98 protein-coding genes and 4 tRNA genes (2 of these 102 only partly in view) are annotated in these 115,343 nt (G+C 67.6%); 46 read left to right on the forward strand and 56 right to left on the reverse strand.

Annotated features, from left to right (window positions below):
• A protein-coding gene (locus NR101_RS05510) for an RluA family pseudouridine synthase (protein ID WP_256775585.1) crosses the window boundary here: on the reverse strand, positions 1-418 show its start. The gene continues 521 nt to the left of window position 1, outside the view; the window shows 418 of its 939 coding nt (coding positions 1-418); it begins with the start codon at positions 416-418; its stop codon lies off the left edge, out of view.
• 445 nt (positions 419-863) lie between these two features.
• Between NR101_RS05510 and NR101_RS05515 the strand changes: the two genes are divergently transcribed.
• Positions 864-4,445, forward strand: a complete 3,582-nt coding sequence (locus NR101_RS05515) for an Rne/Rng family ribonuclease (RefSeq protein ID WP_256775586.1) — start codon at positions 864-866, stop codon at positions 4,443-4,445.
• Between the two features lie 90 nt (positions 4,446-4,535).
• The gene (locus NR101_RS05520; RefSeq protein ID WP_256775587.1) at positions 4,536-4,964 is read left to right on the forward strand and encodes a hypothetical protein; all 429 of its coding nucleotides are present in this window, start codon (positions 4,536-4,538) and stop codon (positions 4,962-4,964) included.
• Between the two features lie 82 nt (positions 4,965-5,046).
• Here the strand turns inward: NR101_RS05520 and NR101_RS05525 are convergent, their stop codons facing one another.
• The 10 genes from NR101_RS05525 to NR101_RS05570 all read right to left on the reverse strand — a co-directional run bounded on the left by NR101_RS05525 (position 5,047) and on the right by NR101_RS05570 (position 18,976).
• Positions 5,047-5,976: an endonuclease/exonuclease/phosphatase family protein gene (locus NR101_RS05525; protein WP_256775588.1), complete on the reverse strand. Its 930-nt coding sequence runs from the start codon at positions 5,974-5,976 to the stop codon at positions 5,047-5,049.
• Entirely contained in the window at positions 5,976-9,110 is a 3,135-nt protein-coding gene (locus tag NR101_RS05530) for a discoidin domain-containing protein (RefSeq protein ID WP_256775639.1), read from the reverse strand. Before NR101_RS05530 ends, NR101_RS05525 begins: the two co-directional genes overlap by 1 nt.
• 47 nt (positions 9,111-9,157) lie before the next feature.
• Positions 9,158-9,994 carry a carbohydrate ABC transporter permease gene (locus NR101_RS05535; protein ID WP_256775589.1) on the reverse strand — a complete coding sequence of 279 codons (837 nt, stop codon included), beginning with the start codon at positions 9,992-9,994 and terminating at the stop codon, positions 9,158-9,160.
• On the reverse strand, positions 9,991-10,872 hold the full coding sequence (locus NR101_RS05540; RefSeq protein WP_256775590.1) for a sugar ABC transporter permease: 882 nt from the start codon (positions 10,870-10,872) through the stop codon (positions 9,991-9,993). Before NR101_RS05540 ends, NR101_RS05535 begins: the two co-directional genes overlap by 4 nt.
• Positions 10,869-12,182: a sugar ABC transporter substrate-binding protein gene (locus tag NR101_RS05545; RefSeq protein ID WP_256775640.1), complete on the reverse strand. Its 1,314-nt coding sequence runs from the start codon at positions 12,180-12,182 to the stop codon at positions 10,869-10,871. Before NR101_RS05545 ends, NR101_RS05540 begins: the two co-directional genes overlap by 4 nt.
• A gap of 27 nt (positions 12,183-12,209) precedes the next feature.
• Positions 12,210-13,823, reverse strand: a complete 1,614-nt coding sequence (locus NR101_RS05550; protein ID WP_256775591.1) for a glucoamylase family protein — start codon at positions 13,821-13,823, stop codon at positions 12,210-12,212.
• 251 nt (positions 13,824-14,074) lie between these two features.
• The gene (locus NR101_RS05555) at positions 14,075-17,134 is read right to left on the reverse strand and encodes a TonB-dependent receptor (protein WP_256775592.1); all 3,060 of its coding nucleotides are present in this window, start codon (positions 17,132-17,134) and stop codon (positions 14,075-14,077) included.
• 89 nt (positions 17,135-17,223) lie between these two features.
• The gene (locus NR101_RS05560; RefSeq protein WP_256775593.1) at positions 17,224-18,261 is read right to left on the reverse strand and encodes a LacI family DNA-binding transcriptional regulator; all 1,038 of its coding nucleotides are present in this window, start codon (positions 18,259-18,261) and stop codon (positions 17,224-17,226) included.
• Between the two features lie 149 nt (positions 18,262-18,410).
• Entirely contained in the window at positions 18,411-18,680 is a 270-nt protein-coding gene (locus NR101_RS05565) for a BolA family protein (RefSeq protein WP_256775594.1), read from the reverse strand.
• Positions 18,677-18,976 carry a YciI family protein gene (locus NR101_RS05570; RefSeq protein ID WP_256775595.1) on the reverse strand — a complete coding sequence of 100 codons (300 nt, stop codon included), beginning with the start codon at positions 18,974-18,976 and terminating at the stop codon, positions 18,677-18,679. Before NR101_RS05570 ends, NR101_RS05565 begins: the two co-directional genes overlap by 4 nt.
• 345 nt (positions 18,977-19,321) lie before the next feature.
• Here NR101_RS05570 and NR101_RS05575 point away from each other — a divergent pair, with 345 nt between their 5' ends.
• The 3 genes from NR101_RS05575 to NR101_RS05585 are packed head-to-tail and all read left to right on the forward strand — an operon-like array spanning position 19,322 to position 23,024.
• The gene (locus NR101_RS05575; protein ID WP_256775596.1) at positions 19,322-20,227 is read left to right on the forward strand and encodes a ScpA family protein; all 906 of its coding nucleotides are present in this window, start codon (positions 19,322-19,324) and stop codon (positions 20,225-20,227) included.
• Between the two features lie 15 nt (positions 20,228-20,242).
• Positions 20,243-21,187 carry an SMC-Scp complex subunit ScpB gene (gene scpB / locus NR101_RS05580; RefSeq protein ID WP_256775597.1) on the forward strand — a complete coding sequence of 315 codons (945 nt, stop codon included), beginning with the start codon at positions 20,243-20,245 and terminating at the stop codon, positions 21,185-21,187.
• Positions 21,180-23,024, forward strand: a complete 1,845-nt coding sequence (locus NR101_RS05585) for a pseudouridine synthase (protein WP_256775598.1) — start codon at positions 21,180-21,182, stop codon at positions 23,022-23,024. The genes scpB and NR101_RS05585 overlap by 8 nt, the downstream gene beginning before the upstream one ends.
• A 101-nt stretch (positions 23,025-23,125) precedes the next feature.
• Here NR101_RS05585 and NR101_RS05590 read toward each other — a convergent pair whose 3' ends face one another.
• The 3 genes from NR101_RS05590 to NR101_RS05600 all read right to left on the reverse strand — a co-directional run bounded on the left by NR101_RS05590 (position 23,126) and on the right by NR101_RS05600 (position 25,634).
• Positions 23,126-23,560, reverse strand: coding sequence for a hypothetical protein (locus NR101_RS05590; RefSeq protein ID WP_256775599.1), 435 nt, complete (start codon positions 23,558-23,560; stop codon positions 23,126-23,128).
• Positions 23,561-23,652: 92 nt separating this feature from the next.
• Positions 23,653-24,486: an amidohydrolase gene (locus NR101_RS05595; protein ID WP_256775601.1), complete on the reverse strand. Its 834-nt coding sequence runs from the start codon at positions 24,484-24,486 to the stop codon at positions 23,653-23,655.
• The gene (locus NR101_RS05600; RefSeq protein ID WP_256775602.1) at positions 24,486-25,634 is read right to left on the reverse strand and encodes a pyridoxal phosphate-dependent aminotransferase; all 1,149 of its coding nucleotides are present in this window, start codon (positions 25,632-25,634) and stop codon (positions 24,486-24,488) included. Before NR101_RS05600 ends, NR101_RS05595 begins: the two co-directional genes overlap by 1 nt.
• Positions 25,635-25,753: 119 nt before the next feature.
• Here NR101_RS05600 and ccmA point away from each other — a divergent pair, with 119 nt between their 5' ends.
• The 11 genes from ccmA (at position 25,754) to NR101_RS05655 (ending at position 34,388) form a co-directional block, all read left to right on the forward strand.
• Positions 25,754-26,383 (forward strand): heme ABC exporter ATP-binding protein CcmA, encoded by a 630-nt coding sequence (ccmA, locus tag NR101_RS05605; RefSeq protein WP_256775603.1) that lies wholly within the window; start codon positions 25,754-25,756, stop codon positions 26,381-26,383.
• A complete protein-coding gene (gene ccmB / locus NR101_RS05610) occupies positions 26,380-27,075 on the forward strand; it encodes a heme exporter protein CcmB (RefSeq protein ID WP_256775604.1) in 696 nt (231 codons plus the stop codon). Before ccmA ends, ccmB begins: the two co-directional genes overlap by 4 nt.
• Before the next feature lie 96 nt (positions 27,076-27,171).
• The gene (ccmC, locus tag NR101_RS05615) at positions 27,172-27,948 is read left to right on the forward strand and encodes a heme ABC transporter permease CcmC (protein ID WP_256775605.1); all 777 of its coding nucleotides are present in this window, start codon (positions 27,172-27,174) and stop codon (positions 27,946-27,948) included.
• Entirely contained in the window at positions 27,945-28,130 is a 186-nt protein-coding gene (locus NR101_RS05620; RefSeq protein WP_256775606.1) for a heme exporter protein CcmD, read from the forward strand. Before ccmC ends, NR101_RS05620 begins: the two co-directional genes overlap by 4 nt.
• Positions 28,127-28,588: a cytochrome c maturation protein CcmE gene (gene ccmE, locus NR101_RS05625; protein WP_256775607.1), complete on the forward strand. Its 462-nt coding sequence runs from the start codon at positions 28,127-28,129 to the stop codon at positions 28,586-28,588. The genes NR101_RS05620 and ccmE overlap by 4 nt, the downstream gene beginning before the upstream one ends.
• Positions 28,589-30,502 carry a heme lyase CcmF/NrfE family subunit gene (locus tag NR101_RS05630; RefSeq protein ID WP_256775608.1) on the forward strand — a complete coding sequence of 638 codons (1,914 nt, stop codon included), beginning with the start codon at positions 28,589-28,591 and terminating at the stop codon, positions 30,500-30,502.
• Between the two features lie 16 nt (positions 30,503-30,518).
• Positions 30,519-31,130 (forward strand): DsbE family thiol:disulfide interchange protein, encoded by a 612-nt coding sequence (locus NR101_RS05635; RefSeq protein WP_256775609.1) that lies wholly within the window; start codon positions 30,519-30,521, stop codon positions 31,128-31,130.
• A 19-nt stretch (positions 31,131-31,149) separates the two neighbouring features.
• Positions 31,150-31,584: a cytochrome c-type biogenesis protein gene (locus NR101_RS05640; RefSeq protein WP_256775641.1), complete on the forward strand. Its 435-nt coding sequence runs from the start codon at positions 31,150-31,152 to the stop codon at positions 31,582-31,584.
• Positions 31,578-32,597 carry a tetratricopeptide repeat protein gene (locus NR101_RS05645; protein ID WP_256775642.1) on the forward strand — a complete coding sequence of 340 codons (1,020 nt, stop codon included), beginning with the start codon at positions 31,578-31,580 and terminating at the stop codon, positions 32,595-32,597. The genes NR101_RS05640 and NR101_RS05645 overlap by 7 nt, the downstream gene beginning before the upstream one ends.
• 67 nt (positions 32,598-32,664) lie before the next feature.
• Complete coding sequence (locus NR101_RS05650) at positions 32,665-33,777, forward strand: homoserine O-acetyltransferase (protein ID WP_256775610.1); 1,113 nt, start codon at positions 32,665-32,667, stop codon at positions 33,775-33,777.
• An 8-nt stretch (positions 33,778-33,785) separates the two neighbouring features.
• Positions 33,786-34,388, forward strand: a complete 603-nt coding sequence (locus NR101_RS05655) for a DUF1294 domain-containing protein (protein ID WP_256775611.1) — start codon at positions 33,786-33,788, stop codon at positions 34,386-34,388.
• 104 nt (positions 34,389-34,492) lie between these two features.
• Here NR101_RS05655 and NR101_RS05660 read toward each other — a convergent pair whose 3' ends face one another.
• From NR101_RS05660 to NR101_RS05670, 3 genes are all read right to left on the reverse strand, one after another.
• Positions 34,493-35,173, reverse strand: a complete 681-nt coding sequence (locus NR101_RS05660) for a hypothetical protein (protein WP_256775612.1) — start codon at positions 35,171-35,173, stop codon at positions 34,493-34,495.
• Between the two features lie 171 nt (positions 35,174-35,344).
• Positions 35,345-35,614 carry a hypothetical protein gene (locus NR101_RS05665; RefSeq protein WP_256775613.1) on the reverse strand — a complete coding sequence of 90 codons (270 nt, stop codon included), beginning with the start codon at positions 35,612-35,614 and terminating at the stop codon, positions 35,345-35,347.
• Between the two features lie 243 nt (positions 35,615-35,857).
• Positions 35,858-36,385, reverse strand: coding sequence for a DUF6622 family protein (locus NR101_RS05670; protein ID WP_256775614.1), 528 nt, complete (start codon positions 36,383-36,385; stop codon positions 35,858-35,860).
• 520 nt (positions 36,386-36,905) lie between these two features.
• Between NR101_RS05670 and NR101_RS05675 the strand changes: the two genes are divergently transcribed.
• The gene (locus tag NR101_RS05675; RefSeq protein ID WP_256777718.1) at positions 36,906-40,253 is read left to right on the forward strand and encodes a response regulator; all 3,348 of its coding nucleotides are present in this window, start codon (positions 36,906-36,908) and stop codon (positions 40,251-40,253) included.
• A gap of 347 nt (positions 40,254-40,600) precedes the next feature.
• Here the strand turns inward: NR101_RS05675 and cydC are convergent, their stop codons facing one another.
• Positions 40,601-42,286 carry a thiol reductant ABC exporter subunit CydC gene (gene cydC / locus NR101_RS05680; protein WP_256775616.1) on the reverse strand — a complete coding sequence of 562 codons (1,686 nt, stop codon included), beginning with the start codon at positions 42,284-42,286 and terminating at the stop codon, positions 40,601-40,603.
• On the reverse strand, positions 42,283-43,974 hold the full coding sequence (cydD, locus tag NR101_RS05685) for a thiol reductant ABC exporter subunit CydD (protein ID WP_256775643.1): 1,692 nt from the start codon (positions 43,972-43,974) through the stop codon (positions 42,283-42,285). Before cydD ends, cydC begins: the two co-directional genes overlap by 4 nt.
• Before the next feature lie 270 nt (positions 43,975-44,244).
• Here cydD and NR101_RS05690 point away from each other — a divergent pair, with 270 nt between their 5' ends.
• The 6 genes from NR101_RS05690 to NR101_RS05715 all read left to right on the forward strand — a co-directional run bounded on the left by NR101_RS05690 (position 44,245) and on the right by NR101_RS05715 (position 49,133).
• Positions 44,245-45,828 (forward strand): cytochrome ubiquinol oxidase subunit I, encoded by a 1,584-nt coding sequence (locus NR101_RS05690; protein ID WP_256775617.1) that lies wholly within the window; start codon positions 44,245-44,247, stop codon positions 45,826-45,828.
• 15 nt (positions 45,829-45,843) lie between these two features.
• The gene (gene cydB / locus NR101_RS05695; RefSeq protein ID WP_256775619.1) at positions 45,844-46,998 is read left to right on the forward strand and encodes a cytochrome d ubiquinol oxidase subunit II; all 1,155 of its coding nucleotides are present in this window, start codon (positions 45,844-45,846) and stop codon (positions 46,996-46,998) included.
• 54 nt (positions 46,999-47,052) lie between these two features.
• A complete protein-coding gene (gene cydX, locus NR101_RS05700) occupies positions 47,053-47,160 on the forward strand; it encodes a cytochrome bd-I oxidase subunit CydX (protein WP_256775620.1) in 108 nt (35 codons plus the stop codon).
• 62 nt (positions 47,161-47,222) lie between these two features.
• Positions 47,223-47,299 (forward strand) — tRNA-Pro (locus NR101_RS05705).
• 139 nt (positions 47,300-47,438) lie between these two features.
• Positions 47,439-47,515: transfer RNA gene (locus NR101_RS05710), tRNA-Pro, on the forward strand.
• Positions 47,516-47,915: 400 nt separating this feature from the next.
• Positions 47,916-49,133 carry an MFS transporter gene (locus NR101_RS05715; protein WP_256775621.1) on the forward strand — a complete coding sequence of 406 codons (1,218 nt, stop codon included), beginning with the start codon at positions 47,916-47,918 and terminating at the stop codon, positions 49,131-49,133.
• Between the two features lie 432 nt (positions 49,134-49,565).
• Here the strand turns inward: NR101_RS05715 and NR101_RS05720 are convergent, their stop codons facing one another.
• The 11 genes from NR101_RS05720 to NR101_RS05770 form a co-directional block, all read right to left on the reverse strand.
• Entirely contained in the window at positions 49,566-50,867 is a 1,302-nt protein-coding gene (locus NR101_RS05720) for a glutamate-5-semialdehyde dehydrogenase (RefSeq protein ID WP_256775622.1), read from the reverse strand.
• Positions 50,868-50,945: 78 nt separating this feature from the next.
• Positions 50,946-52,094: a glutamate 5-kinase gene (proB, locus tag NR101_RS05725; RefSeq protein ID WP_256775623.1), complete on the reverse strand. Its 1,149-nt coding sequence runs from the start codon at positions 52,092-52,094 to the stop codon at positions 50,946-50,948.
• A 13-nt stretch (positions 52,095-52,107) separates the two neighbouring features.
• Positions 52,108-52,368, reverse strand: coding sequence for a YciI family protein (locus tag NR101_RS05730; protein ID WP_256775624.1), 261 nt, complete (start codon positions 52,366-52,368; stop codon positions 52,108-52,110).
• 72 nt (positions 52,369-52,440) lie between these two features.
• Positions 52,441-53,736, reverse strand: a complete 1,296-nt coding sequence (gene argH / locus NR101_RS05735; RefSeq protein WP_256775625.1) for an argininosuccinate lyase — start codon at positions 53,734-53,736, stop codon at positions 52,441-52,443.
• A gap of 74 nt (positions 53,737-53,810) precedes the next feature.
• Positions 53,811-54,764 carry an N-acetyl-gamma-glutamyl-phosphate reductase gene (argC, locus tag NR101_RS05740; RefSeq protein WP_256775626.1) on the reverse strand — a complete coding sequence of 318 codons (954 nt, stop codon included), beginning with the start codon at positions 54,762-54,764 and terminating at the stop codon, positions 53,811-53,813.
• On the reverse strand, positions 54,761-55,360 hold the full coding sequence (locus NR101_RS05745; RefSeq protein ID WP_256775627.1) for a GNAT family N-acetyltransferase: 600 nt from the start codon (positions 55,358-55,360) through the stop codon (positions 54,761-54,763). The genes argC and NR101_RS05745 overlap by 4 nt, the downstream gene beginning before the upstream one ends.
• 5 nt (positions 55,361-55,365) lie before the next feature.
• On the reverse strand, positions 55,366-56,691 hold the full coding sequence (locus tag NR101_RS05750; RefSeq protein ID WP_256775628.1) for an acetylglutamate kinase: 1,326 nt from the start codon (positions 56,689-56,691) through the stop codon (positions 55,366-55,368).
• Positions 56,692-56,764: 73 nt separating this feature from the next.
• On the reverse strand, positions 56,765-57,853 hold the full coding sequence (locus tag NR101_RS05755; protein WP_256775629.1) for an acetylornithine deacetylase: 1,089 nt from the start codon (positions 57,851-57,853) through the stop codon (positions 56,765-56,767).
• A gap of 152 nt (positions 57,854-58,005) precedes the next feature.
• The gene (locus NR101_RS05760) at positions 58,006-59,199 is read right to left on the reverse strand and encodes an argininosuccinate synthase (protein ID WP_256775630.1); all 1,194 of its coding nucleotides are present in this window, start codon (positions 59,197-59,199) and stop codon (positions 58,006-58,008) included.
• 175 nt (positions 59,200-59,374) lie between these two features.
• Positions 59,375-60,385: an N-acetylornithine carbamoyltransferase gene (locus NR101_RS05765; RefSeq protein WP_256775631.1), complete on the reverse strand. Its 1,011-nt coding sequence runs from the start codon at positions 60,383-60,385 to the stop codon at positions 59,375-59,377.
• Positions 60,386-60,722: 337 nt separating this feature from the next.
• Complete coding sequence (locus tag NR101_RS05770) at positions 60,723-61,286, reverse strand: hypothetical protein (protein ID WP_256775632.1); 564 nt, start codon at positions 61,284-61,286, stop codon at positions 60,723-60,725.
• Between the two features lie 188 nt (positions 61,287-61,474).
• Here NR101_RS05770 and cysS point away from each other — a divergent pair, with 188 nt between their 5' ends.
• The 3 genes from cysS (at position 61,475) to NR101_RS05785 (ending at position 64,666) form a co-directional block, all read left to right on the forward strand.
• The gene (gene cysS / locus NR101_RS05775) at positions 61,475-62,845 is read left to right on the forward strand and encodes a cysteine--tRNA ligase (protein WP_256775633.1); all 1,371 of its coding nucleotides are present in this window, start codon (positions 61,475-61,477) and stop codon (positions 62,843-62,845) included.
• Between the two features lie 121 nt (positions 62,846-62,966).
• Positions 62,967-63,416: a SufE family protein gene (locus tag NR101_RS05780; RefSeq protein WP_256775634.1), complete on the forward strand. Its 450-nt coding sequence runs from the start codon at positions 62,967-62,969 to the stop codon at positions 63,414-63,416.
• Positions 63,413-64,666: an MFS transporter gene (locus NR101_RS05785; protein ID WP_256775635.1), complete on the forward strand. Its 1,254-nt coding sequence runs from the start codon at positions 63,413-63,415 to the stop codon at positions 64,664-64,666. Before NR101_RS05780 ends, NR101_RS05785 begins: the two co-directional genes overlap by 4 nt.
• A 560-nt stretch (positions 64,667-65,226) precedes the next feature.
• Here the strand turns inward: NR101_RS05785 and dksA are convergent.
• Positions 65,227-66,477, reverse strand: coding sequence for an RNA polymerase-binding protein DksA (dksA, locus tag NR101_RS05790; protein ID WP_256774728.1), 1,251 nt, complete (start codon positions 66,475-66,477; stop codon positions 65,227-65,229).
• Positions 66,478-66,749: 272 nt separating this feature from the next.
• Between dksA and yidD the strand changes: the two genes are divergently transcribed.
• The 3 genes from yidD to NR101_RS05805 are packed head-to-tail and all read left to right on the forward strand — an operon-like array spanning position 66,750 to position 69,200.
• The gene (yidD, locus tag NR101_RS05795; RefSeq protein ID WP_256774727.1) at positions 66,750-67,007 is read left to right on the forward strand and encodes a membrane protein insertion efficiency factor YidD; all 258 of its coding nucleotides are present in this window, start codon (positions 66,750-66,752) and stop codon (positions 67,005-67,007) included.
• Position 67,008: 1 nt separating this feature from the next.
• Complete coding sequence (locus NR101_RS05800) at positions 67,009-68,355, forward strand: dihydroorotase (RefSeq protein ID WP_256774726.1); 1,347 nt, start codon at positions 67,009-67,011, stop codon at positions 68,353-68,355.
• Positions 68,355-69,200, forward strand: a complete 846-nt coding sequence (locus NR101_RS05805; RefSeq protein WP_256774725.1) for a M23 family metallopeptidase — start codon at positions 68,355-68,357, stop codon at positions 69,198-69,200. Before NR101_RS05800 ends, NR101_RS05805 begins: the two co-directional genes overlap by 1 nt.
• 319 nt (positions 69,201-69,519) lie before the next feature.
• Here NR101_RS05805 and NR101_RS05810 read toward each other — a convergent pair whose 3' ends face one another.
• From NR101_RS05810 to efp, 5 genes are all read right to left on the reverse strand, one after another.
• The gene (locus NR101_RS05810; RefSeq protein ID WP_256774724.1) at positions 69,520-70,227 is read right to left on the reverse strand and encodes a squalene/phytoene synthase family protein; all 708 of its coding nucleotides are present in this window, start codon (positions 70,225-70,227) and stop codon (positions 69,520-69,522) included.
• Positions 70,228-70,351: 124 nt separating this feature from the next.
• Complete coding sequence (locus NR101_RS05815; RefSeq protein WP_256774723.1) at positions 70,352-71,041, reverse strand: phosphoglycolate phosphatase; 690 nt, start codon at positions 71,039-71,041, stop codon at positions 70,352-70,354.
• A complete protein-coding gene (gene ubiG, locus NR101_RS05820; RefSeq protein WP_256774722.1) occupies positions 71,025-71,756 on the reverse strand; it encodes a bifunctional 2-polyprenyl-6-hydroxyphenol methylase/3-demethylubiquinol 3-O-methyltransferase UbiG in 732 nt (243 codons plus the stop codon). The genes NR101_RS05815 and ubiG overlap by 17 nt, the downstream gene beginning before the upstream one ends.
• A 16-nt stretch (positions 71,757-71,772) precedes the next feature.
• A complete protein-coding gene (locus tag NR101_RS05825) occupies positions 71,773-73,116 on the reverse strand; it encodes a TRZ/ATZ family hydrolase (RefSeq protein WP_256774721.1) in 1,344 nt (447 codons plus the stop codon).
• 272 nt (positions 73,117-73,388) lie between these two features.
• Entirely contained in the window at positions 73,389-73,958 is a 570-nt protein-coding gene (gene efp, locus NR101_RS05830; RefSeq protein WP_256774720.1) for an elongation factor P, read from the reverse strand.
• Between the two features lie 126 nt (positions 73,959-74,084).
• On the opposite strand from efp, the gene epmB reads away from it, so the two are divergent.
• Positions 74,085-75,089 carry an EF-P beta-lysylation protein EpmB gene (epmB, locus tag NR101_RS05835; RefSeq protein ID WP_256774719.1) on the forward strand — a complete coding sequence of 335 codons (1,005 nt, stop codon included), beginning with the start codon at positions 74,085-74,087 and terminating at the stop codon, positions 75,087-75,089.
• A 33-nt stretch (positions 75,090-75,122) separates the two neighbouring features.
• On the opposite strand, the gene NR101_RS05840 is transcribed toward epmB, so the two are convergent.
• Genes NR101_RS05840 through NR101_RS05850 form a run of 3 tightly spaced genes read right to left on the reverse strand, consistent with a single transcriptional unit; the run spans position 75,123 to position 79,002 of the window.
• On the reverse strand, positions 75,123-77,249 hold the full coding sequence (locus tag NR101_RS05840; RefSeq protein WP_256774718.1) for an EAL domain-containing protein: 2,127 nt from the start codon (positions 77,247-77,249) through the stop codon (positions 75,123-75,125).
• Positions 77,246-78,175 (reverse strand): phosphate/phosphite/phosphonate ABC transporter substrate-binding protein, encoded by a 930-nt coding sequence (locus tag NR101_RS05845; RefSeq protein WP_256774717.1) that lies wholly within the window; start codon positions 78,173-78,175, stop codon positions 77,246-77,248. Before NR101_RS05845 ends, NR101_RS05840 begins: the two co-directional genes overlap by 4 nt.
• A gap of 56 nt (positions 78,176-78,231) precedes the next feature.
• Entirely contained in the window at positions 78,232-79,002 is a 771-nt protein-coding gene (locus NR101_RS05850; RefSeq protein ID WP_256774716.1) for an RNA methyltransferase, read from the reverse strand.
• 121 nt (positions 79,003-79,123) lie between these two features.
• Between NR101_RS05850 and NR101_RS05855 the strand changes: the two genes are divergently transcribed.
• The gene (locus NR101_RS05855) at positions 79,124-79,951 is read left to right on the forward strand and encodes an inositol monophosphatase family protein (RefSeq protein ID WP_256774715.1); all 828 of its coding nucleotides are present in this window, start codon (positions 79,124-79,126) and stop codon (positions 79,949-79,951) included.
• 411 nt (positions 79,952-80,362) lie between these two features.
• Here the strand turns inward: NR101_RS05855 and htpX are convergent, their stop codons facing one another.
• The gene (htpX, locus tag NR101_RS05860; RefSeq protein ID WP_256774714.1) at positions 80,363-81,235 is read right to left on the reverse strand and encodes a protease HtpX; all 873 of its coding nucleotides are present in this window, start codon (positions 81,233-81,235) and stop codon (positions 80,363-80,365) included.
• A 93-nt stretch (positions 81,236-81,328) separates the two neighbouring features.
• On the opposite strand from htpX, the gene gluQRS reads away from it, so the two are divergent.
• The 3 genes from gluQRS (at position 81,329) to phaR (ending at position 83,926) form a co-directional block, all read left to right on the forward strand.
• Complete coding sequence (gene gluQRS, locus NR101_RS05865; protein ID WP_256774713.1) at positions 81,329-82,213, forward strand: tRNA glutamyl-Q(34) synthetase GluQRS; 885 nt, start codon at positions 81,329-81,331, stop codon at positions 82,211-82,213.
• 73 nt (positions 82,214-82,286) lie between these two features.
• Positions 82,287-83,027 (forward strand): acetoacetyl-CoA reductase, encoded by a 741-nt coding sequence (phbB, locus tag NR101_RS05870; protein WP_256774712.1) that lies wholly within the window; start codon positions 82,287-82,289, stop codon positions 83,025-83,027.
• A gap of 359 nt (positions 83,028-83,386) precedes the next feature.
• Positions 83,387-83,926 (forward strand): polyhydroxyalkanoate synthesis repressor PhaR, encoded by a 540-nt coding sequence (phaR, locus tag NR101_RS05875; RefSeq protein ID WP_256774711.1) that lies wholly within the window; start codon positions 83,387-83,389, stop codon positions 83,924-83,926.
• Between the two features lie 76 nt (positions 83,927-84,002).
• Here phaR and NR101_RS05880 read toward each other — a convergent pair whose 3' ends face one another.
• The 6 genes from NR101_RS05880 to NR101_RS05905 form a co-directional block, all read right to left on the reverse strand.
• On the reverse strand, positions 84,003-84,953 hold the full coding sequence (locus NR101_RS05880; protein WP_256774710.1) for a TraB/GumN family protein: 951 nt from the start codon (positions 84,951-84,953) through the stop codon (positions 84,003-84,005).
• Positions 84,954-84,956: 3 nt separating this feature from the next.
• Complete coding sequence (locus NR101_RS05885; protein WP_256774733.1) at positions 84,957-85,859, reverse strand: DUF1684 domain-containing protein; 903 nt, start codon at positions 85,857-85,859, stop codon at positions 84,957-84,959.
• A 44-nt stretch (positions 85,860-85,903) separates the two neighbouring features.
• Complete coding sequence (mutL, locus tag NR101_RS05890; RefSeq protein WP_256774709.1) at positions 85,904-87,772, reverse strand: DNA mismatch repair endonuclease MutL; 1,869 nt, start codon at positions 87,770-87,772, stop codon at positions 85,904-85,906.
• Positions 87,773-88,014: 242 nt separating this feature from the next.
• Complete coding sequence (locus NR101_RS05895) at positions 88,015-89,580, reverse strand: N-acetylmuramoyl-L-alanine amidase (protein WP_256774708.1); 1,566 nt, start codon at positions 89,578-89,580, stop codon at positions 88,015-88,017.
• 88 nt (positions 89,581-89,668) lie between these two features.
• Positions 89,669-90,151, reverse strand: coding sequence for a tRNA (adenosine(37)-N6)-threonylcarbamoyltransferase complex ATPase subunit type 1 TsaE (gene tsaE, locus NR101_RS05900; protein WP_256774707.1), 483 nt, complete (start codon positions 90,149-90,151; stop codon positions 89,669-89,671).
• A complete protein-coding gene (locus NR101_RS05905; RefSeq protein WP_256774706.1) occupies positions 90,148-91,635 on the reverse strand; it encodes an NAD(P)H-hydrate dehydratase in 1,488 nt (495 codons plus the stop codon). The genes tsaE and NR101_RS05905 overlap by 4 nt, the downstream gene beginning before the upstream one ends.
• A 23-nt stretch (positions 91,636-91,658) precedes the next feature.
• On the opposite strand from NR101_RS05905, the gene queG reads away from it, so the two are divergent.
• On the forward strand, positions 91,659-92,747 hold the full coding sequence (gene queG / locus NR101_RS05910) for a tRNA epoxyqueuosine(34) reductase QueG (protein WP_256774705.1): 1,089 nt from the start codon (positions 91,659-91,661) through the stop codon (positions 92,745-92,747).
• A 45-nt stretch (positions 92,748-92,792) separates the two neighbouring features.
• Complete coding sequence (gene xseA / locus NR101_RS05915) at positions 92,793-94,133, forward strand: exodeoxyribonuclease VII large subunit (RefSeq protein ID WP_256774704.1); 1,341 nt, start codon at positions 92,793-92,795, stop codon at positions 94,131-94,133.
• Positions 94,134-94,164: 31 nt separating this feature from the next.
• Here xseA and NR101_RS05920 read toward each other — a convergent pair whose 3' ends face one another.
• Together NR101_RS05920 and NR101_RS05925 are read right to left on the reverse strand one after the other, a co-directional pair.
• Complete coding sequence (locus tag NR101_RS05920) at positions 94,165-95,067, reverse strand: M48 family metallopeptidase (RefSeq protein WP_256774703.1); 903 nt, start codon at positions 95,065-95,067, stop codon at positions 94,165-94,167.
• A 103-nt stretch (positions 95,068-95,170) separates the two neighbouring features.
• Positions 95,171-97,048, reverse strand: a complete 1,878-nt coding sequence (locus NR101_RS05925; RefSeq protein WP_256774702.1) for a formylglycine-generating enzyme family protein — start codon at positions 97,046-97,048, stop codon at positions 95,171-95,173.
• 168 nt (positions 97,049-97,216) lie between these two features.
• Here NR101_RS05925 and rnd point away from each other — a divergent pair, with 168 nt between their 5' ends.
• The 4 genes from rnd to NR101_RS05945 all read left to right on the forward strand — a co-directional run bounded on the left by rnd (position 97,217) and on the right by NR101_RS05945 (position 100,830).
• Positions 97,217-98,296: a ribonuclease D gene (gene rnd / locus NR101_RS05930; RefSeq protein WP_256774701.1), complete on the forward strand. Its 1,080-nt coding sequence runs from the start codon at positions 97,217-97,219 to the stop codon at positions 98,294-98,296.
• A gap of 142 nt (positions 98,297-98,438) precedes the next feature.
• Positions 98,439-98,942 carry a hypothetical protein gene (locus NR101_RS05935; protein WP_256774700.1) on the forward strand — a complete coding sequence of 168 codons (504 nt, stop codon included), beginning with the start codon at positions 98,439-98,441 and terminating at the stop codon, positions 98,940-98,942.
• A gap of 94 nt (positions 98,943-99,036) precedes the next feature.
• Positions 99,037-99,351 carry a hypothetical protein gene (locus NR101_RS05940; RefSeq protein WP_256774699.1) on the forward strand — a complete coding sequence of 105 codons (315 nt, stop codon included), beginning with the start codon at positions 99,037-99,039 and terminating at the stop codon, positions 99,349-99,351.
• A 303-nt stretch (positions 99,352-99,654) separates the two neighbouring features.
• On the forward strand, positions 99,655-100,830 hold the full coding sequence (locus NR101_RS05945) for a serine hydrolase domain-containing protein (RefSeq protein ID WP_256774698.1): 1,176 nt from the start codon (positions 99,655-99,657) through the stop codon (positions 100,828-100,830).
• 93 nt (positions 100,831-100,923) lie between these two features.
• Here the strand turns inward: NR101_RS05945 and NR101_RS05950 are convergent, their stop codons facing one another.
• Entirely contained in the window at positions 100,924-103,251 is a 2,328-nt protein-coding gene (locus NR101_RS05950; protein ID WP_256774697.1) for a TonB-dependent receptor, read from the reverse strand.
• Between the two features lie 279 nt (positions 103,252-103,530).
• Complete coding sequence (locus tag NR101_RS05955; RefSeq protein ID WP_256774696.1) at positions 103,531-106,080, reverse strand: Cache 3/Cache 2 fusion domain-containing protein; 2,550 nt, start codon at positions 106,078-106,080, stop codon at positions 103,531-103,533.
• Between the two features lie 338 nt (positions 106,081-106,418).
• On the opposite strand from NR101_RS05955, the gene NR101_RS05960 reads away from it, so the two are divergent.
• A tRNA-Ala gene (locus NR101_RS05960) sits at positions 106,419-106,494 on the forward strand.
• Positions 106,495-106,704: 210 nt separating this feature from the next.
• Positions 106,705-107,085: a DUF6713 family protein gene (locus NR101_RS05965; protein WP_345779477.1), complete on the forward strand. Its 381-nt coding sequence runs from the start codon at positions 106,705-106,707 to the stop codon at positions 107,083-107,085.
• A 93-nt stretch (positions 107,086-107,178) separates the two neighbouring features.
• On the opposite strand, the gene NR101_RS05970 is transcribed toward NR101_RS05965, so the two are convergent.
• From NR101_RS05970 to NR101_RS05980, 3 genes are all read right to left on the reverse strand, one after another.
• Positions 107,179-107,448 (reverse strand): hypothetical protein, encoded by a 270-nt coding sequence (locus NR101_RS05970; protein WP_256774694.1) that lies wholly within the window; start codon positions 107,446-107,448, stop codon positions 107,179-107,181.
• Between the two features lie 188 nt (positions 107,449-107,636).
• Positions 107,637-107,801 carry a hypothetical protein gene (locus tag NR101_RS05975; RefSeq protein ID WP_256774693.1) on the reverse strand — a complete coding sequence of 55 codons (165 nt, stop codon included), beginning with the start codon at positions 107,799-107,801 and terminating at the stop codon, positions 107,637-107,639.
• Between the two features lie 85 nt (positions 107,802-107,886).
• Complete coding sequence (locus NR101_RS05980; protein ID WP_256774692.1) at positions 107,887-108,909, reverse strand: NADP-dependent oxidoreductase; 1,023 nt, start codon at positions 108,907-108,909, stop codon at positions 107,887-107,889.
• Between the two features lie 294 nt (positions 108,910-109,203).
• Between NR101_RS05980 and NR101_RS05985 the strand changes: the two genes are divergently transcribed.
• On the forward strand, positions 109,204-109,542 hold the full coding sequence (locus tag NR101_RS05985; RefSeq protein WP_256774691.1) for a hypothetical protein: 339 nt from the start codon (positions 109,204-109,206) through the stop codon (positions 109,540-109,542).
• A 124-nt stretch (positions 109,543-109,666) separates the two neighbouring features.
• Here NR101_RS05985 and NR101_RS05990 read toward each other — a convergent pair whose 3' ends face one another.
• Positions 109,667-110,389 carry a helix-turn-helix transcriptional regulator gene (locus NR101_RS05990; RefSeq protein WP_256774690.1) on the reverse strand — a complete coding sequence of 241 codons (723 nt, stop codon included), beginning with the start codon at positions 110,387-110,389 and terminating at the stop codon, positions 109,667-109,669.
• A 166-nt stretch (positions 110,390-110,555) separates the two neighbouring features.
• Between NR101_RS05990 and NR101_RS05995 the strand changes: the two genes are divergently transcribed.
• From NR101_RS05995 to NR101_RS06005, 3 genes are all read left to right on the forward strand, one after another.
• Complete coding sequence (locus NR101_RS05995; RefSeq protein ID WP_256774689.1) at positions 110,556-111,728, forward strand: YbfB/YjiJ family MFS transporter; 1,173 nt, start codon at positions 110,556-110,558, stop codon at positions 111,726-111,728.
• 197 nt (positions 111,729-111,925) lie between these two features.
• Positions 111,926-112,001: transfer RNA gene (locus tag NR101_RS06000), tRNA-Phe, on the forward strand.
• 271 nt (positions 112,002-112,272) lie between these two features.
• A complete protein-coding gene (locus NR101_RS06005; protein ID WP_256774688.1) occupies positions 112,273-112,812 on the forward strand; it encodes a lipocalin family protein in 540 nt (179 codons plus the stop codon).
• Positions 112,813-112,831: 19 nt separating this feature from the next.
• Here the strand turns inward: NR101_RS06005 and NR101_RS06010 are convergent, their stop codons facing one another.
• Positions 112,832-114,304: an amidohydrolase gene (locus NR101_RS06010; RefSeq protein ID WP_256774687.1), complete on the reverse strand. Its 1,473-nt coding sequence runs from the start codon at positions 114,302-114,304 to the stop codon at positions 112,832-112,834.
• A protein-coding gene (locus tag NR101_RS06015; RefSeq protein ID WP_256774686.1) for an amidohydrolase family protein crosses the window boundary here: on the reverse strand, positions 114,288-115,343 show its 3' portion. 765 nt of this gene lie beyond the right edge of the window; 1,056 of the gene's 1,821 nt are visible here — the last part of the coding sequence; its start codon lies beyond the right edge, outside the window — the gene reads right to left on this strand; its stop codon occupies positions 114,288-114,290. The genes NR101_RS06010 and NR101_RS06015 overlap by 17 nt, the downstream gene beginning before the upstream one ends.

Raw genomic sequence — 115,343 nt, forward strand, 5'->3', positions numbered from 1 at the left:
CCCGGTCCAGCCGGTGCACCAACTCCAGGGTCTTGCCGGGCCGCAGCGCGCGCAGGGTTTCGATCGCGCCGAAGCTGATCCCGCTGCCGCCGTGGCTGGCCACGCCGGACGGCTTGTTCAGCGCCAGCAGCCGATCGTCTTCGAACACGATGGCATCTTCCAGCCGCTTCATGAACGCGGCGGGCGGACCGGCCTTATCTCCTTCTTCATTGAGACGGACCGGAGGCACGCGCACCTCATCGCCGGGCTCGAGCTTGCGCTCTGCCTTGGCGCGGCCGCCGTTGACCCGGACCTGGCCACTGCGGACGAGCTTGTAGATCAGGCTGCGCGGTGCACCCTTGAGCTGGCCGAGCAGGAAGTTGTCCAGGCGTTGCCCTGCCCGGTCGGCCGGGACAGTGAGGATACGTACGCTGGTCATGGCTTCAGCGGCTTTCGGGGTGGGCTCGGTAACGGTCATTGGCCTTTTATTCTGTTACACTCGGCGGGCGAGATAAGGGATTGATTTCGTTGGAAGTTGCTCTGGGCCAGAAGCCCGACTTCCCTCGATTCCGGCACAGTGCGCAGCCACCGCCCCCGGGGCGGCCATGTTAGCGGCTCACCGGCGGTCCCGGCCATCGCCGGATGCCTGACAAGCGTCTGAGCTGAAAAACATGTCCCTGTGGCGCTCCAGCCTGGCTGAAAGCTGCCTCCGGCCCCGTTACACCCAAACCAAAACAAATGAAGCGCTCCCGCGGCCTGCCGTGGTGTTGTAGCGCTGGAAACCCAAGCCGCCCTCCCCGCGCCTGCGCGATGGGCGACGAAGCGTGACCAGAAGCGAAACCCCATGGCGTTCCGCGCGGTAGCAGCGCGCGAGGAACGCAAGAATGAAGCGAATGCTGATCAATGCCACGCAGGCCGAAGAGCTGCGGGTAGCCATCGTGGATGGCCAGACGCTGTACGACATCGACATCGAACAGCCGTCCAAGGAACAGAAGAAGTCGAACATCTACAAGGGCCGCATCACGCGCCTTGAACCTTCGCTGGAAGCGGCCTTCGTCGAGTACGGTGCCGACCGCCATGGCTTCCTGCCGCTGAAGGAAATCTCCCGCGATTACTTCCAGGCTGGCGTCGACCCGAACAAGGCCGGCATCCGCGAGCTGCTGCGCGAGGGCCAGGAAGTGGTGGTCCAGGTCGACAAGGAAGAGCGTGGCAACAAGGGCGCCGCCCTGACCACGTTCATCTCCCTGGCCGGCCGCTACATGGTGCTGATGCCGAACTCGCCCACTGCCGGCGGCGTCTCGCGTCGCATCGAGGGTGAAGACCGCGCCGCGCTGAAGGAAGCGCTGGACAAGCTGAACATCCCCGACGACATGGGCGTGATCATCCGCACCGCCGGCGTCGGCCGCGATGCCGAAGAGCTGCAGTGGGACCTGGATTACCTGCTGCAGGTGTGGAAGGCCATCGCCGAAGCGGCGCTGACCAAGCCGGCCGCGTTCCTGATCTACCAGGAGTCGCGCCTGATCGTGCGCGCCCTGCGCGACTACCTGCGCGCCGACGTCGGCGAGATCCTGGTGGACACCCAGGAGCTGTACGACACCGCCCGTGAGTTCATGCAGCAGGTGATGCCGCAGACCCTGCGCAAGCTCAAGCATTACACCGACGACATCCCGCTGTTCAACCGCTTCCAGATCGAATCGCAGATCGAAGGCGCGTATGAGCGCAACGTGCGCCTGCCGTCCGGCGGCTCGATCGTGGTCGACCAGACCGAAGCGCTGACCGCCATCGACGTCAACTCCTCGCGCGCCACCAAGGGCAGCGACATCGAGGACACCGCCTTCCAGACCAATCTGGAAGCGGCTGAAGAAGTGGCCCGCCAGCTGCGCCTGCGCGACCTTGGCGGCCTGGTGGTCATCGACTTCATCGACATGGCCTCCAACAAGCACCAGCGTGAAGTCGAGAACCGCCTGCAGAACGCGCTCAAGTACGACCGTGCGCGCGTGCAGCTGGGCCGCATCTCGCGCTTCGGCCTGATGGAAATGAGCCGCCAGCGCCTGCGTCCGAGCCTGGGGGAATCCAGCCAGATCGTGTGCCCGCGTTGCGACGGTCATGGCCGCATGCGCAGCGTCGAGTCGATGTCGCTGTCGATCATCCGCGTGGCCGAAGAGCATGCGATGAAGGAGAACACCGGGCAGGTGCTGGTCCAGGCCCCGGTGGAAATCGCCAACTACCTGCTCAACGAGAAGCGCAGCGCCCTGCGCGAGATCGAACAGCGCCATGACGCGCCGATCGTGATCGTCGCCGACGAACAGCTGCATACCCCGCACTACGAAGTCACCCGCCTGCGCGAGAACGAGCTGGGCGAAGAAAGCGGCAAGCCGAGCTACCAGCGCGGCACCCCGCGCAAGCTGCCGGTACACGCGCTGACCAAGGCCCAGCTGAACATCCCGGCTGCCCCGGTGGTGACCCAGGTCAAGCACAGCCAGCCGGCCCCGGTGCGCGAAGCGCCGGAACCGGAAGCCGCGCCGATCCCGGTCGCCCCTGTAGTGGTGGCCGCACCGGCCGCCACCGGCGTGGTCGGTTGGCTCAAGCGCATCTTCGGCGGCGAGCCGGCCCCGGCCGCTGCACCGCAGCCGAGCGGTCGTCCTGCCCAGGACGGCAACCGCAACAACCGCAACAAGGATCGCAACAAGGACCGCAACGGCGGTCGTCGCGATGAGCGTGGCGAGCGTGGCGGCAACGGTCAGGGCCAGGCCCAGGGCCGCGGCAACAAGGACCGCGCCGAGCGTGGCGAACGTGGCGGCAAGAACGAGCGCCGCGACGAGCGTCGCCAGGACGTGGCCGCACCGGCCGCAGCCGCTGCACAGGTGCAGGCACCGGGCCAGGGCAAGCCGCGCGGTGAGCAGCAGCCCAAGCAGCCGCGCAACGAACAGCAGCAGCCCAAGCTGAAGCAGCCCCGCCAGAACCAGAACCCGCAGCAGCCCAAGCCGCAGCAGGGTGAGGGTGACAAGCCGGCCGCCAGCGAGAGGCCGGCCCGTCAGCCACAGGCCGATGCGCCCAGGCCGGTCGACACCGCCGCACCCGTCGCCGATGCCGCCGTGCTTGCCGCCGCGGCGGTGACCGGTGCCGACGGCGTCGCGCCGCATGCAGCGGTACAGCAGGACGACAGTGCCCCGCACGCAGCCTCCGCTGCGACCGAGGAAGCCGCGCTGACCACCGGTGAAGCCGGTGAGCAGACCGACGGCCCGGGCAATGCCGACGACGCCAACGGTGATGGCGGCTCGCGTCGTCGTCGCGGCCGTCGCGGTGGCCGTCGCCGTCGTCGTGGCAATGGCGACTCGGCAACGGGCAGCGAAGGCTTGAACGATGACGCCGGTCTGGACGACGACGGTGACGACCAGGATGGCGACCAGGACGGTGCAGATGCCGCCCGGGCCGAACGTCCGGCCGCCAACAACGGTCAGCCACAGCCGGAGTTCGACTTCGACGACGACAGCGGCAATGCGCCGGCCCCGGCCGCACCGGTCCAGGCCCCGCGCCCGGCCCCGGTGGCTGCTGTCGCCGCCGCTGCACCGCTGGCCGTGGTGAGCAGCCCGGTGGTGACCGCCGGCCACGCCGAGGCCAGCCCGGCCCCGGAAGCGGCCGCACCGTCGTACACCGACCGCGTGCCGTTCGTGGAATCGCCGACGCCGGCGCCGGCCGTGGTGCAGACCCCGAAGCCGGCGGCCGCGCCGCATGCCGAAGCGCCGAAGGCTGCCTACGCTGCCCCGGTTGTCGAGACGCCGAAGGCGGTTGAAGCCGCTCCGGTGGTCGAGACCCCGAAGGCCGTTGAAGCTGCCCCGGTTGTCCAAGCCCCGAAGGCGGTTGAAGCCGCTCCGGTTGTCGAGGCCCCGAAGGCCGTTGAAGCTGCCCGGGTTGTCGAAACCCCGAAGGCGGTTGAAGCTGCCCCGGTTGTCGAGACCCCGAAGGCGGTTGAAGCTGCTCCGGTTGTCGAGACCCCGAAGGCCGTTGAAGCTGCCCCGGCTGTCGAGACCCCGAAGGCCGTTGAAGCCGCTCCGGTTGTCGAGACCCCGAAGGCGGTTGAAGCCGCTCCGGTTGTCGAGACCCCGAAGGCCGTTGAAGCTGCCCCGGTTGTCGAGGCGCCGAAGACTGTCGAGGCGGCACCCGCCGCCGTGACCGTCGACGCCAGCCACGACGCCCGTCCGGTGCAGTCGAGCATGCTCGACGCCGCGGTCGATCCGATCCAGGCAGCGCCGGAAAAGGTGGCACCGGCTCCGGCCGCCCGTGTCGAGGCCGCCCCGGTGGTGCACAACGGCCAGCTGTTCGGCACTGCCGCCAGTGACGCCCCGGCAAGCACCGATGCAGCCGCCCAGGCCGCACAGGCCGAGGCCCGCGAGGACATCCCGACCGATGTCGCGCAGACCGACGCCACCGACAAGCAGGATCAGGAAAGGAACGACAAGGCCTGATCCCGCCCACGCGGTACGCAACACCCAGACAGCGGCCTTCGGGCCGCTGTCTGCGTTTGGGGATCACGGAGGCTGTGGCATGCTCGGCCGATGCTGCGATCCATCTCCCTGCCCGCCTGTGTGTTGTTGCTCTGCACGGTGGCTGCGTGCCGCCCTGCCCCTGCGCCGGCGCCTCCCCTCAGCGACGCGGCCATCGCGGTACGCGATGCATTGCCGGAGGATCGGTTCCGCGGCCAACTCGGCGGCGCGCCCGTGGAACTGCTGGCGCGGGACTGCAAGGTGTTCGGGGTCGCGCGCGGGCCTGGCCAGGACGTCACCTTGACCGAAGTGCTGGCGCCGGAGCCCTATCCGTTCTTTACCGGCTGCGAGCGGCAGTCGCTGCGCGAAGAGGACGGTGCAGTGATTGCGGTGCTGGGTCGCCGTGCGTTCGGTGCGGGCGGCTGCTGCGCCACGGGCGGCACCTGGCGGACGCGCAATGGACAGACCTGGGAGAAGATCAGCGGGCAGGCGATTCCGTAGCGCGTTTGCGTTTCCGGACACCGGGTGGAATGCAGCCACGCATGCCGTGGCTCTACCGGGCCGTCCGCCGCGTCGGCGCGTTTCAGGGCGTGCTGGCGGCCGGGGTGCCCGGCGACGGGGCGAACTGCAGGCGCGTCCACACCCCGTAGTGGTCCGATGCCCAGCGCCCTTCGGCGTAGGGCTGGTCGAACAGGATCTTCGCTTCGCGGGCGAGCAGCCGGTCCTGCTGGAAGAAAATGTGGTCGATGCGCGACGGCGCCTGGTAATAGTGCCGGTTGAGCGTACTGACCTGGGCCAGTTCGTTGTTGACGTGCACGCTGCCGAAGCTGTCGCCGTACTGGTTGCGCAGCGCGCTCAGGTCGCCGGCATCCACCAGCGCGTTGAAGTCGCCGGCGATCACCACCGGGGCATCACCGGCGGTACCGGCAATGAAGGTGAGCAGATCGGCGACCTGTTCGGCACGGATGCGGCTGCCGGTTTCGTCCGAGCGTTCGTTGAGATGGGTGGCGTAGACATTCACCGGCCTGCCGTCCACGTCGATGCGCAGATGCGCGACGGTGCGGTAGTCGCCCCGCGGCGCGAGCAGATGGTCGTTGCGCGCCAGCACCTTGCGCCGGGTCAGCAGCGCGTTGCCATAGCGCTTGAAGCGCCCCGGCGGATCGGTGGACACGAACTGGTAGTCGTAGCCGAGCCGACGTGCCAGCCACGCGGCCTGGTTGCGCACGTTCGGCTTCTGGATCACTTCCTGCAGCGCGATCGCATCGGGGCGCAGCGCCTGCAGCTCGCGCAGGATCACCTTGCGCCGCGCCGGCCAGTTTTCCCGGTCGTGATGCAGGTTGAAGGTGACCATGCTCATGCCCGGCCCGGCGCTGGCCGCCGTACCCGGCGCCGTCGTGACCGCCGCAACCGGTGTCGGCTCGGCCGCGTGCACGACGCCGCTGAGCAGGCACGCCACGGCCAGGGCATGGACAAACGCACAGCGCGCGCGTGCAGTGAAAGCAGACGTCCGCATTACTGTGCCTTGCGTTCTGCGCGACGTACCGAAGACGGCACGTCGATCTCGACCTTGGCCGGCACCTGGGTGATGCGCAGCTCGCCATTCAACCACTGTGCCGGTTCGCCGTTGACCAGGGTGTCGCCCGGTTCGCCACTGTACGGCCAGCGCAGGATGACCCCGCCCTGCGGCGGCACCACGCCGGCCGCGACCTCCAGCACCAGCTGCTTGTCGCTACGGCTCAATGCGTAGCTGAGCTGCCCGTTCGGCGTACGCAGGCCTTTGATCGCCACGCCTTTGCCATCCAGCCAGCGCGACGGCACGCCGGCGGCGAGCACCAGGCTGTCGTCGACATCACGGTTGTAGGCGAACATGTCCAGCGCCGAGCGCACGAAGTCCGAGGCCACCCAGGCATGCGGCAGGTCGCCGACGAAGAACGGCTTGCGCGGTGTATGCGAGACCACTTCGGCCCACTGGTTCCAGGCCTGCGGCGCGCGGTCCTTGAAGAAGAACTCGGTGGCCTGCCAGGCGCGGTCGCGCCAGCCCAGGCGCACGAACGCGGCCACGTTGCGCCACTCGTAGGGGGTGTAGTCCTTCCACTCGCGCTTGCCGTCGCGGCGTTCCACGAACTGCGTCCAGTACCGCTCGAAGGTGTTGTCCAGGTACGGCTGTGGCAGGCGCCCCTGTTCGCCACCCGGGGCCAGCGCGATGGTGGTCGAGGTGGCGTCGAAATCGCCCAGCTCGGCCGAACCGGGCAGGTAGTCGATCTTGTGCTGGGCCACCGCCGCCTGCAGCGAGGCCGCGAGGTCGTCACGGAACTGGTCGCGCGAGGCGCTGATCTGCATGGCCTCGGCCTTGCCCAGCGTGCTGGCGATGATCGCCGCATCCTTGTAGCCGCGCAGCGCCCAGAAATTGTCCCAGTACGAATGCATCGGCTTGGCCGAGTAGCCTTCGTGGCTGATCGACACCGGCATCATCCCGTAAAAGGCCGGGTTGCGCGCGCGGTTCTCCTCGGTGCGCTCGCTCAGGCGCAGCTGCTCCATGTAACCGTAGGCGCCCTGCACGTGCGGCCACATCGCCTCCAGGAAGGTGCTGTCGCCGGTATAGCGCCAGTACTCGGCAATGTTGAAGATCAGCTCGCCATGGCTGTCGTTCTCCGGCACCGGATCGCTGCCGCGCGGATCCACGCAGCACGGCACCTTGCCGTTGTCGAACTGATGCGGCGCATACCAGCTGACGTACTCGCGCACCGCATCGCTGCGGCCCATGCGCAGCAGGCCTTCGGAAATCATCGCGCCGTCGCGGATCCAGCTGCGCGAATACGACCGCGTGCCCGGCTGGATGCTCGGGCCGATCCGCGAGATCAGCATGTGCGCCAGCGCGGTGCGCAGGGTGTCGGCCAGCGGCTTGCCGGCGGCGGGCACCTGCAGGGTCACCTGGTCCAGCTTGGTGCGCCACATCGAGGCCACGGTCTGCTGCGCCTTGGCCGCGTCGAAGTCCTTGGGCATGGTCCACGCGCCGGTCTGCGGCAGCACCAGCGCGACCTCGCGGCTCTGGCCCGGTTCCAGCTTCCAGCGGTACACCAGTGCGCCGGAGGCCAGGCCGGTGGGATCGCGGACCTCGGTGGTGGTCGGCAGCTTGCCGCTGGCCAGGTGCACCACGTCCAGCTTGCTGTCGAAGGTGGTGGCGAAGGTGGCGTCCGGCGCCTGCGCCGGGTACACGCGCGGGGTGCCGTTGACCTCGACGTCGCTGGCCTCCACCGACAGGTTGTCGATGCGGCTGAAGCCGCCGACGGTGTTGAGGAACTGGGTGGGCGGATTGACCTGCCACGGGCGTACGGCCAGTGCCAGGGTGTATTCGTGGGCGACCTTGTCCGGGTTGCGCAGGGTGTAGCGACCGACCAGCTGCGCCTTGTCGGGGGTGCCCTGCACGAAGCCGGTGACCTGCAGCGCGGCCTTGTCGTGGCTCCAGTCGACGCTGGCGATGGGCAGGTAATCGTCCTGCAGCGACTGCCTGCTGGTCACATCGGCCCAGCTCAGCAGCTTCTTGCCGTCCACCAGCACGAACGGCTCGACGCTGAAGCTGGCCTTGGCCACTTCCAGCGCGCCGTCTTCGCCGATCAACGCCTGTTCGCGGCCACCATCCAGGCCCAGCAGCGTCCAGTACGGCTGTTCGCCGCTGAAACCGCGCGGCACCGAACCGCGTGGCAGGTCGGCACCGACCGAGCGGATGAAGTCATTGGGGGTGTCGGCGAAATCCAGCGGCTTGAGGCTGATATCGCGGATGCCGTAGCGCCAGCTCGGGCCGCCCTTGAGGTCGAAACGCAGGTAGCGCGCCTCGGTATCGGGCAGCGCCAGCCAGTCGCGGTCACCACCGCCACCGACCACCTCGCGCACTTCCTTCCAGCTACGGCCATCCTGCGAGGTACGCACCACGTACCGGGTGGCTTCCAGCCCCGGCAGCCACTGGATCACCGCACCGCCGAACTCGCGCACCTTGTGCAGGTCCAGGCTGATGGTCTGCTCGGCCACGCCGCCGCTGATCCACACCGTGTCCGGTTTGCCGTCGGCGATGCGGCTCTGCAGTGCGGTGGCGGTGTCGGCGATCACCGACGGCGTCAACGCCGAGGTATCCATCGGCGGCAGGCCCTGCAGGGTCAAGCGGTCGAAGCACACCGTGCCCTTGCCGCCCACCTTGCTGTAAATCGTGAATTCGATCGCGGCGCTGCGGGCGAGCGTGGTTTCCTTGGACGGCCCCCAGGCCTTCTCGATCTGGCGCGCGCGGTACTGCACGCTGCTCCACGCCTTGGGGAAGGTGTAACCGGGCCGGTTGACCCACCACACGTTGTCACCGCTGGCGTCGATCAGCTTGAACTGCAGGTCGTTGGACGGGGAGTCGCCGCGCAGCTGCAGGCCGAACTGGTAGTTGGCCGGGTACTCGATGCCCAGCTCGCGGCGGATGCCGACGTAGCCGGAAACGTCGTGAAAATCGTAGTCCACGCACAGCGCGCGCCCGCCGCCACTGCCGACCACGCTGCGCAGCGAACCGCTGACCTGGTCGGACACCACCAGTTTCCACGGACTCATGTCGTCGAAGCTGTCCAGCACCTTCGGTGCCGGCAACGCTGCCGGCGCGGCGGCCGGGGCCGCCATCGACCACATCAGCCCAAGACCCAGACCCACCGCGACGACGGCATGTTTCACCCTTTGACACTCCCCAGCAGCAGACCTTGGATGTAGTAACGCTGCAATGCCAGGAACAGCAGCAGCACCGGCACCACCGTGACCACCGCACCGGCCATCATCATCTCCACGTCCATGATGTGTTCGCGCGACAGGGTGGCCAGGGCGACTGGCAGAGTGTAGTGCTCCTGGTCGGTCAGCACGATCAACGGCCACATGAAATCGTTCCAGGCGCCCATGAAGGTGAAGATCGACAGCGTTACCAGCACCGGCTTGAGCATCGGCAGCACGATCTGGAAGAAGATGCGCATCTCCCCTGCCCCGTCCATGCGCGCCGCTTCCAGCAGCTCATCGGGGATCGAGCGTGCGTACTGGCGCACCAGGAAGATGCCGAACACGCTGGCCAACGCCGGCACGACCACGCCGCCGAAGCTGTTGACCAGGCCCAGCTGCTTCATCAGCAGGAACAGCGGCAGCATCGCCACCTGCGCCGGAATCACCAGCGCCGCCAGCAGCACCTGGAAGATGCGCTCGCGGCCGGCGAAACGCAGCTTGGCGAACGCATAGCCGGCCATGGTGTTGAGCAGCAGCGAGCCCAGCGTGATCGCCAGCGACACGCCCAGGCTGTTGATGAAGTTGTTGCCCATGCCGGTGCGCGCGAACAACTCGTGGTAGTTCGCGGTGGTCAACGAGGACGGCAGCAGCGGCGGCGGGAAATGCGCCGCCTCGCCAGTGGGCATGAACGACACCGACAGCATCCACAGCAACGGCGCCAGGCTGACCAGCGCCAGCACGGTCAGGCCGCCATTGATCCACCATGCATGCCAGCGCGACTGGCCGATTTCACGACTCATACCAACTGCCTCTTGCGGCCGAAACGCAGCATGACGCTGGTGACGGCCAGGATGATCAGGAACAGCAGGAACGCCACCGCGGAGGCACGCCCCAGGTTCCACCACTTGAAGCCTTCTTCGAACATGAAATACAGCACGCTGACGGTGCTCTGCAGTGGGTCGCCGCGGGTCATCACGTAGGGCTCGGCGAACAGCTGGAAGTAGCCGGACACGGTAATCACCCCGACCACCAGCAGCACCGGGCCGAGCATCGGCAGGGTGATGTGCAGGAACTGCTTCCAGCGCGAGGCGCCGTCGATGCGCGCGGCCTCGTACAGGTCATGCGGGATCGCCTGCAGGCCGGCCAGGAAGATCACCATGTTGTAGCCGAAGTTCTTCCACACCGCGAACAGCATGATGGTCGGCATGGCCCAGTTGGGATCGCCCAGCCAGTCGATCGGGCTGATCCCGAGGTGGCCCAGGCCGTAGTTCACCAGGCCGTAGCTGGTATGGAACAGGTAGCGCCAGATCACCGCCACCGCCACCAGCGTGGTCACCACCGGGGCGAACAGCGCGGTGCGGAACAGCGCCTTGAAGCGCGCGGCCGGGGCGTTGAGCAGGATCGCCGCACCCAGCGACACCGCGATCGACATCGGCACGCCGACGATCACGAAGTAGGTGGTGTTCCACAGCGACTTCCAGAACATCGGGGTCTGCAGCAGGTCGATGTAGTTGCCCAGCCCGACGAAGCGCAGGTTGCCCCCGTCGGCCAGGGAGTACAGGTCGAAGTCGGTGATGCTCAGTGCCAGCGCCGAGAACACCGGGAGGCCGAAGAACACGCCGATGACCAGGATGGCCGGGCCGGCGAACATCCAGCCGGCGAGCGAACGCTGCTTCATTGCACCGCCCCCACTGCGCTGGAATGCACGCCGGTACCGGCGGCCTTTTCCTGCGCATCGCGTTCATGCATCCAACGGCGCTTGGCGAGGACCTTGTCCACGCGCTTGTCCAGTTCCTTCACTGCCACATCCTGGTCGAGGCCACCACGCACCACCTGTTCGGTGATGATCCGCATTTCCTGCACGATCCGCTCCCACTCCAGCACCTTCGGCGTGGGCTTGACGCGTTCCAGCTGGTCGCGGAACGGCTGCGCCAGCGGGTCATTGGCCAGCGAGGGGTATTCCCAGGTGCTGCGCCGCGGCGGCAGGTCGCCGATGATGGAATGGAAACGTTCCTGGATCGCCGGGCGCGACAGGAATTCGATCAGCTTCCACGACGCTTCCTTCTGCTGCGAGGAGCGGAAGATCACCAGGCTGGTGCCACCGGCGATGCCTGCGCCCGGGCCGTCCGGACCCGGCAGTGCGGCGGTGCCCCACTTGCCTTCCAGTTCCTTGGGCTGCAGCTTCTTGAACTCGCGGATATTCCACGGGCCGGACAGGTAGAACACGTTGAAGCCGCGGAAGAACTCATCCCACACGTTGGAGATCTGCGTCTCGGACATGCGCGGTGCCCAGCCCTGGGCGAACATGTTTTCGTAGAAGCCCAACGTCTTGCGGAAGCCCGGGCTGCTGAAATTGCCGCGGGTGTCGTCATCGCGCAGCAGCGGGTCGGGCTGCTGCAGGGCGAAGGACAGCTGCTGCTCGAACTCGTTGATCGGCATCAGCACCGCATAGCGCTTGGGCCCCTGCATCTTCTTGATGGCCGCCATCATCTCGTTCCACTCCGCCCAGGTGCGCGGGGGGTGGTCGTAGCCGGCCTGGGCCAGCAGGTCCTTGCGGTAGTACAGCAGGCGCGTATCGACATACCACGGCACCCCGACCAGCTCGTCATGCACGACGTTGGTGTCCCAGATGCCCTGGAAGTAGTCGGCCGGATCCACCACCTTGGACTGGGCCACGTACGGCTGCAGCGGCACCAATGTGTTGAGCTCGGCGAACTCGGGGATCCAGGTGTTGCCGAGCTGGCACACGTCCGGCAGCCCGTCGGCGGCGAAGGCGGTCAACAGCTTCTCGTGCGCGGCCGTCCATGGGATGTTCTGCACATCGACGTGGATACCGGGATTTTCCGCTTCGAACTCGCTGATCAGGCCGCTGACCACCTCGGCCTCGCGGCCCATCGCCCAGAAGCGCACGGTGACCCCTTCAGGCTCCTTGCGACAGCCACCCAGCAACACGCTGCCGACCAGCAGCAGCAACAGACTCAGACCCAGCGTGGGGCGCGACGACAATGGCACTGCTTACTTCCCCTGCTGCTGGTTGCGGTTCGTATTGGAACTGTTCTTCTGTTCCTGGGCCGCTGCCGCGCGCGATTCGGCGATGCCGACCGAGCGCGCCGAGGCCGCTTTTTCATCTTTCTGCAGTTCCATCGGCTGGTCCTCGCCTTCGGGGGTCAACCAGCCACCGCTGAAGCCGGCCCGTTCCAGGCCCTTGCGGATGTGCACGTTCTTCTTCATCACGTCCCAGACGAAATCGTTCCGGTAGTTGGCGATCATGGTCAGGATCGGGCCCTGGTCGATGCCGATGTAGTCACTGGCCACCCAGCCGCGGTCGGGCACCAGCCGACCGGTCTTGATCGGGATGTCGTAGTTGAAGCTGGGGTTGAACGAATCCAGGAACCCGTAGCTGGAATAGATGTAGTCGCCGTAGCGCTTGTGCATTTCCAGCGTGGCCGGGATCACTTCTTCCGGGGCGAACACCACCGAGGCGATGGCCGCGGTCGGGGCGATCGTGCCGTCGTCGAAGTTTTCGCGCAGGCCGGCGCCGCGCGAGGAGTAATGGCGGAACTGACGCTGCTCGCCGCGGTACTCCTGGGTGGTGTTCTGCGGACCATCGCTGGCGGTCAGGCCCCACACGTTTTCGCCGTAGTCCTTCCAGTTCATCGGATTGGCGATGGCGTACTCGCGCTGGGCCAGCGCGGCCGAGCGGCTGTTGAGGAAGTAGGTGCTGCCGCGCTCGCGCATGTAGGCATCCTGGATGTCACGGAAGTCCACCCACACATGCGTGTACTGATGGCCGAACAACGGCCCGAAGGACAGGTATTCCTGGCCCTGGTAGACGCCCCAGTCGTTGTCGTAGGTGCGCGTCCACACCGTCCAGGCATCCGGGCTGACCGGATGGGTCGGCGAGCCGAGCGCGAGGATGTAGACCATCATCGCCTCGTTGTAGCCCATCCAGTCGTGGTCGATGAAGCCGCTCTCGGGGAACCAGCCCATCGAGATCAGCGGCGCGCGCTGCTGCAGCCACGGCCAGTCCACGCGCTTGTACAGGGTCTCGGCGATGTCGCGGATTTCCTTCTCGCGTGAATCGTCACCGGTGTAATACGACTGGGCAAACAGCACGCCCATCATCAGCAGCGCGGTGTCCACGCTGGAGAGCTCCACCCAACTGTCGTAGCGCGCGCCCTTCTGCATGTCCAGGAAGTGGTAGTAGAAGCCCTTGTAGCCGCCCTTGCCGGTGCGCTGCGGCCCCATCGGCAGGTCGCGGAAGAACTTCAGCGTCAGCAGGGTGCGGTCCACGGCCTGGGTACGGCTGACCCAGCCGTTCTCCACGCCGATCGGATAGGCGGTAAGCGCGTAACCGACCGAGGCGATGCTGGCGAACGGACGCGAGGGATAGCGGTCCGGGCTGAGGCCATTGACTTCGTTGGTGGTGTCCCAGAAGAACTGGAACGTGCGGCGCTCGATATCGTCAAACAGCGGCGGCAGCTCGGGCTTCATCGGGCGCGGCGGCACGTCAGCCTCGACCAGGATGACCGGCGGCTTCGGCTTTTCGGGCTTGTCCGGCGCCTGCTTCTGGCAACCGGCGATGGCCACGGAGAGCAACGCCAGCGACACCATCCGAGATGCATTCATCGACCACCACCTTTTGCGCATGTTCGTGCTGCAGAGCATAGCCTCAACCAAGCTGAAATCGTTTACAGATCACGATCAAAAAAAATCCGCCAGAGCGGACCGTCTGCGTACCGACCCACGGTCGGCACCTACCGCACACGCGCTTGCCCATCCGTGGACGGCAAGCGCCTGTACAGTCCCGCCGACCGGCCCAAGCCGGCCGACGGTACTGCCCGGCACCGTCCCAGGGACGATGCCGGGTATTGCAGGAATCAGAAGCGGAAGCCGACTTCCGCCTTGACCTGGCGCGGCGTACCGACGATATCGCCGGTCTCGTTGTAGCTGGCCAGCAACTTGCCGTTGGACTTGGTGTAGTTGTAGTTGGAGAAGTTGTCGAAGTTGAAGACGTTGATGATGTCGATACGCGCATACAGCTCGGTATCGCCCGGCATCTTGAACGTCTTGGTGGCCTGCAGGTCGACCGAACGGTAGCCGAAGATCTTGCCACCGAGCAGGAACTTGCCGTTGCCATTGGGCACCGCGGCGCCCGGGGTCGGCAGGTCGAAGCCGGTCGACTGGGTGACCGGGTACCAGTCGTTCACCGCGGTCGGGGTGGCCAGGGTGATCTTGCCGCCGAAGGTGATGTCCCAGAAGCCGGCATACGAACCGGTGAGCACCAGGCGGTGACGCGGTGCGCCGTTGGAGCGGATGGTCGGGTAGTCCTCGATCAGGCCACGGTCGAACGCGTACTTCTCATTGATGTCGCGGTTGTGGCGTGCGGTGGTCCAGGTGTAGGCGATGGAGGTGCCCCAGCCGCTTTCCTTGGTGAACGGCTTCTGTGCCGACAGCAGCACCTGCGTTGCGCGCGTCTTGATGCCCTGCTGGCCGATGATCAGGCTGCCGAAGCCCGGCACGTTGCAGCTCCAGGCCTGGCTCAGGCCCGGGTCGGTGCCACCGCACAGGCGCGGGTCATCGAAGAACTGGCCGGTCGGGTAGCGGTTGCCCAGGGTGAAGGCGAAGCCGTCGTAGCTCAGCGTGCGGGAGATGGTGGCATCGGTCAGCCAGTCACCGACCTGGTTGCTCATGCCCAGGCTGAACTGGTCGGAGTACGGCACCTTCAGGTTGTTGTTCAGCAGATCCACTTCCAGGCCGGCATTGCTGGTCGAACCGACCAGCGACTGCAGGTTGCCGATACCGTTGAGCAGGTTCGGGTTCCAGTCATAGCAGGCAGCCTGGCCGTTGAGGCAGCTGCCGGTGGCCGGGTTGCGGAAGTAGACGGTCGGCTGCGGCAGGGCCAGCTTGGTGGTTTCCAGCTGCAGGTTGTCGAACAGGTCGCGGTCATACGAACGACCGGCACCACCGTGGATCACGTGCTGCTCGTCGGCGTTGATGTCATACGAGAAGCCCAGGCGCGGCTGCCAGGCATCCTTGAACGCCTTGCGGTTGTGGCCGTTGCTGATGTAGTTGCTGATGTCCAGCCCGCCCAGCGCCAGCGTATCGGCGAAGGTCTGGCCAGCGGCAGCGCGCGGGTCCTGCGAGTAGATCGCATCGACCACGGCCTGCGGGGTCACGAAGTCCAGGTAGGCCGGGGTCTTTTCGTAGTCCCAGCGCAGGCCGATGTTCAGCTGCAGGTGGTCGTTGACCTGCCAGTCGTCCTGGATGAACAGGCCGATCTGCTTGGACTTCGAACGCACTTCGCCGGACACGCCCGTTACGCCGTTCACCGGCTTGACGAACTGCGCCTTGTACGGGATGTCGGACGGGAAGTCCGGATCACCCAGCGAGTAGGTGAACTGCGGATTGATCTGCGCCGCATCGGAGGCGTACAGGTCGATCTGCTTGTACTTGGCGCCCATCTTGATGGTGTGGTCACCGGCCCACTGGATGCCATCCAGGGTCAGGTTGTCCTCAATCGCCCAGCCCTTCTGGCCTTTCACCTGCGAATCCAGCGCCGAGGCGCCACCGATCTTCACCAGGGTACGGTCTTCGGTGCCATCCGGCGCGGTATAGGTGAAGCCGTTGCCCAGGGTCAGCGGGGTCGGGTTGTTGAACGAATCTTCATGGGTGAGCATCATTTCGTTGTAGTAACGCTCGCCGCTGTGGTTCCAGCGCAACGCGTAACGACGGTCGGTGTTCACCACTTCACGGCCGGCTTCCGGCGCGGTCTGACCACTGAACTGCTGCTGGGTCTCGTCGCGGTCCTGGAAGCTCAGCTCGATGCGATCGTTGTCGGTCGGCTCGAAGTCGATCTTGGCGAAGATCAGGTCCTGCTCGAACGGCTGGCTGGCCGGGCCGAGGCCGGCGGCGGCGTCTGCCGGCAGCAGGCCGACGCGGTTGGTGACCGAGCCTTCCGGCGCGATGGTGACCGGCAGGTCGAAGCGCTTGGCTTCATAGGTCACGAAGAAGTGGGCCTTGTCCTGGATGATCGGGCCACCCAATGCAAAACCATATTCCTTCTCGGCCGACGCCTCCTTGGTCTGGCCAGCCTGACGCTCGGCCGGGGTCTTGGCGCGCATGTCTTCGTTGGTGTAACGGTAGAAGGTTTCACCCTTGAACTCGTTGGTACCGGACTTGGTCGCCGCGGTCACGGCCGCGCTGGACACCTGGCCATACTCGGCCTTGTAGTTGCCGCTGATGACCTTGTATTCGCCGATGGCCAGCTGCGGGAACGGGTTGCCGGCGCTGCCGGACTGGCCGGCCACGCCGCCGCCCTTGACGTAGCTCTTCTGGCCCACGCCGTCGATGTAGACGTTGGTGCCGTCGGCATTGGTGGCACCGCCGCGCAGCGAGGTGTTGCCCTTGGCATCACGGGTGAAGATCAAGCCCGGGACCGCGTCGGCGAATTCCAGGAAGTTGCGCGACACCTGCGGGGTGGTCTGGATCTGCTGCAGGCTCACCGTCTTGCCCACTTCGGAGGTACGCACTTCCTGCAGCAGGGTCGGTGCAACGACGTTGACCGTGTCCAGGTTGGTGGCGTTGGCGGTGCTGCCGTTGGCCGGCGCGCCGCCGAAGTTCAGGGTCGCGGTCGAGGCCACGGTCACCGTCACCTTCTGGGTCTGGCCATTGGCCACGACGTCGTAGGTGCCCGGATCCAGGCCCATCAGCGAGTAGCTGCCGTCGGCGCGGGTGGTCGCGCGACGCACGGTGCCGCTGGCCAGGTTGGTCGCGGTCACTTCGGTGCCGGCGTCGGCCTGGGCAACCTGACCGCGCAGCGAGGAGGTGGCCGACTGCGCCATCAGGCTCGGGGCGGCGCCCAGCATCAGGCAGGTGACCAAGGCGCTCGTCAGCAGGCTGCGAGCCGGCGTGCGATTGCGGTGATTGGAATACGTCATGTAAATCTCCGGGTGGTGGTGGCCGTCTTTGCGGCCCCTGTCGTTTTTTTATTACGTGGTTTTAATGCGCCACGACCAACGGTCGTGACCTACGGCTCGTTTCTGGGCTTGCTTGAGTCACGCACGATCAGGCTCGGTACAAGCGTCTGCTTGTCGCCGGCCGCTTCCGTGTTGTTGCTGTCCATCAACTGCAACAGACGCGTCATCGCCTTATCGCCGAGGTCGGCGATACTCACCTGCATCGTGGTCAACGATGGGTGAACGAAACGCGCCAGCGGAATGTCATCGAAGCCCGCCAGGGCGACATCGGCCGGTACCCGCACGCCTGCCTGCGCGAACGCATACAGACACCCCAGCGCCATCATGTCGTTGGCGGCGAACACCGCATCGGGCAGCGCACCGGCTGCCAGCAACTCCTGTCCGGCGCGATGGCCGGAGGCTTCGTCAAAGTCACCGGGCAACTCGATGCCTGCCGCATCCGCGCCGAAGGCGGACAACGCATCGCGGAAACCGCGCAGGCGTTCGCGGGCATCGAAGTTGAGATCCGGACCAGAAATGAACGCGATGCGGCGGTGGCCGACATCGAGCAGATGGCGGGTCATCGCCATCGCGCCGGCATGGTCATCGATGCTCAGCACCGGATGATCCTGCTCGGGCAGATAGGTGTTGATCAGCACCGTCGGCAGCGACTGCGGCAGGTTGTCGGTCAGGAACCCGGGGCTTTCCGCGTACGGGGACAGCACCAGCAAGCCGTCGACCCGGCCACGCATCGCGCGCAGCGCCGCACCCTGCTGCTCCTGGTCGCCGTGGTAGCTGGACACCAGCAGGTGCTGGCGACGCTCACGGGCGACCCCGTCGATGCCACGCATCAACTCGGAGAAGAACTCGCCGTACAGGTCCGGCAGGACCACGCCAATGGTGTTGGTGCGCCGGCTGCTCAGGCTGCGGGCCGCCGCATGCGGGGTATAGCGCAGACGCGCAGCCACCTCCAGCACCAGCTTGCGCACCGGTTCGGCGACATTTTCGTGTCCATTGAGCGCACGCGAGACCGTGGCCACGGAGACCCGGGCTTCGCGGGCTACATCTTTGATTGTGATGGCTGCCTTGTTCACTTCGCCGCCCTCCACGGCTTAGAGATCTGGGGCTTGGCGCGGAATGTAAGCGTTTTCAATCCTGAATGTAAACACTACGTTAGGCCAATGTCGTACGGCGGTAACGCAAACCTGTCCTTGGCGGTCCCTCAGGGGACTCGCCAGGACAAGGCAGGACAAGGGTTTCAGCGGTTTTTGGCCGGGGCCTCGGCACGGATGGACAGCGCATGGATATCGGTGTCCATCATGCTGCCCAAAGCGGCATAGACGGCCCGGTGGCGCGCAAGTGGCAGCGTGCCCTCGAAGGCGGCGCTGACCACATGCACGTTGAAATGGCCGCGACCGTCGCGCGCGCCCTCATGCCCGGCATGGCGGTGGCTGTCGTCCTCCACTTCCAGCAGCTCCGGGTCCAGCGCCTGCTGCAGGGCCGCGCGGATGCGCTCGACCCGGTTCACGGCAGCACCTTGCGGAACGGGCGCACCTGCACGCGGGTGTAGACCCCGGCGGCCACGTACGGATCGGCATCGGCCCAGGCCCGGGCCAGCGCGAGCGAGCCGAATTCGGCGATCACCACGCTGCCGCTGAAGCCGGCCGGGCCCGGGTCCTCGCTGTCGATGGCCGGGCACGGCCCGGCCAGCAGCAGGCGGCCCTCATCACGCAGGGCGGTCAAACGGGCCAGATGCGCCTCGCGCACCGACATGCGGGCGGCCAGCACATCGGCGCCGTCATAGCCTTCAATCACATACCACACAGGCAACTCCAGGGTTCAGCTAAACGAACCCGGCGATTCTAGCCCGCCTCGCTGGACACTGCGGGCCTGAACCCGTACTCTTGGGTCCATTGCACGTGGCTGGACGCAGCAGCCCCGTCGGCACAAGGCTTCACTGCCACCCGACGACCGACCCGCTGCCCCACACCAGCACACGTAGACGACCTCCTTGTAGTTCTGTCGCTGCCCATCGCGGCGCGCCTTTGTGTTCGAAGTGTGGAACCGCGCCGACCCAGGCGTGTCATGGCCAGCCATCGTACCGCCCGGAATGCTCCGGCTGCGGGCACGGCGCGGCGACCGGTCCGTTGCAATACAGACGTCAACTTGATGACCTCCGAACTCGCGCTCGACGCGAACCCGCAAACCCGGCCGACCGCCCCACAGCAGCAGGAAATGCCGCTGGCTGTAGTGCATGGTCAACCGGTCCTGCAGATTCCGCAGGACCTGTACATCCCGCCGGATGCGCTGGAAGTCATCCTGGATGCGTTCGAAGGTCCGCTGGACCTGCTGCTGTACCTGATCCGCCGGCAGAACCTGGACATCCTGGACATCCCGGTGGCCGAGATCACCCGGCAGTACGTCGAGTACATCAACGTCATGCAGGAGCTGCGCTTCGAACTGGCGGCCGAGTACCTGGTGATGGCGGCGATCCTGGCCGAAGTGAAGTCGCGGATGCTGCTGCCGCGGCCGCCCAGCATCGAGGGCGAGGAAGCCGATCCGCGCGCCGAGCTGGTGCGGCGGCTGCAGGAGTACGAACGTTTCAAGCAGGCAGCCGAGGACATCGACAGCCTGCCCCGCCAGGACCGCGACACCAGCCTGGCCCATGCCTTCGTCCCCGACCGGGCTGCGGTGAAGCTGCCGCCGCCGGTGGACCTGAAGGAAATGCTGGTGGCGTTGTACGACGTGCTCAAGCGCGCCGAGCTGTTCACCGGCCACGCGATCAAGCGCGAGGCCCTGAGTGTCCGCCAGCGCATGGGCGATGTGCTGGGCCGGCTGGAAGATGGCCGGTTCTACCGTTTTGAATCGCTGTTCACCGCCGAAGAAGGCAAGCTGGGGGTGCTGGTCACCTTCCTGGCCCTGCTCGAACTGGCCAAGGAACAGCTGCTGGACATCGTCCAGGAAGCACCGCTGGCGCCGATCTACGTCAAATCCCTGGCCGCCGGCAACACCAACGAACCGCTGCAGTTCAACAGCGAGTTCGACGACGCCGACGCCGCCAACGCATCCGACTGAGCACCCGACCCACGCATGGATCAACCGCTGATCAACCGTATCGTCGAAGGCGCGCTGCTGGCGTCCAGCCAGCCGCTGACCCTGGCGCAGCTGCAGGGCCTGTTCCCCGAAGAGGAACCGGCACCGCCGGGCAGCATCGAACGCGCGCTGGAACTGCTGCGCGAGGCCTGCGCCGATCGCGGCGTGGAGCTGGTCGAGGTGGCCTCCGGCTTCCGCTTCCAGGTCACCAACGAGGTCCACGGCTACATCAGCCGGTTGTGGACCGAGCGCAAGACCCGCTACACCCGTGCCACCCTGGAAACGCTGGCGCTGATCGCCTATCGCCAGCCGATCACCCGCGGCGAGATCGAGCAGGTGCGCGGTGTGGCGGTGAGCAGCAACATCATCCAGGCCCTGGAAGAGCGCGAATGGATCCGCGTGATCGGCCACCGCGACGTGCCCGGCAAGCCGGCGCTGTTCGGCACCACCAAAGGCTTCCTGGATTACTTCGGGCTCAAGCGCCTGGACGAGCTGCCGCCGCTGTCCGAGCTGCGCGACCTGGGCGAACTGGAACCGCAGCTGCCGCTGGACAACGACGGCCAGCCCGCCGGTCGCCTGGCCGCCGGCGCAGCCACCCCGGAGGGCACGCTGGACGCCGACGCGGCCAATGACGACACCGGCCTGCCACTGGCAGGTGAAGAAGAATCGCAGGACAATTCACCCGTCGGCGCGCAGATCCCCGCCCCCGACGTTGCTGCAGAAACAGATACCGAATTCAACGCGCCGTTGTCGCCCCGCGACGACGACGCTGGAATGACCGCCCCTGATGGCGAACCCGATACCGCGCCGGGAGAGCGCGCGGCGCCCCAGAACGAAACCGAAAACAACGCCGTCGCGAAGACGACCGTGGCTGTTGACGAAGCCGATCCCGAACCAGAGGCCGACGCACCCGTCGCCGGCCGGAGCCAAGTAAATGAGTGACACCCCCCGCAAGCCGTCTTTGAACAAGCTTTCGCTCAAGCGCGAAACCGCCACCGACCAGCCCAAGCTGGAAGAACGCCTGCACAAGGTGCTGGCCCAGGCCGGCCTCGGTTCGCGCCGCGCGCTGGAACAGCGCATCGCCGATGGCCTGGTCAAGGTCAACGGTGAAGTTGCGCAGACCGGCCAGTCGATCAAGAGCGGCGACAAGGTCGAGCTGGACGGCCGTGGCTTCGTGGCCACCGCGCTGACCGAAACCTCGCGCGTGCTGGCCTACAACAAGCCCGAAGGCGAAGTGACCACCCGCGAAGACCCCGAAGGTCGCCCGACCGTGTTCGAAGCGCTGCCTGCCCTCAAGGGCGCGCGCTGGATCGCGATCGGCCGCCTGGACATCAACACCACCGGCCTGCTGTTGGCAACCACCGACGGTGAGCTGGCCAACGCGATGATGCACCCCTCCTACGAGGTCGAGCGCGAGTACGTCGTACGCGTGCGTGCACCGGAAGGCGAAGAGAAGGTGCCGGACAACATCGTCGACCGCCTCGCCCGTGGCGTGGCCCTGGAAGACGGCCCGGCCAAGTTCGACGAGATCGAACGCATCGGCGGCACCGATTCACACGACTGGTTCCGCGTGGTCGTCAAGGAAGGCCGCAACCGCGAAGTGCGCCGCCTGTGGGAATCGCAGGGCTGCCAGGTCAGCCGCCTCAAGCGCACCCGCTACGGCAAGGTCAGCCTGCCGCGCGAACTGCTGCGCGGCCAGTCGGTCGAACTGCCGGCCAAGCAGGTCGAGGCGCTGCGCGCCGAACTGAAGCTGGAAGAAGGCGCGCCGTCGGCGCTGACCCTGCAGCCGGTGATCGGCCAGCGTCGCGCGGCCAAGACCACCGTGCGCGTGTCGCGCGATGGTGCCCGCAGCAATGCCTACGTCAACGGCCACAACTCGGCCGATGAAGGCCGCGAACTGCGTCGTTTCGACAACGTGCGCGAAGAGCGCGGCCGTGGTCGCGGTGGCAAGGGCGGCGGCTTCAAGGGTGGCCTGACGGTCAGCGGCGAAGCGGCGGCCAAGCAGTCGCAGCGTCCGTTCAAGGCGCGCCCGGACAAGGGCAACCGGGCACTTCCCGAAGGCAATCCGGCCGCGTTCCGCAGCTGGTATGTGCCCGACGGCGTGAGCACCGGTCCGAGCGGTCACCGCAATGCCGGCCCGGGCGCAGCCCGCGGTCCCGGCGCACGTGGTCCGGGTGCCGGCGCGGGTGCCGGCGGCCAGGGTCGCCCGTACGGCAAGCCGAAGGGTCCCGGCGGCGCAGGCGGCCCGGGGCGCGGCAGCTATGGCGGCGGCGCTGAAGGCCGTGGTGGCTACGGCGGCGGCGGTGGCGGTGGTTACGGCGGCGAGAATCGCGGCGGCGAAAGCCGTGGCGGCTACGGCGGCCAGGGTCGTCCGGCCGGCGCAGGCGCCGGTGGCAACCGGGGTGGCCAGGGCGGCCAGGGTCCGTCGCGTCACCCCTACGGGCATCCGGGCAATGCCCCGAGCTTCCCGTCCGACCACGCCAATCCGGGCGTCAGCCCCTACGGCAGCGCGCGTCCGGCCGGTAATCGCGGTCCCGGTGGCCCGGGTGGTCCCGGTGGCAACCGCGGTCCGGGGGGTCCGGGCAGCCGGGGCCCGGGTGGCGCCAGTGCACGCGGCCCCGGTGGTCCGGGTGGCAATCGTGGGCCGGGCGGTCCGGGCGGCAACCGTGGGCCGGGCGGTCCCGGTGGTCGCGGTCCCGGCGGCCCGGGCGGTCGTCCCGGCGGCAGCCGGGGTCCGGGCGGCGGCGGTCACCGTGGCGGCGGCCCGCGCGGCGGCTGATCACTGATACGCTGAGATCAAAAAACCCCGGCTTCGGCCGGGGTTTTTTATGGGGCTACGCCGCCGAAACCGGTAGAGCCACCCCATGGGTGGCTCTACCGTCAACGGCGCTCGATCGTGAACTTGCCCAGGCCCACGCCCAGGTCCCAGCCCTTGCCGGTACCGGCCAATGCCAGCGACACGTCGCCCTTGGTCATCACCTGCGCGTTGCTGGATTTGTCCGCGCCGGCATGCGCTTCCACCGACGCATAGGAACCGATCAGGTCATCCAGCGAATACGCGCCGGAGAATTTGCCCTTGCCGTCGACGATCTTCGACTTGCCCACGGTCAGCCCGCCACCCTTGACGGTGATCTTCACCGGGATGCGCGCGCCGTTGTCGCAGCTGATGGTGCCGGTACCGGAGGCGGTCTTGTACAGCACCGACCAGCCGGCCAGGTTGTAGTGCAGTTCGCAGTCGATGTTGCCGGCGGCCTGTGCCGCCGGAACCGCGGAGATACCCGCCAGTGCGATCAATGCCAGGGAGAACTTCTTCATGCGATCCGCTCGTACTCAGTGGGTGACGAGGCGAATCTAGCAGCGGCCGCGTATGGCCCGGATGAGGCCACACGCCGCCATCAGGCGACCGTTCAGCCAGCGTCGACCGGACCATCCAGGGTAAACGCGTCGGCATCGAGCATCGCCGGGAAGCGGGCGCGGTGCGCGGCCAGTGCGGCGGCCGAAATGGTGGTGGTGACCACCTGCTCCACCTCGCGCACTTCCACCTGCGGCTGGCCGAGGAAATCGATCACCGCGCTGTCGCCGGCGTAATGCAGCGCGTTGCCGTCCACGCCGACCCGGTTGACCGCGGCGACATAGCAGAGGTTCTCGATCGCACGGGCGCGCAGCAGCGTGCGCCACGGATACGCGCGGGCCGAGGGCCAGTTGGCGACGAAGATCTGCAGGTCGAAATCCAGCTCGCCCGGACGCTCCACGTCGAAGCGGTTGCGGCAGAACACCGGGAAACGCAGGTCGTAGCAGACCTGCGGGTTGATCCGCCAGCCCTTCCATTCCACGCTCAGGCGCTCGCTGCCGGCGGCATAGCGCAGGTGCTCGTTGCCGTAACGGAACAGGTGGCGCTTGTCGTAATGCTGCACCTCTCCGTCCGGGGTGGCCCACAGCAGCCGGTTGTAGACGCCCTGCCCCACGCGCAGCTGCACGCTGCCGGTGACCGCCGCGCCCAGCAATGCCGCCTGCTCGCGGATCCAGGCCACGGTCGGCCCGTCCATGTTTTCGGCCTTGTCGATGGCCTCGTTGGAGAAACCGCTGGTGAAGGTTTCCGGCAGGATCACCAGGTCGGTCTGTCCGGCCAGCGGCGCCAGCAGCGCGCCGTAATGATCACGGTTGCCGGCCGGATCGTGCCAGCGGGTGTCGCCCTGGACCAGGGAGATGCGCAGGTCGCCGCGTTCGATGGCCGCGCCCATCACAGCACCTGCAGGCGTGCGATCGCCGCGTCCAGGGTGGCGTCGTTCTTGGCAAAGCAGAGACGGACCAGGCGCTGGCCCTGCGGCGCGGTCTCGTAAAACGGCGACAACGGAATGGCGGCCACGCCCTTTTCAATGGTCAGCCACTTCACGAATTCATGGTCGGGCAGATCGCTGATCGCCGAATAATCCACCAGCTGGAAGTAACCGCCCGGCACCGGCAGCGGGGTCAGTCGGGTGGTCAGCAGCTGCTCGCGGAAACGGTCGCGCTTGGCCTGGTAGAACGCGCCCAGCTCCAGGTGATGTTCGGGCTCGTCACGGATCATCGCGGCGAAGCCGTACTGGGCCGGGCCGAAGCTGGTGAAGGTGTTGTACTGGTGCACCTTGCGGAACTCGGCGCTCATCGCCGGCGGTGCGATCGCGTAGCCGATCTTCCAGCCGGTGCAGTGATAGGTCTTGCCAAAGCTGGAGATCACGAACGCGCGCTCGCGCAGTTCCGGGTAGCGCAGTGCCGATTCGTGGCGGCGGCCGTCGTAGATGATGTGTTCGTAGACTTCGTCGGAAATCAGGTAGATACCGGTGCCGCGCAGCACGTCGGTCAGCGCCTGCATGTCATCGGCGGTCAGCATCGCCCCGGACGGATTGTGCGGGCTGTTGACCATCAGCAGACGGGTGCGCGGGGTGATCGCCGCGCGCACGCGGTCCCAGTCCACGGCGAAGGTCTGCGGGTCCAGCGGCACATGCACCGCACGCGCGCCGGCCAAGTCGATGGCCGGCTCGTAGCAGTCGTAGGCCGGGTCGAGCACGATCACTTCCTCGCCGGGGCGCACCACGGCGTGGATGGCGTTGAAGATCGCCTCGGTGGCGCCACTGGTCACAGTGACCTCGGTGTCCGCATCCACCTGCGCGCCGTACAGGTCCTGCGACTTCTGCGCGATGGCCTGGCGCAGCGGTGCCACCCCGGTCATCGGCGGGTACTGGTTCAGCCCTGCCTGCATCGCCTTGATGGTTTCATCGAGCAGCCGCTGCGGTGCGGAGAAATCCGGAAACCCCTGGCCCAGGTTCACGGCGCCATGCTCGGCGGCCAGCTGGGACATCACGGTGAAGATGGTGGTGCCCACCTTGGGCAGCTTGGTTTGCGGTTGCATCGGCAGGATCGAAGAAGAGATGACGAAGCGTCAGTGTAGACGGTAGGTCCCCACCGTTGGTGGGTGCCCCCCTGCGCCCATTACACTGTCCGCCCTTTCCGGTGCAAAGATCCCGCCCCTTGAACGCTCCTGCGTTGCTGGCCGCCCAAGGCCTTGGCTTCAGTCGCAACGATGAGCCGGTCTTCGGCCCGCTCGATTTCCACATCGATGCCGGTGAAGCGCTCCTGGTACAGGGCGACAACGGTGCCGGCAAGACCACCCTGCTGCGGGTGCTGGCCGGGCTGCTGCGCGCCGATACCGGGCAGGTGCAGATCGACGGGCGCCCGGCCGGGCACAAGGAACGGTCGCAGTTCGTGGCCTACCTGAGCCACCTGCCGGCGCTGAAGGCCGATCTGGACGCCCTGGAAAACCTGCATTTCCTGTGCGGTCTGCACGGCCGGCGCTCGCGCCAGATGCCGGGCAACGCGCTGGCCATCGTCGGCCTGGCCGGCTACGAGGACACCCTGGTGCGCCAGCTGTCGGCCGGGCAGAAGCGGCGCCTGGCGCTGGCACGGATATGGCTGTCGCCGGCACCGCTGTGGCTGCTCGACGAACCCTACGCCAACCTGGACCTGGACGGCATCAACCTGGTGAACCGGATGATTTCCGCACACCTGCGCAGCGGTGGCGCGGCCCTGGTCACCACCCACGGCGCGTATGCCGCCCCGCCCGTGCAGACCCGCCTGCTCAGCCTGGGAGCGGCGGCATGATCGCACCCGGCACTGAACCCGGCCTCTGGCAGACCGCGCGGGCGCTGGTCCGACGCGATCTCAAGCTGCTGTGGCGCCGCCGCGGCGATGCGTTGCAGCCGTTGATGTTCGCGGTGCTGGTGGTGGTGCTGTTCGCGCTGGCCCTGGGCCGCGAGCCGCAGTTGCTGGGCCAGGTGGCCACCGCCGTGCTATGGCTGGCGGTGCTGCTGGCTGGCCAGTTGTCGCTGGATTCGCTGTTCCGCAGCGACGCCGAGGACGGCTCGCTCGAGCAATGGCTGCTGGCCCCGGTGCCGCTGGCCTGGCTGGTGCTGGTGCGGGTGCTGCTGCACTGGGCGACCACCGCCCTGCCGCTGATCATCATGGCGCCGCTGCTGGCCGAAATGCTGCATCTGCCACATGACCAACTGCCCATCCTGCTGGCATCGTTGCTGCTGGGAACGCCATTGTTGAGCCTGATTGGTGGCGTGGTTGCCGCACTGACCGTGGGCATCCGGCGCTCTGGTATTCTCGTGGCGTTGCTGGCGTTGCCGCTGTACGTGCCGGTGCTGGTGTTCGGCGCAGGCAGCGTGGCGGCAGCGGCACGCGGGCAGGATCCGGTCGGTGCGCTGCTGTTGCTCGGCGCCGGGCTGGTGGTGGCACTGGTGCTCGCGCCGCTGGCCACTGCGGCGGCGATCCGGATTTCACTGCATTGAGCCATCGTCCACTGCACCATCGTTTCCAGCGTCATCGTTCAACAAGCCGCTCCATGTCCGTTGAATCGTCGCCCTTCGTTGGATAACCACCGCCGTATGCATCCGATTGTCCGCTGGTTCCACCAAACCGCTTCGCCGCCCACCTTCGACCGCTTTGCCGCGCGCTGGTCGCGCGTGTTCTGCGTGGCGGCGGTGCCGGTGCTGCTGATCGGGATCTGGCAGGGCCTGTTCGTGGTGCCACCGGAGCAGAGCCAGGGCGACGCCTTCCGCATCATCTACATCCATGTGCCCAGCGCGTGGATGAGCCTGTTCGTGTTCGCGCTGATGGCGCTGTACGCGGCCATCGCGCTGGTCTGGCGGATCAAGATCTGCGAGATCCTGGCGATGGCCTGCGCGCCGATGGGCGCCGGCTTCACCCTGATCACCCTGCTCACCGGCAGCATCTGGGGCAAAAGCACCTGGGGCACCTGGTGGGATTGGGACCCACGCATGACCAGCGAACTGATCCTGCTGTTCCTGTACTTGGGCGTGATCGGCCTGTATTACGCCATCGAGGATCGGCGCAGCGCCGCGCGCGCGGCCGGCCTGCTGGCCATCGTCGGGGTCGCCCTGCTGCCGGTCATCCGCTATTCGGTGGACTGGTGGGGCGGGCTGCACCAGCGCCAGTCGATCAATGTGTTCGGCGACAACGCGGTCCGCCCGGAACTGATCGCGCCGCTGTGGTGGATGGTGGTGGGCACCAAGCTGTGGTTCGCCGGTTCGCTGCTGGCCAAAGCTCGTGCCGACAACCTGCTGCGCGAGGCGGGCAAGGCGTGGGTTGGCGAGCGTATCGGCAGCGGTGACACCGCCGTTGCCCGGGAGCTGCCGCAATGACCCACCTGCCCTTCATCACTGCCGCCTTTGCGGTGTTCGGGCTGGTGCTGTGTTGCGATGCGTTCGGTTCGTGGCTGCGCCTGCGCCTGGCACGCTGGCAGGCCCGGCATCGCCAGCAGCGGCTGCAGGCGCGCGCCAAACCGCCGAGCAGCGCCATGCCCGCCACGGAGTTGAGCCGATGACGCCGGTACAGCGCCGCCGCATGATCTGGGTGCTGCTGTTGCTGCTTGCCTCGGGGCTGGCCACCACGCTGGTCGCCTTCGCCCTGCAACGCAATATCGCCTACCTGTACACGCCGGCCGAGGTGCTGCGCGGCGATGTCGATCCGCAGTCGCGGTTCCGCCTCGGCGGGATGGTGGTGAAGGGTTCCTTCCAGCGCGCCAGCGGTTCGCTGGAAGCGCAGTTCGTGGTCACCGATGGCGATGCAACCCTGCCGGTGAGCACTTCGCGGATCCTGCCGGACATGTTCCGCGAGGGCACCGCCGTGGTTGCCATGGGCCGGTTGCAGGACGGCCGCTTCATTGCCGATGAAGTGCTGGCCAAGCACGACGAGAATTACATCCCCAAGGAAGTGGCCGACAAGATGGGCCAGGCGCACACCAAGCACGACGTGCCCGTGACCGCACCCGAGGTGCGCTGAGTGCTGCCCGAGCTGGGGCAGATCCTGCTAGTGGCGGCGCTGCTGATGGCGGTGCTGCAGGCGGTGCTGCCTTTGTGGGGGGCGCAGCGCGGTTATCCGGCGTGGATGGCGGTAGCCCGGCCGGCCGCCTACGCGCAGCTGGTGCTGCTGCTCGGGGCCTTTTGTGTGCTCACCGCGGCCTTCGTCACCCAGGATTTCTCGGTGCGCTACGTCGCCGAAAACTCCAATTCGCTCTTGCCGCTGGCCTACCGTTATTCAGCAGTATGGGGCGCACATGAGGGCTCGCTGCTGCTCTGGGCGCTGGTGCTGGCGCTGTGGAACGGTGCGGTGGCGCGCTGGTCGCGGCAACTGCCGATGGTGGTGCTGGCGCGGGTGCTGGGCGTGCTCGGCATCATCGGCGTGGGCTTCCTGGCCTTCCTTATCTTCACCTCCAACCCGTTCGCGCGGCTGCTGCCGGCGCCGCTGGAAGGCCACGACCTCAACCCGCTGTTGCAGGATCCGGGACTGATCATCCACCCGCCAATGCTGTACCTGGGTTACGTCGGCTTTGCGGTGCCGTTCGCCTTCGCCATCGCCGCGCTGCTCGAAGGGCGCGTGGATGCACGCTGGCTACGCTGGACCCGGCCCTGGACCAATGTGGCCTGGGGCTTTCTCACCCTGGGCATTGCGCTCGGCAGCTGGTGGGCCTACTACGAGCTGGGCTGGGGTGGCTGGTGGTTCTGGGACCCGGTGGAGAACGCCAGCTTCATGCCGTGGCTGGCGGGCGCGGCGCTGATCCACTCCCAGGCGGTCACCGAAAAGCGCGGCAGCTTTGCCAGCTGGACGCTGCTGCTGGCCATCGCCGCGTTCGCGCTGTCGCTGCTGGGCACCTTCCTGGTGCGCTCGGGCGTGCTGACCAGCGTGCATTCGTTCGCCGCCGATCCCTCGCGCGGTACCTTCATCCTGATCTTCCTCGCGTTGGTGATCGGCGGCGCGCTGCTGCTGTACGCGCTGCGTGCCGGCGCGCTGGGCAACGATGACCCGCGGCGCGGTTTCATGCCGACCTCGCGCGAAACCCTGCTGCTGGCCAACAACCTGCTGCTCGCCGCCGCCTGCGCGATGGTGCTGCTGGGTACGCTGTACCCCCTGCTGGCCGATGCGCTGGGGCTGGGCAAGGTGTCGGTGGGCCCCCCCTACTTCGGCACGCTGTTCCTGCTGCTGATGGCACCGCTGGTGGCACTGCTGCCGTTCGGCCCGCTGGTGAACTGGCAACGCGACCAGGCCTCGCGCACGCTGTCCATGCTGGCACCGTGGGCGGCGCTGGCGCTGCTGCTGGGCGTCATCGCCTACTTCATGGCGCCGCAGGGCGCGCTCAAGACCGCCGCCGGGGTCACCGCCGCGGCGTGGGTGGCCTTGGGCACCGCGCGCTTCGTGTGGACGCGCCTGCGCGGCAACGGGCGCTTCAACGCCGAGATGGTGGGCATGCTGCTGGCCCACGGCGGCGTGGCGGTGTTCCTGGCCGGTGCGTTGCTGGTGGAAGCGCTGAACGTGCAGCGCGAGGTCGCCTTGTCGCCGGGGCAGTCGCTGCAGGTCAGTGGCTACGAGTTGCGCTTTGAAGGCGTGGACCACCAGCAGGGCCCCAACTACAGCGCCGACCGTGGCCATGTGCGGGTCATGCAGGGCGATCGCGAGATTGCCTTGCTGCACCCGGAAAAGCGCGCCTACGCCAGTGGCGGGCAGATGATGACCGAGGCCGGCATCCACGCCCGCCTCAACGGCGATATCTACGTGGCGCTGGGCGAGCCGCTGGGCAACAATGCATGGGCGGTGCGCGTGCACGTCAAACCCTTCGTCCGCTGGATCTGGCTGGGCGCATTGCTGATGGCACTGGGCGGCTTCGTCACCGCCGCCGACCGCCGTTTCCGTCGTCCCTGAGTATTGGAGTTTCCCCGTGTCCGATCCGCGCCCCGCCTCCCGTCCCCTGCCGCCCGTGGCCATCGTCATCGGCGTACTGTTCTTCTTCGGGCTGCTCGGGCTGATGGTGTACGGGGTGATGAAGTCCGGCGCGCCCGATCGCGATGTGCTGCCCTCGGCACTGATCGGCAAACCGGCCCCGGCCTTCATCCTGCCGGTGCTGCACGACCCGACCATCAAGGTCAGCAGCACCGAACTGCGCGGCGCGCCGTACGTACTCAACGTGTGGGGCAGCTGGTGCGCGGCCTGCCGCGAAGAACATCCCATCCTGACCCGTTTCGCCGAGACCAAGCGGGTGCGGGTGATCGGCTACAACTGGAAGGACGAACCGGCCGACGCGCTGCGCTGGCTGGAGCAGCTGGGCAATCCGTTCGTCCTGGTGCTGACCGACCTCGAAGGCCGCACCGCCATCGACTGGGGCGTGACCGCAGCGCCTGAGACCTTCCTCGTCGATGCCAGCGGCGTGGTGCGCTGGAAGTACAGCGGCGCGCTCAGCCAGCGCGTCATCGACACCCAGCTCATTCCCGAACTGGCCAAGGTGGAACGCGCCAATGCCAATGCCCAGAACCGCCTGCCGGCCGCGCCGTAACCTGCGCTGCGGCCGCCTGCTGCGCGGCGCGCTGTTGGCCACGGCGCTGCTGATGCCGCTGGTGGCGCTGGCCCAGGCGGTCTCCGACCCGACCCCGTTGCACTATCGCGATGCCGCCGAAGAGGCGCGCTTCCATGCGCTGGCCGCGGAACTGCGCTGCGTGCAATGCCAGAACCAGTCACTGGCCGATTCCAATGCGCAGATCGCCCACGACCTGCGCCGTGAAGTGCTCGCGCTGATGCAGCAGGGCCGCGACGACGCGCAGATCAAGCAGTTCCTGGTCGACCGTTACGGCGAGTTCGTGCTGTACCGGCCGCCGATGGATGCGCGCAACGGCCTGCTGTGGTTTGGCCCGGCGATCTTCCTGCTCGGCGGTGCCGGCGTGATGGTGTGGGTGGTGCGTCGGCGCAGCCGGCAGATCCAGCCGCTGGATGACCGGGGGGAAGGCTGGTGAGCGCCGTCCTGCCGATCCTGGCGGCGTTGGCCGCCGCCCTCGTCGCGGCGCGGGTGCTGTGGCCGCTGCGCAGTGCAGGACGACGCGCGCCGTTCATCGCCATGGTGCTGGCCATCGGCGCCGCAGCAGGCGCGCTGTATCTGCTGGTGGGCACCCCGCAGGCCGCCGTGCAGATTGCCGACGCGCGCGAGCCGACCACGCTGCGTGATGGCGTGGCGGAGCTGCAGCAGGCGCTCGCGCGCGATCCACAGCGCGCCGATGGCTGGGCCCTGCTCGGCCGCTCGCAACTGGCGCTGGGCAAGCCGGCCGAGGCCAACGCCGCCTATGCGCGGGCACTGCAGCTGGCGCCGGATGAGCCCGCCGTACTGGTCGAAGCCGCACAGGCCCGCGCCCAGGCCAATCCGGGCAAGCAGTTCGACGACACCGCGCTGCAGTGGCTGCGCCATGCACAACAGATTGCCCCGGACAGCGACCGCGCCGGCTGGCTGATCGGCATCGCCCTGCGCCAGCGCGGGCAGGACGCCGAGGCTGCGGCCACGTGGGAAGCCTTGCTGCCGCGACTGGATCCGCCCGCTGCAACGGCCCTGCGCGAGCAGATCGCGATCGCCCGCGCGAAGGCCGGTGTTCCTGCGGGTGCAACCGCACCCGTGGCGGCCGCATCGACCCGCCAGGGACTGATCGTCACCGTCGCACTGGACCCCACGTTTGCCGCACGCGCAACGCTGCCCGACGACGCCAGCGTGTTCGTGATCGCCCGCGTGCCCGGCGGCCCGCCGATGCCGGTGGCGGTGGAAAAACACGCGCTCGGCGACCTGCCGCTGCGGGTGACGCTGGACGATGCGGACAGCCCGATGCCGACCCAGCCCTTGTCCGCGCTGCAGGAGGTGGAGGTTTTCGCGCGCGTGTCCGCCTCCGGACAGGCCAACCGCCAGCAAGGCGACATCGACTCGCCGCTGGTCCGCGTGCGCCTGCCGCATGAGGGCCCGGTGCCGCTGGTGATCGGCACGCCGTGACTGCCGCCGCGATGCAGCGTGCCGCCACTGACACGGCGTACCGTCCGGACCCGGCTAAAATGCGCGCATGACTGAATTCATCCCGCCCGGCACGCGCTACCACGCCCTGCCCTCGCCCTTCCCGTTCAAGCGCGGCGGTCAACTGCTGGACGCGCACGTGGCCTATGAAACCTGGGGCACGCTGGACGCCAAGGCGAGCAACGCGATCCTGATCGTCACCGGCCTGTCGCCGGATGCGCACGCCGCCGCCAACGCCGACAACCCGGCCGCCGGCTGGTGGGAAGGCATGCTCGGCCCGGGCAAGGCGATCGATACCGAGCGCTGGTTCGTGGTCTGCGTGAACTCGCTGGGCAGCTGCAAGGGCTCCACGGGACCGGCCAGCATCGACCCGGCCACCGGCGCGCTGTACCGCCTGCAGTTCCCTGAACTGTCGATCGAAGACGGCGCGCGTGCTGCGGTCGAGGTGGTGCGTGCGTTGGGCATCGCCCAGCTGGCCTGCGTGATCGGCAACTCGATGGGCGGCATGACCGCGCTGGCCGTGTTGCTGCTGCACCCGGGCATCGCGCGCAGCCACATCAACATTTCCGGCAGTGCGCAGGCGCTGCCGTTCTCGATCGCGATCCGCTCGCTGCAGCGTGAGGCGATCCGGCTGGACCCCAAGTGGGATCTCGGCCGTTACAGCGACGACAGCTACCCGGAATCGGGCATGCGCATGGCGCGCAAGCTGGGCGTGATCACCTACCGCTCCGCGCTGGAATGGGACGGTCGCTTCGGCCGCGTGCGGCTGGATTCGGACCAGGCCGACGATGACCCGTTCGGCCTGGAATTCCAAGTGGAAAGCTACCTGGAAGGCCATGCGCGCCGCTTCGTGCGCTTCTTCGACCCCAACTGCTACCTCTACCTGAGCCGCTCGATGGACTGGTTCGACCTGGCCGAGTACGCCGACGGCGACGTGCTCGCCGGACTGGCGAAGATCCAGGTCGACAAGGCGCTGGCGATCGGGGCGAACACCGACATCCTGTTCCCGGTGCAGCAGCAGCAACAGATTGCCGACGGCCTGCGCGCCGGTGGCGCCGACGCACGCTTCATCGGGCTGGATTCACCGCAGGGGCACGATGCGTTCCTGGTGGATTTCGCGCGCTTCGGGCCGGCGGTGGGCGAGTTCCTTTCCGCGCTCTAAGGACAGACATGCGACTGCAGGGAAAGCTAAGCGAGTGGGACGACGCACGCGGGTTCGGCTTCGTGCAGCCCAATGGTGGAGGTGAGCGTTGCTTCGTGCATATCCGCGCATTTGCGGCGCGCGATCGACGCCCAGCGCTTGGCGACGTCATTACCTACGAGGTTCAGCGCGATGCCCAGGGGCGCCGCAATGCCACACAGGTGCGCTTTGCGCTGCAGCGTGGCGGAACGCGCGGTACCCCTGCCGCCGAGCGGAAGGGTCGCGATATCTTCCCTCGCAAAACCGTCGCACTGCTGTTCCTCGCTGGCGTGGCTGGGCTCTCGGCGTGGATGCACTGGCCCATGTGGCTGCCCGCCACGTATCTGGGCGTCAGCGGCGTGACCTATTTGTTCTACTGGCACGACAAAAGCGCTGCGCGTAACGACCGGCAGCGCACCCCTGAGAAAACCCTGCAACTGCTTGCCTTGTTCGGCGGCTGGCCCGGCGCCTTGTTCGCGCAGTCGGTGCTGCGCCACAAGAATCGCAAGACATCGTTCCAAGGGGTGTTCTGGGTGGCGGTCGTGATCAACCTGATCGCGCTGACATGGCTGATCCGCGACATCGCCGGGTAGAGCCACGCCATGCGTGGCTAGCGCAGCAATGGGGCACCAATCAATGCACCCGGCGGTTCCCTCACTGCAGGGAGGCCCATGGATTGGGCCAGGCCCAGCGTCCTTTACTTCCCTGCAGAGCGTTCGCGCTTACCTTCTTCGCGCTGCGCGGTCGCGCGACTTTTCGCGAACTCCGGGAACGTCTCCGCCAGCGACGCCTTGTCCGGCAACACGTAGAACACCCCGCCGCGTTCAAACGTGGACCGGACGATGCGCTCGTAGAACTCCGACGACACGTTGATGCAGCCGTGGGTGACGCGGTTGTCGTCCGGCGTAGGCGATGCAAGGCGTTCGGCACGTTTTTCGGCCGGCGTGCCAGGCGGCGTGGGATGGATGGAAACGGCGGAGTCGTAGTCCACCCACAGCACGCGCCCGGCGTCGATGGACGGACCATAGCCACCCACGAAGCGACCGGCGGGCGTGGTGCGATCGCGGCCTGGAATTTCGCGCAGCGCGAGGCCGGCGACGCCGGGGGCCGAATGATCGCCGGTGGCCGAGCCAAACAGCGCAGGCGCTGCGCCGCGAAGCCGACCATCACCGCCGAATATGAGGATCTGCGCAGCAGCCTTGTCCATGATCGCGAACGGATAGCCCTGGCTGTCCTTGCTGGCGACAACCCAGCCCGCCAGTTCGATCACGGTGTCGGACACTTCCTGGCCTTGTGGAAGCTCATCAATGGCAGCTACCGGCTGCGCGGCCGCATCCTCGGCGCTGGCCGCACCGACGGTCGCCAACGCGAGCGCCATGGCCAGTGCGCCACAGGCGGCCCGGAATGCAGGGGATAAGTACGTATGGATGGGACAACTCCGTGGAATGCAGACGTCGTGATCAAAGGAGCCCGGTGGCCGCAACGGCCACCGGGTCCCGATTCAGATGCTCTTCAAAACTTGTGCTTCTGACCGCGTGCCAAAGAACGATTAACCGCGCGGCTTGCGACGGGGTGCCTGTTCGAGCTGCTGGACGCGGCCTTCAATTTGATCCAGACGCTGGTTGGCCTGCTGCGCGGACTGGTTCGCCGATTCGGCGCTCTGCGCCGCACCCTGCACCTTGGTGTCAAGTTGATCGAGGCGGGAGTTGATCGATGCAAATTCGTTTTTGTAGGTGGCGCAGGAACTAAGTCCCACGGTGGCGACAATCGCGATGCCGAGCGTACGAACCATTTTCAGATGCTGCTGGGTTAAGGACATTGCACACCCTCCTTTCGTCTGGGGTACCCGGAATATAGCGGCCTTTTTGTTGCGTCCATGAAAAGGCTTCAGCTGAAGTTGGAAGACGTGGAGGGGGCGTGAAGAACGGACGGCCCCGGCACGGCGGCCGACATGCCGTGCTTGCTCAGCCCGCGCTGTTCCCCGGGCCTGGCAGCGCGAACGACCAGACGCAGGACGCGTCTGGTCGTCTCAGGCATCACATCGCATACGCCCGTCTTGCCTTCAGCCCGCCGCTTCCAGCTTCCTGCGCGGCGTGACAACGCCCGCTGCGCGCAGGTACCGCCAGTATTTGCCAATGAAGATGCCGGTGAACCCACCCGACAGCAGCAGGTAAGCGGCGCGGAACATGCCATCGGCGCTCAGCGAAGGGGACGCGGAAAGCGCGACTTCGAAACCGTACTTCACCGCAAACGTGACCAGCAGCAGCGGCAGCAGGCTGTAGTCCGCGCTGCGCCACAACTTCCCCGTTGAGGTGTTCATGGTGAGCGTTGCCCGCCGCAGCAGCATCCACCCCAGGACTGCGCCCGCGCCGATGCCAACCAGCCATTCGCCCCATGCTTCCCAGGCGCCGCCGAAACGGCCACTTATCGACCACAGGCCCCAAGCGGTGAAGAGGGCCGGCACGATGGCCAGCTTCGTGAGCGAGGCTTCGGCGGGCTTCATCGCAGCGACGCCGCGCGTGATCAGAAAGACCAGAAGCCCCCAGACCCACACAGGGGTATTCGAAATGAGTTGCTGCAGCATGATCACGGGAAGTTCCTTGAAGTGGGCGGGTGCCGGCCATGTAACGCCGTGCGGGAGTAGGTCCATTCTCGCTTTGCGCCAGCCCGGGACAAGTGACAGGTGTCAGGCATCAGGAAGTACATTTTGGGTGGCGCGACGGCTTGCAGACATGCCTGCGGTGGCAGTGCACAGCCATGCGGCAGTTGCCCTGCTCGCCAACCGGGATCACCTTGATGATGCGGTCGCCAGGATCGGGGGGCCAGGGTTGAATGACTGCGTCGATGCCACGCCTGCCCATCAGTTCCCGGGCTGCACCCGCGAGCCTTGTCGAGGTCCTGCGGTGTTTCGCAGCGGCCTTACAAATGTCGCAACGTTTCTGCCCCAGCCACCGTCAGGTTGTGGGTGGCCGGTCAGCGGGTTGCGCCGTCCGGCAGCGTGATAAACTGAACGGTTGCATCCACCTTCCTGCCAGCCCATGACCTCCACGCCCAAACCCCGCGTTGCCACCCCGGCCGGCGCCGCCTTGCGCATACTGCTGCCGTTGCTGGTGGTCATGCTTTTCTTCCTCGGCAGCGGGTTCCTCGCGGGCAAGAACATCCGCACCATTCGAGAGGGCAGCGCCCTGGTGATCCGCTCCCAGGAGACGATGACCGCCCTGGGCGATGTGCTCTCGGCGGTACAGGACGCCGAAACCGGCCAACGCGGCTATCTGCTGACCGGGGACGACAGCTACCTCGAACCCTATCGAACGGCACTGGCGGTTGCCAGCACGCGGCTGGAGGCCATGGAAAAGGCCTTTGTGGACGACCCTGCGCAAGCGGACCGACTCAAGCTGCTAGGGCGTCGGGTCCAGGACAAGCTGGACGAACTGCGTGAAACGATCGAGCTGCGCCGCACGCAAGGGCTGGAACCTGCCCTGGCTGTGGTCGGCTCCAATCGCGGCAAGGCGGCCATGGACGACATTCGCGCGCGCCTGGCCGCCATGGGCGCCATCGAACTGGAAAAGCGCGCCCGGCGCCTGACGGAGATGGAATCGGCTTACAGCGCGGCGCTGACCTCGGGCGCGGCCAGTGCCGTGCTGGGCAGTGTGCTGACGATTTTCATCGCCGTCCTGCTCCGCCGCCATTCGCGGGCACGCGAACGGGATGCCTGGTTGCAGCGGGGCCGGCTTGAGCTGGCCACGGCGACCGGCGGCGACCTGGACAGCGGCGCACTTGCACGCGCCAGCCTGGGCTTCCTCGCGCGCTTCACCGGCGCCGAGGCGGGCATGTTGTTCGTGCCTGGGGCCGCCGGCTTCCGGCAGATCGGCGCGGTGGGCACCGCTTCAGCGCCGGACGGCACCGACGGGCTGCGCGGCGCCGGAAGCCTGCTCGGCCGCGCGGTGGACGAGAAGCGCGCGCTTGTCGTGTCGGATGTGCCGCCGGGCTACTTCACGATCGGCTCGGGACTGGGTCACGCCCAGCCTCGCCACCTGGTCATCGCCCCGAGCATCCACGAGGGCGAGGTGAGCGGCGTGATCGAGCTGGGTTTCTTCGGTGCGGTGCCCGCCGACGTCGTCGAACTGCTCGAGCTTGCCTCCGGGGACATGGCGGTCGCCCTGCGATCAGCGGCCTACCGGGCCAAGCTGACCGAGCTGTTGGCGCAGACGCAGCGACAGTCCGAGGCGCTGCAGGTGCAGAGCGAGGAGCTGCGGGTCTCCAACGAGGAACTGGAGGAACAGAGCCGTGCGCTGCGCGGCTCCCAGCACGAGCTGGAGGAGCAGCAGGCCGAACTGGAACAGACCAACAACCAGTTGTTCGACCAGTCGCAGCAGCTTGAAGAAGAGCGCGACAAGCTCGCGCGCGCCAACGCGGCCATCGTGGCCGAATCGCACAAGGTGCAGCGCGCCAGCCAGTACAAGTCCGAGTTCCTGGCCAACATGTCCCACGAGCTGCGCACGCCGCTCAATTCCGCACTCATTCTTTCCAAGCTGCTGGGCGACAACCGCGACGGCAACCTCAGCGCGGAACAGGTGAAGTTCGCGCGGACCATCCATGCGTCCGGCAGCGACCTGCTCAACCTCATCAATGAGATCCTCGATCTGTCCAAGATCGAAGCCGGGCACATCGAGGTGCATGCCGAGCGCTTTGGCGTGGAGAAACTGCTGGCGGACATCGCCGCACTGCTCGGCCCGGTTGCCAGCGAAAAGGGCCTGTCACTGGACGTATCGATGACGGCCGACTGCCCACAGGTGGTGGAATCCGATCGCCAGCGCATCGAGCAGATCCTCAAGAACCTCCTGTCGAACGCGTTGAAGTTCACCGACACCGGTGGCGTGACCGTATCGGCGGCGGCGGCGCCCGACGGCCGGGTGGCGTTCTCGGTGACCGACAGCGGCATCGGCATCGCGCCCGAGCAGCAGACGCGCATCTTCGAGGCCTTCCAGCAAGCTGACGGATCGATCAGCCGGCGCTACGGCGGCACGGGCCTGGGGCTGTCCATTTCGCAGGAGCTCGCACGACTGCTTGGCGGCGACATCACCGTGGAAAGCGAGCCCGGCAACGGCAGCTGTTTCCGGCTGGTGGTCGCGGCGCGGCTGGCAGGCCCGACGGCGGCGCCCGCGCGCGCCACGTCCGCCGCCATCCGCCCTGCCCCGCATCAGGATGCCAGGCCCGCACCGCTTCCCACGCGCCCGCCAAGCGATGCAGGCGCAACGGTGAGCAACAACGGACGGGGCCTGATCCTGATCGTAGAGGACGACCTCGCCTTCAGTCAGATTGTCAGCGACCTTGCCAGTGAAATGGGCTTCCGCGCGCAGGTAGCGCACACCGCGAGCGAGGCGCTGGCCGCCGCGCGTGCGGAGCTTCCGCACGCCATCGTGCTGGACGTCGGCCTGCCCGACCAATCGGGGCTGTCGGTGCTCGACGTACTCAAACACGATATGCGCACACGGCATATTCCCATCCACGTGATTTCGGCGATGGATCATTCGCGCAAGGCGCTGTCGCTCGGTGCGGTGGGCTATCTCGGCAAGCCGACCACCCGCGAGGAACTGGCCGACGTGCTGCTCTCCCTGGAGCGCCGGCTGTCGCAGCGTCCGCGTCTGGTCCTGGTGGTCGAGGATGACGCCGTCCAGCTGGATGCGGTACGCGAGCTGCTGGGCCTGGCCGACGTAAAGACGATCGGCGCGCGCTCGGCGGCCGAGTGCATCCAGGCGCTGGCACAGCATACGTTCGACTGCATGGTGCTGGACCTGACGCTCCCCGATGCATCGGGATTCGAGCTGCTCGAGATGCTCAGCGAGCAGAGCCCGCATGCGCTGCCGCCGATCATCGTCTATACGGGCAGGGTATTGTCGCCCGCCGAAGAGGTGCGACTGGGCCGCTACTCCAGTTCGATCATCATCAAGGGCGCGCGCTCACCCGAACGCCTGCTCGATGAAGTCACGCTGTTCCTGCACCAGGTGGTCAGCGATCTACCCGAATCGAAGCAGGGCATGATCCGCACGGCGCAACACCGGGACACGGCACTGGAAGGTCGCCGCGTGCTCATCGTCGAGGATGATGTCCGCAACATCTACGCGCTGATGAACGTGCTTGAGCCACATGGCTGCAAGGTGTCCATCGCACGCAACGGCCAGGAAGCCATCGACACCCTGACCGCCGCGGTCGCGGGCCCGGCACCCATTGACCTGGTGCTGATGGACATCATGATGCCGGTCAAGGATGGCCTGACCGCGACGCGGGAGATCCGACAGGACGGCCGCTTCGCCAAGCTGCCGATCATCGCCCTCACCGCCAAGGCGATGCCTGACGATCAGCAGCAGTGCATCCAGGCCGGTGCCAACGACTACGTCGCCAAGCCGCTCGACGTGGACAAGCTGGTGTCGTTGATCCGGGTCTGGCTGATGCCCTGACCTGCGGGGGAGTTTTTCCTGGGCGACGGCTCTGTCGCCCAGGAACCGTGCAGGTGTGTGCGCTGTTGCAGCGGGCTGGCGGTAACCCGGGGAGCGCTGGTGGTGTGATGCGTTCGCTTCATGCGCACGCGAGATCGAGTTTGCGGCGTTGTTCAACGGGCCCTGGCAATGTCGTACACGGGATACGTGGATCGCCTGACAAGAACACGCCCGACTGCGGAGCCATACATTGCTCCATGGCGGGGCCATTGCCGGCGAATCCAGGCGGCCGCTGCAGGGTCGGCAATCCGTCCTGCAATCGACTGTCCGTCATGCCAGCAAGCATCACCACCTGCTTTTCAGCCTGCTTACCGCAACTGCCCCCCGTGCAAGCGATAACTCCGGTGCACGATGCCCTCAGGCAATTCATCGTGGGTGATCATCAGCAGACTCCGATGACCCAGTGCAGCCACCATGTCATGCAGCAATGCATGCGCGGTATCCACATCCAGGCCTTCGGTAGGCTCGTCCAGCAGCAGGATCGGCGACTCCCGCAGGAATGCGCGCGCCAGTGCCAGCCGGCGCGCCTGTCCCGCCGACATCGTGGCGCCGTTCTCGCCGACCCACGCCTGTAGACCCCCAAGCTGCTCGGCCCAGCCGAGCAGCCGCACATCGGCCAGCACCTGCCACAGGCGTGCATCACTGGCCTGCGGATCGCCCAGGCGCAGGTTGTCGGCAATGCTGCCGGCAAACACCGGCGCGTTCTGCGGCAACCAGGCGATCTGCCGGTGCCAGTCGGCCTGACGGAACTGGCGGATATCGATGCCGCCGTAACGCACATAGCCCGCTTCCGGGTCCCACAGCCGTAGCAGCAGCGAGGACAGCGTGGTCTTGCCGCTGCCACTGTCGCCACCGATGGCGATGCGCTCGCCCGGGCGCAGCTGGAGTTGCACGCCGTCCAGCAGCACGCGGGCCTGGTCCGGCCAACGGAAGACGACGTGCTCGAAGCTCACCGTGGCCGCTTGTGCAGGCATCGCCACCGGGTCGAGCGGCTCGGTCACGCCCGGCGCCTGCTCCACGATCTGCTCCAGGCGCCCGGCCGCCACGCGCCCGGACAACCACGACTGCCAGGCCAGGCCAATGCCCGCCCACAGCTCCAGCAGGGCCACGGTGAGGAACACCAGCCCGGCTGCGAGCGCTGCATCGATGGCGCCGGTTTCAACGCCATGCAACGCCAGCCACAGCATCGCCACCAGCCCGACAGCGGCACATAGGCCATGCAGCGCATTGCCGCCGATCAACCGCCAGCGCCGACGCCGGTCGCGCGATTTCAGCTGCTTGGCCGCCACCAGCACGCGCAGGTTCCAGTGCTCGCGCGCCTGCAGCGCGGTCAGGTCGGCCGCACCTTCCAGGCCTTCGAAGGACTGCGCACGCAGCTGCGCGCGGTGCAGCGCGCGGTCGCGCTCCTGCTCACCGGCACCGCGCACAGTGAGCCACGGCACGCCGACACCGATCAGCAACGCCAGCGCGCCCAGCAGCAGCGCGGCCGGCGGATGGATGAGGGCTGCCGAAACCACGCCCACCAGCGATATCCCACCGAGTGCCAGCAACGGCCCGATCGCACGCACCAGCAGACCGTCGACTTCGCCGATGTCCGACATCAACCGGGCCAGCAGCTCGCCGGTGCGCACGCCGGCCAACCGCGCCGGTGCCAACGGCAGCGCGCGACGGAAGAACCACACGCGCAGGTCGCGCGCGATGCGCAGGGTGACATCGTGGCCGACCAGTTTTTCGAAATAGCGCGACGCGATGCGCGCCATGGTCAGGCCACGGATGCCCGCCGACGGCGAGAAGAAGTTGAAGCCGCTGCCCAGCCCGGCCGCGCCGGCCAGCGCGGCCGCCGTGAGGAAGCCACCGGACAGACCGAGCAGCGCGGTGCCGGCCAGCATCGTGGTCCACAGCAGCAGCACGGTCAGCAGCAGGCGGCCGCGATGGCGGGTGAACACCGAACGCAGCGAATCGGCAGCGGCGCGCGGGGGACGTTGCGTGCTCATGCCGAGGTCTCCGTGGTGGTCACCGACGTACCGGTGGCGCTCAGGGTGAGCCGCGTATCGGCCCAGCGCATCGCCACCTCGCTATGGGTGGCGATCACCACGCAGCGACCACGCGCGAACGCGGCCAGGGTACGCAGCAGGTCGGCTTCGGTGTCGGCATCGAGGAAGGCCGTCGGCTCGTCGAGCAGCAGCAGGTGCGGGTCGCGCAGCAGCAGGCGGGCCAGCCCGATGCGGCGCGCTTCGCCACCGGACAGACCAAAGCCGCGCTCGCCGATCACCGTGTCCAGCCCCTTGGGCAAGCCGGCGGCAAAGCGCATCACCTGCGCAGCCTCCGCTACCGCGCGCAGGTGCGCATCGGTGGCGCCGGGGTCGGCCAGGCGCAGGTTGTCGGCGATGCTGCCGTGGAACAGGTACGGGCGCTGTCCTGCATAGCCGACGTCCATGCCCGGACGCAGCACGATGCTGCCCGACTGCGGTGGCAGCCAGCCGGCCAGTGCTTCGAGCAACGTGCTCTTGCCGCTGCCGCTGGGGCCGACCAGCGCCAGGCGCTGGCCGGCCTGGATCTGGAACGACAGCTGCTGGATCACATCGTGCTGCGCCCCCACCGGGCGCAGCACCAGGTCGCGCACCACCACCGGTGGCGCGTGCTGCTCCAGCAGCTCCGGCGCGCGCGGCACGGCGGCCCGCGCATCGCCGGCATCGGTGGCTGGCGGGAGTTCGCCGAGCAGGCGTTCCACCTCGGCAGCAGCGGCCAGTGCATTGGCGCGATCGTGGTAATGCGCGGCCAGGCGCCGTAGCGGTGCGTAGAACTCCGGCGCCAGCAGCAGGCAGAACATGCCCACGCCCAGCGTGGGCACCTGCGCATGCAACGACATCAGGCCCAGGTAGCTCAGGCCCAGGTACAGCGCGACCATCGCCACGCTCACCGAGGCGAAGAATTCCAGCACGGTCGAAGACAGAAACGCGATCCGCAGCACTTTCATGGTGCGCTCGCGCACGCCTTCGGCCGCGGCAGCCACGCCGTCCAGCTCGGCCTCACCACGGCCGTACAGGCGCAGCAAGCCCAGGCCCTTGATGCGGTCGGCGAAGTGCCCGCTCATCCGCGCCAGCTCGCCCAGCTGCGCGCGTCCGGCCGCTTCGGCGCCCCACCCGACCAGCATCATGAAGAACGGCACCAATGGCGCGGTGAACAGCAGGATCAACGCCACTACCCAGTCGGTCCAAGCCACGGCTAGCAGTATCAGCAGCGGCACCACCACCACCTCGATCCGCACCGGCTGGTAGCCGCCGTAATAATTCTCGATCGCATCGGCATGGGTCAGCATCAGCTCACCCAGCTCGCCCGTGCGCTGCTGCCGCAACCACAGTGGGCCCCGCGCCAGCAGCCGCCGATACACCCGTTCACGCAGGGCCAGCCGGGCGGCATCGGCGACGTCGCCCGCGGCAGCCTGGGTGGCGCTGGCCAGCAGCGCGCGGACCGTCAACACCCCCAGCAGACCTACCAGCACCGGGGTGGCGCTCGCCAGTGGCCGGTGTTCGACCAGGATCGCCTGGATCAGCCAGGCGATGGCGGCGGCCTGGCCGATCAGCAACGCCCCGGACACGCAGATGCACGCCGCCGCCCAGCGCTGGCGCCCGCGCGCGGCCGCGCCGAGGCTGCCCAGCCACAGCAGGCGCTGCCGACGCAGGGCGGTGGTCTCAACAGCAGTGGCTTCGGGGCGTATGCTCACGTGGGATCACAGGGGGACACAGGGAAGTTCCAGTCGATTGTAGTGGGTGCCGGCATGGCACCCGTGCGGCAAGCGGTCGCAGCGTGCCCGGGGGCATACGATTCCTTCGCCGCCGGGTTTGTACATTGATCTGAATCAAGGCTGTTTGAAGTTGCAGGTCACAGAATTCATCCCGTAGACCCCCTTCCCGCCACCTGAAACGGCAAAACCCAACGAGGTAGCCAGGCCATGATTGATTCGACAGTCGTAGAACTGTCGCGGCTGCAATTCGCTCTGACCGCGATGTACCACTTCCTTTTCGTACCGCTCACGCTTGGCCTGTCCTTCCTGGTGGCCATCATGGAGAGCGTGTACGTCATGACCCGCAAACAGGTCTGGCGGCAGATGACCCTGTTCTGGGGCACGCTGTTCGGCATCAACTTCGCCATCGGCGTGGCCACCGGCCTGGTGATGGAATTCCAGTTCGGCATGAACTGGTCGTATTACAGCCACTACGTCGGCGACATCTTCGGCGCACCGCTGGCCATTGAAGGCCTGATGGCGTTCTTCCTGGAAGCGACCTTCATCGGTCTGTTCTTCTTCGGCTGGAAGCGCCTGACCCCGGTGAAGCATCTGGCCGTGACCTGGCTGATGGCACTGGGCACCAACCTGTCGGCGGTGTGGATCCTGATCGCCAACGGCTGGATGCAGAACCCGACCGGTGCGGTATTCAACCCGGAAACGATGCGCATGGAAGTGGTGGACTTCGCCGCGGTGCTGTTCAACCCGGTGGCGCAGGCCAAGTTCGTGCATACCGTCAGTGCCGGCTACGTGACCGGCGCGATCTTCGTCATGTCCATCAGCGCGTTGTACCTGCTGCGCAACAAGCACCGGGACATGGCCCGCCGCTCGTTCGCGGTGGCCGCGGCCTTCGGCCTGCTGTCGTCGCTGTCGGTGGTGGTGCTGGGCGACGAGAGCGGTTACGCCGCCAGCGAACATCAAAAGATGAAGCTGGCCGCGATCGAGGCGATGTGGGAAACCGAGCGTGCCCCGGCTGATTTCACCGCTTTCGGCATTCCCAACCAGACCACCCACACCAACGACTACGCGATCAAGATCCCGTACCTGATGGGGCTGATCGCCACCCGTTCGCTGGACCAGCCGATTCCCGGCATCCTGGAGCTGGTGGGCCGTGCGGAGAACCGCATCCGCGGTGGCCAGCTGGCCTACGGTGCGCTGGAGCGCGTGCGCAAGGACAAGAACGATCTTGAAGCGCGCGAGATGTTCGACCGCCACTGGCAGGACCTGGGCCATGGCCTGCTGCTCAAGCGTTACCGCGAGGACATCCTCAACGCCACTCCGGAGGAAATCTCCAAGGCCGCGATGGATACCGTGCCGCGCGTCGCCCCGCTGTTCTGGACCTTCCGCATCATGGCGGGCTTGGGCTTCTACCTGATCGCGTTCTTCGCGGTGGCCTTCTACTTCTCCTGCCGCAACAGTTTCCAGGACAAGCGCTGGTTCCTGAAGCTGGCCGTGTGGTCGCTGCCGGCACCGTGGATTGCGATCGAATGCGGCTGGTTCGTGGCCGAGTACGGCCGCCAGCCGTGGGCGGTGGATGGCGTGCTGCCCACCTTCTATGCGGCGTCGGGCCTGGCACTGCACGAGATCCTGACCACGCTGGCGGTGTTCACCGCGCTGTACACGGTGCTGCTGGTGATCGAGGTCAAGCTGATGCTCAAGGCGATCCGCAAGGGTCCGGACGACATCCTGCCCTCGCTGCAGGCTGACATCCGCCCCGTTTCCCCCGTTGTTGCCGCCCCCGGCCAGGCCTGAGGCAGGAGAATCCAGATGGACTTCATTGCACTTGATTACACCACGCTCCGCGTGATCTGGTGGCTGCTGCTCGGCATCCTGCTGGTCGGCTGGGCAGTCATGGACGGTTTCGACCTCGGGGTGGGCACGCTGCTGCCCTTCGTGGCCCGCACCGATGACGAACGCCGGTTGGTGATCAACACCGTCGGCCCGGTATGGGAAGGCAACCAGGTTTGGCTGGTGCTCGGCGGCGGCGCGATCTTCGCCGCATGGCCGCCGCTGTATGCGGTCAGCTTCTCCGGGTTCTACCTGGCGGTGTTTGTGATGCTGTTCGGGCTGATCCTGCGCCCGGTCGGCTTCAAGTACCGCAGCAAGATGCCCAGCAAGCGCTGGCGCGACAACTGGGACCGGGTGCTGTTCGTCGGTGGCCTGCTGCCGGGCCTGATCGCCGGCGTGGCGGTGGGCAACGTGCTGGTCGGCGTGCCGTTCCACTTCGATGACAGCATGCGCATCTTCTACACCGGCTCGTTCTTCGGCCTGCTCAATCCGTTCGCACTGGTCGCCGGGCTGGTCAGCGTGGCCATGCTGGTGTCGCACGGTGCGGCCATGCTGGTGCTCAAGACCGACGGCCCGGTGGCCGAACGTTCGGCCCGCTATGGCAGCGTCGCCGCGATGATCAGCTTGGTGCTGTTCGCCGCTGCCGGCGTCTGGGTCGCCTTCGGTCTGCCCGGCTATCAGATCACCTCGCAGGTGGTCACCGATGGCCCGACCAACCCGCTGTTGAAGACCGCCGAACTGGGCACCGTCGCCGGGGGCTGGCTGCGCAACTACAGCACCATGCCGGCGACCCTGGTGTTCCCGATCGTCGGCCTGCTCGGCGCACTGGCCAGTGCGGTACTGCTGCGGGCCCGTCGCGGCGGCCTGGCGTTCATCGCCTCGGGTGCCTCCATCGCCGCCATCATCCTCACCGTCGGCTTTGCGATCTTCCCGTTCCTGCTGCCCTCCTCCAGCCAGCCCATCTCCAGCCTGACCGTCTGGGACAGCTCGTCCAGCCATCTCACGCTGTGGATCATGCTGCTGGCCACGGCCATCTTCCTGCCGATCATCCTGGCCTACACGACCTGGGTCTACCGGGTGATGAAGGGCAAGACGACCGCCGAGGAAATGGGCAACAACCCCAACGCGTATTGATGCCCCGTGTGCCGGCCCTGCGTCGGCACCTACCCCGCACATAGGAGATTGACCATGTGGTATTTCGCCTGGATCCTCGGCGCCGGCCTTGCCTCGGTGGTGGCCATCCTCAACGGCATGTGGTTCGAAGCCCGCGAGACCGGCCGCATCGACAACGCATGACGCTGCAAGCGTAAAAAAAGGTTGCCGGCCCGGTCTTCACACCGTATCCTTGTCGGCTCCTTCGGGGTGTAGCTCAGTCTGGTAGAGCGCTACGTTCGGGACGTAGAGGTCGCAGGTTCGAATCCTGTCTCCCCGACCACTTCGGTGGTCGCATTGAAGCCTGGAGGCGTCATTTCCAGGCGTTCGTGTCAAAGGGCCGTGGCAACACGGCACCGAAGGTGAATACAACATCCCCCTTGCCGCCGAATGCGGGGATGGCTACAATAGGCGGCTCCTTACGGGGTGTAGCTCAGTCTGGTAGAGCGCTACGTTCGGGACGTAGAGGTCGCAGGTTCGAATCCTGTCTCCCCGACCAAGTACTGGTCACATTGAAGCCTGGAAGACTCACGTCCTCCGGGCTTTTTCGTATGTGTCGTTCTGGGTGCCCCCGCGGTTATGGCAGCCCGTGCGTTTGCCGGGCGGAGAGCAGCCGAGCGTGGCTCGGCTCTACCGTCATGGAGCGGTGAGGCGTTCAACGAGCCCGCATGGACGGATTTACCGGATTTACCGCGTGTCCCGCATGTCCACGATCCCGGCCCTGCCAGGTGTGACCGCGTTTCATCGCCCGGACAGACCGCGCGGGTACAATGCCCGCCTTCGGGATGCGCGCGGCCTGCCCCATCCCTGTCGTTGAATCCACGCCGCCTTCCGCCACTGGCCGGGAGCGGCGTTTCCGCACATCCGCCCCACGGTGTTGCGCCACCTGCAAGAGATCCATGTCCATGACCCAAGCCGCCCCCCACGCATCGCCGCTCCTGCACGGACGCGTCCTGGCCTTTGCCGCCATCCTGCTGGCTGCGCTGAACCTGCGTACCGCGGTCACCTCGGTGACCCCGCTGCTGGATCTCCTCGGCCAGACCTTTGGCTTTGGGACCACCATGACCGGCGTGCTCGGCATGCTGCCCACCGCCTCGTTCGCGCTGTTCGGCGTCACCACGCCCATGGTCGCCCGCCGCATCGGCCTGGAACGCACCGCTTTGCTCGCCATGGGCCTGGCTACCGTCGGCCTGCTGCTGCGCTCGATGGCGGGCGGTATCGGCAGTCTGCTGTTCGGCTCGATCGTGGCGCTGGCCGGCATGGGCATCGGCAACGTGGTGGTGCCGCCGCTGGTGAAGCGCTACTTCGCCAACCGCGTCGGCACCGTCAGCACGCTGTACATCACCGTGCTGCAGATCGGCACGATGATGCCCGCCCTGCTCGCCGTGCCGCTGGCCGAAAGCGCCGGCTGGCGCGTCTCGCTCGGCATCTGGTCGATCCTTGCCCTGGCTGCCGCGCTGCCCTGGATGATGCTGGCCCGCCGCCGCCCGCATCCGGACCCGCTGGACTCCGCCGCCGATCCGGCCGCGCAGCCGCACGGCAAGGTCTGGCGCACGCCGCTGGGCTGGGGCATGACGTTGATGTTCGGCATGACCTCGCTGATGACCTACTCGATGTTCACCTGGTTGCCGCGCATCGTGGTGGAAGCCGGTGCCACGCCGGGGTTCGGCGGGATCATGGTCGCCATCTTCGCCGCGTGCGGCCTGCTGCCGTCGCTGACCATGCCCGCGCTGGCAGTGCGCCTGCGCAATCCCTTCCCGCTGGTGCTGATCGGTTTTTCCGCGTTCCTGATCGCGTTCGCCGGGTTGCTGTTCGCGCCGATGAAGGCACCGTGGCTGTGGGCGATCCTGCTCGGCATCGGGCCGTCCACGTTCCCGCTCGCACTGACGCTGATCAACCTGCGTACCCGCACCCCGGCCGGCTCGGCGGCGTTGTCCGGGTTCATGCAGGGCGTCGGTTACGCCTTCAGCTGCCTGGGACCGTTCCTGTTCGGCTGGCTCCATGAAATCAGCGGCGCGTGGTATCTGCCGTTCGGGTTCCTGGTGGTCTGCGCCGTGATCCTGCTGACCGCTTCGTGGGTGGCGTGCAAGCCGCAGAAGCTGGAAGACCAGTGGTGATCTGACCACCGGTAGTGCCGGCCGCTGGCCGGCTGCTCTTTGGGTCGGCTACGGCCGCTGGACGGCTGCCTTTCGGTGGGATGTGGAGGAGCCGGCCAGCGGCCGGCACTACCTGTTGCGCCCATTTGCGTGGTGTGCGCCGTGATCCTGCTGACCGCTTCGTGGGTGGCGTGCAAGCCGCAGAAGCTGGAAGACCCGTGGTGATCTGACCACCGGTAGTGCCGGCCGCTGGCCGGCTGCTCTTTGGGTCGGCTACGGCCGCTGGCCGGCTGCTCTTTGGGTCGGCTACGGCCGCTGGCCGGCTGCGCTTTGGGTCGGCTACGGCCGCTGGACGGCTGCCTTTCGGTGGGAGGTGGAGGAGCCGGCCAGCGGCCGGCACTACCTGTTTGCGCCCATCTGCGATGAGGGGCCGCCGCCACCGGGGTGCGCTGCTCAGGTTCGGGTCTGGCCTTCCCCGCGCACCACGAAACGTTCCACCGTCAGGGCTTCCAGGCCCATCGGGCCGTAGGCGTGCAGGCGGGTGGTGGAAATGCCGATCTCCGCACCCAGGCCGAGTTCGCCGCCGTCGGAGAAGCGCGAGGACGCGTTGACCATTACCACCGCCGAGCGCAGCGCGTGCACGAAGCGTTCGGCGGCGACGGGGTCTTCGGTGACGATCACTTCGGTGTGGTCCGAGCTGTACTGCTGGATATGCGCCAGCGCCTGCTCGAGGTCGTCGACCACGCCTACGGCGATGATCAGGTCCAGGTACTCGGCGGCGTAATCGTCTTCCGTTGCCAGCGCGGCATCGGTCAGCCAATGCCGCGCGCGCGCGTCGGCACGTATCGCCACGCCACGCGCGCGCAGCGCTTCATCGGCCAATGGCAGGAAGGTCGCGGCGATATCGGCGTGCACCAGCAACGTCTCCAGCGAATTGCACGCCGACGGCCGGCTGCACTTGCCGTCCAGCAGCAGCGCCAGTGCACGCTCCACATCGGCCGCACAGTCCACGTACAGATGGCACACGCCCTTGTAGTGCTTGATCACCGGTACGCGCGCATGTTCGGCCACGAAGCGGATCAGGCCTTCGCCGCCGCGTGGGATCGCCAGATCGATCACGTCGCTGAGCTGCAGCAGGGCCAGCATGGTTTCGCGGCGCAGGTCTTCCACCAGGGTCAGGGCGGCATCGGCCACGCCGGCCTCGCGCAGCGCGCGCTTGAGCGCGCTGGCGATCGCGGTGTTGGAATGGATCGCCTCCGAGCCACCGCGCAGGATCACCCCGTTGCCCGCCTTGATGCACAGCGCGGCCGCATCGGCAGTCACGTTCGGGCGCGCCTCGTAGATCATCGCGATCACGCCCAGTGGCACGCGCACCTTCTGCACGCGAATACCGTTGGGGCGTACGTCATCGCGGGTGACCCTGCCAACCGGATCGGGCAGCGCGGCGACCTCGCGCAGCGCGGCGGCGATGCCGGCCAGGCGTTGCGGATTGAGCGCCAGGCGATCGAGCATCGCAGTGCCGATGCCCTTTTCACGCGCCGCCTCGAGATCGCGCGTATTGGCGGCGAGAATTGCACCGGTATCGGCCTCCAGTGCCGCAGCCATCGCCTCCAGCAGCGCCGTCTTGGCAGTGGAGGACAGCTGCGCGAGGTGTTGGGCCGCCTTGCGGCAGGCCAGCGCCTGGGCGCGGATGTCGGAGGGGGAACTGGCGACCATCTCAATGTCCTCTGAAGATGCGGGGTAGAGCCACGCCATGCGTGGCTGCGGGATGTCGAACGGGGCCCGGCTGCGCAGCCACGCATGGCGTGGCTCTACCGTGGATGTTTTTACGCTTTACAGCAGCACCAGATCGTCGCGATGGATCACATTGCCACCGTAGTTGTAGCCGAGCACGCCTTCGATATCGCGCGAATGGCGGCCGGCAATGCGGCGGATGTCACTGGCCGAATACTGGCTCACGCCGCGCGCCAACCGCACCTCGCCACCGGCATCGCGCAGGCGCACTTCGACCATGTCGCCACGACGGAAGTCCCCCTCCGCGCCGCGCACGCCCCCGGGCAGCAACGAGGCGCCCTTGTCGCGCAGCGCGTCGGCGGCGCCGTCGTCAACCAGGATCGCGCCGGGTTCAAGGGGTGCATGCCGCAACCAGTACTTGCGCGCGGCCACGCGGGTCTGCGCGGCGTGGATGCGGGTGCCGAACAGGCGCCCCTGCGCCAGCGCCCGCACCACGTCGCTGTCGCGACCGTTGAACAGGCAGGTGTCGATGCCGACGCGGCCGGCCTTGGCCGCGGCTTCCAGCTTGGTGTGCATGCCGCCGGTGCCGGCCCCGCTGCCGGCGCCGCCGGCCATGGCCAGCACCTCGCCGGTGAGCTCGGGCACGTCGTGGATCGGCCGGGCCTGCGGGTCACGGCGCGGGTCGGCGCTGTACAGGCCATCGATATCGGTGGCGATGAACAGCACGTCGGCATCGATCAACGCCGCCACGGTCGCGGCAAGGTTGTCGTTGTCGCCGAGCTTGAGCTCATCCACCGACACGGTGTCATTCTCATTCACCACCGGCAGCGCGCCGAGGCGCAGCAGTTCATTGAGGGTGGCGCGCGCATTGAGGTAGCGGCGACGGTTGCGCAGGTCGTCGTGGGTGAGCAGCACCTGCGCCACCGGACGCTCGAAGAAGCGCTGCCACAGCCCGATCAACTGCGCCTGGCCCAGCGCGGCCAGCGCCTGGCGGGCAGCCATCGCCGCGCCGGCTTCCAGCGCACGCGGCACGATCGCGCGTCCCGCGGCGACTGCGCCAGAGGAGACGATCACCACCTCGCGCCCGGCCAGTACATTGGCCGACACGAACTGCGCCAGTCCCAGCGCGTGGCGCGGCGACAGACCGCCGCCATCGGCGGCCAGCAGACTGCTGCCCACCTTGAGCACGGCACGCTTCCACTGCGGCACGGCCTGTTCGGGAAACGGCGATTGCACGGTCGGGGTCATCGGTGGGCAGGCCTCAGCGGGTGTTCCATTCGTGGATGCTGGCGGTGGCGCTGCCGCGCACCAGCAGCGGGTCGGTGTCCACCAGCGCCTGCGCGGCGGCCAGATCGGGCACGTCCTGCAGCACGTAGGCACCGCCGCTCTTGTCGCTGAAGCCGCCGGTCAGCAGCAGCTGTCCGCGGGCGCGCAGCTCATCGAGGAAACGAACGTGTTCGGCACCGACATCATCGCTGAAGGCCGGAGTGCGCTTCACCAGGACCAGGTAACAGGTTTTCATGGGGCTTCCTTTTCGCCGGGCAGTGCCCGGCACGTCGATGAAGAAACGGCGACCTCGCGGTCGCCGTCGTGATTACACCAGGGCGGCCCAGCGGGCGCGCAGCTCGTCCAGCCGCAGGTCGGCGGCCGCACCGGGCGACACGCGCGCGGCCAGGCTGCCTTCGGGCGTGCGCCCCTGTCCGGCCGTGTCCGCTGCCGCTGCAGCCGCTTTGTAGGCCTCACGGAACGGCACACCGGCCACGGCCGCTTCCACGGCCACATCGGTGGCGTACATGCCCGAGTCGATCGCTGCACGCAGCTTGTCGCCACGCCATTCCAGGTTGGCCAGCAGCGCCGGCAGCAGTTCCAGCGCGGCCAGGCCGCGGCCGAAGCCGTGGAAGATCGCGCCCTTGCTGCTCTGCAGATCGCGGTGGTACCCGGACGGCAGCGACAGCAGCTGCTCGATCTCGGTGCGCGCGGCGGCCACGCTGGCGTGGGTGGCGCGCATCAGTTCGATCACGTCCGGGTTGCGCTTGTTGGGCATGATCGAACTGCCGGTGGTGTATTGCGCCGGCAGCGCCACGAAACCGAACTCGCCACTGGTGAACAGCGACAGATCCCACGCGATGCGGCGCAGGTCCAGGGTGGCCCCGCCGAGTGCCTCCAGCGCGGCCAGCTCGAATTTGCCGCGCGAAAGCTGCGCATAGATCGGCGAGATCTGCATGCGCGCAAAACCGAGCGCCTCGGTGGTGTGCGCGCGATCCAGCGGCAGGTTCACGCCGTAGCCGGCGGCGGTGCCGAGCGGATTGGCATCGATGAGGTTGAAGGTATCGTGCGCGCGGATGGCGTTGTCGATGAAGGCCTCGGCCCAGCCGGCCCACCACATGCCCGCCGAGGACACCACGGCGCGCTGGATGTGCGTGTAGCCGGGCACCGGCAGGTCTTTCTCGGCCTCGGCACGGTCGAGCGCGACCTTGGCGATCTCGCGGCTCAGGCCGGCCACCTGCTGCAGCTTGTCCTTCAGCCACAGCCGGGTGGCGACCAGGATCTGGTCGTTGCGGCTGCGGCCGGTGTGGATCTTGCGGCCGGCATCGCCGAGGCGCTCGGTCAGGCGGGCTTCGATTGCCGAATGGCAATCCTCGAAGCGCTCGTCCAGCACGAATGCACCGCTGCGGAAATCGGCGGCCAACACGTCCAGCTCGCGCAGCAGGCCATCCAGCTCGTCGCTGGACAGGATGCCGATGTGCTGCAGGCCCTGCGCGTGCGCCTTGCTGGCAGCGACGTCGTACAGGAAGAACGCGCGGTCCAGGATCACATCATCGCCCGCCAGGAAGGTCTGGATCTTGGCGTCCACCGCCACGCCGGGCTTCTGCCACAGAAGGTCTGCCATGTCTTGCTCCGTAGGCGGAATCGCTCCGCCGGGTTGTACGCGCGCACCGTGGTCGGGTGCGCAGCGGAGGGGGTTCAGTGCGGGATCGAGGCCAGTTCGTCCAGGCCCAGCGCCAGGTTGAGGTTCTGCATGGCCTGGGTGGCCGCCCCCTTGAGCAGGTTGTCCAGGGTGGCAACCACTACCACGCGCTTGCCGCCCGGGGCCACGTCGAAACCTCCGATCTGCACGCCGTGGCGGCCGGCGATGCGGCTGACCCACGGAGCTTCGTCGAGCACTTCGATGAGCGCCTCATTGGCGTAGTACGCCTGGTACAGGGCGATCACGTCCTCGCGCTTGACCGTCTCGTTCAACCACAGGTTGACGGTCATGGTGATGCCACGGAAATGCGGCGCCACGTGCGGCATGAACTCGACCGGCACGCGCAGGTGCGCGGTCACTTCGCGTTCGTGCACGTGGTTGGTGAGCGCGTACGGCATCAGGTTGTCGCGCAGCAGTTCGGGGTTGTTCTTGTCCGATGCGGTGGTGCCGGCGCCGGAGTACCCGGACACGCCGAAGCACTGGGGCGGGCCGGCCAGCTGCTTGAGCAGCGGGCTGATCGCCAGCTGCATCGCGGTGGCATAGCAGCCCGGGTTGCTGATGTGCTTCTGGCCCAGGTAATCGCCCCGGGTCAGTTCGGGCAGGCCGTAGTACCAGCTGCCTTCGAAGCGGTGGTCGGCCGACAGGTCGACGATCACAGTGTCCGGCCTGGCCGCATCGAGCGCGGTGACGAACGGTGCGGACAGGCCATTGGGCAATGCCAGGATCACCGCGTCCACGCCCTTGGCCGCGACCGCGTCGGCGTCCAGGTTTTCGAACTGCAGGTCGCCCTGCCAGTCGGTGTGGTGGTCGGCCACGCGCTGGCCCGCAAGCTCACGCGAGGATACAAAGCCCAGCGTCAGGTTCGGGTGCGCGGCGATCAGCTTGATCAGCTCGGCGCCGGTGTGGCCGCGGGCGCCGACGATGCCGACGGAGAAGGTCGTGGTGCTCATGCGTGTGCGTCCAGGCGGTGCTGCAGGTGGCGCTTAACGCCCTGCCATTCCGCGTCGATGATGGAGAAGATGACAGTGTCGCGCGGGGTGCCATCGGGGTGGCGCTTGTGGTTGCGCAGCACGCCGTCCTGCTTTGCGCCCAACCGCGCGATCGCCGTGCGCGAGGCGACATTGAACCAGCTGGTCTCGAACACCACGCTCAGGCAGTTCAGCCGCTCGAAGGCATGGGTGAGCAGCATCAGCTTGGTTTCGGTGTTGACGCCGGTGCGCTGGGCGGCCTCGCCATACCAGGTGTAGCCGATGCTCAGCCTGGGCACGTCCTCTTCCATCCCGTAGTAACGGGTGGTGCCGACCACTTCATCGGCAGCGTTGAGGACCGCGAACGGCAATACCTTGCCCTCGGCCTGCGCCTGCAGCGCAGCCTGCACGTAGGCGGTCATGGTTTTGGCGCTCGGCACCTGGGTGTACCAGAGCCGGGACAGCGCACCGTCGCCCAGCGCGCCGCGCAGACCGTCGATGTGCGCCATCTGCAGCGGCTCCAGCCGGGCGTGCGTGCCGGCCAGTGTGGGCACCTTGGTCCAATCGGCGTGATTCATGGGGTTCAGCCCTCCAGGCTCGGGGTGCGGGTTGCGCAGTGTTCAACGTAGGTGCGGATCCGCTCGAAACCATCGGCGCCGAACCAGAACACCTTCCAGGTGCCCTGCTTGTAGCACCCGTCGGATTCGGCGTAGTAGAAGTGGTTGATCGGGTTGCCGTTGCGCGAACGCCAGAACAGCTGCGGGGTTTCATCCAGCATGACATTCCACACCGCCCGGCCAAGGCCTTCGCCCTGCGCGTCATCGAGCACCGCGAACTTGTCCAGGTACACACCTTCGGCTTCGTCGGTGAGGATCACGGCGGCGCGGTAGTTCTCGCTGACGTAGGCGCGCAGCAGTTTGGTGCGGTCGAAGTAGTCGGGCACCAGGGTACGCCCGAAGCTGGATTCGATCAGCTGCTTCAGCCGCGGCAGGTCAAGTTCGCTCCACGCGGTGGCGCGCAGCACCTTCTCGCCCTTGCGCACCAGCGTGCCCGAGCCCTTGTGGGTGAACAGTTCCTTGGCCAGATCCGCCGGGCGGGTGATCGACACCGACGACTCCAGCGGCAGGCGATCGAGCAGGTCCTTGATCTGTTCGATCTTGACCCGCATGCCGCCGTGGATCCACGGCTGCTGCATGAGCTGGTCGTACTCGGTGGACAGGTTGATCGAGTCGATCACCTTGCCTTCTTCGTCGAGCAGGCCGCCGGTACCGGTGAGGAAGATGATCTTGTACGGCTGCAGTTCCTGCACCAGCTCGTTGGCGGCGAAGTCGGCGTTGACGTTGAGGATCTGCCCGCAGCGGGTTTCGCCAAGGCTGGTGATCACCGGGATGGAGCCGGCACGCAGGCTGGCTTCGATCGGCGCCAGGTTGACCTTCTTCACTTCACCGACCAGGCCGTAGGTGGCCTGGTCCAGGTACTCGGCCTCGAACACGCCGCCGGTGATGGAGGTGGCGCGCGCGCCGTTCTGCTGCAGCGCTTCGACCAGCTGCAGGTTGGACGCCTGGAACACCCGGCGCACGATCGCCAGGCCTTCCGGCGAGGTCACGCGCAGGCCGTTGACGGTTTGCTTGACGATGCCCGCCGCCGACAGCTCGGCGTCCAGCTGCGGACCGGCACCGTGCAGCACGATCGGGGTCAGCCCCACTTCCTGCAGGAATGACAGCGACGAGGTCAGCGCATCCAGATCATCGCGCAGCACCGCGCCGCCGACCTTGACCACGGCGAAGCGCTTGGCATCCAGCTGCGAAAAACGCTTGAGGTACTGGCTGATCTCCTTCGCGCTGGCCATGCTGGAGAGCAGGCGCACGATGGTTTGACGGGTCTGGCGGTGGGGCTGGGAAGAAGGCATTTCGGTATCGTCACAGGCGGCCGGGGCCGCGATGGGGGAACCGTCAGTGGCAGGCCACGACGGGATCATGGCGTCAGGCGCCTTGGGCGATGATGCGGTGCACCGACGCGGCGTAACGCTGCAGCTGTTCCAGCGTCACGAACTCATCGGCGGTGTGGGCCTGGGCGATGTCGCCCGGGCCGTACACCAGCGTGGTGTAGCCCCCGGCGGAGAACAAGGAGGCTTCGGTCCAGAAGTCCACCGCGTTGCCGATCGGGATTTCCAGTGCATCGGCCACGTCACGCGCGGCCAGGCGGCGGTTCTCGGCCTCGGCGATGTCACCGGCCGGGAAGCTCGGGCCACGGAAGGTCTCGGTGAACACCGCGGCCTCCGGCTCGGCAAACCCGGCGAAGGTGGCCAGCAGCGCGTCGATGTCCATCGACGGCAGCGGACGGAAACCGAACCGCACCTCGGCCGCCGGCGCGATCATGTTGGCCTTGATCCCGCCTTCCACGCGCCCGATGTTGAAGCGCAGGCCGGTCAGCCCGCCAAAGCGCGCATGCGCCAGCGATTGCACATGGTCCAGCGCGCGGTTGCCCCAGCGCATCGCCTGGTGCAGCGCACTGGCGGCCGCATCCTGCTTGCCCGACGCATGCCCGGCCCGGCCCTTGAACTGCATCAGCACCGAGCTGATGCCACGGTGCGCGAGCACCGCTTCGCTCATGGTCGGCTCGGCCACCAGCACCGCCTCATACGGAATGCCGCGCGCCAGGAACGCAGCGATGCAGCGCGGATCGTTGGCTTCCTCGTCGCTGGAGAACAGGAACGCGGCATCGCCCTCGCTGGCATTGGCAGCGGCCACCAATGCAGCGGCGGCCCCCTTGATGTCGCACACGCCCAGGCCGATCACCCGGTCTTCCGCGCGCCGCATCACGTGCGGGTCGGCGCTCCAATGCGGCGAGTCCGGCACGGTATCCAGGTGCACGTTGAACAGGTACTTCGGCGTCCCGCGCACGGCATACAGACTGACCGCACCGTCGCCATGGTCGATCACCTCCACGTTGAACCCGGGCAGGTGGGCGCGCAGGTAATCGAAGATGCCGCCGGTGGTGATCGCACGCGGCGGATTGCGCGTGTCGAAGGACACGAGCTGCTGCAGGTGATCGAGTGTCTGTTCAAGCATGTGCGTAGAAATCCATCAGTGGGGGGGGTAGTGCCGGCCGCTGGCCGGCTCTGCAATGATCCGGCCGTTCCAGGAGCCGGCCAGCGGCCGGCACTACCCCTCCATCGGCTTTGCGGGGCGCCGGCCAGCGGCCGGCACCCCGGTGAATCGGCTTAGCGGTTTACCTGCGCGTACAAGGTCGAGCTCATGCCGAACAGCTTGATGAAGCCTTCCGCCTCTTCCACGCCCCAATCGGCCGACTGCGCATAGGTGGCGCCCTTGGTGTTGAGCAGGTGCGGCGACTTCACCGCCACCGCATCGACGCGCCCGCCACGGGTTTCCAGCACCACTTCGCCGTTGACCTTGGTCTGCGAGGACTTCAGGAACGCCTCGATGTCGGTCTTGAGCGGGTCGTGGTAGAAGCCTTCGTACACCAGCTCCACCCACTTGCGCGCCACGTCCGGCTTGAAGCGGTTCTGCTGCTTGGTCAGCACCGCGTCTTCCAGCGCGCGGTGCGCGGCCAGCAACGAGACCAGGCCCGGGGCTTCGAACACGATGCGGCCCTTCAGGCCGATCACGGTGTCGCCGGTGTACACGCCACGGCCGACGCCGTACGGGGCGAACAGCTTGTTGAGCTTGGCCAGGATCTGCTCACCCGGCAGTGCCTTGCCGTCCAGCTCGACCGCCTCGCCTTCGACGAACTTCAGCTTCACGGTCAGCGGCTCGATCGGCCACGCGCTGCGCGGCGCGCACCAGCCACGGGCACCTTCGCCCGGCGCTTCCCAACGGTCGATCTCGCCACCGGACATGGTCAGGCCCAGCAGGTTCTCGTTGATGGTGTAGGCCTGCTGCTTGGCGCGCACGCCGAAGCCGCGCTCTTCCAGGTACTTCTGCTCGTAGGCGCGGGTCTGGGTGTGTTCCTTCTGGATCTCGCGGATCGGCGCGACGATCTGGTAGTCGCCCAGTGCCTTCACGGCCAGGTCGAAGCGGACCTGGTCGTTGCCCATGCCGGTGCAGCCGTGGGCGATGATGTTGGTGCCCAGTTCGGCGGCGCGCTTGAGCGCGGCGTCCACGATCAGGTAACGGTCGGACACCAGCAGCGGGTACTGGCCCTGGTAGCCTTCGCCGGCCCACACGAACGGCTTGACGAAGCCGTTCCAGATCGCCGGGCCACCGTCGACGGTGACGTGGCTGGTGACGCCCAGCTCGGCGGCGCGCTTCTCGATGAAATCGCGCTCGTCGTCATCGACGCCGCCGGTATCGGCGAACACGGTGTGCACGTTGTAGCCGCGCTCCTGCAGGTAGGGCACGCAGAAGCTGGTGTCGAGTCCGCCGGAGAAAGCCAGGACGATGTCTTTATTGCTCATGGGGGTCAGGGTCCAATTGGGGGATGAGGATTCGGTAGAGCCGACCGTTGGTCGGCTGGAATGTTCGGTGCGCCGATCGGCTGAAATCTTGCGTTGATCGGCTGAATTGTTCGATGCGCCGGTTGGGTAGAGCCGACCGTTGGTCGGCTGCAATGTTCGATACCCGTTGATGGCGTTAGCGGCCGATCAGCGCCGACATGATCGCCTTCTGCACATGCAGGCGGTTCTCGGCTTCGTCGATGGCGATGCACTGCGCCGAGTCCATCACCCCGTCGGTGGCCTTCACGTTGCGGCGCAGCGGCAGGCAGTGGCTGAAGACACCGTTGTTGGTCAGGGCCATCTTGGCTTCGTCGACGATGAAGTGCCTGTACTGGTCGCGGATCGGCTTTTCCGGTTCCCAGTTGCCGAAGAACGGCAGCGCGCCCCAGCTCTTGGCGTACACCACGTCGGCACCGGCGTAGGCGCTGGCGATGTCATGGCTGACCTGCAGCGAACCGCCGCTCTCGGCCACGTTCTGCTCGGCCCAGCCCATGTAGCGCTCGTCCAGGATGTAGTCCGGGGTCGGGCACAGCAGGGTCACGTCCATGCCCATGCGGGTGGCGATGGTCAGCGCCGAGTTGGCCACGGCGGTGTTGAGCGGCTTGGGGTGGTAGGTCCAGGTCAGCACGTACTTCTTGCCGCGCAGGTCCTGGGTGCCGAAGTGTTCCTGCAGCGCCATCACGTGGGCCAGTTCCTGGCACGGGTGGGTGATGGTTTCCATATTGATGACCGGCACCGGCGAGTACTTGGCAAAGCTCCTGAGCACTTCGTCCTCGCGATCCTTGGTCCAGTCGATGAACTTCGGGAACGCACGCACGCCGATCAGGTCGACGTAGCGGCCCAGCACCCGCGCCACCTCGGCGATGTGCTCTTCGGTGTCCCCGTCCATTACCGAGCCCAGGTTGAACTCGATGGGCCATGCATCCTTGCCCGGCTGCAGCACGATCGCGTGGCCGCCCAGCTGGAAGGCCCCCAGCTCGAAGCTGGTGCGGGTGCGCATGGACGGATTGAAGAACACCAGGGCAATCGACTTGCCCTTGAGCTCGTTACCCAGCTTGTTGCGCTTGAACAGCGCGGCCTGGGTCAGCAGGGCATCCAGGTCGGTGCGGCTCCAATCCTGGGTGTTCAGGAAGTGCTTCAGGGACATCGATCGATCCTTTGCGGCTGGTTTTCCACCGTTGCCGGGGGAGGTTGGGGGCGCCGGGGCGCGGTCAGGGCTCAAACAAACGTATACAGATGAAACTTTTCAGATCGTAGAAACGAAAAAACCCAGCGCGGGGGCTGGGTTTTCCGAACAGACAGCACGAAGCTCCGGTTACCCAGCGAAAATGTGGGGTTCCGGTCGGCGGGCACGCGACGTCATGCCCGTAGCCATACGGGCGGCGCTGGTGTCGTGTTGGAAGTCGGTGAGTTTCATGGCCGCCAATCTTTGCATGCGCACGGGGTGGGTGCAAGACCTGAAGGGAACATTCAGGCGACAGACCTCACGGATTGGCGGCGCTGCCCTGCTCGGCGCCCATCCACGGAGTGATCGAGACCCGGATCTTGAGCCGGTTGCCCGGATCTTCGGGCAGTCGCGAGCGGTACTTGGTGCCCTTGTAGACGTAGTCCACATCATAGGCGATGGGCCGGCGGAACTCGCGGCCGACCGGAATGATCCGGCATTCACGGGTCAGCAGCGGGCCGTTGTTGGCCGCCGGGGCCGGCGCCTCGGCGACCGGCGTCTCTTCCTCGCTCCCGTCTTCACGGCGGAAGATCGAGCGCACCGAGTCCATGAAACGGCCGAAGCGGCCCTTGTCTTCCTGCGGCTCCTCGCCGGTCACGTTGACCGGCGCCAGCGTGCGCGTGGACACCGGCTCGCAGTGCTCTTCGGTGCGGGTCGCGCGCAGGGTCTGGAACACCGGCTCCACGTTGAGCACCTGTGCGTAGTCGAACTTGACGTTCTCCACGATCACCACCCGGTTACGGACCTCACCGTCCTGGGCGCACGCCCCGAAGGCGGCACCTCCGAGCAGGCAGGCCAGCGTCAGCAACGAAGCGGATTTCATTGGCAACAGGTAAGAGGACAAGGTGGCTAGTTTAGGGAGTGCCAGGCACAAGGGGCTGAACATTACCCTTCCGCGACGATTCTGCCCATAGGCCGTTGCCCTGGCGGACAGCCAGGACCCCCGGCGCTGAACGCGGATGTGATCTAAAATCGTGGGCTTGCCCCCTTCCCTCCCCGCCACCGACCCCCATGACCCTGCGCCTGCACAACAACCTGACACGCCAGCTCGAACCGTTCACCCCGCTCGATGCGACCTGTCCGACCCTGTATGTCTGCGGCCCCACGGTCTACAACTATGTGCACATCGGCAATGCCCGTGGCCCGGTGGTGTTCGGGGTGCTGGCCGACCTGCTGCGGCGCCGCTTTGGCGGCCTGCGCTATGCGCGCAACATCACCGACGTGGACGACAAGATCAACACCGCCGCGCGTGAACAGAACGTGCCGATCAGCGCCATCACCGACCGTTTCGCCGCCGCCTACCGTGAAGACATGGGCGCGTTGGGCGTGGTTCCCCCGGATATCGAGCCGGAAGCCACCGCGCACATACCGCAGATCGTGACGATGATCGAGCAGCTGATCGCCGCCGGCCACGCCTACGCCGCCGAAGGCCACGTGCTGTTCTCGGTCAGCTCCTACGCCGACTACGGCAAGCTCTCGCGCCGGGACCCGGACGAAATGCTGGCCGGCGCACGCGTGGACGTGGCCCCCTACAAGCGCGAGCCGGGCGACTTCGTGCTGTGGAAGCCGTCCAGCGACGACCTGCCCGGCTGGGCATCGCCGTGGGGCCGTGGCCGCCCCGGCTGGCACATCGAGTGCTCGGCAATGGCCGCCGCGCACCTGGGTGAAACCATCGACATCCATGCCGGCGGCGTGGACTTGCAGTTCCCGCACCACGAAAACGAGATCGCGCAGAGTGAGTGCGCCCATGGCGGGCGGATCTTCGCGCGGTTCTGGCTGCACAACGGCATGCTCAACTTCGGCGGTGCGAAGATGAGCAAGTCGATCGGCAACATCGAGCGCGTGCACGACCTGGTCCGCAAGCACGCCCCCGAAGCGCTGCGCTATGCGCTGCTGTCGGCCCACTACCGGCAGCCGCTGGACTGGTCCGATGCGCTGATCGAGCAGTCCGTACGCACGCTGGACCGTCTGTACGGCACCCTGCGCGACCTGGCCGCCGTGCAGGCGGCGGCGGTGATCCCGGCCGAGATCGAGGCAGCGCTGGACGATGACCTCAACACCCCGCAGGCGCTGGCCGAACTGGCCCGCATCGCCGGCGAGGCCCGCAAGGCCGCCCCGGGCGAGCAGGCGCAGTGGAAGACCGCGTTGCTCGGCGCCGGCTTGGCGCTGGGCCTGCTGCAGCAGGATCCGGCCGCGTGGTTCGGCAATGCCCCCGGCGATGCCGACGACGACGCGCGCATCCAGGGCCTGATCGACGCTCGCAGCGCAGCCAAGCAGGCGCGCGACTTTGCCCGGGCCGATGCCCTGCGCGACCAGCTCGCCGCCGAGGGCATCGTGCTGGAAGACACCGCCCAGGGCGTGCGCTGGGCACGCAAGCGCTGATGCCTCGCCCGGCCAAGGGCCGGGCGCTGCCACGACACGGACCCGGCCATGGACGACCGGGCGCTTCCTTCGAACCATCACGGCCAGCCCACGGAAGGCGCACACCGGCCCGGAGCCCCCCATGACCATCGCATCCCCGTTCCCGCTTGAAGCCACCGCTGCCGAGGCACAGGCCGCCATCGCCGAGGAGTTCGCCTTCTTCGGCGACTGGTCCGAGCGTTACCAGTACCTGATCGACCTGGGCCGCAAGCTGCCGACCTTCCCGGAAGAGTGGAAGACCGAACAGCACCGTCTGCTCGGCTGCCAGTCGATGGTCTGGATCGTGCCGGAAGGCAATGCGCAGACCCTGCGCTTCCACGCCATCAGCGACTCGGCGATCGTCTCCGGGCTGATCTACCTGGCGCTGCGCGTGTACTCGGGGCGCTCGGCGGCCGAGATCCTGGCCACCGAACCGACCTACATCCAGGACATCGGGCTGTCGCGCCATCTGTCGCCAACGCGCAGCAACGGCGTGGCGGCCATGCTCGCCTTCATCCGCGAGACCGCGCAGTCCCAGCACGCGCAGTCGTGAGTACCGACGCCCCTGCCGAGACACCGGAGCGCGCGCTCACGCTGCTGGCGCGGCCCGGCTTCGCATTGCTGCTGGCGTATCGCATCTGCGCGATGCTGTCCTACCAGATCGTGGCGGTCACGGTCGGCTGGCACATCTACGAAGTAACCCGCAATCCGTTCTCGCTGGGCCTGGTCGGCCTGGCCGAGGTGCTGCCGTTCTTCTGCGTGGCCCCGTTCGCCGGCTACCTGGTGGACCACCTGCCGCGCCGCCGGCTGGGCATGGTGGCGGCCAGCGGGCTGGTACTCACCGCCGTGGTGCTCACCGCGGTCGCGCAGGGCTGGTTGCCGTTCCACGGGGTGTGGCCGATCTACGCGGCGATCGCGATGACCGGCATGGTCCGCGCGTTCCTGTCGCCGATCTACAACGCGCTGTTCGCCCGGGTACTCGAACGCCCGCAGTACGCGCGCGGCGCGGGCCTGGGCGCGGTGGTGTTCCAGGCCGGCATGGTGGCCGGCCCGGCGCTGGGCGGCCTGCTGGTGGCCACCGGCGGCAAGGGCGTGGCCTACGGGGTGGCGGTGGCGGTGGCGCTGATCGCGGTGGGCTGCCTGGCGGTGCTGCGGGTGTCCGAGCCGGTGCACGCCGGCCCGGCCGCGCCGATCTTCAAGAGCATCGCCGAGGGCGGTCGCTTCGTGCTGGGTAACCGGATCATGGTCGGGGCGATGGCACTGGACATGTTTTCGGTGCTGCTGGGCGGGGTGGTGGCGATGCTGCCGGCGTTCCTGCATGAAATCCTGCACCACGGCCCGGAAGGGCTGGGCATCCTGCGCGCGGCACCGGCACTGGGGTCGGTCTGCGTGGGGCTGTGGCTGGCCCGTCGTCCGCTGCAGCGCAATGCCGGGCGGGTGCTGCTGTGCGCGGTGGCCGGGTTCGGCCTGTGCGTGATCGGCTTCGGCCTGTCGCACAGTTTCTGGCTGTCGGCGCTGATCCTGCTGTTCTACGGGGCGTTCGACGGGGTGTCGGTAGTGATCCGCTCGACGATCCTGCAGTTGGCCACACCCGAAGCGATGCGCGGCCGGGTGTCCTCGATCAACGGGATCTTCATCAGTTCGTCCAACGAACTGGGCGCGTTCTACGCCGGTACGATGGCCAAGCTGCTCGGGCTGGTCCCTGCGGTGGTCCTGGGCGGTTTCGCGGTGCTGAGCGTGGCCGGCGTCACCGCCTGGAAGAACCCCACCCTGCGCAACTTGAACCTGCGCGATTTGCAGTAGCTACTGATCGCTCGGCATGCCGTTGACTGTGCGCTGAAAAGACGCTCTGCCAAGTGCAGAAACGGAGAGCAAAGGCGGCGAGTGCTTACCTGCACTGATTGGCGCGGGTACGGGTAGGTTGGCGGGACACGCCGTAAATCCATCCCTGGAGGCTCGCGTGCGCCATCCATGGCGCCCAACGGTCCCACCAACCTACCCGTACCCGCCCCGGACAGTTCTTCGGTGGCCATGGCAAGGCAGAGCGCGATGAGCCAGCGCACGTGCGGCGCTCTTTCGTTGCGCACCAGCACACGGTCAAGGGCGGGTACGGGTGGGCTGGCGGGACCGTCGTGCGCCATGGATGGCGCACGCGAGCTTACAAGGACGTACTTGCAGCGTGTCCCGCCAGCCCATCCGTACCCGCCCAAGCCAGCACAGGCGCACACCCAGAGCAGTTGACCTGGCTGTGTCGTTGACCTGACCGCGTGACTTGTTGACCTGAGCGCATGACTTGAAGAAAAAACCAAAAAAAAACCCGGCCGAAGCCGGGTTTCTCTGTGCATCCATCAACAACCAGGCAATCAGTCGCCCTGCTGCTTCTGCAGGTGCTCCCAACGCTCCTGGGCGTCGATGGTGCGTTCGGCGGTCAGACGGGCTTCCAGACGATCCAGGCCGATTTCCTCGCCCGTATCGACACAGTAGCCGTAGTCACCGTCTTCCAGGCGCTTGAGCGTGCTGTTGATCTTGCCGATCAGCTTGCGGTAACGATCGCGGGTACGCAGTTCCAGCGAGTTCTCGGTCTCGCGGGTGGCGCGCTCGGCTTCATCGCCGATATCACGCACTTCTTCCTGCAGGTTCGCGATGGTCTGCTTGGATTCCTCGACCAGATCATTGCGCCAGTGCTGCAGGCGCTGGCGGAAATACTCCAGCTGCAGCGGGCTCATGTATTCCTCTTCCGCACTCGGCTTGTAGCCGTCGGGCAGGATCGGACGACCAGTGGCTTCGTCAGTCTTGTATTCCACCACCTTGACCTTGGTGCGCGGAGCCGGAGCAGACGAGCGCGCTGCCACGGCAACGGCGACCTTGCCGACCGGACGCGACACAGGCTTGGGGGCGGACTCGGACTTGACGGGGGTTTTTGCAGGCGATTTCGAAACGGGCACGGGATTCTTGTTTTGCGGGGCTTTCGAGGCGGGGGCTGCCGCTACCGGCGCCGGCGCGGACGCCGGAGGGGTAACAGGCTTGGCCGCGGACTTGGCCGGGACAGACTTGGCCGGTGCCGGCGATGCCGGCTTCGGTGCGGACTTCACTACGGGTGCTGCAGCCGGCTTGGACGCCGACCTGGTTGCCACGGGCTTGCTGGCAGTCTTGCTCGCCTTCACCGGCGCGGGCGACGGCTGTTTGGCCGCAACCTTCTTCACCGGGGTCGGCTTGGGAGCCGGCTTGGACACAGCCGGCGCCGCGGATTTCTTCGCGACGGTCTTGCCGACCGCGGCCTTCTTCACCGGCGCCTTGGCGACCGGCTTGGACGGCGCAGCCTTCTTGGCCACCGCTTTCTTTACTACCGGCTTGGTGGCAGCCGCCTTCTTCACCGGGGTCTTGGCGACCACCGGCTTCTTGGCGACGGCTTTCTTCGCCGGCGTGGCCGGTGCCTTGGCCGTGGATTTCTTTACGGGTGCCGTCCTGGCCGCCGGTTGTTTGGATGCAGGCTTGCCAGCCGGCTTGGGGGCCGGTTTTTTGGCAACGGACTTGGCCGCCAACTTCTTAGCAACAGGCTTGGCGGTTTTCTTGGCGGCCTTGACGGCCTTCTTTGCAGTTTTTTTAGCAGCCACGAAACGCTCTTCCTTGGTTTCCCCGGGGCCCGGGAAAGCGGGCCTTTATAGCCTACCCGACCAGCAGCAGCAACCACACCGCCTACTCCGTTCAGCCCCGGAGTCACAAGGGGTGCGGCCGATCCGCCCATCGAGCGGACCGACCTGCGCCGTTCGGCACCTGACCCGGCCAGCAGCCGGGGCGGCCCGCCACGCGCGTGGACGCGGAGGGGAGCCAACGCCCCATCCTGCGACAAATGCGGCCTTCATGCCAACTGCTCTAAGATTGGCGGGTGATCTCACGCCTGCTCATCGCCCTGCTGCGCTTCTACAAGCGCTTCATCAGCCCGTTGCTGGGGCCGCGTTGCCGCTTCATGCCCAGCTGTTCTGAATACGCCATGCAGGCCATCGCCACGCATGGGCCCGCGCGCGGGAGCTGGCTGGCCGCGCGCCGGCTGGGCCGTTGCCATCCCTTCCATCCCGGTGGCATCGACGAGGTGCCGCCGCGCGCCACGGACGACGCCGCCTGCCGCTGCACAGGAAAACACTGAAATGTCCTCCACGCTCATCGTCAACGCCCGCCTGGTCAACGAAGGTCGCATCAGCGACGGCGACCTGCGCATCGAAAACGGCCGCATCGCGCAGATCGGCGCCGGCCTGGAGGCCCGCCCGGGTGAAACCGTCGTAGATGCCGCCGGCCGCTGGCTGCTGCCGGGCATGATCGACGACCAGGTGCACTTCCGCGAGCCGGGCCTGACCCACAAGGGCGACATCGCCACCGAATCGGCTGCGGCCGTGGCCGGCGGCCTGACCAGCTTCATGGACATGCCCAACACCAATCCGCCGACGCTCAGCGCCGACATCCTGCAGGCCAAATACGACGCCGCCGCCGGCCGCGCACGCGCCAACTACGGCTTCTACATGGGCGCCAGCAACGACAACCTGGCCCACATCCAGTCGCTGGACCCCAAGACCGCACCGGGCATCAAGGTGTTCATGGGTGCCTCCACCGGCAACATGCTGGTGGACAACCCGGACACCCTCGACGCGATCTTCCGCGACGCGCCGACCCCGATCATCACGCATTGCGAAGACACGCCGATGATCGATGCCAAGGCCAAGGAGTACGCCGAGAAGTATGGCGATGCGCTCAGCGCCGAACAGCACCCGGACATCCGCTCGCGCGAGGCCTGCCTGAAGTCCTCCGAGCTGGCCGTCTCGCTGGCCAAAAAGCACGGCACCCGCCTGCACGTGCTGCACATCTCCACCGCCGACGAACTGAAACTGTTCGAGCGCGGCCCGCTGATCCGCGCTGATGGCAGCCGCAAGCAGATCACCGCCGAGACCTGCATCCACTTCCTTCGCTTTGACCGCAGCGATTACGCGCGGCTGGGCAACCTGATCAAGTGCAACCCGGCCATCAAGGAAGCCAGCGATCGCGAGGCCCTCACCCGCGCCGTGGCCGAGGACGTGATCGACGTGCTGGCCACCGACCACGCCCCGCACACCTGGGAAGAGAAGCAGAAGCCCTACCCGCAGGCACCGTCCGGCCTGCCGCTGGTGCAGTACGCGCTGGTCGCCGCGCTGGAGCTGGTCCACGAAGGCAAGCTGGACATCACCCAGGTGGTGCAGAAGTTCGCGCACGCTCCGGCGCAGCTGTTCGATGTGAGCCAGCGCGGCTACCTGCGCGAAGGCTACTTCGCCGACCTGGTGCTGGTGGAAGACGTGCCGTTTACGGTCAAGCGCGAAGATGTGCTGTCCAAGTGCGGCTGGTCTCCGTTTGAAGGCATGACCTTCCGCTCGCGCATCGCCTCGACCTGGGTCAACGGCGAACTGGCCTGGGACGGGACGCAGCTGGTCGGTGCACCCAATGGTCAGCGCATGAGCTTCGACCGCTGATGCGTGCACGGGTCTTGAGTGTCGGCCTGCTCCTGGCAGGCGGTGTGGTGGCGGGCGGCATGCTGCCCTCGCCCGCCTGGGCGCAGGCGGACGGTCGCGTCGTATTTCCCGCCAGTGCGTCGCAGGGCGCGATGGTGATCGGCAAGGTGCCGGCCGGCAGCGTGGTCCAGTACGCCGGACGCAGCCTGCGGGTGAGTGGCTATGGCAGCGTGGTGTTCGGGATCGGGCGCGACGAGAAAGGGCCGCTGCAGCTCCAGGTACAGCGCCCCGACGGCGGCAGCGAGACGGTCAGCATCGCGGTGACCGCGCGCGACTGGCCGACCGAGCGGGTCAACGGCGTGCCGCCCAAGACCGTCAACCCGCCGCCAGCAATTGCCGAACGGATCAAGCGCGAGCAGGCCCAGGTCACCGCCGCGCGTGCGCGCGACGACGACCGCACCGACTTCGCCCAGGCCTTCATCTGGCCGGTGCAGGGCCGCATCAGCGGCCGTTTCGGCAATGCGCGCGTCTACAACGGCCAGCCCGGCGCGGGTCACTCGGGCATGGACATCGCCGTGCCGACCGGCACCCCGGTGAAGGCACCGGCCGCCGGCGTGGTCACCTTCGCCGGCCCGGACCTGTACCTGACCGGCGGCACCTTGCTGCTGGACCATGGTTTCGGGATCAGCTCGAACTTCCTGCACCTGTCGCGCATCGACGTGAAGGTCGGCGACCGCGTCGAACAGGGCCAGGTCATCGCCGCCGTCGGCGCCACCGGGCGTGCGACCGGGCCGCACCTGCACTGGGGCATGAACTGGTTCGACACGCGGATCGATCCACTACTGGTGCTTGAACGCGGCAAGTGATGGATGCATGCGGAAGGGACTGGCGCGCGCGGCAAGCGAGGTGCGCGCGGCTGGTTCGGCGCGCCGTGGGCAGGGTCGGTTCCCGAACGACCGCCGAGGGCGGTGCACCATCCAGTTACGCATGATCACTGACGAAAGCGCTGCTCCGGCAGCCGTCATGCGTCCCAGTGTCGATCAACACGGCCGGCGGTCGTTCGGGAACCGCCCCTACCGGTGCGCGCCTGCCGGTGCCGACGCACGCAGGCGGTGAATGCCTCCCAAGGCCGCCACACAGAGGCGGTGCCTCCTGTTGCCGCCACATCTGCAGGGTGGCGCCAGATCAGCCCCGACCGGCCCACCAGGTGCGCAGCAACGTGCGCATCGGCGTTACCTTGAGCTCGCGGCCCTGCGCGCTGGCCTGCAGCCGCGTGCGTGCCAGGGAGGCATACATGCGACGTACGCGCGGACCGGCGACACGCGCCGGCCATTGGGCCAGCAGCTGCCGCGCCCACTGCTGGGCGGCGGTGTCGCCGTCGACGTCCAGCAGCGAGCGCGGTACCGCCGCCACGCCCGCGTCCTGCAGCCGCTGCGCCAACGTCTGTACCAGCACCGGAGCGGCCACGTCGCCACGCGCCGGGGTGTCGAACATCACCGCTTCCACCGCCGCCACTGCCGCTGCGTAGGGCTGCAGCGCACGCCGCGCCTGCGCCGGCTCCAGCGCGGCTGCGCGCGCATCGATCAAGTCCGGCAGGGTGTCGGCCAGCGCCGTCCACGGCGCAGGCACCGGCTCCAGCAGCCGCCCCAGCGGATGCCGCGAGCGCTGCGCGGCCCAGCTGCGCAGTTCTTCGCCCCACCACGCCAGCTTGGCGTCGGACGGGGTCGGGTCGCCGTTGGTGTTGAGGATGTCGTCGAACTCCTGCAGCAGCGTGAACCATGCCACGGCCAGGCTGCGCTGCGCCTCGGGCACGAACGGTTCGGCCACCGACCATTCCGGCCAGCGGGTCCGCCACTTGTCCAGGAAACTGTCGAGGGCGCTGGAAGTTGTCACGGGAAATCCTTGGAAGTGATGTGCCGACCAACCGTCGGCGGCTACCGGGGTGTGCACCGGCCGATTGCCGGTGCATGCCTGGGTTGCGTTGCGCCTCGGCCCACGGCCGATGCCTGGCGGGCGATCAGGCGCGTGCCACCGGCCAGGCGCCAGCCCGCTGCAGCTGCGCGGGCTGTTCGATCATGCACTCCGCGCCCCACGCCAGCGGGTCGTCGGCATCGAGCCGGTAACCCCACAGCGCGGCCACCGAGGCCATGCCGGCGGCATTGGCAGCGACGATGTCGCGTTCGTCATCGCCCACGTAGATGCAGGTGGCCGGGTCGATCTGCAGGCGCTCGGCTGCGGCCAGCAGGGGCAGCGGATGCGGCTTGCGCTGGGCCAGGGTATCGCCCCCGATCAGCACCTTGCAGCGACTTTCCCAGCCCAGCTGCGGCACGATCAGACGGGCCAGGTATTCCGGCTTGTTGGTGACGATGCCCCACACGCAGCCGGCAGCATCCAGCGCATCGAGCATGCCTGCCACGCCGTCGAACAGCGTCGCGTACTGGCCGATCAGGCCTTCATAGCGCTCCAGGAACTCCGGCACCAGCGCATCGCGCTCGATCTGCCCCAGTTCCGGGAAGGCCACCGACACCATCGCTCGCGAGCCCTTGGAGACCACCGGACGCAGTGCGTCCAGGGTGGTCGGCGGGCGCTCGCGCGCGGCCAGCATCGCGTTGGCCGTGGCCAGCATGTCCGGCGCGCTGTCGAGCAGCGTGCCGTCCAGGTCGAACAACACCGCCTGCGGGAAACCAGACTCAGACACGGGCGGCATCGTCCGGCTTGACCGCATGGGCCAGGTAATTGATGTCGGTGCGCGAACTCAGGCGCGCGCGGTTGCGCCACGGTTCGTAGGCCATGCCGCTGACGTCGCGCAGGTTGAAATCGGACGCGCGCAGCCACTTGCCCAGCTCGGCCGGCTTGATGAAATCCTGGTAGTGGTGCGTGCCCTTGGGCAACAGCCGCGCGACGTACTCGGCGCCGACGATGGCTACCGCGAAGGCGGCCGGGGTGCGGTTGACCGTGGACAGGAACAGTTGGCCACCGGGCTTGAGCAGACGGTGGCAGGCGGCGATGATCGCGCCCGGGTCGGGCACGTGCTCGAGCATTTCCATGCAGGTGACCACGTCGAAACTGCCCGGCTGTTCGGCGGCCAGGTCCTCGGCGGCCTGCACGCGATAATCCACCTGCACGCCCGATTCCAGGCTGTGCAGCCGCGCCACCTTGACCAGTTCCGGGGCCAGGTCGATCGCGGTGACATCAGCGCCCTCCTTGGCCAACGCTTCGCTGAGCAGGCCGCCACCGCAGCCGATGTCGAGCACGCGCGCACCGCGCAGCGTGACGCGGCTGGCGACGTACTGCAGGCGCACCGGATTGAGCGCGTGCAACGGCTTCTGCGGGCCGTCGACGTCCCACCAGCGGTTGGCGAGGGCGGCGAACTTGTCCAGTTCGGCCTGGTCGAAATTGGTGGAAGCGTGCGGGGTAGTCATGGGAATCCTTGGTGCATCAAGCGCGGATGTGGCGGATGCGCTCGCGCCACTGGCGGGCGTTGGCGACGATCGCCGCAGTGTCCATGCCGACCAGCTCGCGCTGGACCAGCTTGGGCTGCCCGGCGATCCAGACATCGCTGACCTGGTGGCGGCCGGCGGCATACACAAGCTGCGACAGCACATGGTGCAGCGGCTGGGTTTCCAGCGCGGACAGGTCCACGCAGACCAGGTCGGCCTGCTTGCCGACCTCGATCGACCCGATGCGGTCGCCGAAGCCCAGCGCGCGCGCACCGCCCAGGGTAGCCGCGCGCAGCGTGGTAGCCGCGTCCAACGCGGTCGCATCGTTGGCCACGGCCTTGGCCAGGATCGCCGCCGTGCGGTTCTCGCTGAACATGTCCAGGTCGTTGTTGCTGGCGCAGCCATCGGTGCCGATGGCCAGGTTCACCCCGGCGCGCTGCAGGGCGCAGGCCGGGCAGAACCCGGAGGCCAGTTTGAGGTTGGATTCGGGGCAATGCACCACGCTGACGCCACGCTCGGCGCACAGGTGGATTTCCGCTTCGGTCAGCTGGGTCATGTGCACCGCGATCAGGCGGTCGTTGACCAGGCCGAGACGGTCCAGTCGCGCCAGCGGGCGTTGGCCGTGCAGCTTGATCGAGTCGCTGATTTCCTGCGCGGTCTCATGCGTGTGCAGGTGCACCTGCATGTCCAGCTGGTCGGACAGCATGCGCACGCGCTCGAAGTTGGCGTCGTTGACCGTGTACGGCGCGTGCGGGGCGAACGAGGTGCCGATCAGCGGGTCGTTGCGCCACTGGTCGTGCAGCTCGCCGGCCTTGGCGAAGTACTCGTCATCGGTCTTGGCCCAGGCGGTGGGGAAATCAATGATCACCGCACCGACCAGCGCGCGGAAACCGTGCTGCTTGTAGACCGCGGCCTGGACGTCGGAGAAGAAGTAGTTTTCGTTGGCGCAGGTGGTGCCACCGCGCAGCATCTCGGCGATCGCCAGGGTGGTGCCGTCGGCGACGAACTCCGGCCCGATCACCGCCGCTTCCACCGGCCAGATGTGCTGCTGCAGCCACACCATCAGCGGCAGGTCGTCGGCGACGCCGCGCAGCAGGGTCATCGGGTTGTGGGTGTGCGCGTTGACCAGGCCCGGCATCAGCGCCGCGTCGGGACGCGAGACGGTCTGGACGGGGGCGAAACGCGCACGGGCCTCGGCGCGCGGCAGGATCGCGATGATCTCGCTGCCACGCACAGCCACGGCGTGGTCTTCCAGCACCACCGCATGCGGTTCGATCGGGACCACGTAACCGGCTTCGATCAGCAGGTCACAGGTTTCGGGAATGCGTGCGGTGTCGGTCATGCGGGCTCACTGTGCGGGGCGGGCGACCCGAAGGCGTATGCGACCGGGGCGCTCTGGAGGTAGAGCCGAGCCATGCTCGGCTGCGCGGGGTGTCGGCTTCATGAACGCCGGGAAGTGCCGCCGGGCTGCGCCTGGGTGCCGACCAACGGTCGACACTGCCAGGAGCCAGCCGACCAACGGTCGGCTCTACCGAGGGCCGGCCGATCAACGATCGGCGTTACGAAAGGCCAGCCGAGCATGGCTCGGCTCTACCGTAATCCGGCTTCGCCGGATTACTTGCCTGCGCGGGCGGAGTACTCGCCCGAGCGGGTGTCGACCTTGATGATTTCATCCTGGTTGACGAACAGCGGCACGCGGACCACCGCGCCGGTTTCCAGGGTGGCCGGCTTGCCGCCGCCGCCCGAGGTGTCGCCACGGACGCCCGGGTCGGTTTCGGTGATCTTCAGCTCGACGAAGTTCGGCGGCTGGACGAAGATCGGCTCGCCGTTCCACAGGGTGACGATGCAGGACTCTTCGCCCTTCAGCCACTTCTCGGCGCCGCCCATGCCGGACTTGGTGGCCTGGACCTGCTCGAAGGATTCGGGGTCCATGAAGTGCCAGAACTCGCCGTCGCTGTACATGAAGTCCATGTTGGTATCCACGACGTCGGCCTTCTCCACGTCGTCGGTCGCCTTCATGGTCATTTCGACCACGCGGCCCGACTTGATGAAGCGGTACTTCATGCGGGTAAAGGCCTGGCCCTTGCCCGGCTTGACGTACTCGGTCTCAGTGATGACGGCCGGTTCGTTGTTGATCAGGATCTTCATCCCGTTCTTGACATCGTTCATGCCAACAGTGGCCATGCTGAAACTCCTGAATGGGCAAACGCCGCGCAGGCGCGGCGAGCCGGATAGAATGGGATATCCCACCGATACCGGTGGGGTGAGGCGATATTTCTGACCCACATGATAACCGCAGGCCCCCATTCCATGCAGCTTTCCGCCACGCCCCTGGCCGCCCCCGTCCGCTGGCAGCAACGGTGGCGCGAGGCGATCCGCGACCCGCGCGAGCTGTTGCGGCAGCTGGGGCTGGACCCGCTGGAGCTGGGCGTGTCGGACGCGGCGGCGGGCCAGTTCGCGGTGCGCGTCCCGCAGGGCTTTGCGGCCCGGATGCGCCACGGCGACCGCCACGACCCCCTGCTGCGCCAGGTCCTGCCGATCACCGACGAACTCAAGGTCGTGCCGGGCTTCAGCCTGGACGCGGTCGGCGACGGCGCCGCCAAGAAGGCCACCGGGGTGATCCAGAAGTATCGGGGCCGCGCCCTGCTGGTGACCACCGGCAGCTGCGCGATCAACTGCCGCTACTGCTTCCGTCGCCACTTCGACTACGGCAGCGAGAACGCGGCCCGGGAAGGCTGGCGCGATGCGGTGGACGCCATCGCCCTGGACCCGGACATCGACGAGGTGATCCTGTCCGGCGGCGATCCGCTGTCGCTGGCCACCCACAAGCTGGTCGAGCTGACCCAGGCCCTGCGGCAGATCCCGCACCTGCGCCGCCTGCGCATCCACAGCCGCCTGCCGGTGGTGCTGCCCGAGCGCGTGGATGACGAACTGGTGCAGTGGCTGGCCAGCCTGCCGTGGCCGCTGGCGTTCGTGATCCATGCCAACCACGCCAATGAATTCGATGCTTCGGTGGACGCGGCGATGGCGCGCCTGCGTGCAGCCGGGGCCACCCTGCTCAACCAGGCGGTGCTGCTGCGCGGGGTCAACGATTCACTGCCGGCCCTGCAGGACCTGAGCGAGCGCAGCTTCGCCGCCGGCGTGCTGCCCTACTACCTCTACCAGGTGGACCGGGTCGAAGGCGTGGCCCATTTCGAGGTCGACGATGACACCGCCAAGGACCTGCATGCGCAGCTGACCGCGCGCCTGTCCGGCTACCTGGTGCCCAAGCTGGTCCGCGAGATCTCCGGCGACAGCAGCAAGCGGCCGGTGTAAGGCGCCGCGACCACCCCCGGTGGCCGCGGCGCCTCACATCCCCGATTCGATCATCTGCACCACGTCGGTGGCGCTGACCGGGTGGCTCAGCCAGTAGCCCTGGGCCAGGTCGCAGCCGCGCTGGGCCAGCAGGTCGAACTGCACTTCCTGCTCGATACCTTCGGCCACCACGGTGATCCCCAGCGCATGGGCCATGGCGATGATCGCCGTGGTCAGAGCCAGGTCGTCCGGGTCGCGCTGCATGTCGGCCACGAAACTCCTGTCGATCTTGACCCCGTCCACCGGCACCTGGCGCAGGTGGCTCAGCCCCGAGAAGCCGGTACCGAAGTCGTCCAGCCACACCTTCACCCCGGTGCGGTGCAGCTTGTCGAGCAGGGCCGCGGCCAGCATTTCATCGCCGATCACCGCCGTTTCGGTCAGCTCCAGGTGCAGGCGCGAGGCCGGCAGGCCGGTGTCGCGCAGGCAGTCGGCGACCACGCTGGGCAGTTCGCCACCGCGCAGCTGGCGCGGGGAGACGTTGACCGACACGAACAAGCCGTCGTTATCCACGCCGTGCGGCCACTGCACCGCTTCCATGCAGGCCGCGCGCAGCACCTTGGGGCCGATCACTTCGATCAGGCCGCTCTGCTCGGCCACTTCAATGAACACCGATGGCGGGATCGTGCCCAGGGTCGGGTGCTGCCAGCGCAGCAGCACCTCCACCCCGACCATGCGCCGGTCGCGGGTGCGGAAGATGGGCTGGTAGACCAGCCGCAGCTCGCCTCGCTCCCACGCTCCGCGCAGCTCCTGCTCCATGTGCACGCGCCGTTCCACCGCATGGTCCATGGCCCGGCTGTAATAGCGGTAGCAGTTCTTGCCGGCCATCTTGGCCTGGTACATGGCGATGTCGCCGTTCTTCAGCAGCGTGGTGGCATCGGCCGCATCGTCGGGGAACAGGGTGACGCCGATCGAGCTGCCCAGGAACAGTTCCCTGCCCTGCACGAACAACGGCTTGCCGAGTTCGCGCACCAGGATCTCGGCCAGCTGCCGCGCATTGGCGGCCACGTCGCCTTCGCCGAGCAGGATCACGAATTCATCGCCACCAAAACGCGCCAGCAGTGCCTCGTCCCCACCGGCCTGGGCCACCGCGGTGCTGATGCGCTGGGCGAACTGCAGCAGCGCCTCGTCGCCGGCCTCGTGGCCGAGGGTGTCGTTGACCCGCTTGAAGTCGTCCATGTCGGCAAACAGCAGCGCCAGCCGATGGTTGGACGCGCGCGCGGCCATCAGGCGATGGTCCAGCGCCTCGCGGAACGCCAGCCGGTTGGTCAGCCCGGTCAGCGCATCGGTGTAGGCCATGTGCCGCACTTCGCGGTCATGCCGGGCGATGGATTCGCTCATGCGGCCAAAGGCCCGCACCAGTTCGCCCATTTCATCGTTGCGCGTGCTCTGCCGCAGCTGCGGGCGGTAGTCCCCCGCCTCGATCTGGCGCGCGGCCGCGGCCAGCCAGCGGATCGGCGTGACCAGGCTGCGCTGCACATACATGATCATGCCCACGCCGATGCCCACCAGCAGCCCCAGCATCAGCAGCAACCAGCCCAGGTGGCGCTTGCCGACCTGCTGCAGGCGCTCGCCCAGGGTCTGGTTGGCGCGCAGCTCCATGGCCTGCACATCGTCCAGCGCCATGCCCACCCGCACGCCGCCGATGCGCTGGTTGCCGATCATGATCGGCATGGCGTTGTCGAGCACCTTGGGCGACTGCTGCACCACCAGCGTACGCGCGGCGACCGCACCGGCGGCCAGCGGGTCGCTCATCGGCCGGCCGAAATCGATCACCTCGGTGCTGCCGTCGTGGACCAGCTTGCCGTCCTCGTCGAACACCAGTACGTAACGCACCACCTGCTGCCGCGAGGTATTGCGCACCAGCGCGCCGACCTGCTCCAGGTCGTTGTAGTACAGCGGGTTGGCCAGCGCGTCGGACAGCTCGCGCGCCAGCGCCTCGCCGCGGCTGCGCACGCTGCGGTCGAACAGGTCGTGGATGACGTTGCCGCTGAGGTGCTGCACCTCCCCCTGCATGGTCGCCTGGCGCCCCAGCACCACCGCCACGATCACCACCACCACCAGCATCGCGCCGCTCATCGCCAGCACGAACCGTGTCTGCATTCCGGAACCCAACAGCCTCATTCCACTTCCATCCGCACGCGAGCCAGCCCTTGTTTCAGTTCATCCAACCGGTGCTGCATCTGCGCATCCACCCGATGGAACCCGGACGTACCAAAAAACTTCTGCAGCGCATCCTGCGCCAAGGGATCTGCCGCGGCCTCCAGCAGTACCTGCTGCAGGCGATCACGCACGTTCGCATCCAATCCGGCGCGCACCATCTCCACCGCACGCGGGTACGGCTCGGTGCGATGGATGACGCGGAATTCGCGCAGGAAATTGGCCGGGATCCGATGCCCGTCGGACCAGTCCACGCTGCTCACCGCGCCGGCATCGACCACGCCCTTGTGGACCAGGGTGGCGATGTTGCCCTCGGTGCGGGCGAACACATAGCCCACCGTATCCGGGGCGGCCGCATCGCGGGCGGACAACAGGATCTCCGGGGTCAGCCCCTCCTGCAACAAGGTCATCACCGGCACCAGGTAGGCGCTGGTGGAGGCCACGTTCTGCAGGGCCAGGGTATGCCCCTTGAGATCGGCCAGCGAAACGATCGGACTGTCGCGGCGGACGAAGAAGACGGTGTGGTAATCCCGCACGCCGCTGCGCTCGGTGAGCAGCAGGGGCTGTGCGCCGCTGCGCATGCCCAGCGCCACGGCGGTGCCGGAGGTCTCGGTGACCCAGTCCACGCGGCCGCGGCGCAGGTAGCTGCCCATCTGCTGGGCATCGGGCGCCATCAGGATGCGACCTTCGGTAATGCCGACATCACGCATGCGCGGGACCACGTAATCCAGCAGGGGTTGCAGTTGCGCATAGTGTGACTTGGGATTGTCGCTGATCCGTCCGAGCACCAGCACGTTGCCGGGATCGGCCATGGCGGGGCCGGTCATCCATGCGATGGCCAGACACAGCAGCGCCCCCTGCAGCAGCCATCGCAGACCTGATACTCGCATTCACTCCCCCCAAGGAATCCGAACAGCCTACCCGAAAAAGTGAGAACTGCGTCAGCTCATTCGGGGCGGTTGTTCGCCAATCTCGCCATCCGCTGTGCATCGGCGAGGATGCCGCGCAGCAGGCGGACTTCCTGTTCGCTCAGTTCGGTACGCAGGAACAGGCGGCGCAGTTTGCGCATCGCCGAATCCGGTGCGCGGCCCTTGTGGAAGTCGATCTCGTCCAGGGTCTGGCCAAGCTGGCCGAACAGGCCTTCAACCTGGGCATGGCTGGCCGGCTGCTCGCGGTGTTCGGGGTCGGCCGGGGCCGCGCCTTCGACGCCGCCGAGCACGGCCATGCGCAGTTCGTAGGCCAGCACCTGCACGGCGGCGGCCAGGTTGAGCGAGCTGAAATCGGGATGGGACGGGATGTGCACGGCCAGGTGGCACAGCTGCAGTTCTTCGTTGGTCAGTCCAGTGCGCTCGCGGCCGAACACGAAGGCGACTTCGGCGTCGGGCTCGGCGGCCTTGGCCAGGGCGCGCTGGGCGGCCACGGTGGGCAGCAGCTCTTCCAGCTGGACCCGACGGGCGCGGGCGGTGCAGCCCAGCACGAGGGTGCAGTCGGCCACGGCCTCGGCCAGGGTGCCTACGACGGGGGCGTCGCCGAGGACGTCCTCGGCGCCGGCCGAGCGCCTGAACGCCTCTTCATCCAGCGGCTTTTCGGGAGCGACCAGGACCAGCCGGCCCAGGCCCATGGTCTTCATGGCGCGCGCCGCAGCGCCCATGTTGCCGGGGTGCTGGGTGCCGACCAGGACGAATCGGATACGGGACGGAGCGGTTTCAATGGACATGAACAGGCCAAACGCGAGCAGACAAGCCACAGATGGTAAACTGTGCGACCGGCCTCTGCGCCGGGACCGCTCTTTTCCCCCGCCAAACATACCCACTCTGCCTTTACGGGAGCTTTTCGCCATGCAGAAACCCGCCGTCACCGTCATGGTCAAGGCCGCCCGCCTCGCCGGCAACGTCCTGTTGCGCAACATCAACAAGCTCGAGGCGTTGAACGTCGTAGAGAAGGGGCGCATGGACTATGCCAGTGAAGTCGATGCGGATGCGGAAAAGGTCATCGTCAAGGAACTCAAGCGCGCCTACCCGGAATACGGGATCATGGCCGAGGAAGGTGGCCTGCAGGGTGTGAACCGTTACATGTGGGTCATCGACCCGCTGGACGGCACCAGCAATTACCTGCGCGGCTTCCCGCACTACTGCGTGTCCATCGCGCTGGTGGAAAACGGCGAGCCGATCGATGCGGTGATCTTCGACCCGCTCCGCAATGAGCTGTTCACGGCCAGCCGTGGCGCTGGCGCGGTGCTCAACGACCGCCGTATCCGCGTGGCCGATCGCAAGGACATGAACGGCGCAATGATCCACACCGGCTTTGCCCCGCGCGAGCGCCAGCGCACCAGTGCGCAGCTTAAGGCAGTGGATGCGCTGCTGGTGCATGCCGAGGACGTGCGCCGCACGGGTTCGGCGGCACTGGACCTGGCCTACGTGGCCTGTGGCCGTGCCGATGCCTACTTCGAGGCCGGCGTGAAGGCTTGGGACATCGCGGCCGGCGTGCTGCTGGTGCGCGAGGCCGGCGGCCGCGTCTGCGACTTCAAGGGCGCCACCCCGGCCCGCATGGACAGCCGGGGTCCGGAGACCCAGCAGATCGTGGCCGGCAACGTGAAGAACACCGACGTGCTGCAGAAGGTGCTGGTCAACACCGGCTATGCGGCGGAGTTCGACGCCAAGTTCTGATTGGCCGCGACTGCGACAGCTTGAAACGGCGCCTTCGGGCGCCGTTTTTGTTTGTTAGAGGTGCAGCGCAAACGCAGGAGCAGGAGCAGGAGCAGCCGCGGCGGCGGTGCGCGTCTGCTGGCTTGGGCGGGTACGGGTGGGTTGGCGGGACACGCCGTGAATCCCTCCATGGAGGCTCGCGTGCGCCATCCATGGCGCCCGACGGTCCCGCCAACCCACCCGTACCCACCTTTTGACAGTGTGCGGGTGCGCAACGAAAGAGCTGGAGGCGCGATCACGGCGCCGACCCGCACGCTCCCGCCATAACCGACTCAGGCCACTACCCCGGCCGTCGATCGGCCGTTGCGTCCAGAAAACAAAATGCCCGGCCAAAGCCGGGCATTTTGTTTCAACAGACGACCGTCGGCGGAATCAGACCACCGTATTGCCAGCCGCCTTCAGGGCGGCGATGCGCTCTTCCAGCGGCGGGTGGCTCATGAACAGCTTCCTGGCGGTCGAGCCGGCAATGCCGAACGCGGCGATCTGCGTCGGCAGCGTGCTCTGGCCGTGGTTGAGCTTCAGCCGCTCCAGCGCCGCGATCATCTTCTGGCGGCCGGCCAGGTGCGCACCGCCCGCATCGGCGCGGAACTCACGATGGCGCGAGAACCACATCGAAATCATCGTCGCGAACAGACCGAAGATCATCTCCAGCACGAACACGATCACGAAGTAGCCGATGCCGCGCCCGCCGCCCTCGCGGTTGCCCGACATCGCGCTGTCGATGAAACCACCGACGATCCGCGCCAGCACGATCACGAACGTATTCAACACACCCTGCAGCAGGGCCATGGTGATCATGTCACCGTTGGCCACGTGCGCGATCTCGTGGCCCAGCACCGCCTCGGCCTCGTCCTCGCTCATGTTGTGCAGCAGGCCGGTGGACACCGCCACCAGCGCCTTGTTGCGGTTGGCGCCGGTGGCGAAGGCGTTGATTTCCGGACCGTCATAGACCGCCACCTCCGGCATGCCGATACCGGCTTCGCGCGCCTGGCGTTCGACCGTGGCCAGCAGCCAGCGTTCGGTCGGATTGCGCGGCTCGGTGATCACCACCGCGCCGGTCGACCGCTTGGCCATCCACTTGGACAGCAGCAGCGAAATGAATGAACCCCCGAAGCCGAAGATGGCCGCCATCACCAGCAGGCCGCTCATCTGGCTGGGATTCACGCCCAGCACCGACATCACGATGCCCGCCAGGATCAGCACCGCAACGTTGGTCAGAAGAAAGAGAGCAATGCGACTGAACATGGGAAAATAGCGCTCGAAAGAGGTTGATGACTGCAAATCTGCGGGGACTTCATGTTGAATTCAAGTCGCAAACTGACCGACGATTCATAGTTCATGTCCATGACCCCCTACCGCGGCCGCTTCGCGCCCTCACCCACCGGCCCCCTGCATCCCGGCTCGCTGCTGGCCGCGCTGGGCAGCTGGCTGCTCGCCCGGCACGCCGGTGGTCACTGGTTGGTGCGGATCGAAGACGTCGACCCACCCCGCACCGTACCCGGCGCGGTGGATCAGCAACTGGCCGTTCTGAGCGGCCTCGGCCTGACCAGCGACGGCCCGATCGTCCACCAGAGCGGGCGCGACAGCGTCTACCAGAAGGCGCTGGACCGCCTGCTGGACGAAGGCACGGCGTTTGCCTGCCACTGCAGTCGCAGCGACCTGGCCGACCAGCGCGGCATCCACCACCAGTGCGTGGCACGCAGCCCGCGCCCGCAACCGGCCATCCGACTGCGCGTGCCGCCGGGCAGCACGGTCCATTTCCAGGACGGCCTGCGCGGGGCGATCCAGCAGAACGTGCACGCCGAGGTCGGCGACTTCGTCCTGCGCCGCGCCGACGGCTACTGGGCCTACCAGCTGGCAGTAGTGGTCGATGACGGCGACCAGGGCATCACCGACGTGGTGCGGGGCGCCGACCTGCTCGACTCCACCCCGCGCCAGATCCTGCTGCAACGCGCGCTCGGACTGCCTACCCCGGCCTATCTGCACCTGCCCCTGCTGCTCGACACCGACGGCCGCAAACTCTCCAAGTCCGATGCCGCACGCCCCCTCGACCCCACCCGGCCCCTGCCCGCATTGCGCCAGGCATGGGCCGCGCTCGGCCAGGATCCAGCCTGCCTGCGCACCGATGGCAATGTAGCGGACCTGCTGGCCCGCGCCCGCGCCGGTTTCGATCCCGCCCGACTGCCCCGCCACGACATCGTTGCACCGCAGGGCCGCGGCTGAGCCCCCATTTGCCGCGGCGATGTTGCAGAATCGCTTTCCCCCTTGTTGGCCCTGCCTTTCGGAGTAGCAGCTCATGACATCTCGCGTCGCACTGGTCACCGGCGGTACCGGCGGTATCGGCACCGCCATCTGCCAACGCCTGGCCGACCAGGGCCATCGGGTCGCCACCAACTACCGCGACGAAGCCAAGGCCACGGCATGGCGCGAGATGATGCTGGCCCGCGGCTCGGACGTGGCGATCTTCCCCGGCGATGTCTCCAACCCCGACACCGCCGAGGCCATGGTCCGTGCCGTCGAAGCCGCCTTCGGCCCGATCGAGATCCTGGTCAACAACGCCGGCATCACCCGTGACACCACCTTCCATCGCATGCGGGCCGACCAGTGGCACGACGTCATCAACACCAACCTCAACTCGGTGTTCAACGTCACCCGCCCGGTCATCGAAGGCATGCGCCGGCGCGGCTGGGGCCGGGTCATCCAGATCAGCTCGATCAACGGCCTCAAAGGCCAGTACGGCCAGGCCAACTACGCCGCAGCCAAAGCCGGCATGCACGGCTTCACCATCTCCCTGGCACGCGAGAATGCCGGCTTCGGCATCACCGTCAACACCATTTCCCCCGGCTACGTCGCCACCGACATGGTGATGGCCGTGCCTGACGAAGTGCGCGCCAAGATCATCGCCGACATCCCCACCGGCCGCCTCGGCAAGCCCGAGGAAATCGCCTATGCGGTGGCCTTCCTGGTCAACGAAGAGGCATCGTGGATCACCGGCTCGAACCTGGACATCAACGGCGGCCACCACATGGGCTGGTAGAGCCGACCGTCGGTCGGCTACCCTCCGCACAACGTAGAGCCGACCGTTGGTCGGCTGCTTTCCGCACCACGTAGAGCCGACCGTTGGTCGGCTGCTTTCCGCAGCGCATGCGCAGCCGACCAACGGTCGGCTCTACGGAATCCGCGCGGAGCGATACGCTGCCGCCGCGGTCCGAGAAACCGTTTGCAGGCCCAACCGGCTACGGCCCCGACATGGAACCGGCAAATGCTGCACCCCGCGCAGATCCATGCTGCGCAACATGAATTGATTCCAATACCCCGCCGCATGGGCCTTTCGGCGGTTGCATGTGCTGCTGCACTGCGCCATGCTGCGCGCCTACTGTGATGAGTGACCGTTTCATGGCTGCGAACCGCATTATCAAGAAATACCCGAATCGCCGGCTCTACGACACCGAGATTTCCAGCTACATCACCATCGAAGACGTGCGCCAGCTCATCCTCGACGGCGAAGACTTCGAAGTCCGTGACGCCAAGAGCGGCGACGACCTGACCCGCTCGGTGCTGCTGCAGATCATCGCCGACCAGGAACAGGACGGCGAACCCATGCTGTCCACGCAGCTGCTGAGCCAGCTGATCCGCTTCTACGGCGACTCCCTGCAGGGCTTCATGGGCAATTACCTGGAGCGCAGCATGCAGGTCTTCCTCGACCAGCAGCAGCAGTTCCGCCAGCAGATGGGCAACCTCCTCGGCCAGACCCCCTGGGCGATGATGAACCAGCTCACCGAGCGCAACCTCGAACTCTGGCAGGATTTCCAGCGCAACATGGGCACCGGCGGCGCCGGCTTCGGTCCCCGTCCCGGCGGCACCTCCACCGGTACCGGCGCGGGCACGGCCAAGCCGGACACCCCGGCACCCGGCACGGGCAAGACCCGCCGCTGAGTTACCCGCGGGGTCACAACGAAAAAAGGCGCAGCCCTCCGGCCGCGCCTTTTTCGTCTCCGCCCTCAGCGTCTGATCAGCGCTTGGGCTTGGCGCAGCCGGTGCACACCCGCTCCACCTGGAAGCCCTTGGCCTTCAGTTTCTCCACCACGCCATCGTTGCCCAGCAGGTGCAGCGTGCCGACCACCACCAGCGTGCCCCCCTGCCCGGCCTGCAGGTACTGCTGCAGCTTGGGCACCCAGGCATCGTTGCGGTCGGTGTTGATCCGCTTGTACAGCTGCGGGTACTGGCCGCGCATCTGCGCCGCCATCGACGTCCACAGCAGCTTGTCGTCGCCACGCCGCCACGCATCGTGCAGCTTGCGGCCCTCGACATCGGCCTTGTCGGCCTGGTCCAGCGCCTCGGCCACCATCTGCTGCTGTTCCTGCGCCGACATCCCCGACAGCACCCCGACCTGCGTATCGATGTCCTCCAGGCCCGAGGTTGGCTTGTTCGCGGTGGCCGCGCGCTCCATGAAATGACGGTCCAGCCCGAGGTTCGGGTCCAGCCCCATCTTGGTGAACTGGCCCAGGGTGATGGTCAGCCCGACGAACCAGGGCTTCATCCCCTGCAGCTGCGCCAGCGGCAGGTTGTTGGCACTCGCGTAGGCCTGCAGCTTGGTCCAGGTGGCTGCATCCAGGTCGCGCTTGAGCTCGGTGCCATCGGTGCGCATCGCCGCCTGCAGCATTTTCTGCGGCAGCTGCGGCGACTGCATGTCCTGCGGCGACAGTTCAAACACCACCCGCTTGGACGCGGTGAACGCCTGCTCGACGTCGGCCGACAGCGGATAGTCCTGCGCACGCAGCAGATGGAACGAGCCCAGCAGGTACACGCGGCTGTCGCCGGGCCCGGTCACCTTCCACAACAACGGCACCGGCGAGGCCACCTTGGCGGCAGGCGCATCGCCGCGCGCCTGCACGGCACCGCTGCCCAGCAGCAGCCCGGCGGTGATCAACAATGAAGACATCAGTCGCGGCAACATCGACATGGGTCAGGCCTCTCCTTCAGGGGCGTGGTAGGCCTGCTCGCCGGCGTCGATGCGCAGGTCCAGGCGGTTTTCCGGCGGTGCCAGCGGGCAGGTCGCGAACGGAGTGAATGCACAGGGCGGATTGTAGGCGTGGTTGAAATCGATCAGCACCCGGCCATTGGCATCCGGTGCGGGCAGGTCCAGGTAACGCCCGGCCGGGTAGCTGCCGTGGCCACTGGTGCGGTCGACGAAGATCACGAACAGCTCGCGCCCGGGCTCACCGATCGCTTCGAGCGTCCACGTGCGGCCGTCGCGCTCGAACGCCAGCGTCCCGGCATTGGGCATGTCGGTGGTCAGCCCGGTGATGTCGATGATCGGCAGGGTCTTGCCGGGTGGGTGCGGGACGAAGCGTGCACTGACCCGCCACGCGGCGCCGCCGGGCCAATACTGCAGGCCGGCGAAGTGGGTGCGGCTGTGCGCGTCGGCATGCTTGACCCGCAGTGCGTACCGCTCGCCGCGATGAATCAGGCTCAACTGTCCCTTGCCGTCATCGAAGCTGATCAGGGTCGGGGTGGGATCGCGATCGCTGAAGAAGCGGATGCGCCCGGTCACCGGCATGTCGCCCACGCGCAGCGCAACACCGCGCTCGGGGGTGAACCACACCGCATCGCCCTGGCGCGCCACCATGCCCAGCTTGTCCGGGCCTACCGCCAGGCGGATGCCGCTGCCCGGGCCGCGGCCAATGTAATGCGCCTTGTACTCCAGCCAGTGCAGGCCCACCAGGCTGGTCCAGCCATCGGCGGCATGCAGCTCCTCGTAGCGTTGCAGGCGCCACTGCTGCTGTTCGGCGGCGAACGCGGGATCGTCGGCCACCGCCACCGGTGGCTGCGGCGTGTTCCCACAGGCTGCCAGTCCCAGCGCCAGCATCGCCGCGCCAAGTCCCCTTCCCCAAGTCCGCATGACTCTCCCCTTCAACGTCCGCGCAGGAACCAGCGGTCCATGTCCGCCAGTGAAAAACGTGCCCAGGTCGGTCGGCCGTGATTGCATTGACCCGAGCGTTCGGTGTTTTCCATGTCGCGCAGCAGCGCGTTCATTTCCGGCACGGTCAGGCGCCGGTTGGCGCGCACCGCGCCATGGCAGGCCATGGTCGACAGCAGCTCGTCGCGGGCACTGGCGATGCGTCGGCTCTGCCCGTGTTCGCGCAGGTCGGTGAGCACGTCGCGCAGCAGGCCTTCCGGCTCGGCGTTGGCCAGCAACGCCGGAATGCTGCGCACATGCAGCGATCCGGGACCGGAGCGGGTGATTTCAAAGCCCAGCGCAACCAGGGTGTCGGTCTCGCGCTCGGCGGTATCGGCATCGCGCTCGCCCACCGCCAGCGTGATCGGCACCAGCAGCGGCTGCGCGTGCAGGCCCATGCCATCGTGCGCGGTCTTCAGGCGCTCGTAGCCGATCCGCTCATGCGCGGCATGCATGTCCACCACGATCAGGCCTTCGGCATTTTCAGCAAGGATGTAGATGCCGTGCAGCTGCGCCACCGCATACCCCAGGGGCGGCACGCCACTGTCGGCGGCGGTCATCGGCAGGCCGCCTTCGCTCGGCATCGGCGGCAGCCCAGCGGACACGCCGGCACCGGCGGGCGTCGCATACAGCGCGGCATACGCCGTGGGGGCATCGGCGACCTGCAGGCCCAGCGGCGATTGCTGCGGACGCCATTGCGCGGACATGCCACCGCCGCCACCGCCACCGCCCAGCGCGCACCCGCCGCCCGGTTGCGCATACCCGCCGGCGATCGCGGCGGCAGCTACGCCCGCGTGCCCCTCGGCACCGGCGCCCGCCTGGGTCATGCCGGCACGGGTCTCGGCCAACGCTTCCTTCAAGGTGCGGTAGACGAAATCGTGGATCAGGCGGGCGTCGCGGAAGCGCACCTCGTGCTTGGCCGGGTGCACGTTGACATCGACCCGGGTCGGGTCCAGTTCCAGGAACAGCACGTACGCCGGTTGGCGACCATGGAACAGCACATCGCCGTACGCCATTTTCACCGCGTGGGCGACGCTGCGGTCGCGTACCGAACGGCCATTGACGTAGAGGTACTGCTGGTCGGTGCTGGCGCGCGAATAATGCGGCTGCGCGATCCAGCCATGCAGGCGCAGGCCGGCACCGCTGTGGTCCACGCGCAGCGCCTGCGCGGCGAAATCCTCGCCCAGTGTTTCGCCCAGGCGCGCATCCGAATACAGGTCGCCGGGCTTGTAACGGCGCGACGGCTTGCCGTTGTGCGATACGCGCAGTTCCACGTCCGGGCGCGCCAACGCCAACGACCGCAGCCACTCTTCGATGTGGCCCAGTTCGGTGCGCTCGGCACGCAGGAACTTGCGCCGCGCCGGCACGTTGTAGAACAGTTCGCGCACTTCCACCGTGGTGCCCGGGGCATGCGCACGCGGCATCACATCGCCGAGCTTGCCGCCCTCGATCTGCAGCGATGAACCATGCGCGTCGGCGGCGCGACGGGAAGACAAGGTGAACCGGCTGACCGAGGCGATGGACGGCAGCGCTTCGCCACGAAAGCCGAGCGTGGCCACCGACTCCAGATCATCGAGGCTGGCGATCTTGCTGGTGGCGTGGCGCGAGACCGCCAGCGGCAGTTCTTCCGGCGCGATGCCACCGCCATCGTCACGGATGCGGATCAGCCGCACGCCGCCCTCTTCCAGGTCGATATCGACCCGGGTGGCACCGGCGTCCAGCGCGTTCTCGACCAGTTCCTTCACTACCGATGCCGGGCGCTCGACCACTTCGCCGGCCGCGATCTGGTTGATCAGGATCTCGGGCAACTGGCGGATGCTCATGCGCGTCCCCGGATAGCAAAGGCGGAGGCGATGGGAATTCGGGGGCAGGACTTCATCGGTAGATGATAGCGTAGCGCCGGGCTATGCCTGGCTGCGACGCGGTGGGGCCGATCGTTGGTCGGCTGCGTTTGGCGATGCCGATGTCTCCGGTGCCGTAGAGCCGACCGTTGGTCGGCTGCCTTTGGCGATGCCGATGGCCAGAATCAACAGCCAGCCGACCAACGGTCGGCTCTACAGGCGGATTACTTGCTGCCACCTGCAAACGTACTGGCCGCTTCGATCTCGGCTTCGGCACGGGCGGCATACAGCGTGCCCGGCGGCGGCTGGCGGCTGAAGAAGGTATGCACGCCATCGAGCACGGCACCGGCAATCTGGCGCTGGTAGGCCGGGTCGATCAGGCGGCGCTCTTCGTCCGGGTTGGAGATGAAGGCGGTTTCGACCAGCATCGCCGGCATGTCCGAGGTGCGCAGCACCGCGAAATTGGCGCGTTCGATATTGGGCTTGTGGTTCTTGCCGATCCGCTTGAGCCCACCCAGCACGTGGCCGGCCGCGTCTTCGGAGGCCTTCATGTACCCGCTCTGGGCCAGGTCCAGCAGCACGTTGGCCAGGGTGCCTTCGGTCTGCTGCAGGCGCACGCCGCCGACCAGATCGGCGGCGTTTTCCTTGTCGGCCAGCCAGCGCGCACGCTGCGAGGACGCGCCCTTGGTGGAGAGCACGTAGACCGACGAACCGGTGGCCGCGCGGTTTTCAGCAGCGTCTGCGTGGATCGAGATGAAGATGTCGGCCTTGGCCGCCCGCGCCTTCTGTGCGCGCATCGGCAACGGAATGAACACGTCGGTATCGCGGGTCAGGTAGGCCTTCAGGCCCGGCGTGGCGTTGACCTGCCGGGCCAGCTCGCGGGCCACCGCCAGGGTGATGTCCTTCTCGCGCTTGCCGGTCGGGCCGACAGCGCCCGGATCCTGGCCGCCATGGCCGGGATCGATCGCCACCACCAGCGGCCGCATGCCCGCGCGCATCTTGATCCGCGAGGCGTCGCTGGGCATCGAAGGACGCGGCGGCTCGGCCGGCGTCACCGCGACCGGCGCAGGCGCGGTCACCACCGAAGCCGTGGCCTGGCCGGACAGGATCGCCGCCGGAGAAGCCGAATTGCTGGCCGCGTTGGCGTTGCCGGCGGCAGCCACGTTCACTGCCGTCGCCGTGGGTGCGGCGGCGGGCGTGGGAACCGGCGTGGCCGCCGTCGCGCTGGCCTGCTGGCGCACCGAGGCGGTCAGCAATGCGGTGGCACGCGCGGCATCGCTGCGCGCCTGCGCGGCTTCGGCGGCGGTCGGGGCCTGGGGTGCGCTGGGCACCACCGCGGTCGGCGGCGGCGCGCTGGCCGTCGCCGGTACGGCAGAAGGTGCATGGGCGACACTGGCCGGGGCATCGCCGGGCCATTCGATCACCAGCCGCGATTCATCGCCCTGCTTGACCATCTGCGGACGGAACGGCGCCACCGATTCGGCGAGGTCGAACACCACGCGGAAGGTGCCGGGCACCGGCTGGCCGGTACGAACGGCAGTGACCACGCCCTTGGGCGCAGGCAGCTTGAGGTTGCGGATCGCGCTGGAGTCCGGGAAATCCACCACCAGGCGGTTGGGACCGGCCAGCGACAGGGTCTTGTAACCACCACTGCCGGTCAACGCGATTTCCGCGCGGGTGCCGGTGGCGCCGGTCTCCAGACCCACCTGGCGGACCTCGCCAGCCCACGCCAAGGCGCTCGCCAGACAGAGTCCGACGGCGGCACAGATGGCGGTGAGTGGTTTCCCCATTGGCATGGGTCAGGATTCAATCACCGCGCTGAACGAAATGCAACTCCTTTTCCCTTAATAATCCGTAACCTGCCGGTGTTTCCTACTGTCAGCCGACAGAAACAGCCTGCAAGTCGCCCCCTTGAGGCAGCCGGGCAAGCCATCCACGACCCGCGTCGCTGGTCGCAGTGAGACGGGCGCGTCGCCCCTGCCCTTCGATTTCCAGGGCAATCATCAGGTCCATGGGTGGCAGCGCGCCGGCGCCGCGCTCGGGCCATTCGACCAGCCACAGCGAGGCGCTGCCCTCGTCCAGGCCCAGGAAATCCAGCTCTTCGGCCTGGCCGATGCGGTACAGATCCAAGTGCCAGGCCTCGTGCCCATCGTCCAGCGGATAGCGCTCGACCAGGGTGTAGGTGGGACTGCGGATCGCGCCCTGCACGCCCAGCGCACGCAGCAGTGCGCGCGCCAACGTCGATTTGCCGGCGCCAAGGTCGCCCTGCAGTTGCACCACCGCCTGGGGCGGACGCGTGGCGGCCAGCCACTGCCCGAGCAGGTCGGTGTCGTCGGTCTGGGCGAGGAAAAACGTGATCATGCGGTGGAAGGTTCCGGATTGACCAGGCGGCGCAGCGGCACCAGCAGGTCGGTGGGGAGCAGGCCACGCTGGCCTTCGCGGGCGGCGGCATCGCCGGCCAGCCCATGCAGCAGTGCACCGCTGCTGGCGGCATCGAACGCGTCCAGGCCCTGTGCGCGCAGCGCGGCAATGATGCCGGTCAACAGGTCGCCCATGCCGCCGACGGCCATGCCCGGGTTACCCGCGGCGATGACCCGGGGCCGTTGGCCGGGGGCGGCAACCACGCTGCCGGCGCCCTTCAACACCACCACCGCATGGAAGCGCTCGGCCAGTGACTGGGCGCTGCCATAGCGGTCGGCCTGGATCTGCGCGGTGCTGCAGCCGAGCAGGCGTGCGGCCTCGCCCGGATGCGGGGTCAAAATCGCGTCGTGCAGCGGCTGGGGGGTGCCGGCCAGCAGGTTCAGCGCGTCGGCGTCGATAACCAGCGGCTTGCCGCTGCCCAGCACCTGCCGCCAGAGCTCGTGCGCCCAGTCGTCCTGGCCCAGCCCGGGCCCGATCGCGACCACCTTGGCGCGCGGCAGCAGCGCCTGCAGGTCCTGCGCGTCCTCGACGGCATGCACCATCGCTTCGGGCAGCCGCGCCAGCAACGGCGCGACATGCACCGACTGCGTCGCCACGCTGACCAGTCCGGCGCCGGTGCGCAGCGCGGCTTCGCTGGCCAGCATCACCGCCCCGCCGCTACCGCGATTGCCGCCCACGCACAGCACATGGCCGGATTCGCCCTTGTGGGTGTTGGCGCGCCGCGCCGGCAGTTGCGCGGCAAGCCGCGGCGGCTGCCACGAGCACGCCGCAGGCAGCACACCCGCATCGGCCGCCTCGGGCAACTGCAGCGGCGCGAGCCGGCGCCCGCCGATGTGTTCAAGTGCATCGCCGGTATACAGCCCGCGATGGCGCACGATGAATTGCAGGGTCACGCTGGCCCGCACGGCAGCCCCGGCGACCGCGCCGCTGTCGGCGTCCACCCCGCTGGGTACATCCAACGACAGCACCGGTACGCCGGCGGCGTTGATCGCCTCGATCAGCGCCTGCGCCGGCCCGCTCGGCGCACGGTTCAGGCCCAGCCCGTACAGCGCGTCCACCAGCACGTCGGCGTCCGGCAGCGCATCGGTGAAGACCTCCACCTGCCCGCCAGCGGCCAGCCAGGCCTGCAGCGCATCCTGAGCCAGCGGCGTGGCGGCGGCATCGGTGGCCAGCCGCAGCACCTGCACCCGGCGTCCGGACTGGCGTGCCAGCCGGGCCAGCACATAGCCATCGCCGCCGTTGTTGCCGGCGCCGACCACCACACAGATGCGCTGGGCCTGCGGCCAACGCTCCAGCAGGCAGTGCCAGGCGGCCTGCCCGGCCTGCGCCATCAACGACGCACCGCCATCGCCCAGCGCCGCGCTGGCCTGGGCATCGATCCGGCGTGCGGCGGCTACATCGAACAGTTCATCAAGCTGGGGCATGCCGGGATTCTATACTTGTCGCCATGTCCGCTGTTCCGTTGCCCGCCCCCATCGACCTGGCCCGCGCCACCCAGCGCGTGCGGGAGATCGCGCGCGTGCACGGCTTCCAGCGCTGCGGCGTGTCCGGCATCGACCTGGGCGAGGACGAAGCGCACCTGGCCGACTGGCTGGGCAAAGGCCTGTACGGCACGATGGACTGGATGGCCCGGCACGGCACGATGCGCGCGCGCCCGGCCGAACTGCTGCCCGGCACCGTGCGGGTGATTTCCGTCGGCATGGACTACGGCCACAAGGACGATGCGCAGGCGTGGAACACGCTGCACGACGCCGACCGCGCCTATGTGGCCCGCTATGCACTGGGCCGCGATTACCACAAGCTGATGCGCAACCGCCTGCAGAAGTTCGCCGACGCGATCGCCGCGGAGATCGGCGCATTCGGCTACCGCGTGTTCGTCGATTCGGCGCCGGTGCTGGAACGCGCCCTCGCCCGCAATGCCGGGCTGGGCTGGATCGGCAAGCACACCTGCCTGATCGACAAACAGGGCGGCTCGTGGTTCTTCCTCGGCGAGATCTACATCGACCTGCCGCTGCCGGTGGATGCACCGGCCAGTGCGCACTGCGGCAGCTGCACGCGCTGCATCGATGTGTGCCCGACCCAGGCGATCATCGCCCCGCAGCGGCTGGATGCACGGCGCTGCATCTCCTACCTCACCATCGAACACGACGGCGCCATCCCCGAAGACATGCGCCCGCTGATGGGCAACCGCATCTATGGCTGCGACGACTGCCAGCTGGTCTGCCCCTGGAACAAGTTCGCGCGGCGCACCGACGAACCGGATTTCCGCGCGCGCAACGATCTGGACACCGCCTCGCTGGCGCAGCTGTTCGCGTGGGAGGAAGACGAGTTCCTGCGCCGCACCGAGGGCAGCCCGATCCGGCGCAGCGGCCACGAGCGCTGGCTGCGCAACATCGCCGTGGCGCTGGGCAATGCCCCCACCCATGCCGACACGCTGGCCGCCCTGCACGCACGCGGCGAACATGCCTCGCCGATCGTGCGCGAACATGTGCAATGGGCGCTGCAGCAGCACGCCGCGCGCGACCCGGCGCCATGAAGCTTGTGCGACCATGGGTGCCCGTTCGTAGCGTTTGACCCGTCCATGGACCGCAACACGCAGATCCTTACGCCCAGCCAGCTCAACATCCTGGCCCGCGACCTGCTGGAAGGCGCGTTCCCGCTGATCTGGGTCGAAGCCGAACTTGGCAGCGTCACCCGGCCCGCCTCCGGGCACATGTATTTCACCCTGAAGGACGCGCGCGCGCAGATCCGCGCGGCGCTGTTCAAGCCCAAGAGCCAGTGGCTGAAGTTCATCCCGCGCGATGGCATGCGCGTGCTCGCGCGCGGCCGGCTGACCCTGTACGAAGCCCGTGGGGAGTACCAGCTGGTACTGGACCACATGGAAGAAGCCGGCGAAGGTGCGCTGCGCCGCGCCTATGAACAGCTCAAGGCGCGCCTGGAGGCCGAAGGCCTGTTCGCCGCCGAGCGCAAGCGCCCGATGCCTGCGCACGTGCGGCGCCTGGCGGTGATCACCTCGCCCACCGGCGCGGCCGTACGCGACGTGCTCAGCGTGTTGCAACGTCGCTTCCCGCTGCTCGAAGTGGACCTGCTGCCCAGCCTGGTGCAGGGCGACAGCGCCGCGGCACAGATCACCGCGCTGCTGCGCGCGGCCGATGCCAGCGGCCGCTACGACGTGATCCTGCTGACCCGCGGTGGCGGCTCGCTGGAAGACCTGTGGGCGTTCAACGATGAACACCTGACCCGCGCCATTGCCGCCAGCCAGACCCCGGTGGTGTCGGCGGTGGGTCACGAAACCGACTTCAGCCTGGCCGATTTTGCCGCAGACCTGCGCGCGCCCACCCCGTCGGTGGCCGCCGAGCTGCTGGTGCCCGATCAGCGCGACCTGCACCTGCACGTGCGCCGGCTGGCCGCGCGGATGGTGCAGCTGCAGCGCCACGGGCTGGGCCAGGCAATGCAGCGTGCCGACCGCGCCCTGCTGCGCTTGAACGCGCAGGGACCCCAAGCGCGCCTCCAGCTGATGCAGCGCCGTCATCAGGACCTTGCCCGGCGCCTGGCCGGGGTCTGGCGGCAGCAGCACGAGCGCCGCCAGGCACAGCTGCGGCATGCCGCCGTGGTGTTGCGCAATGGCCACCCACAGCGCCGTCTGGACGCCCTGCGCGAGCGTCTGCAGCGGCTGCAGCCGCGCGCCGATGCGGCCATCGGCCGCCAGCTGCAGCGCGACCAGCTGCGCCTGCGCGCACTGGCCCGTTCAATGGAAGCGGTCAGCCCGCTGGCCACGGTTGCGCGCGGTTACAGCATCCTCACCCGCGAAGACGACGGCAGCCTGGTGCGCTCCCCCCTGCAGGTCAGCCCCGGCGACGCGCTCAAGGCCCGCGTGCAGGACGGGGTGATCGAGGTCGTGGTGAAGGAACCGGCGCGCTGAGGCGCCAGCGTGGCGGGCAGCCTGCGCTGGTTTACTGGTGCGCGCTCTCGCAGTACTTCTGCCGGTACTCCATCGCCTTGGGCATCAGCGCCTGCAGGTTCTGGATGCGCGTGCCCGGGTTGGGATGGGTGGACGAAAACTCCGGCGGCGCCTGTCCGCCGCTGCTCTGGCCCATCCGCTCCCACAACGGCACCGCTTCGCGCGGGTCGTAGCAGGCCGCAGCGGCCAGCATCAGGCCCACTTCATCGGCCTGGGTTTCATGGCTGCGCGCGTACGGCAGCAGATACCCGTAGCCCATCGCCGACATCATCATCTGTTGCTGCTGCGGGTCCATGCCACTGGCCGCGCCGGCCATCTGCCCGATCTGGGTGAGCTTCTGCTGGGCCATGCGCTGCGCGCCGTGGCGCAGCAGGGCATGGGCGATCTCATGGCCCATCACCACCGCCATCGCATCTTCGGTGCGGGCCACTGGAATCAGTCCGGTGTACACCGCCATCTTGCCACCCGGCAGGCAGAACGCATTGGCCTGTTCGGAGGGAATCACGTTGACCTCCCACTCGAAATCGCGCGCGAAATGCGCCGGCTTCAACCCGTGCTCTTCGGCGAGCGCAGTTTCCACCACGTCCACCTTGGCGATCAGGCGCTTGGCGATCGACTGGATCTCGCGCGATTGCGGCGCATTCGGATCCAGCGGCCGCTCCTGCGCCAGGATCTCCTGGTAGGCCTGCAGGCCGAGCGCCTTTTCCTGGGTGGCATCGAGCGAACTGTCGATCAGCACGCGCTCACCGGTATACGGATCCACCGCGCGGTTGGAGAACCAATAGAACGCCGCATAGCCGGCGAAGGCCAGCAGCACCCACCAGCGGATGTTGCCGAACAGCCCCGGGCGGCGGGCCCGACCCTGCTGTTGACCACCGAACGGATCGTTGCGCATGTTGCAGATTCCCTGGCTGGATCGGCACACCCTGGCCGACACGGCGCCATCTTAGTGGCTGCGCGGGGATTTGACGTGAGTGCCGGGACACGCCCGGCATGGCTCAGATGCCGCGCACCAGACGGAAGCCGATGCGGGCGCTGGTCGTATCTGAATCCTGCGATTGCCGCCACGCCGCGCGCGTCTGGTCCGGTGCATTGGCCCAGTTGCCGCCGCGGATCACCCGCTGCCGGCAGCCCGGGTTGAACCAGGCCACCCCGTCGGACGGCGCCCGCCGGTAGCTGGCGTGCCAGCAGTCGGCCACCCACTCGCTCAGGTTGCCGGCCACGTCGTGCACGCCCCAGGCGTTGGCATCGAACGTGCCTACCGGCGCCGGCCCCCACCAGCCGTCGCCGTATCCCACGAACGCGTTGTACCAGTGCCGGCCGGACGGGGAGACATCCTCGGCACCGGTGAAGTTGCCGGCATTGGGCGGCGGCGTGCCTGCATCGCCCCACGGATAGCGACCGCTGCTGCCGGCACGCAGCACGTATTCGAATTCGGCCTCGCTGGGCAGACGGTAGGAGCGACCGGTCTGCTCGGACAGCCAGCTCGCGTAATTCTCGGCGTCGCGCACGCTCACATGCATCACCGGCGAGGTCGGGATGGCCGGTACGCCGTTGTACCCGGACCGCCAATCCACCCCGCTATGCCGCACGAAGTTGCCGCTGCGCTCGTCGTAGACGATCGAATGGCCGCGCCGGGTGGCGCGCGGGCGGGCGTTGCTGGCCTGCACGTAGCGACGGAAGTCGGCCACGGTCACCTCGGTGATCGACATCGCAAAGCCCCGCTCGAACCGCACGTAGTGCGACGGCTTCTCCGCATCGCTTGCCCCACGCTCGTTGTCGCCCGCGCCCATCTGGAAGCCGCCGTGCGGCACCACGATCATCTGCGGACCGCGCCCGCCATCGCGTAGTGCGTCGCTGAACACCTGCCGCGGCCGGAAGCTGCCGTAGTGGGTAACAAGTTCGATGCGCTCCCGCAGCTGGCCCACCACCGGGTCGCCGGGCAGCGCGATGCGCAGGGCGTCTTCGAGCTTCTCGCGCGCCGCCTTCAAGCCTTGCGGGGTGGTCAGGTCGCGCAGGCCCTCATCGCGCAGGCGGGTGAGCGTATCGGCGCGGATGCGTTCGACCCGTTCGAACGCGTCGGCGATGGTGATCGACGAGTCGCGCACCTTGGCCGCCTCGGCCAGCCAGGTGCCGGCGCTGGCGAAATCCCCCGCGCGGGCGGCGGTTTCGGCACGGCCGATCAACGCACTCTCGGCAGCGGCCAGGCCCTGACGCGCGCGCGCGTCGTCCGGATTCAAGGCCAGCGCTTCGCGGAAATTGGGGATGGCGCCATCGCCATCTTCGCCCACCCGGTCGGCACGCAGGTCGTCTTCCCCGGCCCGGTTGTAGGCGATCACGCGCTGGGCGATCTCCACGCGCGACTGCAGTTGGCGCACGCGCGCATCGTCGGGCGCAATCGCCAGCAGCACCAGCGCCATCTCACTGGCCTGGGCCAGCGCTTCACGCTGCTTCAGCGGCCGCGACAGCAGCGCGGCGGCCTCATCCAACAGGCGCTGACGTGCCCGCTTCAGCCCGGCCAGGGCCTGGCGGTCCTTGCCGTCGCGCTGCAGCAACGCCAACCAGATCGGAATGGCCGCCTCGGCGTCGGCGTACAGGCGGTCCTGTTCGAAGGCCTGTGCCGCCTTGCGCCGCGCCGCCGCCACGCCGTCATCGGCGATCTGCACCGCCGGTGGCTGCCAGCGCGCCACGGTTTCGGCCGCGTCCTCTCCTCCGATGGTCACCTGCGCGGCCGGCGCAGCGGCTGCAGGCGCGCTGCGCGCCGCCGGCCGGGCCGCCGTCGGGGCGGCGGCCGGCGGCGGTGCATCGGCAGAACAGGCCGTCAGCACGAGCAGGACAGCGAGCAGCGGCGGGAGGAAAGCGGAGGTGCGCAACATCGGGTTCCTTGCAGCCAGGCACGAGCATCGCCGAACCGGGACGGGAGGGGCAAGCCAGCGCACGGTCACAGCGACCGTACGACGACCGGATCATGATACCGGCGCGCGCGCCGACCACGGCGCGTTATCCTCATCCCCTGAGCACCCCCTGCAGTTGACGGAACCCACGTGGCTTATTGGATCAAAACCCCGGCGGAGCTGGACGAGCGCTACCGCCAGCGCCCCACCCGGATCGGGCTGGACACCGAATTCATCCGCGAACGCACCTACTGGCCGCGACTGGCCCTGGTGCAGATGGCGGTCGGCGATGAAATCCTGCTGATCGACCCGCTGATCCCCGGCATGAACGAGGCGCTGGCCCCGTGGCTGGCCGACACCTCCATCCTGAAGATCATGCACAGCGCCAGCGAAGACCTGGTGACCTTCAAGGTCGCCTGCGGCGTGCTGCCGCGGCCGCTGTTCGACACCCAGATCGGCGCGTCACTGGCCGGCATCGGCGGCGGCATGGGCTACCAGAAGCTGGTCAATGCGATCACCGGGGTCACCCTGGCCAAGGGCGAGACGCGCTCGGACTGGATGCGCCGCCCCCTGTCCGAATCGCAGCTGGAGTACGCCGCCGACGACGTCGAGTATCTGTTTGCCATGCACGATGCGATCGACGCCAAACTCGGCGAGCTCGATCGCCGACAGTGGCTGCAGGACGACGCCGGACGCCTGCTCGGCAGCGTCGAGAACGACGAAGACCGCTGGCCGCACGTGGCGATGCGCTCGGCCCAGTTCATGGACGACGCCGCGCAGATCCGCCTGCTGCGCCTGCTGCGCTGGCGCGATGTGCAGGCCCGCAGCAGCGACAAGCCGCGCAGCTGGATTCTGGACAACGAACTGGCGGCCGTGCTCGCGCGCACGCCGCCCGCCGACGTGCCGGCACTGGAAAAGCTCATGGAGAGCTTCCCCAAGGCACCGCGCAAGCTGGCCAACCAGGTTTGGCAGGCACTGACCACGCCGCTGGACGACGAGGCCGACGCACCGCTGGCGCTGCCGGCCAACGACAACAACAAGCAGGCGCTGAAGCGGCTGCAGGATGCGGTCAGCGCGCGCACCGCCGAACTGGGCCTGCCCGACGGCGTGCTGGCCTCGCGCAAGCACCTGGAAAGCTATCTGGAAAGTGGCCAGTGGCCGCCCGCGCTGGCCGGTTGGCGGCGTAAACAACTGGAGCCGGTCCTGGCCCCGCTGCTGCCGGCCGCGTAAGCCGCCGGATACCGCAACGACAGGTGGAAGACGACAGTGCACCGGCGGCAGCACGCGCCGGTGCTGCGGTGTCTGTCCGAGCGTCCATCGTCATCTACGCGGGCCACCGCAAGCCCGCCAACCCATGCCTGCGATGCGCTTCATGACCCTGCCCTTGCTGCGATTGCTGCCGTCGTTGCTGCTGCCGTTGCTCGCCCTGTCCCCGTTCACCGCAGCGGCCGTGCCGCAAGCGGGCATCGACACCGCGCCCGCCAGCAGCTGCACACCCGACCCTTACAGCTGCCCGGACTGGATGCCGTCCCAGGCACAGATCCGCAGCGCCGTCGCCGATTACTTCTGCGCGCTTGCCGACCGCGGCCTCATCGCCCCGAAACTGCCCGGCCCGGTGGTCGCAGAATCCTCGCAGGTCACGTGTGCCGCGTTGGCGCGCGAGCCAGGGTCGAACTTCGTCTGTGGTGGCGAGATCCGTTTTATCAACCCCGATGGCAGGAGCGACGCCGAGGCGTTCAGCCCTACCCTGCACCACGATGAAGCAGGGCGTATCGCCTTTTACGAGGGCGACGGTGATGGCGGCAATGAAATCTGGCACGCACCGGCGCCGAGGGAGCGTTCGCGGTATTGCGCAGGTAGGCCGACGCTGCGCTGATCGGGCGTGACAGCGTTGCGGCATCTGTGGAACGCACGGCGCACCGTGCCGATTGCCACGGCAACGTGAACCGCTCTCAAGGATGAATCTCCCAATGCCAGTGCATACCAAGACGCTGCTGATGTGCGCCCTGCTGACCAGCATCTCGATCGACATTGCAGTCGCCAAGCAGCCCGACCCCAACATCGAACACGTGAATGGAATACTGGACGTCATCGATGGCGCCACCCGCGATGGCATGGTGGTGGTGCTGACGCCCGTCCCCTATCCGCAGAGTTATGATGAGATGTGGGGGACCTCCCTGGTTCCAGGCTTTCTTCTAGCCGACAGCTTCCACAAGCTGCCGCCGTTGTCTGCCCGTACGTTTTGGCAGAACGAGCAGTCTCCAAGGCGCTGCTCGCCCGCCTAGAACCGATGCAGGTGCAGGTGGTGGGCCGTGCTGGCACGCCCGATCCGCTGCTGGGTACGCCGGTGTCGCTGCGCAAGCCCGTGGACGGATCAGCAGGTGCGAAGTAGGCACGAGGCGACGCTGTCGCCTCTCGCAACACGTGTACGCGGGCATGACTGCAGACACATACGTGCGCGCAGCGGAAGTGCAAGAGTGGGTCGCAATCAACGCAGCACGCTTGTACCCAGGCGCTGCGGACACTGCACCCTGCGGGATCGTTGCCATTGGCACAGGTCCTGCCCACGCTGCTGCGCAAGGACTCCCATGCACACGATCACACACCGACGGACCGCAGCCTGCCCCCACCCCAGCGCGCGTGGTCTGCGCCGCTGGCTGGGCATCTCCCTCCTGCTTGTCGCGGCCAGCGCCAGTGCCGCGGACGATCTGACCTCAACGATCACACAGGCCATGCAGGGCACGTCGACCCCGGCCATGGGCGTGCTGGTGATCCGCGACGGCAAGGTCGCCGACCAGGCGGTCAGCGGGGTGCGCCGCAGCGATGGGAAGATAGCCGCCAGCGTCGAGGACCCGTGGATGATCGGTTCCACGGGCAAGCCGATCACCGTAGCGATGATCGCGCGTCTGGTCGAACAGGGCGTGCTGACGTGGGATGCACCGCTGTCCACGCTGTTGCCCGACCTGGCCAAGCAGATGCATCCGGCTTACCGACAGGTCACGCTGGTGCAGTTGTTGTCGCATCGCGCCGGGCTGCCGGAGAACCTCACCGACGCCGCGGTGCTGGATGCCTTCTTCGTGGACCCCCGGCCCCTGCCCGTGCAGCGCGCGGCCTACATCAAGGCCGCGCTGGCCGAAACACCCGTGCATGCACCGGGCACCGCGTTCGCGTACAGCAACAGCGGCTTCCTGATCGCGGCGGTGATCGCCGAGCGCGCCACCGGCAAGGACGTGGAATCGCTGATCCAGCGTGAGGTGTTCCAGCCGCTGGGCATGACCGGTGCCGGATTCGGCCCCACTTCTGCCGGGCAGCCGTTGGGCCATCGCGGCGGCAAGCCGGTGACCGCCGCCCCGCAGAAGGCCGATGACGGCGTGCCGCCGATCTACACCGCAGCGGGCAACCTGCATATGCGCCTGCAGGACCTGGCGCTGTTTGCCATCGATCAGCTGGCCGGTAGCCAAGGCAAGGGCAAACTGCTGACCCCGGCCTCGTACGCGCTGATGCAGACCGCGCAGACCGGCAGCCCATCCGGACTGGACTGGGGCGTGCAGCCGTCCATCGCCGGTCGCCAGGGCCCCGTGCTGGTGCACGGCGGCTCCGATGGCAACTGGCTGGCCTGGGTGGTGCTGTTCCCCGCACAGAACAATGGCGTGATCGCCATTGCCAACGCCGCCGAAGACATGGGCGCGGACAAGGCCACGATGGGCGTGCTCGGCGGTTTGTTCGCCGGGTTGGCCCCGGCGATGCCGCCAGCAACCCCGTAGCCGAAACAACAACGCCCTGCACAGGCAGGGCGTGGTTATCGCAGAGCATCCGGCATCGGCACCACGCTTGCGCGTTGCCGATGCCCTCGCCACTTACCAGTTCATGTTGAGAGAAACACCCACGGTGCGCGGTTCGTTGTACACCGCGGCCATGTAGTTTTCGATCACACCCTTGAGGTTCTTCTCGTTGGTGATGTTGCGCGCAAACAGCGCCACTTCCCACGCACCGTAGTTGCCGGAGTAACCCAGCTTCAGGCCGCCTTCGAAGCTGCCCTTGGAGTTGAACTCGGCCGAGTCGTACAGCACGAAGCTGGTGTAGCCCTGCTTGTTCCAGTCGGTGGAGACGAAGAACACATCGCTGTCGTTGACCGGCACGTCGTAGCGCGCGGCGAGGTTGATGTTGTACTTGGGCGCATTCGGCAGCGGGTTGCCGTTGATCTGGGCGAAGGTGTTGGCACCAACCTTGATGGTCGGGTCGTTCACCGTGCACACCACCGCGCCGTTCAGCGCGCAGACCTGGGCATAGACGCGGTCGTCCTGGATTTCGCTGTGCAGCAGGCTGACACCGGCGCTCAGGCTCAGGTTCGGAACCGGGCGCAGCTCCATGTCCGCTTCCAGGCCGTAGGCCTTGGCTTTGTCGGCGTTGAACAGCACGCCGTTGCCGTCCGAGTCGTTGCCGTTGAGCTGGATGTCGTTGACCACGTAGGTGAACGCAGCGGCATTCACGCGCAGGCGATTGTCCCACAGGCTGCTCTTGATGCCCGCTTCCCAGGACAGGATGGTTTCCGAATCGGCGGTGGTGAAGTCGGCGTTGAATACGGCCGAACGGCCCTGGATGGTGGGGCCGCGGAAGCCACGGGCCACGCGCGCATACACGCTGAACTGCGGGTTGAACGCGTACATCGCGCTCACGTCCCAGCTCGGGGTGGTGTCGGCCATTTCCACGTCGGTGCGACCCTTGTAGGTCACCACGCCGGCGGCGGTGTCGGCGGTCTTGAGCAGACGGGTGTGCTTCTCATCGCGGGTCTGGCGCAGGCCGGCGGTCAGGGTGAACTTGTCGGTGACGTCATAGCTGACCTGGCCGAAGCCAGCCCAGGAGGTGTTGACGTTGCGCAGGCGCACCCAGTTGTTCGGGTTGCGCGCGTTGCCCTGCAGGAACCAGGCGCGCTGGTAGAAATCGGTGGTGTCGCGGCCATCGAAGTAGAACGCGCCGACCTGCCACTTCAGGCGGTTGTCATCGCCATTGGCCAGGCGGATTTCCTGGGTCCACTGGTCCAGGTCGCGGATCTGGCCCATCGACTGGCCGTAGCCGTTGGCCACGCCATTGACCGGGAAGTTGGCCGCCGCGCCGCCATCGGTATCACCGCGGCTGTAGCCGGAGGTGGTTTCGTAGGCGGTGATCGAGGTCAGCGAGACATTGCCGAAATCGTAGACTGCCTTCACCGAGCCGCCGTAGGTCTTGTAGGACTGCGGGTTGTTGTCGGCTTCGTCGTAGGCCACGCGATCGCGCGCCACGTCGGTCTTGTTGGAGCCCTTGGTGACCGCCCCCCGCAGGAACAGGGTCGAGGTGCCGTCGTAGTCGCGCGCATGGGCCGAGGCCAGCAGCGAGAAGTTCTCGCTCGGCTGCAGCAGCAGCTGGGCGCGCACGTTGCGGTCGTCGAAGCCGCCCATGGCGTTCTTCTTCGGCGACACCGTGCCATCGGCGCTGGGGCCGGTGTAGGTGTTGTCCACGTAGTCATCGCGGTGCTGGTACAGCGCCGACACGCGGAACGAGGCGATGTCATTGATCGCACCGCCCACGCCGCCGTCGATGGCCACGCTACCGTAACTGCCATAGCTGGCCTGCACGCGGCCGCTGGCGTCCTGGCTCGGCTTGATGGTGTCGAACTTGACGATGCCGGCGGTGGTGTTGCGGCCGAACAGGGTGCCCTGCGGACCGCGCAGCACTTCGATCTGGTCCACGTCGTAGACCGGGTTGGACTTCAGCACCACGTGCTCGAGCACCACGTCGTCCTGGATGATCGAGACCGGCTGCGAGGCACCCAGGTAGAAGTCGATGTTGCCCAGGCCACGGATGTAGAAGCGCGGGAAGATGCGCCCGGTGGTGGTCTCGGCGTAGAAGCTGGGCACCTTGCCCGACAGTGCCAGCAGGGTGTCATCGCCACCGGCGGTGTAGTCGCGGATCTTCTCGCCCTGGACCACGCCGACCGAGACCGGCACTTCCTGGAGGTTGCGCTCGCGGTGGTCGGCATTGACGGTGATGGCGTCCAGCGAGGTCGGCGTAGCGTCCTGGGCCAGGGCGGTGCCGGCCAGGCCGAACAGCGAGGCGGTGGCGCAGGCCAGCGCCAGGGCGTGGCGGCGCGGCAGTGCGACGGCGGAACGGGACGGCATCGACACGGGGGTGTTGCGGTAGGCAGGCATGCAGGGTCTCGGGGAGTGCTGAACGGGTGGCGTGCGGCGCACGCGGATGAACACCGCTGTTTTACGCAGCGATGCGGCACGTTATTGCGTGGATGTTGCAGGCTGGTTGCAGGGCGATGCGGGGGACGGCCGTCCATCCCCTCCCCTGGTCTGCTGGCTGAGCCGCCGGGATTCTGGCGCGGATTATGCCCGCTCGGTGCGGCGGCCGGAAGGCTTGACGCTGTGCCGGATCTGGCTGGCGGCGCGCGTGGGGCCGGCCACGCGCGCGCTGCAGGGGGCTCAGGCCGCCACGGCCCCGCGCCTGGCCACGCGCATTTTGGCCAGTCGGAAACGGCCCACCGTGTGCTGCAGATCGGCCGATTGCGCGTTCAGTGCGCGGGCCGACGCCGACGCCTCTTCCACCAGTGCGGCATTCTGCTGGGTCACCCCGTCCATCTGCACGATGCTCTGGTTGACCTGCTCGATGCCGGCCGCCTGCTCCTGGCTGGCGCTGGCGATCTCTTCGATCAAGCCCCCCAGTTCGCCCACCGAGCTCACCACCCGGGCCAGGGTCTGCCCGGCCTGGTCGGCCAGCTGGCTGCCCTGCGCCACCTGGCTGCTGGAGGCATCGATCAGCGTCTTGATCTCGCGGGCCGCCTGCGCCGAGCGCTGTGCCAGCGCCCGTACCTCGGCGGCAACCACGGCGAAACCACGGCCGTCCTCACCTGCGCGCGCCGCTTCGACCGCCGCGTTGAGCGCCAGGATGTTGGTCTGGAACGCGATGCCGTCGATGACGGTGGTGATATCGGCGATGCGATGCGAAGACACCTCGATGCCGGCCATGGTCTGCACCACCTGGGCCACCGCCGCCCCGCCCTGCGCCGCCACCTCGGCGGCGTCGGCGGCAAGCCGGTCGGCACGCCGGGCATGGTCGGCGTTCTGCTTCACTGCCGCGGTCAGTTCTTCCAGCGAGGCGGCCGATTCTTCCAGGCTGGCGGCCTGCTGTTCGGTACGACGCGACAGATCCTCGTTGCCCGCCGCGATCTCCGCCGATGCGCTGGAGACCGCCACCGCCGCCTGCTGGATGTCGCCGACGATCGCGGTCAACTGCGCCACGCTGGCATTGGCATCATCGCGCATGGTGGCGAACACGCCCTGGAACTGGCCCTCGATGCGCCCGCGCAGGTCACCCGCCGCCAGCGCGCGCAGCAGCCCGGACAGCGCGGCCAGGTTGCGGTCGGCGGTTACCATCAGGGTATTGAGACCTTCGACCATGTCGCGGAAGTCGTATTCGAAGGCATCGGCATCGCCGCGCTCGCTGAAGTCACCGGCGGCGGCGGCCGCGACCAGCCGCTTGATCTCGCCATTGATCGCCAGCAGGCGGCCACGCACACCGTTGACCGCCTCGGTGATGAGCGCCTTCTCGCCCGGCAGGTCTTCCATCGATGCGGACAGGTCGCCATCGGCGTAGGCCCGTACCAGTTCGACCATGCGCATCTTGGTCTGGATGTGCGCGTCCACCAGGTCGTTGGTGCCGGTCACCATCGTGCCGAATTCCCCCTCGAACCGGCTGGCATCGATGCGATGGCTGATCGCGCCATCGGTATGCCGGCGACTCATCTCGTTCTGCGCGTGGATGATCTCGCGCAGCTTGCCCTGCATCTGCTGCAGCGCGCCCATCAACTGCCCCACTTCATCCTGCCGTTGGACCACGATCTGCCGGTCCAGCCGTCCGGCAGCCACGTCGCGGGCCACCTGCCCGGCCTGCGCCAAGGGCACGCTGACCATGCGCCTGACCACCACCAGCAGCGCCACGATCACCGCCAGCAGGCCCAAGCCGGCCACCACGACGATATGCAGCATCAGCGAATGCAGAACGCTCTGCAGCACCGAGACCGGCTCCAGGCCGAGCACCGCCCATTTCCAGGGCGCGTAGGCCTGGGCCGAAACGAAATAGGCCTGGGATGCCGCGTCGCCGCTGCGGCGCAGGTGCACGATCGCCTGCTCGCTTTTGCCGGCCAGCAGTGCCTCCAGCGCCGGCAGATCGGCGGCGTCCACCTGACTGGCCAGCGTCTTGCCCTCATCGGCCGGCGCAGCGATCAGCGTGCCGAACTGCTCACCTGGACGCGTATCCAGCGCCAGGAAATGCCCCTGCTTGCCCAGTTGCGACGTGCGCAGGCGTTCCTTCAGCGCGGCCAGGCCATCGGAGTAGTTCTGCCCGACAAACACGATGCCGATCACCTTGGCGGTCGCGTCGGTGATCGGCAGGTAGTGGGTCATGTAGTCCACCCCGAACAGCCGCGCCGGGCCGGTGTAGCGACCGCCTTCCAACAGGTTTCGGTACGCCGGATGTGCATGGTCCAGCACGGTGCCGAGCGCGCGGGCGCCCTCGGCGTTGCGCAGCGAGGTGGAGACGCGCACGAAGTCCTCGCCCTGGCGCACGAAGATCGTGGCCACCCCGCCGGTCGCCGCGGCGAAGCGGTCCACGGCCGCCTCCTGCAGGTTGATCACCTGGCCGCCCAGGCGCAGCGCCGGCACCTGGCGTGCGCCGACGCTAACCGGCGAGGCCGCATCCAGGATGGGCTCGCCGTCGGGCAGCAGCGCGCGGAACGTGCCGGCCATGCGCTCGGTGCTGTCGCTGAGGCTGCGGTCGTAGAGCGCGACCGAATCGCGCATGAGCGCGGTAGACGATTGCAGGCCGGCCTGCACACGCTGCTGGTAACTGGCTGCCGACTGGCGGTAGATCAGCACCGCCAACAAGACAAAGGCGACGGCAGTGATCAGGCCCAACAGCAGCGCCAGGCGGGCGCCGATGGTGGATGAGAAAACGGTGGCGGCACGGGTCGTCATCGTTGGTACTCGAAGGAAAAAGTGTGGGATGTTCGTCACACTTCTTATCGGCACCCTTTCTGGTCCTCTTTATGCAGGAGCACCTAGTCCTTTCCTACTAGATCGATTTCTCAAGTCGTTGTTTTTAAATGGATAACGGCGCAAATGGTCTTCACAAAACCCGATCGGCGTTCAGAAAGACGGCCGACGGCCGAGGACGGAGCAGCGCGGTCGCACTGAAGGCCGGCAATATCGTGCGTATGCGCAGGTACACCGTGCACCCCTTGGCAGCGCCCCATTCACGGCGCTAGACTACGTCCAACGCGAGGCAAGGCCTGCGGGGTTTGTGTGACATCCGTGGGGCCATAGCTCAGCTGGGAGAGCGCGTCGTTCGCATCGACGAGGTCAGGAGTTCGATCCTCCTTGGCTCCACCAAATATTTGCCCGACCGGGCACAGGAAAGGCCGGAATACCTGCAAAAACAGGGCTTCCGGCCTTTTTCATTAGGCCGGCGGGTACGACCCGGCACATTGCGGCTGGTGAGAATGCTCGTCTCCTGGCCTGTACCGCAAGCCGAGCCCAAGGCAACCCACGGACCATGCCCATCCAGCCGCTAGAATGGTCGGCTCATATCGGGGGTGCGTCATGGAGCGGTGGTATCTGACAACACTGTTGGCCCTGATCCTTCACCAGATAGATGCCGCCTTCTGGCAGGAATGGGATATGTTTCACGTACCCGGCGGAATCCAGGGGTTTCTGGTGTTCAACCTGCTCGCCGTTGGTTTTCTGCTGCATGGCTACCGCCAGGTCCTGCTGGTCCGTCCCAGTGCCCGCATCTACGCCGCCGTGTGCGGCGGAACAGGGGTTGCCACCGCTGCGATCCACGCGGGGTTCGCAGCCGCTGGGCGCGATGAGTTCCATCTGCCGCTCTCTGTGCTTGTTCTTCTGGTCTGCCTCGTTGCCGGTACCAGCGTTCTTGTGCACTCCCGGCAGCACCGCTCTTCCAGGTCGCCGATCAACACGTAGCGGAGACCTGCAGCTAAACCGCACGGCGAACACACGGCGCAACTGCGCTCGTCTGCGCAACGCGGTGCCCCGGTTTGCGAGCCGATAAAGGCGTCAGTGATTGAGCCGGAACACGACCCGATTGCGAAACAGGCCGTTGAGGCATGCGCCGCCAACGGAGAGCGGGAGGAAGAAGCTGAACCACCCCAGCCATCCGGCGAGAACGGCTCCGACCCATAAGCCGAACGCCAGCGACAGCAGGAAAAGCATCACCAGCGCCCACGGTGGAATCCCGTACTCGATCCGGGCCGCGCAACCGCGACACACCACAGCACCTCGCGGAACTCCACCGAAGCACATCGGGCATTTCATCAGATCGTCCATGTTCTGCCTCCCAGCCTATTCCGGGAGGTTATCGGCGCCCGTTGCGCGATCTTTAGTCCTTCGGACAGCTGCCCGGACAGCCCGTCGCGTTCGGCAAACGCACACGGCTCTGTGAGAGGAAATCAGCGCATTCCAGGCGATGCGGTTCGACCGCCGACGTCACGGCGGTCGACACGGCTACGGCATCCTCAATCCGGGTTGTTGTCCTTGCGCACCGGCCGCCGCGTTTCCGCATCATGAATCGCCTGGTCGGTCTGGCCGGGTCGCTGCTTGGCCGCTTCATCCTGCTTGCGGTCCTGCTGGCTTTCCTTGACGCCTTCCTGCTGGGTCTTCTGCTTCTCGTCGCTGATCATGACCGGTACTCATCGGAGGATGCCGCCACGCTAACGTGGCGATCGTGAGCTACGGGTCAGGACCGCGTTGGCGCTGCGTGCGCACTCAATCCAGCTTCACCACCAGCTTGCCGAAGTTGCGTCCCTTGAGCAGCCCGAAGAACGCATCCGGCGCGTTGGCCAACCCTTCGACGACGTCTTCGCGGTACTGCACCTGGCCATCCTGCAGCCACTGGCCCATGTCGACCAGGAACTGCGGGAACAGCGCGTTGAAGTCGGACTGGATGAAGCCACGCACGGTCAGCCGCTGGCGCAGAACCTGACTCATGAAGCCCGGCAGCCGATCCGGCCCCGGCAACACCGCGCCGCGCGCGTTGTAGGTGGCAATGGTGCCGCACACCGGAATACGCGCGAAGTCGTTGAGCAGTGGCGCGACCGCGTCGAAGACATGCCCGCCCACGTTCTCGAAGTACACATCGATGCCGTCGGGCACCGCGGCCTGCAGCTGCGCGGCGAAGTCCTCGGCGCGATGGTCCAGCGCCACATCGAAACCCAGCGTTTCCAGATACTGTCGCTTCTGCTCGCCACCGGCGATGCCCACCGTGCGCGCGCCGCGCAGTTTTGCGATCTGCCCGACCGTCGCCCCGACCGGCCCGCTGGCCGCGGCCACCACCAGGGTTTCGCCCGGTTGCAGCCGACCGATTTCCTGCAGGCCGGCATACGCGGTGAAACCCGGCATGCCGTAGACGCCGAGCGCGGTACTGATCGGCAGGCCCGTCTCGTGCAGCCGCCGGGCGATGCTCTCGCCCTCCACCACCGCATGGGTCTGCCAGTTGCCGCCAGCGACCACGTGCTCGCCGACGGCGACCTCCGGGTGGTTGGAGGCGATCACCTCCGACACCGTGCGCCCCTCCATCACCGCATCCAGCGCCACAGGCGGTGCGTACGACGGGCCTTCCTCCATGCGGCCGCGCATGTACGGGTCCAGTGACAGGTAGCGGTTGCGCAGCAGGACCTGCCCCGGGGCCAACGCTGGAACGGCCGCCTGCTCCCAGCGGAAATTGGCCGCCACCGGTTCGCCCTGCGGGCGCGAAGCGAGAACGATGCGGGTGTTGGTGAGAGCATTCATCGGCGGACGACTCCAGACAGCGTGATCAGGAGCCCTGACAGTAAGCGCTGTGGCGGCACGGCGGCGTCGGGGTAAGACAGCGTTCCACCGGTGAGCGCGGGCACGACGTCCCCCGCGCCTTGCGCGACGGTGATCGATGTACCCGGTGATGCCACAGCATTCCATCGGCGGCACCGGATCACATCGGATCACATCGGGTTGGCCCGGACCTGCGCCGTGGCGCATCATCGCGGGATGACATCGCCCCTCCTCCACGTCCGTCAGCGCGTTCGTCGCTACTTGCTCCCGGTGCTGATGTCGGCCACCACCCTCTTCGGCCTGGCGTGCTGGGCAGTACTGGCGACAGAGCCCGGCTGCCTCGCCGCGCAGGGGCACTGGTCAGGCGCCGGCCAGTGCTACACGCGTCTGTGCCTGCTGCAGGGCGACTGCGGGCAGCCGGCGTCGCCGATTCAAGGTTGCCCGCACCTGCAGCCGGGCGACACGCGCGGCAAGGTGTATTTCCATCTTGGCAATCCACTGCTGGGTGCTGCGGCCGTGGCGGACTGGCCTGCCGACAAGGTGGGCGACGGCAGGATCCAGGCGCGTTTCGACGGTGATCGGCTGCTCAGCCTGGCCTGCCCGGTCGCGGACTAGTCCACCGGCCAAACGTCCCCGTTCAAGCGAACGGCATCACCCATCGCCACCGGTGCGCGGCAGCGCGTGCGGGCATGGCCGGACGTCATCAGGGTCAAGGCAACTCGGCGACACGCCGCGAGGGTCACCTGGATCGTCGCCACTGTAACGGGCTGACGCCCATTTCGACCCGGAACATGTAATTGAAGGCGGACGCGGACGCATACCCCAGGTCGTGCGCGGTCCGTGTCGGCGAGCGCCCTTGCGCCAGCCACTCGATCGCGCGCAGCAACCGCAGTCGCGTGCGCCATGCGCGCACGGTCATGCCGGTCTCGCGCTCGAAGTGGCGCGCCAGCGTGCGCGTGGACGCACCCAGGTGCGCCGCCCACGCCGCCATGTTCCGATCATCGTCTGGATGGTCGTACAGCGCCTGGCACCAGTGCTGCAAGCGCTCGTCCTGCGGCCATGGCAGGTGCCGCGCGTGTCGCGTCTGCCGACGCAACTGGGTGGCGATCACCGCGCACAGGCTGGCGTAGTAGCCGGAATCATCCTCGGCCCGGATGCCGTCGAGTTCGATGATCAGGGCGCGCAGCAGCGCCGATACTTCCAGCACCGTGCATTCGGCAGGCATGTCCGCAGCGACGTCAGCGCCAACGTACAGATTGCGGAACGCCGCAACGCTCAACGCGCGGGTGTGATGCAGGGTTCCGCCCGGCACCCACAGGGCCTGCTGCGGCGTGATCACATACCGCGCGTTCGCCGCCGTCACCTGCAGCACGCCTTCGGTAGCGAAGGCCAGCTGGTGCCAGGCGTGCACATGCGGCGGAAAATGCTCGCCGGCCGCCATCTGCCGACTGTGCGTGACCACCGGCCAAGGCAGTGCGCGCAGCGGTGGCACCGTGAGTTCACGACCGCCGGGAGGCGCCGCAGAGGGGCGGGATTGTCGCCTGGTCGACATAGGCGGTCATTCTATCGAAAGACAGTGACACCCGGATCGCCGAGGATCAGCGGACCCCTGCCCGCTCCGGTATCCAATGACTGCCCCGCCCATCCCCACCGAACGGCATCCCTGGCAGGTCATCGCCGCCGGTATCTGCGCCTTGGTCCTCACCGTGGGACTGGCCCGGTTCGCCTACACGCCCCTGCTGCCGCTGATGCGCGTCGATGCCGGGCTGAGCGCCGCCCAGGGCGGCTGGCTGGCCACCTTCAACTACCTGGGCTATCTGCTGGGCACGCTGCTGGTGGCGCGGGTGGGCGACATGCGGCAGAAATTCCACATGTACCGGGCCGGACTGCTGCTGGCCGTCGCGGCCACCGCGCTGATGGGCGTCACTCCCCACCTCTGGCTGTGGAGCGTGCTGCGCTTCCTGGCCGGGCTGTCCAGCACCGCCGGGCTGCTGCTCGCCTCCGGGCTGGTGCTCAACTGGCTGCTGGCCCACCAGCGGCGGCCCCGGCTGGGCCTGCATTTCGCCGGGCTGGGGCTGGGCATCGCGGTGTCGGGCCTGGCCACGGCGATGATGGCCGACCATGCCGATTCCAGCGGGCAATGGCGTTGGCTGGGCCTGCTGGGGCTGCTGTTTCTGGTGCCCGCCTGGTACTGGATGCCCGCGCCGGTCGCCGCGTCCGCGCGCTCCGTCGCCGAGGCGCCGCCACCTCCCGGACCGCGCTGGCGGCGCCTGCTGATTGCCGCGTACTTCTGCGCCGGTTTCGGGTTCGTGGTCAGCGCCACCTTCATCGTGGCCATCCTCGAGCAGACCGCCGCCTTCCACGGGCATGGCAGCGCGGTGTGGGTGCTGGTGGGACTGGCGGCGGTCCCCTCCACCTTCGGCTGGGACTGGCTGGCCGCCCGGCTCGGCATGATCCGCGCCCTGATGCTGGCCTTCGCCCTGCAGGCGGTTTCGTTCATGCTGCCCCTGCTGGACGATGGACTGGCTGCCGGGCTGGGCAGTGCGCTGCTGTTCGGACTGACCTTCGCCGGAATCGTGAGCCTGACCCTTACCGTGGTCGGTCGGCACTACCCGCACAACCCGGCCAAGGCGATGGCCACCCTGACCCTGAGTTACGGCGTGGCGCAGATCGCGGCACCCGCGCTCGCCGGCACCCTGGCGCGCGACAGCGGCTCCTACCAGGCATCGCTGCTGCTGGCGGCGGTGATCATGGTGATCGGCATCGTGCTGCTGTGGTGCATGCCGGACGACACGCAGTGAGTGGCGCGCGCCCGGGCACGTGCTGAACCGATGTTCATGCGCGCAACGGTGGTGCGCAGCCACGTTGGATCAAGCACTTGCCGCTGTCGGCGCGAGGCCTGGCAACAAATGTGAAATTTTTTTCGCGAAACGCTTGCCGAACCCTGCATACCTCCGTATTATTCGCGTCCTCGCCAGCGACAACGCAGCGATGAAGTGGCCGAGTAGCTCAGTTGGTAGAGCAGGGGATTGAAAATCCCCGTGTCGGCGGTTCGATTCCGTCCTCGGCCACCAGTATTCGAAAAGACCTGCAGAAATGCAGGTTTTTTTTTGCGTGTTCGGCTGGCATTCGTGCGTGGCAGTGCATCGAGTGAATCCTAAACCGCTCGCCACGCACACTGCGCACGTCCACCGCAACGCATTCCAGCAGCCGATCATGGATCGGCTCTACCCTCACGCGGCGGCATCGACACAGTCTTCCCGTCACGCGGGGCGAATGACAAAAACTTCACACCCTGCCCCGCTGCCGCCCCTAAGCTCCTTCGACCCGCCTGGAGTGCCGTCGATGCGTCTGCGTAGCCCGTGTCTCGCCCTGCCTCTGCTGCTTGCGACGGCCGCCGCATGGGCGACGCCGCCGGTGACGTCGGTGCCCACGCTGGACATGGGCCGCTACGCCGGCCAGTGGCACGAGATCGCGCACCTGCCGGTGTCGTTCCAGAAGAAGTGTGTGGGGGACATCACCGCCACCTACAGTCTGCGCGGCGATGGCCGCATCAGCGTGCACAACGTCTGCCGCATCGACGATGGCACGCGCATCGCCGCCGACGGCGTGGCGCGACCGGTCGAAGGCCATCCGGGGCAGTTGCAGGTGCGCTTCGTGCCGGACTGGCTGGCATGGGCACCGCTGGTGTGGGCCGACTACTGGGTGATCGCGCTGGACCCGGAGTACCAGTGGGCATTGGTCGGCGACCCGGACCGCAAGTACCTGTGGATCCTGTCGCGCTCGCCGAGCATGGACCGCGCCCTGTTCGCGCAGATCAAAGCGCAGGCCGAAGCGGTGGGCTACGACCTGGCGCCGCTGCGGGTGATGGCGCCGCTGGATTGAGCGGCACCACCGCTTCGCCCTACTCCTTGGCCTTGCTGCGGTAATCCAGCGGCGGCGCGGTGCGCTCCAGCAACGGCACATAGCGGAAACCGGCGCCACGTCGGTGTTCGAATTCCTGCCTGGCCTGCGCCACCGTCTGCGGTGACTGCAGCAGCGTCACCGCGGTCAGCGCTAGCACGCGCGCGGCATTGAGCGCGCCCTTCGTACCAATCGGCGCCCCCGAGGCGGCCACCGCCTGCCAGCTGTGTGCCGGTGTACCCGGGACCCAGGTGGCGGTACTCAGACCAACGGTCGGCACATTCCAGCTGACATCGCCGACATCGGTGGACGCCCCACCGGCCTGCTCGGCGCTGTAGGGCTCCAGGGATGCGGCGCTTTCCAGCGCAGGGCGCTGCGGCAGGCTTTGCTGCAGTTGCCGCGCGAATGCGGTATCGGCGGCGTCGTAGATCACCCCACCCACCTGCTGCAGCGAACGCTGCATGACCTGGCCCAACACATCGTTGGGCAGCAGCGAGTACACGCCACCGGTAGACTCGAATGTCGCCTCGGTGCCGGTGCCCATCGCCGCGCCGCGCGCGGCCAGCTGCAGGCGCGCGATCACATCGCGTACCACGGCCGGATCGACATGGCGCACGTAGTAATAGGCTTCGGCCGCGTCGGGCACCACGTTGGGGGCCGCGCCGCCATTGCTGATCACGTAATGGATGCGCGTGCCGTCGGGCACGTGCTCGCGCATCATGTTGGCCATGTAGTTGAGCGCCTCCACCCCGTCGAGCGCCGAACGTCCGCGATCCGGCGCGAGCGCGGCATGCGCGGCAATGCCCTTGAAGCGGAATTTACCGCTGATGTTGGCCAGGCTGGTGCCTTGGGCGGCAGAGTTGGCCGAGGCCGGGTGCCAGTGCAGGGCCACGTCGACGTCGTCAAACAGACCCGCACGGGTCAGGTAGACCTTGCCACTTCCGCCCTCCTCGGCGGGAGTGCCGTACACGCGGATCTCGCCGTCGCTGCCGCTGGCCTTCAGCCACTGCGCCACGGCCTGCGCGGCCCCGACCACGGCCGCACCGAACAGGTTGTGGCCGCACGCCTGCCCGGCGTCCTGGCCATTGATCGGGCTGCGTGTCGGCACGGCGGCCTGCGCCATACCCGGCAGCGCATCCATCTCGGCCAGCAGCGCGATCACCGGGCCCTTGCCACGATGCCCGTAACGGGCGACGAATGCGGTTGGCATGCCGGCGACGCCCGCTTCGATGCGGAAGCCGGCCTTGCGCAGCTCCTGCTGCAGCAGCGCGGAGGACTGCGTTTCCTGGTAGCCCAGCTCCGGCGTCGCCCACAGTGCGCGGCCCACCTCGGCCTGCCGGCCCGCGTAGGCATCCACGGCTGCCAGCACGCGGTCCGGTGCGTCTGCAGCGACTGCAGGCATGGCCAGCGCCGTGGCCATCAGCGCCAGCACGAAGCGCGCGCGCAGGCGCCGAGGATCAGTAGAAGCGGACATTGTCGATCTCGAACCAGATCTTCGCGCCGGCCGAGCCGGTGCCGGAGAACACCAGCTGTTGCACGTCGTTACCGCGCCACGTCGGCAGCGGCCCCTTCGCGCGATACGGCGGCTGGCCCTGCAGCGCAGTGAACGGAATTTCCAGCGTCTGCCAGCCACCGCTGGCAGCGACCGGCGCGATCCAGCGACGGCCGCCCAGTCCACGCGCCTCCAGCGTCAGCGTCGCATCGCCGCGTACATCCACGCGCACGCCCCGCCAGCCGCGCAGGTCTACCGGCGCCACCGAGCCACGGCTCAGCGGCAGGATCACCGCCGCATACGCATCATCCTTGCTGGACAGCTTGGCCTGCATCGACAACGCCTTGCCGCCCTGCTCGCGGTCGATCACCGTGGTGACCTGCACGGTGCGGTCGTTGCCGCCGTCGGCGTCGTCGTTGCGCAGCGTATCCAGCGCGGTGCGTTGATCAGCGCGCTCGACGTCATCGACCAGCGCCGCGATGCGCAGCGGCGGCAGCGATTCGGCGCGGTTGCCGGCAGGCAGCTTCACCCCCTTGCCCACCACCTGTCGACCGGCCACGTACACCTGCTCGGTGTTGCGCACATCGCTGATGCGCTCCCACGGCCGCCCCTTGACCAGCAGCAGATCCGCGCGTTTGCCCACTTCGATGCGGCCGCGATCGTCCAGTGCCAGCGCTTCGGCGCTGGCACTGGTGCCGGCAACCAGGGCTTCGCCGGGGGTCAGCCCGGCCTGCACGAACAGTTCCAGCTCGCGCAGGGTGGAGGCGCCGTGCGGCGTGCCGGTCATCCCGGCATCGGTGCCCAGCACGATCGGAATGCCGGCATCGTGCAGGGCCTTGACGTTGCGCAGCGCATTGGCAAAGTTCGCCTCGCGCTGGCGGTAGGCCTCGGTGCCCGCGCGGGCCTTGCCGCTGCCATCCACGCGCTCGGGCAGGTACACCGCCAACGAGGGCGAATAGCGCGTGCCGTGCGCCTTCATCAACGCGATCAGCTCGGCATCGGCCGGGCCGTCCTGCACGCT

Source organism: Stenotrophomonas sp. Ste86, from assembly GCF_024519465.1.
In the GTDB taxonomy this organism is placed as follows: Bacteria; Pseudomonadota; Gammaproteobacteria; order Xanthomonadales; family Xanthomonadaceae; genus Stenotrophomonas.

Coding starts and splice junctions, on each gene's coding strand:
- NR101_RS05955 (WP_256774696.1), bottom strand. CDS start 106,080: ATGACGACCCGTGCCGCCACCGTTTTCTCATCCACCATCGGCGCCCGC.
- NR101_RS05745 (WP_256775627.1), bottom strand. CDS start 55,360: ATGAATCACGCCGATTGGACCAAGGTGCCCACACTGGCCGGCACGCAC.
- htpX (WP_256774714.1), bottom strand. CDS start 81,235: ATGTTCAGTCGCATTGCTCTCTTTCTTCTGACCAACGTTGCGGTGCTG.
- xseA (WP_256774704.1), top strand. CDS start 92,793: ATGGACCGCAACACGCAGATCCTTACGCCCAGCCAGCTCAACATCCTG.
- NR101_RS05655 (WP_256775611.1), top strand. CDS start 33,786: ATGCGACTGCAGGGAAAGCTAAGCGAGTGGGACGACGCACGCGGGTTC.
- scpB (WP_256775597.1), top strand. CDS start 20,243: ATGGATCAACCGCTGATCAACCGTATCGTCGAAGGCGCGCTGCTGGCG.
- ccmC (WP_256775605.1), top strand. CDS start 27,172: ATGCATCCGATTGTCCGCTGGTTCCACCAAACCGCTTCGCCGCCCACC.
- efp (WP_256774720.1), bottom strand. CDS start 73,958: ATGGCCACTGTTGGCATGAACGATGTCAAGAACGGGATGAAGATCCTG.
- NR101_RS05945 (WP_256774698.1), top strand. CDS start 99,655: ATGCACACGATCACACACCGACGGACCGCAGCCTGCCCCCACCCCAGC.
- NR101_RS05535 (WP_256775589.1), bottom strand. CDS start 9,994: ATGAGTCGTGAAATCGGCCAGTCGCGCTGGCATGCATGGTGGATCAAT.
- NR101_RS05805 (WP_256774725.1), top strand. CDS start 68,355: ATGCGTGCACGGGTCTTGAGTGTCGGCCTGCTCCTGGCAGGCGGTGTG.
- NR101_RS05650 (WP_256775610.1), top strand. CDS start 32,665: ATGACTGAATTCATCCCGCCCGGCACGCGCTACCACGCCCTGCCCTCG.
- NR101_RS05950 (WP_256774697.1), bottom strand. CDS start 103,251: ATGCCTGCCTACCGCAACACCCCCGTGTCGATGCCGTCCCGTTCCGCC.
- cydC (WP_256775616.1), bottom strand. CDS start 42,286: ATGAGCACGCAACGTCCCCCGCGCGCCGCTGCCGATTCGCTGCGTTCG.
- NR101_RS05555 (WP_256775592.1), bottom strand. CDS start 17,134: ATGACGTATTCCAATCACCGCAATCGCACGCCGGCTCGCAGCCTGCTG.
- NR101_RS05600 (WP_256775602.1), bottom strand. CDS start 25,634: ATGCAACCGCAAACCAAGCTGCCCAAGGTGGGCACCACCATCTTCACC.
- NR101_RS05530 (WP_256775639.1), bottom strand. CDS start 9,110: ATGGCGGCCCCGGCCGCCGCGCCGGCAGCGTTGCCGGCACCGAAGGTG.
- NR101_RS05840 (WP_256774718.1), bottom strand. CDS start 77,249: ATGAGGCTGTTGGGTTCCGGAATGCAGACACGGTTCGTGCTGGCGATG.
- cydB (WP_256775619.1), top strand. CDS start 45,844: ATGGACTTCATTGCACTTGATTACACCACGCTCCGCGTGATCTGGTGG.
- NR101_RS05975 (WP_256774693.1), bottom strand. CDS start 107,801: ATGATCAGCGACGAGAAGCAGAAGACCCAGCAGGAAGGCGTCAAGGAA.
- ccmE (WP_256775607.1), top strand. CDS start 28,127: ATGACGCCGGTACAGCGCCGCCGCATGATCTGGGTGCTGCTGTTGCTG.
- NR101_RS05620 (WP_256775606.1), top strand. CDS start 27,945: ATGACCCACCTGCCCTTCATCACTGCCGCCTTTGCGGTGTTCGGGCTG.
- cydX (WP_256775620.1), top strand. CDS start 47,053: ATGTGGTATTTCGCCTGGATCCTCGGCGCCGGCCTTGCCTCGGTGGTG.
- NR101_RS05965 (WP_345779477.1), top strand. CDS start 106,705: ATGGAGCGGTGGTATCTGACAACACTGTTGGCCCTGATCCTTCACCAG.
- NR101_RS05925 (WP_256774702.1), bottom strand. CDS start 97,048: ATGTTGCGCACCTCCGCTTTCCTCCCGCCGCTGCTCGCTGTCCTGCTC.
- NR101_RS05985 (WP_256774691.1), top strand. CDS start 109,204: ATGTCGGCCACCACCCTCTTCGGCCTGGCGTGCTGGGCAGTACTGGCG.
- phaR (WP_256774711.1), top strand. CDS start 83,387: ATGGCTGCGAACCGCATTATCAAGAAATACCCGAATCGCCGGCTCTAC.
- NR101_RS06010 (WP_256774687.1), bottom strand. CDS start 114,304: ATGTCCGCTTCTACTGATCCTCGGCGCCTGCGCGCGCGCTTCGTGCTG.
- NR101_RS05660 (WP_256775612.1), bottom strand. CDS start 35,173: ATGGCGCTCGCGTTGGCGACCGTCGGTGCGGCCAGCGCCGAGGATGCG.
- queG (WP_256774705.1), top strand. CDS start 91,659: ATGTCCGCTGTTCCGTTGCCCGCCCCCATCGACCTGGCCCGCGCCACC.
- NR101_RS05770 (WP_256775632.1), bottom strand. CDS start 61,286: ATGAAATCCGCTTCGTTGCTGACGCTGGCCTGCCTGCTCGGAGGTGCC.
- NR101_RS05970 (WP_256774694.1), bottom strand. CDS start 107,448: ATGGACGATCTGATGAAATGCCCGATGTGCTTCGGTGGAGTTCCGCGA.
- NR101_RS05780 (WP_256775634.1), top strand. CDS start 62,967: ATGACCATCGCATCCCCGTTCCCGCTTGAAGCCACCGCTGCCGAGGCA.
- NR101_RS05885 (WP_256774733.1), bottom strand. CDS start 85,859: ATGCTGGCGCTGGGACTGGCAGCCTGTGGGAACACGCCGCAGCCACCG.
- NR101_RS05905 (WP_256774706.1), bottom strand. CDS start 91,635: ATGCCCCAGCTTGATGAACTGTTCGATGTAGCCGCCGCACGCCGGATC.
- NR101_RS05515 (WP_256775586.1), top strand. CDS start 864: ATGAAGCGAATGCTGATCAATGCCACGCAGGCCGAAGAGCTGCGGGTA.
- NR101_RS05800 (WP_256774726.1), top strand. CDS start 67,009: ATGTCCTCCACGCTCATCGTCAACGCCCGCCTGGTCAACGAAGGTCGC.
- NR101_RS05980 (WP_256774692.1), bottom strand. CDS start 108,909: ATGAATGCTCTCACCAACACCCGCATCGTTCTCGCTTCGCGCCCGCAG.
- cysS (WP_256775633.1), top strand. CDS start 61,475: ATGACCCTGCGCCTGCACAACAACCTGACACGCCAGCTCGAACCGTTC.
- NR101_RS05665 (WP_256775613.1), bottom strand. CDS start 35,614: ATGTCCTTAACCCAGCAGCATCTGAAAATGGTTCGTACGCTCGGCATC.
- proB (WP_256775623.1), bottom strand. CDS start 52,094: ATGACCCCGACCGTGCAATCGCCGTTTCCCGAACAGGCCGTGCCGCAG.
- NR101_RS05525 (WP_256775588.1), bottom strand. CDS start 5,976: ATGCGGACGTCTGCTTTCACTGCACGCGCGCGCTGTGCGTTTGTCCAT.
- NR101_RS05575 (WP_256775596.1), top strand. CDS start 19,322: ATGACCTCCGAACTCGCGCTCGACGCGAACCCGCAAACCCGGCCGACC.
- NR101_RS05585 (WP_256775598.1), top strand. CDS start 21,180: ATGAGTGACACCCCCCGCAAGCCGTCTTTGAACAAGCTTTCGCTCAAG.
- NR101_RS05765 (WP_256775631.1), bottom strand. CDS start 60,385: ATGTCCCTGAAGCACTTCCTGAACACCCAGGATTGGAGCCGCACCGAC.
- NR101_RS05520 (WP_256775587.1), top strand. CDS start 4,536: ATGCTGCGATCCATCTCCCTGCCCGCCTGTGTGTTGTTGCTCTGCACG.
- NR101_RS05755 (WP_256775629.1), bottom strand. CDS start 57,853: ATGCTTGAACAGACACTCGATCACCTGCAGCAGCTCGTGTCCTTCGAC.
- argC (WP_256775626.1), bottom strand. CDS start 54,764: ATGAGCACCACGACCTTCTCCGTCGGCATCGTCGGCGCCCGCGGCCAC.
- NR101_RS05590 (WP_256775599.1), bottom strand. CDS start 23,560: ATGAAGAAGTTCTCCCTGGCATTGATCGCACTGGCGGGTATCTCCGCG.
- NR101_RS05540 (WP_256775590.1), bottom strand. CDS start 10,872: ATGAAGCAGCGTTCGCTCGCCGGCTGGATGTTCGCCGGCCCGGCCATC.
- phbB (WP_256774712.1), top strand. CDS start 82,287: ATGACATCTCGCGTCGCACTGGTCACCGGCGGTACCGGCGGTATCGGC.
- NR101_RS05750 (WP_256775628.1), bottom strand. CDS start 56,691: ATGCCTTCTTCCCAGCCCCACCGCCAGACCCGTCAAACCATCGTGCGC.
- mutL (WP_256774709.1), bottom strand. CDS start 87,772: ATGAGCATCCGCCAGTTGCCCGAGATCCTGATCAACCAGATCGCGGCC.
- NR101_RS05935 (WP_256774700.1), top strand. CDS start 98,439: ATGACCCTGCCCTTGCTGCGATTGCTGCCGTCGTTGCTGCTGCCGTTG.
- NR101_RS05550 (WP_256775591.1), bottom strand. CDS start 13,823: ATGAATGCATCTCGGATGGTGTCGCTGGCGTTGCTCTCCGTGGCCATC.
- NR101_RS05940 (WP_256774699.1), top strand. CDS start 99,037: ATGCCAGTGCATACCAAGACGCTGCTGATGTGCGCCCTGCTGACCAGC.
- NR101_RS05920 (WP_256774703.1), bottom strand. CDS start 95,067: ATGCGCAACGATCCGTTCGGTGGTCAACAGCAGGGTCGGGCCCGCCGC.
- NR101_RS05690 (WP_256775617.1), top strand. CDS start 44,245: ATGATTGATTCGACAGTCGTAGAACTGTCGCGGCTGCAATTCGCTCTG.
- NR101_RS05995 (WP_256774689.1), top strand. CDS start 110,556: ATGACTGCCCCGCCCATCCCCACCGAACGGCATCCCTGGCAGGTCATC.
- NR101_RS05720 (WP_256775622.1), bottom strand. CDS start 50,867: ATGGCGTGGCTCTACCCCGCATCTTCAGAGGACATTGAGATGGTCGCC.
- NR101_RS05855 (WP_256774715.1), top strand. CDS start 79,124: ATGCAGAAACCCGCCGTCACCGTCATGGTCAAGGCCGCCCGCCTCGCC.
- NR101_RS05895 (WP_256774708.1), bottom strand. CDS start 89,580: ATGGGGAAACCACTCACCGCCATCTGTGCCGCCGTCGGACTCTGTCTG.
- NR101_RS05815 (WP_256774723.1), bottom strand. CDS start 71,041: ATGCCGCCCGTGTCTGAGTCTGGTTTCCCGCAGGCGGTGTTGTTCGAC.
- NR101_RS05760 (WP_256775630.1), bottom strand. CDS start 59,199: ATGAGCAATAAAGACATCGTCCTGGCTTTCTCCGGCGGACTCGACACC.
- epmB (WP_256774719.1), top strand. CDS start 74,085: ATGCAGCTTTCCGCCACGCCCCTGGCCGCCCCCGTCCGCTGGCAGCAA.
- ccmB (WP_256775604.1), top strand. CDS start 26,380: ATGATCGCACCCGGCACTGAACCCGGCCTCTGGCAGACCGCGCGGGCG.
- NR101_RS05880 (WP_256774710.1), bottom strand. CDS start 84,953: ATGTCGATGTTGCCGCGACTGATGTCTTCATTGTTGATCACCGCCGGG.
- NR101_RS05850 (WP_256774716.1), bottom strand. CDS start 79,002: ATGTCCATTGAAACCGCTCCGTCCCGTATCCGATTCGTCCTGGTCGGC.
- NR101_RS06005 (WP_256774688.1), top strand. CDS start 112,273: ATGCGTCTGCGTAGCCCGTGTCTCGCCCTGCCTCTGCTGCTTGCGACG.
- NR101_RS05825 (WP_256774721.1), bottom strand. CDS start 73,116: ATGACCGACACCGCACGCATTCCCGAAACCTGTGACCTGCTGATCGAA.
- argH (WP_256775625.1), bottom strand. CDS start 53,736: ATGGCAGACCTTCTGTGGCAGAAGCCCGGCGTGGCGGTGGACGCCAAG.
- ubiG (WP_256774722.1), bottom strand. CDS start 71,756: ATGACTACCCCGCACGCTTCCACCAATTTCGACCAGGCCGAACTGGAC.
- gluQRS (WP_256774713.1), top strand. CDS start 81,329: ATGTCCATGACCCCCTACCGCGGCCGCTTCGCGCCCTCACCCACCGGC.
- NR101_RS05595 (WP_256775601.1), bottom strand. CDS start 24,486: ATGGGCGCGGCCATCGAACGCGGCGACCTGCGCATCTCCCTGGTCCAG.
- NR101_RS05845 (WP_256774717.1), bottom strand. CDS start 78,175: ATGCGAGTATCAGGTCTGCGATGGCTGCTGCAGGGGGCGCTGCTGTGT.
- tsaE (WP_256774707.1), bottom strand. CDS start 90,151: ATGATCACGTTTTTCCTCGCCCAGACCGACGACACCGACCTGCTCGGG.
- NR101_RS05730 (WP_256775624.1), bottom strand. CDS start 52,368: ATGAAAACCTGTTACCTGGTCCTGGTGAAGCGCACTCCGGCCTTCAGC.
- NR101_RS05715 (WP_256775621.1), top strand. CDS start 47,916: ATGTCCATGACCCAAGCCGCCCCCCACGCATCGCCGCTCCTGCACGGA.